Consider the following 104,822-nt stretch of genomic DNA (forward strand, 5'->3'; position numbering starts at 1 on the left):
CTCTAATTTCTTCCGCGATGGGTTCGAAAGCTTTACGCAGCCGGACATCTGAATACAGGATCGGGTATTGCAAAACTTCTTTGCCTACCAAGAGCCCATTTTCTTCTTCATTAAAGTGAGGCTCCATTCCGAACAATTTCAAATACGGAGCGATATCATCCGTAGCGTCGTGTGTGAAATGTATCGACTGTAACGGAATAGCGCGGTGACTCATACGGACAATCAAGTGGTACAAGGAGCTGACCATATCCTCCATGCAATGTCGAGACACTCTCCCTGGGCTTTGCCTATGAAACCGCAGGAAAACATCCTGCCCCCGCTCTTCCCAATCCAGCTCGTACCCGCTGCAAAGAATCACGTGATACCGCTGATAAGCCTTCCATGCATCGATGATTTTTTCCGAATGCATCATGACATAGCCAAGGATGCCCAGATCGGCAATATCCGTTAACTGTCCTTGATGCAGTCCGAAATGATCATCCTGCGTGTAAATGGCCGCTTCCTTCATCAAGCGCTCGAGCTCTGCTTCATCAATCCGCGCCTCTACATCCTTTAGCAAGCTGCTGTCGAAAGAAATATGCTCACAAAAACGCTCAAAATCAAGCTTCTTGTGAGTAATTGTCTTCATAATCGGATATACCATCGAAATCGCAAACCCATGCGCATTTTCCAAGTACGGAACCTCCTTTGCGTGAATCCACAACATTTATGCGCCTACGATCATTCATCTGTTCCATACCACACGATATGCTGAATACAGTTCAGTTTACCACGATCTGTCGGTTATGGAATCAACTCTACAGGGGGATATGAAAATGAACATTCTCGTTATCATCGGACATCCAGATCCCGAGAGCTATTGCTCTGCGTTAGCGCATGCCTATATGCAAGGAGCCGAAGGTAAAGACGCGCAGATTCGCACCATTGATTTAAGCCAAATCGCTTTCGACCCAAATTTGAAGTACGGATATCGGAAAAGAACAGAGCTGGAGGATGACCTAAAAGAAGCGCAGGACCTCATCCGTTGGGCTGATCATCTGGTCATTGTCTATCCAACCTGGTGGGGCACGATGCCCGCTATCTTGAAGGGATTCTTTGATCGTGTCTTATTACCCGGATTCGCCTATAAATATCGGGAAGGCTCACCTCTATGGGATAAACTGTTAACGGGCAAAACCGCCCATGTGATTGTGACCATGGATACCCCCTCTTGGTACAACCGATTGATCTACTGGCAAGCCGGACATCTCGTGATGAAACGCAACATTTTGAAGTTTTGCGGGATTAAGCCTGTGAGGGTTACAGAGATTAGTGGGGTGAATGCCTCGGCGGAGGAAAAGCGCAAGAAGTGGCTGGAGAAAGTGAAACAGCTTGGGGAGAGGCTTGCCTAGGCGTTACGGTAAAAAAACGAATCAGATTGGCTAAAAAACTCAAGCTGAAATAGTCTTGAGTTTTTCCTATTCGCTTACTGATCGAGATGCGTTTGCTCGCTTTTCAAAAACTTAATGCGGGGCTGCCCTTCCAGTAACAGATCAATCTCTAGCGCATCTCCTTCATTGGAATGATTTACCTACGCAAATAAATCGTGCAAAGTGTATTTATTATGTAGCTGATTGTGAGTATGATAATAGTAAAAATAATAAGAAAGAGGCTATCATATGGATTCTACTTTTTCACCAAGAAAAGCAACAAAGACGAAAACCTTGGTTATTAACGCACTCTTCATCGCTTTTACGCTCGCAGCCACCATGTTTATCAATTTACGACTCCCGATCATGGGTAACGGTGGCCTCATTCATCTCGGTAACGTGCCTCTTTTAATCGCAGCCTTTGTGTATGGCAGAAAAACAGGAGCTATCGCTGGAGCTTTTGGTATGGGGCTCTTTGACCTTATCTCCGGTTGGACAGCATGGGCGCCGTTTACCTTCGTAATCGTAGGTGCAATGGGCTATGTAGCAGGCCTCATCGCCGAAAAGGTGCCTGGCAATCGGGTATTTGTGTATGCACTCGCAGTTGTCGCTGCATTGGTGATTAAGATCGTGGGCTACTACTTTGTTGAGGTTATTCTTTACGGGAACTGGATTCAGCCGTTTGGCTCCATTCCGGGGAACGTTTTGCAGGTGGTGGTAGCAGCGGTTATTGTTATTCCGCTGGTGGGACGTTTGAAGAAGATTGTAGGTCAAGGTTAAAAAAGGAAGGATGGGGCAGAGCTCCGTCCTTCCTTTTTTGCAAAATATTTGAGGAGGTTTCATGTATGAACCATCAAGCATTTAGTGAATTAGATCTTACATCTCTTTTGTCATTGTCTTATAGTACATTGATCTATGAACTACATGACCGATTAAATGAGTTGGGATTTGGAGATATTAGACCTGCCCATGGTTTTTATGTTTAGACGTATCATTCCTAATGGAGCAACAGGTATAGAATTAGCTGAACACTTAGGAATTACCAAGCAAGCTGTGAGTAAAATGGTGGATTATCTTGAGAAAAGTGGCTATGTAATGCCCCAAACTCATCCCACTGATAAGAGAGGGGAAATTATCATTAAAGGTAAGACCTGTCTGGTAAATTTATTAAGGGATACATAAACTCCTTAACTGCTTGTTGTAGTTCCGTATACTGCTGCATCAATCTAGTATATTTGTAACACCAGAAAAACCCTTGGTTTCCCAAGGGTTTTTCTTAAAATTATAGTCTCAATAATAAATTTGCAAATAACGCAGTTCGTTTTGGTAGTGAATCAATAAGGATGTGCTCATGTTCAGCATGAAGCCCTTCACCTTCCGCGCCAAGCCCATCTAACGTAGGTATGCCTAGTGCAGCGGTGAAATTTCCGTCACTTCCCCCACCAACAGAGGCTTCTTCCAATTGGAAACCAAGTTCGGAAGCAATCGAACGTGCTTTAAGGAAGAGCTCCTCTGTTTTTGCTGTTCTTACCATTGGCGGGCGATTCATTCCACCTGATACTTCGACCGTCGTGTCTTTCATTGTAGGTTTTAATCCGAGGATACATTCACTTATTCTGTCGACTTCTTCATGCAAGCTTACGCGAACGTCGATGTATGCTTCGGCATAATCGGGGACAACATTGACACGGTTTCCTCCGTTTATGATTCCAACATTGACGGTCGTTCCTTTTTGATAAATGGTTAGTCCCTGCAAAACAATAATTTGGCGAGCTAATTCCTCTACAGCACTGATTCCTTCAGCATGATGGTTGCCGGCATGGGCTGCACGTCCTCGAACCTTCACAATGAATTGGCCAACCCCTTTTCGGGCCGTCTTGAGAGCACCTGTATGGGCTTCTGCTGGTTCAGCAACAAGCACATATGAGCTTTTTCTCGATTCTTGTTCAATAAACTCTCTGGAATGCTTAGAGCCAATTTCTTCGTCAGAGTTGCAGAAAAAGACAATTTTCTTATTTACGGAAAGCCCCAATTCCCTAATGGCTTTAAGCGCCCAAATTGCTTGTATCAATCCGCTTTTCATATCAAAAATGCCAGGACCATATGCTTTATTTCCTTCCACTCGATATTGTAACTGCCCCTTGTCCCAAACAGTATCAAAATGGCCAAGGATCAATATTTGTTTTTCCCCATGTCCGATTGTAAATTTCAGATGATTACCAACTTCAGTTTGTGTAAAAACTTCAGGTTCCACATCCAAATGTTTTTTAAAAAGCTGTTGCAGATAGGTGCCGCATTCATCTACCAGTGTTTTATTCATAGAAGGAGAATCCTTTTTTACAAAGCTCTCCAAGTCAAGCAAAATCTCGTTAGCGTGATTTTCCAGATATCTTACTATTTGTATAGACGTATCGAAACTACTATTCAATCTGAATTTCCCCCTAAATTTTAATTGTCATAATACAAATAGCAAAAAGCTTGCCAACAATTTTTGACGATAATGAATCTTGAAAGAGACAGCTGGTTGTTTTTTAGGATGTTTTATTGGACGCGTATATCCCGATGAAAATCCTGAAAAAATCCTGAAATGACTTTCTCAATAAGCGATACCTTGTTTTATAGCTTAGTTATTATTGGCACGTTATTTGCAGTAAACAAAATTAAAACGTTTTCAAAAAAAGAGAGAGGGTGAGCCATACTTTTCAATATGAAACAAGCCTCTGGAAACAGCAGTAAAAAAAGAGTCAATCATTAAGAGGAGGAACCAGAACAATGCACCCGGGAGTTACAAAAAAAGTAAAGAAAAAAAGATTTCCGCAAATTGATGCCTATGTTCTTATATTTTTTATATTGCTCGCATGTGCCGTTGCTACTTATTTCGTACCAGCAGGTGAATTTGACCGGGTGAAAAGCGGTGAGGTCTCCGTTACGGTTCCAGGTAGTTATCATATCGTTGAATCGAACCCAACTACGTTTAAAGAATTGTTTACCGCCATTCAAGAGGGGATGGTAAAAGGAGCACCGCTCATTTTCCTCATCATGTTTACAAGTGGCGCTTTAGCAGTTTTGGAAAAAACAGGAGCAATAGATGCATTTCTTAGAAAAGTCGTGATTAGTAGTAAAGACAGGTTGCTTTTACTAATCATTCCAGTGTGTTTGGTATTTTCGGCCTTAGGAACGACAGGGATCATTGTCAATTCCGTTATTGCCTTTATCCCATTAGGAATTGTTATCGCTCGAGGATTGAAATTAGATGCAATTTTCGGTGTTGCTCTGATTTATTTGGGAACATATGCCGGATGGAATGTACCTGTAATGGCACCTCAAACACTCGGTTTATCACAGCGTATTGCTGAACTTCCGCTGTTATCTGGATTTGGATTTCGCGTTGTTATCTATCTCGTCTTTTTAGCAGTGACGATCGCTTATATTTATTGGTATGCTAAAAAAATTCAGGGTGATATAACAAAAAGTGCCCTAGGCTCAGAACTGTTTCCCAATTCTCTCGGGGAAAATCAAATTAATCTCGTAAGCACTGCCGTTCGAATTACTTGGCGACAAAAATTTGTGCTACTCTTTTCAGGTCTCTCGCTTGTTGCCTTCATCGTTTGCACTCTCGTATTAAAATGGAGTGAAAACGAGATGGCCGCTCTGTTTATTTTCATTGCAATTGGTTCTGGTCTTATTGCACGCATGAGTGCCAATGAGATTGCCAAGACTTTTATGCAGGGTTGTCAAAAACTCGTTTATGGTGCCTTGATTGTTGGGATGGCAAGAGCTGTCATTATCATTCTTGAAAACGGAATGCTCTTGGATACGATCGTAAATGAGATGGCGACTGTGCTGGCACCGCTGACTCCTGTTACAGGTGCATTGGGTATGTATGTAGGAAGTGCCTTAATTCACTTCTTGATTTCCTCTGGGTCTGGGGAATCTGCTATGTTGATGCCCATTCTCGTTCCTTTAGCAGATTTATTGAATATTACCCGGCAGGTTGCTGTACAAGCCGTTATGTTTGGGGAAGGCTTGGTTAACTGTATCAACCCTACTTCGGGTGTATTGATGGCTATTCTCGCGACCTCCGGTATTCCTTATGGAAAATGGATTAAATTTATCCTTCCACTAATTGGTATCTGGTTTGTCGTTGGCGCTGCATTCCTAATTATTGGAGTTTCCATCAACTGGGGTCCTTTCTAAAGAAACATATATGAATGACAATAATGCAAGTGCTTTAGATAAAGTTGACTAGCTCTTTCGCCACAACATTCGCGGCACTTGCATTATTATTTTCGTGAAAGTATATTTGATTGAAAAATAAACAAACTTAGGGTATCGACACAAGGGGGAGCGTAAATGGGAATGCCAAGCATACTGCTTGTAACAAAAAGTCAAAAGGTTTCCCAAACCTTTGAGAGGAACCTAAGAACATTTTTTGACTCCCGAATTGATGTTTTTACACTTTCTCAGTGGCAGGAAATGAATGAGAACCTGCAGGATAAGATTGGACTGATCCTGCTTTCAACGAGAAAATTGTTGGATTCTTTGCCTGATGTACTAGCGGATATTCCTGTTCTTATTGCTAGAAGAAACATCGAAATGACCAGATTGCCGCAATTAATGGAAGTAAGCACGGGCACAAAATGTCTTTTAGTCGCAAATGACATGATTACGGCGGAAGACTCTGTTGAATTTTTAAGACGCTTGGGATTCCAGCATCTTGATTTCGTTCCCTATGGGCCAGAGATAGAAATGTCTGTGACCGAATTGAAAAAGATTGATCTCGCCATCACACACGGGTGGCCTGAATTTGTGCCGGATCATTTTAATAGAGTGATTGATTTGCATAACAGACCAATTGACTTGACTACGATCTTTGATATAGCGCAACTATTTAACTTGTCGATAGAAAAAGCCCATTATTATACGGCAGATTTCTTTCGAGATTTTGTCCAATTGGGACGGAATTTGGCGATTTCGGTCAACAATGAGAAACAGCTGAAGACAAAGCTGGAATCCATTCTAAATGCCGTTCATGAAGGCATCATTGGTATTGATAAACATGGGTACATTACTTTTTTTAATGAAGATGCAGGGAAAATATTACATTTGCGTACAGAGCATTGTATAAATAAGAGGTTTCAGGAGATCATTCCTGATTTTCAGGTTGAAGCAGTGTTTGAGTCGCGTGAAGAGATAAGCGACCAACTGCTAGAAATGCGCAACCTATATCTTCTTGTCACCAAGATACCGCTCATGTTGGACGGGCAATTTTTAGGCGTTGTAGTTACGTTTCAGGATGTAACCAAAGTACAGAGAATTGAGCAGGAAATACGTAAAAAAAGCACTCATTTAGGTTTAACGGCGAAATATCAGTTTGACAATATCATCGGAATGAGTCAAGCGATCACGTCTACCAAAGAGGTTGCAGTTAAAGTGTCAACAAGTGACTACACAGTATTAATTACAGGAGAAAACGGTACGGGGAAGGAAATATTTGCGCAAGCGATTCACCAGAACTCCAGTCGAAAAGACATGCCATTTGTACCAGTCAATTTCGCCGGACTAACGGAGAGTTTAGCGGAGAGTGAACTGTTTGGTTATGAGGAAGGGTCTTTCACTGGAGCGAAGAAAGGTGGAAAAATCGGGCTGTTCGAATTAGCGCATAATGGAACCATTTTTCTAGATGAAATTGGGGATGCACCTCTCAGTATCCAAGCAGCTCTGCTGCGGGTGCTTCAGGAGCGGCAGGTAATGCGCGTAGGTGGAAACCGTGTAATTCCCATAAATGTTAGAGTTATTGCCGCGACCAACCGTAATTTGATGGAAATGGTTCAAAAAGGAATGTTTCGCGAGGACTTGTATTACAGGCTTAATGTTCTGCCGTTACGTATCCCCGCTTTAAACGAAAGGCGAGAAGATATTCTTATCTTAATAGAGCATTTCTTGCAAAAGAAAAACACGAACCTTATCCTATCCTCTGAGGTCAAAAATAGTTTGCTAGAATACAATTGGCCAGGTAATATTCGGGAGCTTGAAAATTTCGTTAACTATCTGACGGTCATAGTTGAAGGAGAAGTGGAACTCCAACATATTCCAGAACGCATTAAGAATGGGCAAGTTGGGCAAACGCAAAGTTCTGTTGAGACCGAATTAGCATTCCCGCAAGAGGATGGCGGAGAAATAGAGCAGATTCTTTTCCTGTTAATGAGGAACGGATCGTTGAGCGACTATGAAGACATTTTGGCGAACCTGTTACTTTGCAGCAAACGCCAACAACGAATCGGACGGGGAGTCTTGAACAGTATGCTTGCTAAGCCATTAACGGAAGCCCGGATTCGTAACAGACTTGCTATCCTTAATCGAAGCGGCTGCATCTCAGTTGGGCAAAAAAAGCAGCAGGGCACACAAATCACTTTATTAGGAATACAAGTACTCCAAAGAATTAAAAATCTGAACGTAATTGAGCAAGCTTTCCAAAACCGAATATAGTTCATCAACTGGTCGACATGTCCGTCAATTTGAAAAACAAAAAACGGCATCTCTGCCGTTTCCGTATTTCCTATATGGTGGACCCTATCGGGATCAAACCACTGACCCTCGACAGGCTACTAGCACCGTTTGAAAATGTCAGTTCGCTACCTATTAATTGGAAGCATGCTTGTCCTTTGCAGTATTCAGCTCTGCTTCGATCTGGGAGTTTTTCGACGACTCACCCATGCGCCAGTAAACGAGGAGGCTTATGGCAATACAAGCTGCTACATAGTAATAGAAGAGAGACTCGTTCCCGATGCTTTTGAACCATAGCGCGATGAACTCCGCTGTTCCCCCAAAGATCGCAACGGTCACCCCGTATGGAAAGCCTACACCCAGGGCGCGAATGGCGGTAGGAAACATCTCGGCTTTCACGATCGCATTGATGGACGTATAACCAGTAACAATGATAAGACCAGACAGCATCAGCAGGAAAGCAACATATGGGCTAGTGGTTTGTTCCAGGAGCATAAACATCGGTACGGTCCACAATGTTCCAAGAATACCAAAACCAATCAACAACGGGCGCCGTCCAATTCGGTCGGACAGCATACCAGCAAGCGGCTGCAAGACGACGAATACCAGCAATGCGGTAAAGTTAATCCAGCTGACTACTTCTTTCGGCAGTCCTACCGTAATCACCATGAATTTTTGCAAATAGGTCGTGTAGGTGTTAAAGGCAATGGTTCCCCCGAGTGTAAGGCCGACGACTGCCAGCACCGCCTTCGGATGCTTCATCAGCTCTCGAAGTGTACCCGCCTTCTCCTTGTTTTTCGACTCCATTTTGGTATACTGCTCCGATTCGTCCATGCTTCGACGCAACCACAATACGGCTACTGCGCCAAAGGCTCCAATGATGAACGGAATTCGCCAGCCCCATGCCATCATGGCTTCTTCCGTGAGCATTTGCTGCAGGATAATTTGCACACCCAGTGCCAGCAATTGTCCACTGATCAGCGTGACGTACTGAAAGCTAGAATAGAACCCTCGGCGACCACTGGAAGCCATCTCGGACAAGTACGTGGCAGATGTTCCGTATTCCCCGCCAAGCGAAAGACCTTGGAGTAAGCGAGCAAGAACGAGAATAATAGGCGCAAACACGCCGATCATTTCATAGTTTGGTGTTACGGCAATCACCAGAGAACCACCCGCCATGATGGTAACTGACAGCGTCAACGCAGCACGGCGCCCATGACGGTCAGCGTATCGGCCCAGGAGCAAGCTCCCGATCGGTCTCATTAAAAATCCGATAGCAAATACAGCGGCAGTATTCAGCAACTGACTGGTAGCGTCGCCCTTAGGAAAAAACTGAGACGAGAAATACACCGCAAAAGCTGCATAGACATACCAGTCGTACCATTCAATTAGATTCCCTAGTGAACCTTTAAAAATATTGCTTGTGATGCGCCGCGTATTTACACGATCACTCGATTGACTCATTGCTGCCCCCTCCTTGTGATTGACCCGAATCCATCGTTTAACCGCTTACAAATCAAACAATCCTTTGAAAGGGGTTACATATTTACCCGGATGGATTCTCGAAGAACTGCTTTCATTCTAAGTTGTTTGTTTTGCTAGAATCTATTGAATACTCCCGAATGTGCAAAAACAGCATCCGAGCTGCCGAAAAACCCAGTTGAGTTACATTGATTTTTCGATCAGTTCGGGCTACCCTTTTTCATAGGGAGGGCTGTCATGACAATCACTATGCTTCTGGGACTGCTTGAAAACATCTCTGTAATTGCAGTCATCGCCCTTATCATCGGCCAACTCGATTACTTTCGGAACATCATGTACGGGAAAAACAACTGGATGCGGATCGTGATCCTCTCTACGCTGTTCGGGTTCCTGTCGGTTATTGGAACGGAGAATGGGCTACGGGTCAATGACGCACTCGCCAATACGCGCATTGTCGGTGCCGTCGCGGGCGGGTTGATCGGGGGGCCTGTCGTCGGTTTTTTGGCCGGTCTTATAGGAGGTATTCATCGCTATTCGATCGGTGGATTTACCGCATTCGCCTGTGCCATCTCGACCGTAATGAACGGCTACTTGGCCGGGATCGTCAGTACGAAAATGAATATGCTACGACTGAAATGGCAGCATATCGTACTGATTGGCGTTACAGCCGAGCTCATTCAAAAAGTTATGGTGCTGCTCATGGCCAAGCCTTTTTCAGCCGCACTCGAACTAGAAGTAAAAATCGCGATCCCGACCACCATTATGACCATTGCAGGTCTGCTGCTTTTCACCCGCGTTTTCCAAAATCTCAAAATGATGCAAGACCAGTCCGGCGCATTAGGGGCAAACCTTGCCTTGTCGATTGCCAGTCAGACGTTGCCTCATCTGCGGACGGGGCTAAATGAATATTCCGCGAAAAAAACTGCTGAACTGATCCGTGAAATGGCCAAGGTGGATGCAGTCGCCATTACCGACCGCGAAAAGCTGCTCAGCGCAAAAGGCCATGAACTGGAAAATCATGTGCAGAAAGAGACGCTATGCGCACAAGTAGCGGAGGCTGTTTTGAACCACCCTACTGGGGTATGGTGCGACAAAGATTTTGCTCTTCCGCGTCCGCATCGCCTAAAATCGATCAGCGCCGCATCGTTGTATCATCAAAACCAGAAAATCGGGACGCTGCAATTCTACTATAAAACCTCTTCCTCCAAGACGTCCCAGACCAACGAGAAGCTAGTGGACGGCTTGGCAAAGCTGCTATCAGTCCAAATTGAACTGGCAGAGATCGAGCATCAAGCGAAAATGCGGAAGCAGGCTGAAGTGAGCGCCCTGCAAGCACAAATCAACCCGCATTTTCTGTTCAACACCTTGGGGACGATTATGTCCTATTGTCGGACAGACCCTGATCAGGCGAGAAACTTAATCGGTCATTTAAGCGACATCTTCAGGCGTAATTTGAAAAGCAAGGGAAATCATCACAGCTTGCAAGAAGAACTGGACGGGATCAAATCGTATTTGGAAATCGAGAAGGTCCGATTTAGCAACCGTTTAAAGGTGAATATGGAGATCGACGAAACCCTGCTGGAGTGCAAATTGCCTGTCCTGACTTTGCAGCCAATCGTGGAAAATGCCATACACCATGGACTTTCCCCTAAAGTTAGCGACTGTCTGCTCACGATTCGAGTGAAGCCGTACGACCATGAAGTGAAAATCAGCATTGAAGACAATGGAGTTGGAATCAGCGAAGAGCGTTTGGCCGAAATCTGGAACAGCCAATCGAAAGGCATCGGCCTGGTCAATGTCCATTCACGGCTGCGATCCATATATGGCAAAAAATATGGCCTCACGATTCAAAGCAAGCCCGGTTTGGGAACAGTCGTATCCTTTGTCGCTCCGTTATCCGCATTTGAAAAGGAAGTGCATCCAGATGCTCCTGAAAACGATCATCATCGATGACGAACCAGCCATTTGTTCCGAATTGGAATATTTGCTGAAAAAGTATATTGATATCCAGGTGGACGCAATCTATACCAATCCACTGGAAGCATTGCCTCATATGATCAATTCCGAGCCTGATTTGCTTATGCTCGATATTCAGATGCCCGGGATGAATGGGCTTGAATTTGCCAAAACATTGAATCAGATGTCTAATCCCCCATTGATCGTTTTTTCGACTGCCTATCATGAACACGCTCTGGAGGCTTTTTCCACGCTGGCTGTGGGCTATTTGACCAAACCGATCATGGAATCGAAACTGGACGACGTGATTCAAAAAGTGCGGACACTGAGGAAGCGATCGGCCATGAATGACCGCACTGCGACAGTTCCCCTGATGGAAGAGCATGTCTGCATCCGGAAGAGCAACAAGATCATCCCGATCCCTGTGGGGCACATTTACTTTGCGTTTGTGCGGGAGAAAGATTTATATGTGGCAACAAAAGAGAGTATCGACAAGTGCGACTTGTCCTTAAATGAGCTGGAGGAGATTTTGAATCGGTCCCGCTCTTTCTTTCGAAGTCATCGGAACTATATTTTGAACGTGAAGCATATTAAAGAGATTATTCCGTGGTTTAATCATACGTATTTGATTAAGATGAATGATGAGAGTCAGACGGATATTCCTGTTAGTAGGGGGAGGATGAAAGCGTTTCGGGGGTTGATGAATTTGTGAGTTTTTGGGGAAGAAGGATGAGAGACGGAGCGAGGAGATAGGATCTTTTCGCTCCTTTTTCATAGAAGCGAGATCAGATGCTCCTGCAACAACATTTAACCCCTTATCAAATATTAATGTGACATCCTCTTTCCCAGCCCCCCAGTACTAGTTTTTTTATAATTATTCCAAACCTATTCACCCGAGTCGAACAAAGAAATAAGAAATAAGAGGAGGACTAGAATGTTACCTAAAAAAACAAAGTTCATTATTGCTTTATCGCTTTTCTCAATCGTTTTCTTTAGTTTTTGGATGAATGATAGTAGTGCCGTACAACAAAAAATAGCTATTTATCTGAATGGTAAACAAAAGACCGATTGGGATCCCCAATTCATAAACGGGCGCGTGTATGTACCAGTTAAGTTAATGGCGGAATCTCTAGGTTCTAAAGTAAGTTGGGTTGACAAGAAACAGACAGTTGATATCAACACTGATATCAAAATGATCGCTTCTATTCCAGAAGAAGAAATTTACTTATATGCTTTAAATAAAGATAAAGATACAAACATGTATAAGGATTTAATTGTAAGCATCAATGGGGTTAAAAAAGTTTTTGATTGGGAAACCATTGCAATGATTACAGATTTACCCGAATTGTTTTATTTAGATTTAAATAATGATCAAAAAAAAGAATTGGCTATTCTTTTAAGTAAAGGTCATGGGACAGGTTTTTCTAGCGAAACCATTCATATTGTAAATCCTGAGAACTTTACTGAGTATCCCATAGAAAATCCATTAGATATAATAAAAAACCATGTTACAACAAAAATAATATCTGATACCGAAGTGGAAATAAAAATAGGTGAAACAATTTCAACTATAAATTTAAAGAATGCCCCTTCTCCTGAGAAAATTTCTGAAATCAGTTATGAAAATTTCATTGATTATGAAATCTTTAATGATACAATAAAGGCCACTGTTGGTGTGGAAGGTGATTATTTGCAATATATAGGGTATATAACGATTGAATATTATTTTAAAGATGGCAAATACAAAATGAAGAATATTTCATTTTCACAAAATTAGCATGGCAAACGAATTAAACAACTGTATATGAACCAATAAGGGAGTGCCACCAGACTACAAAAAGTAGTATGGGGCACTCCCTCGTGTTTATCTTTATTTATAATTGAAAAACCAATGGTCACCCAACTGAAGGATATCTATTGCTTTCGAAGATTTAGGTTTATTAGGCAAGAAATATCGCCGATTACCAATCGGGTTATCCTCATTACCCAAATTCGACGCGATATAAAGTGCATCCTCCCATGCCTGCGAATTTAATTTTGGTTTCCGTGCCCTTGACGTTGTCATACCTTGAAATTGACCTCTTTTTAACAATACCTCTTCATATGTTTTACCATAAGTCTTGCCATTGTTATAAGCTTTTCTATTTTTAGCTACATGCGCAACTCCTTGTTTGCCTTCATACTCTTGGTCTTCGGCCTCGCTATAAATCATTCTTGCAAGCAAATCTACAACTATCTCGTCCTTCAAATTCTTTAAAATCCCATTCGTCTTTTTTATCTCCCTTGTTCTCCAATGGTTCCCCGTATGGATATGCCATTCTACATTTCTCCTTTTTGAATGTAATTGATAAACGACTTTCTGACCGGTTCTCGTCGCTTTCACCTATCTAGGAAAAAATCAGGGACAAAACGGAACAGCTTTTCTAAAAAATTTTAAAAAAGATTTTCATCCCCTGATTCTCTCGATGAACTGTGCTGTAATCTTCTGAATCCCCTCTTCTTTCGGAAGCTTTAGAAAACCAGCAAAAGAGTCAATTTCAGGTTGCATTTCCAGCAAGACTTTGAGTAATGCTTCATTGTCTCCGTTTTTTGCTTTGCTTCCTCGCTGATACCAACATAAGTACCCGCAACAGCTAACACTCCCGTAATAATCAGCAACACAGATTTCTTATGCTTTTTCAGAAAGTCTTTCATGATTTAACAGCTCCGCTCAGCTTTACAGTTCTGTTGGGATCGTCCCGCTCAACTTGTAGGTCGAGTATAGTAGCCAGCTCACGAGCAGGAGCGTAAGCCGAACCCGATTAAATCGATTAAAAAACAAAAAAACGGCATCTCTGCCGTTTCCGTAGTCGTTATATGGTGGAGCATAGCGGGATCGAACCGCTGACCTCTACACTGCCAGTGTAGCGCTCTCCCAGCTGAGCTAATGCCCCATATGTATGGTACTTCCAGCCTTTACCGCCTCAGTGAAATCAGTATAGCATACGCCAGCCGTACACTGCAAGCGAAAAAATCAGATAAATCCCCGTCCCTGCTGAAAAAACTCAACGAAAAAAGCCAACCGATCCCAACCGGTTGGCTTTCCTCTTTTTCCCTAACACTCCACTATCTCACCGTCACCACAATCGGTGTCTTCTTCCCACCATATTGCACATAAATCGTCGCTTTACCCGATCCTGTCGCCTTGATGACGCCGTCTTTCACATCGGCCACCAACAAGCGAGTAGTGGTCCAGAGAGCTGGCTTGGAGACATTTTGCTCGGAGCCATCCATGTACGTCGCAATGGCGCTCACTTGCTTCGTTTCACCTTTGTTCATCACGAGCTGAACGACATCTGTCTTCAAGTATTTCAACATATCAACATCGACTGGGATGGACACGCTCTTGTCGTTGTACCTAGCTGTAACTGTCGTTTTGCCGTAAGCACGTCCTGAAACGAGGCCTTTGGATACGTCAGCTACCTTGTAGTTGCTCGTCTTCCAGTCAGCCAGATTGGTAACATCCATGGTGCGGCCATCGGAGAAGGTAGCTGTCAAGGTTACTTGTACGTTGCTGTTCGACTTCGTAGATACAAAGCGCTTGTCTGCTTCCAGCTTGCTCACGATTCCGACTTCTACCGGGATGCTGATCGATTTGCCGCCGTATTTCGCGGTGATCGTCGCACGTCCGTTTGAGAGACCTGTTACGCGGCCGTTTACCACATCCGCTACTTTTACCGAGGTCGAGGACCATTCTGCATCTTTGGTCACATTGTCCGAATTGCCAGCAGAGTCTGTTGCGCTCAGCTTGATGTCTTTTGATTCATTGACGTTCAAGATCAGCATGCGAGGATCAACAGAGAGATTCGTCGCTTGGTCTACTTCTACTGCAATTGAAACCGACTTGCCATCGAAGGTACCTGTTACGGTCGTTTTCCCTGCTCCTGTCGCTGTGATCTTTCCGTTCATTACTTCTGCTACAGCAGCAGAAGCTGTGCTCCATGTCGCTGTATCTGTTACATCCTTGTTCGTTCCATCTGCGTAAGCTGCCGTCAGCTTAACAGTTTCCGACTTTCCATTGGCGAGCACGATCTTTTTCTTGTCTACGGTCAATGTCTGCATGACGCCAACCGATACGGAAATGTTCACTGTGCGTGTTCCGTATGTAGCGGTCACGGTCGCTGAACCTGTGGACACACCCGTGATCAAGCCTTGACGCACGCTTGCTACGTTAGGTGCACTCGATGACCAAACGACTTTTTGTGTGACATCTTCAGCAGAGCCTCCACCTGGATACGCAGCCTTTACCGTTACTTGCTTCGCGCCACCCACAGGGATTGCTACTGTCGTGATATCTGCGGTCAAGTTTTGCGGTACATCTACATCGACAACCAGTGTCGCTGTTTTTCCGCCGTATTTAGCTGTTACATTCGCTGTTCCAGCCTTGTACGCGGATACGGTCTTGCCATTTGCAAATACGACATCTGCATTATCCGAAGACCATTCTACTTTTGAAGTAACCTCTTCACTTGTACCGTTTGCGAAGGACGCGTTTACAGTTACGTCTTTCTTATCCCCGCTTTTCATCGTCAAGAAAGCAGGATTGATATACAAGGAACGGGGTACTTCTACATCTACACGTACCTGAACGGATTTGTTTCCGTATTTCGCAGTAATCACCGCTTCACCGGACTTCACAGCATGGATTTTTCCGTTGCTGTAGTAAGCAACATCCTCGCGATCCGAGGACCATTCGGCCTTATCGTTCACTACTGTGGAACCGCCATTATTGGCATAGGTTGCCTTCAGCTCGATGTCTTCTTCCTTGCCTACATTCATGAAAATGTTTTGCTTGTTGAGTTCCAGCTTTTGCGTTGTATCCACATCGACTTTGATCGTCGCTGTTTTAGTTCCATACTTCGCCGTAATGATTGCTGAACCCGCGCCATAAGCCTTGATCGTGCCCTTGAGCGCATCGGCTACAGCGGTATTGTCGGAAGACCATTCAGCCTTGTCGGAGACGTCTTCCGTTACACTTCCATCGGGGAAAATAGCCTTGAGCTTGATTGTTTCTTCGCCGTTCAGCAAGAGTGAAACCTGGTTTTTGTTTGGCTCCAGTCTGTGGGCGATCTCGACGTTTACAGAGATCGTTGTCGACTGGCTACCGAATTTTGCTGTCACTGTACCTGATCCTGAATTCAGACCTTTGATTGCTCCATTTACTACTGTCGCAATCGCAGGATTATCGATGGACCAGTCTGCTTTAGTTGTTACGTCTTCTGTTGTCCCATCGCTGTATACAGCTGTCAGCTTTACGTTTGCTGTGTTGCCGATCCTTACGTTCAACGTTTGATCTTCTGTCGTCAGTGCCTTTACCTTTTTGGTTACATTCACACCCACTACGACAGGTTTACCCATGTAAGTAGCTGTAATGGTAGATTTCCCGACCGATTTGGCTGTGATCTGTCCGGCATAAACAGAAGCGATATTCGCATCCTGTGTCGTCCATTCTGTCTTGACAGTGACGTCTTCCGTTTTTCCGCTCACGTAAATAGCGGTAGCCGTCAGGTTAGTAGAATCTCCGTTTTCCAGTGTTACCTCGTTCTTGGACAGAACAAGTCGGCTGATTTCATCGGCAGCCAATCCTACCCCTGCGTTTCCAGTCCCCACTAATAGAAAGACGGCCAGAAACAAGAGCATCGTTTTTTTCCAGAACATTGCTAGCCTCCCTCGCAAGTATGAAATTTGCTGTTCTTCGAAACCATTCCACCATTACTATATCGGCAAAGTGCAAGAAAGAATTTACTAGTTTTTCGTGTCAGGCATATGTCAAACCTTGTAACTAGACCTTATTTCAAACGTCTAAATAGAGAGAGACTACGAGGGAGATTTCGAAGAATGAAAAATCGAACGATAAACGCACAGCGTCCTTACTGGCGCAGGATATGGATCATGTTGGAGCTTGTCATCCTTCTCGGTCTACTATGGTCTGGCTACAACTGGTACCGCATCGAACAGACGATTGAGAAGGCCTACGCACGACACGCAACCGTCGGCATTGTCCTTGGTGCAGCGGTCTGGGGTGAGGGACCTAGTCCTGGTCTGCGCGAGCGTCTGGAACAGGCAGCGATCCTGTATAAAGAAGGCTATGTATCGAAGCTGCTGGTCACTGGCGGCCTTGGTGAAGGCAAAACGATCACGGAAGCTGCTGTAAGCAGAAATTACTTAGTGGCCAAAGGAATTCCCGAAGAGGACATTTTGCTAGAAAGCAAGTCTACCAGCACATACGAAAACCTGCTGTACGGCCAGCAGGTCTTGGAGGAACATCATATTCAAGACGCCCTGATCATCAGCCACGACTATCATTTGGCCCGTGCCATGATCATGGCTGATTCACTGGGAATTGTCGCTTCTCCTGTAGGAACGACGTCACACGTCCTGTTTGGACCGTATCATAAGGCGAGAGAAGTACTCGCCCTCACGTATTGGGAGCTCTCTCGCCTCTTTACACAAGTGCTAGGAACGGTGGTTCTCGCGTAAAATTTCATACACATCGACAAAATGGCGGATTCGCTCCATGATGCGAGCCGCTTTTGTTTGTTCGATCCGATTTCCGTTGGAGATAGACATATGCTCTTGCAGTTCATTCAGCGCGTAGTTTGAAGTAAACAGCGTAGGCAAATGGTTGTTTGCCCGCTGATTCAGTATAACACCCAAAATCTCGTCGCGAACCCATGGCGTCAGGTTCTCCGCGCCGATATCATCGAGGATCAGTACAGGTACTTCTTTCAGCAGCTCCAGCTTTCCTGCGTACGATTGATCCGAGATAGAATCCTTCATCTCCCGGATAAAGTCTGGCACATAAACCAGCAAGGAAGCGACGTTGCGCTCCGAGAGCTCGCGACCGATTGCTCCCATGATGTAGCTTTTCCCAACACCAAACGGACCGTGCAAATAAAGCCCTTTTACCCGCTCGCCTGTTCCAACTTTTTCACAGAACTGAATCGCGGCATCTACGGTAGCCAAATTCCCGGAGTCAATGACCAAGCCCTCAAAGCTCGCGTTCAAGGTCTCTTCGGAAACATAATAGCTGCGCATCAGTCGACGGCGGCGAATCTCTTCCTCGTGCGACAGTTGTTTGGAACAGGGCGTCATCGAGCTGATAATATGCTGGTGAGCAAGCTCCAATTGAGTGCTATGTCCCTTGACCAAATTCGGGCATTCGCCAAGACCCGGACAACGCTCACACCAATACTGCTCCTTGACTGCCGTATAGATATTGGAGAGCGAGCGAAGGTAATCGTCTCTGGTCAATGCGGGATGCTCTTGTTGAAATGCTTTTAAATACGCTGACGAACGGAACATTTTATCTAACTGCTGATCCGGTGTCAGCAACTGACGCGGTGTTCGTTTGGCGAGCTCTTGCATAAACTCACTGATAGATTCCACGTTCCCTCACACTCCTTATTTCCGTTTTCGCAAGGTTTCCAGTCTTTTCTGCAAGTCTGGAAAATCCTGAATGGACTGTTTCTTTTCAGCGTCCGATGTGGTTTTCTCCTGCGACAGCTGCCACTCTACAGATGCCGGTAGCTTGTCCTGCAAGATGGCTCTACCGTTGCGTCTGACCGGAGCCGATTCCTTCTTGCTCGTTTTTGCCTTCTCGGCTGTTTGTGCCCGTTGATCCGCACGTTCGAGGATCTGCTTGACTGCCTCGTCCACTGTCGCAATCCGCTTCGCTTTCCAGCTATCACGAATCGTCTCCATGTACGCTTTTGGCAGCTCCATTTGCATGCTGGCTAGCGTATGGAGCAGCAGCGCATTGACGACATCCGGCTGCATCCCATCCGCAAAGACAAGCGTCTCAGCCCGTTCCAAAAACACCTTGCTAATTCTGCCACCGACGACCTTTTCCAACAGGGTCACCGGAGATAGCTGACGACATGCGCGAATAAAGGCTTCGCTGCCAGGCTCAGGCAAGCGGCCGGGTCCCCATCCATCCTCTGTCGGGTCAGTTGCAGGCGTATTACGATACAGCTTGTCTTCCGTGTAACGTTGTACCAAACGCTTGCGCAAAACTTCTCCGTCCAAACTCCGATCCGATTTGTACAGCGTCCAATCACGCAGCTCCTGCCCCATCCCCCAGCTGTCCAGCTGATAGAAATGGCACAGCGAGAATAACAGCTCCATGCTCTTGCCTTCCAACACTTTGACCGAGTCGGCATTATCTGGCAAGTACAGTCGCAAGGACGATACACTCAGCGAATGGTTGACCTGTGCCTCGTAGCCAGATTTCATCGGCGCTTGCGGGAAGCTAGTCTCCATCTCGGTTAAAAACTGGTCCCGCTCCGATCCTTTTTTCACTTCCAGCTCCGATGGTTTCAACGACTGGAACACATCATGGAAGTCTTTCGTGACGTTTTCCACAATGGAGTATTCTTGATCCAACTGACTGCCAAGTGTGTCTGCATAATGCTGGCGCAGTTGCGAAAAGCGAACGTTTTCGATTTTGTTTAACAACATCAACGACAGTACATAGTCTGCAAAAAACTCAGCCGGACTAAGCGGCGGTTTGATCAAATACTCGTAATAATAGTCACGCTGCTGATTTTCCCTGCGGCGCACCTCAACTAGCCCGATTGCCTCCAAACGTTCACGCGCATCCAATAGCCGATCCAGAGAAAGCGAAGTCGTCAGCATCAAACTGCGATGGGTCCCCTCCGAAGAGGCTCCGCTCACCTCCTGCACGCCATGGACGAGCAGTTGGTAGAGAGCGTACGATTCGACACCGATGATCGGCAAGTATAGCTGCGTAACAAAGCCCATTTCGGCAAAGCCAATCGGTCTTGCCATCCGCACCAGATAACGATCCTTCGGCAACAACTCGTTCCAAACTAAACGACGCATCAGATCTTTCCTTCCTGACAAAATTCGATTCTTTTATTATAGCATGACAACCCATTCATTCGCGGAAAAATGAGTTGGAAAACCAAAGAAGCCCTGGCGGATTGGCCGCAAGAGCGAGAAAGAAGTTGCCAGTCTGGCAGAAAAAGCTTATCTATTCTTTCGGAAACGAGCTGTTTCGCGCTTGAGCCAATAGCTCCTCCAGCTCTTTCATAAATACATTGATATCTTTGAATTGACGGTATACAGAGGCGAAGCGCACATAGGCGACCTCATCAACATGGTATAAACGCTCCATGACCTTCTCCCCAACATCATTGCTCGGGATCTCTGCTTGCCCGCAGCTGCGCAATTCTTTTTCAATGTCGTTCACTACATTTTCAAGCACTTCCAACGGGACGGGACGCTTTTCGCAAGCACGCACCAACCCGCGCAATATCTTGTCTCGACTGAATTCCTCGCGCGTTCCGTCCTTTTTCACAATTAACAAAGGTGTTTCTTCTACCATTTCAAAGGTAGTAAAACGGCGCTCGCAGGCTTCGCACTCACGGCGGCGACGAATGGATTTATTATGATTGAAAGGACGTGAATCCAGGACTCTAGTCCCATTATATTCGCAAAATGGACAACGCATATCAGAATCAACTCCAATACTGACAATACTTGTCTACAGTGTCCCTCATATTCCTGTCAGAAGTCAAGTCAATCCTTGTACCTATTTAAAGCATAAGTCGAATGGAGTACAATTATAGTACTGTTGGAGGGATAGTCATGCGTTTAGTATCTTTAAAACACCTACAGCCTGGAATGAAATTGGGACGTACGGTCTTCACAGAAGATGGAAAGGTGCTGCTTGGAACCGGTATGCAATTAACGGAACGACTCATTTCCGGATTAGAGCGAACTGGTGTTGATTCGGTGTATATCGATGATCCCCGTACCAATGACATCGTTGTGGAAGAAGTGATTCGCCCACAAACCAGACAAGTAGCTGTGGAAGCCATCGAGAAGACGATCAAACAAATTACAAACTCAAACAAGCTGGCCCGGAAAATTTCCTTAAAAGAAATGGGCCTTCATTTTCAGCGTGCCTTTAGTTCGATCTTGGACGACCTGATGCAAAACAAGCAAATGGTTGGACATTTGACGACGATCTCTTCTCATTCGCCATCCTTATACCATCACTCCGTGAATGTTGCCGTGCTGGCGACTGCTGTCGGCATGTCACTAGGCTACAATCGCACACAGCTCATCAATTTGGGGATAGGGGCCATGCTGCACGATATCGGCAAAGTGAGCCTGCCTGAAGAGATGTTGCAAAAAACAGAGCGTTGGACGGACGAAGAGAAGGAAATCGCCAAACAGCATACGATGCTTGGCTTTAATTTGTTGCGAAAGCAGCATGACATCTCGCTTTTGTCAGCCCACGTCTGCTTGCAGCACCATGAACGGCTAAATGGAAGTGGCTATCCACAGGGATTATCCGGCAAGCAAATTCACGAATTCGCGCAAATCGTCGGTCTCTGCGATATTTATGATTCATTGACTTCCCCACGTCCATGGCGCAAGCGGTACATGCCACAGGATGCTGTGGAATACCTTTTTGGGTCTGGCGGTACGCTATTCGAGCATCATCTCGTAAATGCCTTTATCAAGCACATTGCTATCTTCCCGATTGGAAGCAGCGTCGTTTTGAATACCGGAGAAATTGGGGTAGTGAGTCGGGTTGATCCGGATTATTCGCATCGTCCTACTGTACGTGTGATAAAAGACGGCCGAGGAAACGACGTCCCTAGCCCTTATGACCTCGATCTAAAAGCGAACATCCGGCTGTTTATTGTCGGCTTTGAAGATGATGACCTATTTAACGTGAACTCATTAGAAGATTCTCCTACCTCATCGTAAATACGAAGCAACGAAAAACCCCTTTGCTCGAAATATCGGCAAAGGGGTTTTGTATATGCTACTTATTTTACACCAACAGCAGCAGCTTCTTTGGTTGCAGCTTGATTGTGTTGCTCGGATACGTGGCGAACCAAGTCTACGACACGGCAGGAGTAGCCCCACTCATTATCGTACCAAGCAATTACTTTTACTTGATTGTCTCCCATTACCATCGTAGACAGACCGTCGATGATCGAGGAGTGATCGTTACCATTGAAATCGGTGGATACGAGCGGCTCGTCGCAGAACTCGAGGTAGCCTTTCATGCTGCCTTCGCTCGCTTCACGCAGGACGCGGTTTACTTCGTCCAATGTAACTGGCTTCTTCGTGTTGACCACCAAGTCTACTACAGAAACGTTTGGAGTCGGTACGCGCAAGGAAAAACCGTTCAGCTTGCCATTCAATTCTGGCAAAACGATTCCTACTGCACGAGCAGCTCCTGTCGTCGTTGGGATGATGGACTCGCTAGCTGCACGTGCACGACGCAGGTCTTTATGCGGATTGTCGAGATTCACCTGATCGTTTGTGAACGAGTGAATGGTAGTCATGAGACCTTGTTCGATACCGAATGAATCGTTGAGCACTTTTGCCACAGGTGCAAGACAGTTGGTTGTGCAGGAAGCATTGGAGATAATGTGGTGATTGGCGTGGTCGTAGGTGCCTTCGTTTACACCCATTACAATCGTCACGTCTTCTTCTTTCGCTGGTGCTGTAATCACAACTTTTTTCGCACCGCTTTGCAGGTGCTTGCCAGCGCCTTCACGGTTGTTGAACTTACCTGTAGCTTCTACAACGATCTCTACTCCGAGGTCACCCCAAGGCAGCTTCAGCGGATCACGGTCAGACAGTACAACTGTTGCTTTTCCATCTACGATAATCTTGTTGTCTTGGACTTCCACTTTATTTTGCAGGCGTCCGTGGATCGTGTCATATTTCAACAAATGTGCAAGCGTCTCCGCTGGATAGCTGGCGTTGATTGCAACGATTTCAATGTTGGGGTCCTGGATAGCGCGGCGGAATACCATGCGGCCAATACGTCCGAAACCATTAATACCGATTTTAATTGTCATATATAGAAACCCCTTTCGAATTGAGTTACGCTTATCTGATACTTTTATTATAATAAGTATGACACAATTATCAATGTGTTTTACTGAAAAATAAATATTTGGACGATTTACCCTACCCCAAAAAAGAGAAAAAGCCGCTCTCTAACCCGTAAGAGAAGCGGCTTTTCATGATTTTTAACGTAATTGAAAGTCGTATATATTTTTGTAACGATCATGATAATAAAGCACTCGCTGGACATATTGACGGGTCTCCCCATAGGGAATGTCCTCAACCGTGTCTCGAGTTCCGTTCCATTGCTCACTCGCCAGCCATCCATTTACTTTTCCCGGACCGGCGTTGTAGGCGGCAATGACTTTGACGATATCACCATCATAGCGGGACAGCAAAAAATCGAGATACCATGTCCCAATCTCGATGTTCATGACAGGGTCGTACAAGTATTGACTGTCCTTTGGACGGAAGCCTGCCTCATTGACAATCCATTGCGCTGTTTCCGGCATGATTTGCATGAGCCCGACCGCACCTTTTTTCGAAACGCGATCTGTCGCAAACCCACTCTCGGAACGAATGATGGCCAATACCAAATGAGGGTCCACCTCATATTTCAGTGCAGCCGTCACAATCTGTTGCTCATATTTGATCGGGTACATCCATTTCCACACCACTGGCGTGTTTAGCAGCAAAAATACACTCGCCAAAACGAGCATAATCAATGCTGCACGTTTGCCAAAACTCATGATTGACGCTCCGATCGAATCGCAGCTAATACAGCCTCCACTTGACGCTCGGTTTCTTCACGCGAACCAGAATTATCGATCAAAAAGTCTGCGCCCTGCTTCTTCTGATCAATGGGAAACTGTGCCCGCAGTCTTTTTCGTGCTTGTTCTTCTTCCAATTCGTCGCGCTCCAGCATTCTCGCCAGTTGCATCTCGTAGGGCGCATAGACGACCACGATTTTTTCTACCATATGCGTAAGCTTGCTCTCATACAGCAGAGGAATGTCCATAAAGACAATCTCGGCTCCATTCGCTTCCGCTGATTCGGCCTCTTCCCGCATGACGCGGCGTACCTCGGGATGGACGATGGCGTTCAGCTTTTGACGCTCGGACTCGTCCGAAAACACGATCTCACCTAGTTTTTTTCGATCAATTTGACCATCTTCCAATAGGATTTCTCTTCCAAAATGGCGCACGATCGCTTCATAGGCCAGTTTACCTGGTTCTACGACCTCTCTGGCGATTTGGTCAGCGTCAATGACAGGAATTCCACGCTCACGAAGCATACCTGTCACCGTGCTTTTCCCAGTGGCAATTCCGCCTGTTAACCCTAGTATCATGCCCATCCTCCTCCCTTGGTCGAACTGTTATAACTGCTTTGTGAAAAACTTCTCGAAGTTTTTCATGAAATTACAAAGTCCGCTTGCGGTCGCCAAAAGAAACGGTCACTACCGGTTCTTTTGGCAGTCCGGGCAAATATGCGTCCCCCTGCCTCCGACTACAAACCGAATGATTTCGGCTCCGCACTTCGTACATGCCTCATCTTTTCGTCCATACACTAATAGAGATTGCTGGAACATTCCCATCTCGCCCTGTCCGTTCACATACGACTTGATGGAGCTACCACCTTGTTCTACCGCTTCTTGCAAAGTGGAGACGATGCTTTCGTGCAGTCGAATAACTTCTTTATCTGTCAGCTTTCCTGCTGGTTTCTCCGGATGAATGCCTGCTTTAAAGAGTGACTCGTCCACATAAATATTCCCCAGCCCTACAATACATTCCTGGTTTAGGAGAAGCGGCTTAATTTTTGTTGACCGTCCTTTTAACAATTTCCCCAAAACCTCAGGAGTAAAACTCTTATCTAGCGGTTCTACCCCCAGTTTTGCCAAAGGTCCGACGGTTGTTTCCTTCCCCTTAGGGAACAGATCCATCGTCCCGAACTGGCGAACATCCCGATAACGCAGCTCCGTTCCGTCTGTAAAATGGAAGACGACATGGGTATGCTTCTCAACGGGATCATCCGCCTGATACACGCCATAGCGCCCTTCCATTCGCAGATGGGACACGAGCACGTCCTCGTTTAAGAAAAACTGAATGAATTTTGCCCGCCGTTGGATATCCTGGATGGTTTGTCCCACCAAGAGAGATTTAAAAGCTTCCACGTCATCTGGCTGGCGTACAATACGCGCCAAATGGACACTTACTCTCTCGATCGTTTTTCCCATAACCAAGCCACGCAAAGTCCTAACGACGGTTTGTACCTCCGGCAATTCTGGCATATGCCCTCCTCCTCTCGCTGTCTATCGATCCTTATGTCCTAGGCATGCCTACTTTGCATCGTACCAGGTACGTCCGTCACTGACGTCCACCTTGAGCGGCACGTCGAGGGACAGCGCACTCTCCATCACTTCTGGTACCAGCTTGCGCATGACCTCTAGCTCATTTTCCGGCACTTCAAATACAAGCTCATCGTGCACCTGCAAAAGCATGCGGCTAGCGAGACCTTTCTCCTCGAGCGCTTCCTGCATGCGAATCATCGCCAGCTTGATCACATCGGCAGCAGTCCCCTGGATCGGCGTGTTCATCGCGGTACGCTCGGCAAACGAACGCAGGTTAAAGTTGCTGCTGCGAATATCAGGCAGGTAGCGGCGGCGGTTCAACAAGGTCGTCACATGGCCATCCGCCTTCGCCTGCTGGACGATCTCATCCATCCAGCGCTTCACTCCAGAGAAGACATCAAAGTAACGCTCAATGAAGTCCGCGGCTTCTTTACGGGTAATATTGAGGTTTTGCGACAGACCATAGTCGCTGATGCCGTATACGATCCCGAAGTTGACCGCTTTTGCCTGACGGCGCATCAGCGAGGTCACTTCTTCCTCACTTACACCAAATACGTCCATCGCGGTGCGGGTATGAATATCCATTCCTTTTTGGAAGGCGTCAATCAAGTTTTCGTCTTGCGAAATATGGGCCAAAATCCGCAGCTCAATCTGGGAATAGTCAGCCGCCAGCATGAACCAGCCATCCTCTGATGGGATAAACGCCTCGCGAATCTTGCGTCCTTCTTCCATACGGATCGGGATATTTTGCAGATTCGGGTCTGTGCTGGACAGGCGTCCTGTCGCCGTAGTCGCTTGGTTGTAAAGCGTATGCACCTTGCTCGTCTTCGTGTGGATTTCCTTGGTCAAACCTTCAATATACGTCGAACGGAGCTTGCCGAGCTGACGGAAGGTCAGGATCGCATCGATGATCGGATGGTACGGGGCGAGCTTCTCCAATACATCCGCACTGGTAGAAGGCCCGGTTTTGGTCTTTTTCAATACAGGCAGAGACAAGCGGTCAAACAAAATTTCACCCAATTGCTTCGGCGAGTTGATGTTGAATGCCCCACCCGCCAGCTCGTAAATCTGATCAGTCAGACCCGCGAGCTTTTTATCCAAGTCTTCCCCCATTTGCACAAGACGCTCACTGTTTACCTTCACGCCTTGCTTTTCCATGAGAGCCAATACCATACTCAGTGGTGCTTCCAATTCGCCGAGCAGCTTTTCCATTTCGTTTTCCGCCAGCTGCTCGCGCAATACAGGCACGCTCTGCCAGATGGCTGCCGCTTTATGTGCCACATGCTCGCTCAGCACGTCCATCTCAGGAACAAGACGCTTGGCACCCTTGCCGTACACCTCTTCATCTGACAATACCCGTGTCTGTGCGTATTGTGCCGCAATGCTATCCAAGGTCGGGTTGCTCTCAGCCGCATTCAGCAGGTAAGAGGCGAGGTACACATCAAAGCTGATGCCTTTTATCGCAAAATCATGCCAAGCGAGTCCAACCGTATCTCGCTTGCCGTCAAATACCCACTTTTCCTTTGCCGGATCAGCCAGCCACTCACAGAGCACCTTCCATTCCTTGGCTACATCCCACGGCACGAACATCACCGTATCTTCCGCAGCCAGTCCAATCCCGAGGAAAGGCGCATGATGATAGTTTTCCCCGTCCATTTCGATGTAAAGAGCCATTGGCGAAGTCAGCTTGGACTCGTACGCCGCTTTGTTTTCCTCTGAAATCATCTCAAATGAAAATGGCTTGGCGTCTGCTTGTCCGCTTCCATCTGCTGGCTGTGCCACTTTGATCTTGGACAAGAGCGACTTGAACTCCATCTTTTTAAAGAACTCGCTCACAGGTAGGCCATCATAGCCTTCAAAGCCAGTCTCTTGTACATCCAGCTCCACAGGCGCTTCACGCAAAATGGTTGCCAAGGCTTTACTCATGTTCGCCTTGTCTACATTCTCACGCAGGTTCTCTTGCAGCTTTTTACCTGATACTTTATCGATGTTTTCCAGTACTTGCTCAACAGAACCGTATTCGTGCAGCAGCTTCAGTGCTGTTTTTTCCCCGACACCAGGAACACCTGGAATGTTGTCGGACGAATCGCCCATCAAGCCCTTCAGATCAATTATTTGCAGCGGCTTAAGGCCGTACTTTTCGTGAATTTCTTCCGGAGTGTACATCTCGATTTCGCTAACTCCCTTGCGCGTCAAAGCAACGGATACATGCTCGGACACGAGCTGCAGCATATCTTTGTCTCCGGTAATAACAGTCGTTTTCCAAGCTTGCTCATCTGCCTGCTTCGTCAACGTACCGATAATGTCATCCGCCTCGTAGCCTTCCAGCTCGAAGCGTTTGATTGAGAAGGCATCCAACAGCTCCCGAATCAGTGGAAACTGTTCAGACAGCTCCGGCGGAGTTTTGCTGCGTCCCCCTTTGTACTCGGCATACTCGCTATGGCGAAACACGACTTTTCCCGCGTCAAAAGCAACCATGATATGCGTCGGCTTCATTTCCTCCAACACTTTTAACAGCATAGTCGTAAAGCCCAGCACTGCGTTCGTATGCAGTCCTGCCGATGTGGACAACAAAGGGAGCGCATAAAACGCCCGGTTCGCAACACTGTTTCCATCAATCAACACAAAATGACTCAAGGAATTCGACCCCTCTCGTTACAAAACTACTATCTTTAATCGTAACATAGGGCAAACATCAAAGCCAAGCCGTAGATATGACGGGTAAAGCACAAGATGATTGAACAGACTATGAAAAAAATGGACAAGGAAGGTGATCTTATGAATGGGAGAAATTTGATTCCGATCTTGCTCACGCTTTTACTTTCCCTCGGGGCGATTCCAGTGACTGCTAACTCCACCCCAGCCCCTGCACCCGTCGTCAAAAAGCTGATGGCATTTGTCATTGATGATTTTGGGAACAACATGCAAGGGACGGAGGAAATATTAGCAATGCCAGTCCCTCTAACTGTTGCCGTCATGCCGTTTATGCCCAGCACGAAGCAGGATGCCGAGCTCGCTCATCAAAAAGGACATGATGTACTCGTTCACATGCCGATGGAGCCAATGAAAGGAAAACGCTCCTGGCTCGGTCCTGGAGCCATTACGGCTGACCTGTCCGACGATGAGATCCGCAATCGCGTGGAGAAAGCGATTGACGATGTGCCACATGCAATTGGCATGAATAACCATATGGGCTCAAAAATTACAGCTGACGAGCGAATCATGCGCATCATCATGAAAGTCGTCAAAGAACGCGGCCTTTTTTACCTGGACAGCAAGACTACCGATAAAAGTGTGGCGGGGAAAGTCGCAGCCGAAATGGGCGTCCCCCATGCAGTGAATCAAATTTTTCTGGATGACGTATACTCGGTCCCACATATTACAAAGCAGATGGAGCTCGTCTGCAAAAAAATCCACAACCATCCCATATGTATCGCAATTGGTCATGTTGGACCTCCTGGCAAGAAAACAGCCTCCCTTCTGCGCCAGTACATCCCGCGAATTCAGAAGGAGGCCGAATTTGTAACCATTTCAAAGCTTATCCAGCAAACTACTCATTAATTTTCTCCACCAGCTCTCCTGCACACTAGCCTCCGTTTTCAGATTTCCCGATAGCTTTACGTATTCGCTCACGGCCTCTGTAATGGCCTGAGCGATTTTTTCTTGTGCTTTGGGATTCGTTAACATTTCGCGGTCCTGCGCGTTGCTGATAAACCCCATCTCCACGATGACAGACGGACAGTAGTTATGACGGAGCATGTAGTACGTCTTGCCCTTGACTGGCTTTTCGTTGGACCCTGTGAGCTTGTTCAGCGAGTTTTGCAGCAACCCTGCCAACAGGTAGCTTTCCTCTGTGTTTTGATGCAAAATAATCGCCCCTCTGCGCCGAGGGCTCGGTGACCAGTTTACATGCAAGCTAAGCATCATCTGCGGGCCAATTTCTTTTGCCAAATTCTTGCGCTGAGCCAGGTCACGTATATGGCGGGATCGGTTGTCCAACCAACGATTGTCATCACTCAGGGCAACATCCTTGTGGCGGTTCAAAGCCACGGTGTAACCCGCAGCTGTGAGTTGTTGGTAGAGTCGTTTGGCAATTTGCAGATTGATGTCCTTCTCGTACAAATCCCCAAATGAAGTTCCCGAATCTACACCTCCATGTCCAACATCAATCAAAATATGAAAGGGGGTGAGCGGCAATGCCTCACTTCGCGTCGGGATACAGATGAGGATAAGCATGAAAGCAGTTATACGGAAAAAAGCCTGTAAGTTTCTCATGCCAGTAGGATAACCGGATTGAAAAGAAACCTTTCAAGCGGCGAGGTACACATAACATTGTGAATTTTTTAATCCGACTGTACAATGACAATGAATGAACCATGACCCTACCCGCATAAGAAGGTGTACTGATGAACCAATCTTTGGAAAAACCTTTATTTTCCCCGTATTTGGCTCTCTTAATCGGGGTGATCGCCATTTCCTCTTCTGCGATCTTTGTAAAGCTATCGGATGCACCTGCTCCGATTATTGCTACGTATCGCCTGATTTTTTCCGTTCTCTTAACGCTTCCTTTTTTATTCTGGAATCGTGGTGCCCTCGCAGAGATTGGAGCAATGTCCAAGAAAGTGTGGCTACTCTGCATTTTATCGGGAACCTTTTTGGCAAGCCATTTTCTGTTGTGGTTTGAATCATTGAACTACACATCTGTAGCCAGTTCTACTGTGCTCGTAACGTTACAGCCATTATTTGCCTTCATCGGCGGTTACTTCTTTTTTGGTGAAAAAGTTCGATTTCTTGCTCTAACCGGCGGCTTTCTGGCGATTGCAGGTAGCTTTGTGATTGGCTGGGGAGATTTTCAAGTAGGCGACATGGCTCTGTGGGGGGATTTCCTCGCATTGATGGGAGCTGTCACCGTAACGGGCTACTGGCTGGTCGGGCAGTACGTTCGCCAGCATATGTCTTCCTTTGCCTATACACTCGTCGTCTATTCGGCAACCAGCGTGATTCTCGTCGCCTATGATCTGGCTCTCGGGTATTCGCTCGTCGGTTACCCTGCAGCGGATTGGGGCTGGTTCTTCTGTCTCGCCCTGTTCCCGACCTTGCTTGGACATTCTATTTTTAACTGGATCATTAAATGGCTCAATACGACGACGATCTCCATGGGGATTTTGGGAGAACCGATCGGGACTGCGATTCTCGCTTACTTCATCTTGGGTGAAGTGGTAACGCCTCCGCAGTGGATCGGCGGCTTGATCATTATCGCTGGCATTTATGTGTTCATTCGTTTTAACCAACCTGCTAAAGGAGTGTCCTCCATTGAACAAGCAACCAGAGAACCGAAAAAGCTTGCGTGAATTCGTCAAGGGACTGAGTATTTGGGCGAAGATTGGCTGGACAATTCTGCTTGGCTACATCGTAGGACGGATTTTGTACTGGTTATTTAAAATGATGTCCTAACAGAAAAAGGGGCAATTCCAAAGAAGTCTTCGATAAGACTTGCGGAATTGCCCCTTACTATTAGGCTGTTGCCTTCTCGGTTGCTGGCACCTGTTGCTGCGTTTTTTTCGGCTTTTTATGCAGGAAGTACAGAAGTGGAATCGAGAGGACAATAGGGATCACTGAGACGAGGAAAGTATCCCCGATGCCTTGGACCAACGATTCTTTTGCCATCATTCCGTACAAAATCGCGCTAGCTCCCCCTGTCGCGTTCGCTGCATCTACCCCTACTTGTGCATACATTCCTGAAATGCCACTGATAAACTGCGTCGCCATATCCGTATTCAAGTTGTCAGAGATTGAAGCCATATGGAAATTTTGGCGTGCCTGCATGATCACTGTCAAAATCGCAATGGCAAACGAACTCATGACCTGACGCAATACGTTGGACAGCGGAGAGGCATCCCCCACACTTGTACGCGGAACGGCGTTCATCCCTACGGTGGACAGCGTCATCATACACAATCCGATTCCAATCCCGCGAATGGTCAGGATCATATCGATCCACGAATGCATGCTGTCAGCAGATAGATTGTGCAATTCATACGTCGTGATGCTCATAATGGTCAAGCCGACCAATCCAATCGGGCCGACCCCATATTTATCCATCAGCTTTCCGCTGATTGGCATCATGATCGCCATGGCAATCGATTGTGGCATCAGCAAGATTCCAGACTCCATAGCCGTCAAGCCCTGAATGTTTTGGAGAAAAATCGGCATCAGGAAGATACCGCCCATCATCCCCATCATGACGAAGCCTGAAGTCAAAATACTGATGGTGAAGGTAGGAATCTTCAAAAGCCGCAGATCGAGCAGCGGACTTTCCTTCCCCAGCTCGACCCAGACAAACAGGATCAAGCTCATTACCGCAATGAAAAACAAACTGACGATGAAAAAGGAGGTCCAGCCCTCTGCTTGCCCTTTACTCAAAGCGAGCAACAGCGTCCCGAATCCGACGATGGCAAGAAAGGCTCCCAAGAAGTCGAACTTTAACTCTGGCTTTTTCGGCGTTTCCTTGAGCAGTACGATACTCATGATCACTGCAAAAATACCAAAGGGTACACCGACCAGAAAAAGAAATTGCCAGCTTAAAAATTCGATGAGATACCCACCCAATGTCGGGCCAAGCGCAGGGGCTGTCATGGAAGCAATCCCGAATATCCCCAATGCCATTCCGATCTTTTCACGCGGAACGATCATGTAAATCATCGACATCCCGATTGGCATGATCATCCCCCCGCTGACCCCTTGCACGACGCGAAAAGCAATCAGCGAAGAGTCGCTCCACGCCAAGGCACAAAGGATGGACGAACAAGTAAATGCCGATAAGGAAAGGACAAATATTTTTTTCGCTCCGAATTTAGCGGACAACGAGCCGCTCATGGGAATCATGACGGCGTTTGCCAGCATATATCCGGTCAATACCCACTGCATGGTCTCGGTACTCGAACCAAAAATATTGACCATGGCAGGCAGGGCAACGTTAATCAAGCTATTGTTCAGAATCGCAACGAAGGTTCCTGAGAGGATTGCGACAAGAGACAGCCACATGCCGCCGTTCCCGCTTTTCTCCTCTCGGTGTGCCACCGCTTCCGCCATGTGTCAACACCCCCGTTAGTTTGCGATCACCTTGCTGCCCTCGGACAGTTTGTCTGTCGGGTTCAGCACAATTTGATCATTATCTTTGACGCCATTCGTGACAGTTGTCCAGTCGCCGCTTGCGTTCTCTACTGCAACTTCCACTTGGTGCACAACGTTGTTATCTACTGTATAGATGTAATGCTTGCTGTCCTTTTCCAGCACGGCTGAGGTAGGCAATTTTGTTCCTGGTGTTGCCTGTCCTTGAAGCATAACCTCTGCTACCATACCTGCGCGCAGCAAGCCGTCCTGATTATTTACCTTCACTTTGATTGGGAATGAACTGCTGTTGGTATCCGAAATCGGAGAGACAAACTCAACGGTACCTTTCAGCACTTTCCCACCTAGACTGCCTACCTTCACATCAACAGTGGAGCCGACCTTCACTTGGTTGATTTCGTTTTCGGGTACGCTTGCCTCTACTTTGACATCTGCCATATTCACTAGCACCATAAGAGGTGTCCCCGCTGCTGCCATTTCTCCTGGGTCAACCGCGCGCTTGGCGACGATACCCGTGATTGGCGCACGAATAATGGTATTGTCATAATTGCTTTTCGCCAGCTCGAGACTGGAGCCCAAACGGCTCACTTCTGCTTGCATAGCTGCTACCGTGTCGGCAGTTGGACCTGCTTTTGCCAGATCGTATTGGGCTTGCGCCTGTTCAAGACCTGTGCGCGCTTTTTCCAATTCCAGCGAAGATTTCTCCAACTCAGCCTGGGACAATGCGCCTGCATCAAACAGTGCTTTCATCCGATTGTAGTTGCTCTCTACCACCTTTAGGCTGGCTTCTGCCTGGGTGACAATACTTCCAAGCTGCGTCAGTTGCTCATTGCGTGCACCTGCTTTTGTATCTCGCAGTTTTGCCTGAGCGCCTGCAATGGCTGCCTGTGCCTGATTAATCTGCTGCTGATAATCGGCTGCCTCCAGCGTGACCAGAACATCGCCTTGCTTGACGACTGCACCTTCTTTTACATTCACGCTCGCTGCTTTTCCAGAAACTTTAGAAACGACTTGTATCTCCTCAGATGCTGCCACTTTACCATTGGCGATGACACCCGTAGAGCCAGAAGTCACCTTCCATGTCTTCACAACAGGGACGGTCTCACTCGTTTGCGTTGCTGAAGATGTCTCGCTACAGCCCGCTGCAATAAGCGAAACGGCTGCCATGACTGCAGCGATTGTTTTCCATTGTGCTGTCTTTTTCATGCTTCATTACATCTCCTTCACGTGCACTTTGATCTCGGCGTTCAATCCGGCCACGAGGTCCAGACCTGCTGTGTCATCTATGGCGATTTTGATCGGGATACGTTGGGTTACCTTGGTGAAGTTCCCGCTCGTGTTGGCCGCTGGCATCAAGGAAAATGTAGAATTCGTCGCCTTTCCGATCTCCATCAAATGACCGCCCAATTTCTTACCTGGGTAAGCGTCAATCGTAAAATCGACTTTTTGGCCGAGTTTCAAGCGTTCGATCTCAGTCTCTTCCAAATTGGCGGAGATGTACAATTTGCTTTCGTCAATCACGAGAGCTACCGATTGCCCTGTTGAAACAATCTCTCCCTCTTTGGCTTGCGTTTTAATTACCGTACCTGTAATGGGGGAACGCAACACGCTGTTTTCCAGCATTGTCGTTGCTACATTGCTTGTATCTTGCTGCCCTACGATTTGATCCGCTATAACGGTGTCGCCTTCTTTGACAGCGAGTCCGGTCAGTTTGCCTGTCATTTTGGGCATGACCCGATAAATGTCTCCCGCAATCCGGGCATCTTGTGTGGTCACATAATGTGCACCTTGATACCAATAGTAGTAACCGATTCCTCCACCACCTGCCACGATCAGGAGCAAAATGACATACAAAACCAGTTTTCGCTTCATGGTTTCTCCTCAACTTTCTCGTTCTTCTAGTTTCGCAATCAATGTTTCCATCGACTGAATAATGATGTCTAAATCCTCATCGGAAAATCCATGGAAAATACGCTTGTAAAAGTTCTCTGAGAAAAAATCAACCTTTGCGAACAGCTCGGAAATCTTCGGTGTTTTACGAATCCAGACAACACGTCGGTCATTCTCATCACGTACACGTTCTACGAGTTGTTCTCGTTCCAAACGATCAATGATGCCAGAAACGGTGCTGTAGGATAAGTCTACGGCTTTGCTTATCTGACCGATCGTTTTGGGATCAGGATGTATTTCTCGAATGACCATTAGCTGCGGGACAGTCACACCATATTGGGACAGTTCTTTTGTGGCCATTGTTCCAAAAGTCTTGTTCAACCGTTTTAACAAGTCCCGAATATGCAGTGATTTATTCATAACGCACTCCTTTCTTAAGTAATATTTCGTATACGAAATTTATCACATGAAAACTATACGATGTTTTTCTATCCGTGGCAACTATTTCTTTAGGTGAAACTTTAACTAGGCAAGCTTTTAAAAGCGGTCGTTGGTCGGGGGGTTGTGCCGGGGAGGAAACAGGAGAAAACGCTCAGATTCTAGGGCCACCCGATGTGGGATTGACTGCCCGCCTCCATGCAAAAAGCGAAACCGCGTCCAAAGTAGTCCTTTCAGGATGCGTCTCAGAGGTGGACGCTTAAGAGCGTGTTTCGCTTTTTGCATTGCGTCTCGGTCGGTGTCCCTAAGATCTTCGCTTATTTCTCCTGTTTCCTCTACGAGCTCTCCCTGTTTAAACGGGCTTTTAAAGATTTAAAAGAATGAAGAAATTTCCTCAGTCACGACAGAGAAGAATATTTCCAGACGTAGCGACTTGTGGAGTCCTACCGAGCGGAGAAGGGATTCGCGGGCAAAAGAAACGCAACCGTGCCCATGCGGCGTAGCGGCTACCACTTTTGCGTTTCCCCGCGAATCCCTTCGGAGCGGACAGTCTCAACCCTCAGCGGGACGGAGCCTGGAGCCTAGACTGGAAATATTCTTCTCCCCACCGCAGCCTCGTACTAAAAAAGCAAAAAAACCGACACCCCCTTCTCATCTCTAAGGGATTGTCGGTCCATTTTCATTCAAAATAGAGGGAGCATCCGGTGCTTCTTCAGGGGTCGCGCGGCGTACGCTTGGTACATTTCGTGGCTCATGCTCCATTTCTGGAAAAGAGTGAACCGTCACGTACATGCTTCCATTGCTCGCGATCGCACGAATCAAGACGGGATAAGCGTATTTGTTTTGAAACACAAAATCAGGGCCGTACCAGCTCACGGTTGCATCTCGACCTGGAGGTACGTACGCTACGTTTCGACTGTGGGAATAGCGCTGAATAATGTGCAGACCTGCTTGGTCTACTGCATTGAACAACGTAGACGATACTTGGCATATTCCTCCTCCGATGCCTTCCGACAGCTCTCCTCTGACAATGATAGGAGCCTGCAAGTACCCTTTTTCTTTCGTACGCTGGCCCACTACCTTATTAAAAGAAAAAACTTCTCCTGGTAACACCACGTAATTGTTAATCGCCTGCGAGGCGAGCTTGATGTTGTGTACACGATTCCGGTTGCCTGCATTAAAATAAGTCGCATATTGTCCGATCCTTTTTTTCCGAACCTGACTCATGAGAGCCTTGTCTACCTTCGGGAATATCTCTTTGTAGCTGACATTCATGCTTGCGGCTCCCGTACCGTAAAAATAATCGTAAAAACGTGCGTGAAATGCCAGATCATCTAGCTTTCTTCCCTTGGCTTCTGGAACGATAGCCCCGGCGTTATTAATCGTTGCATTGATCGGCTCGATGTACGTTTTTTTCGCCAACTCTTCCACCATTCGAGCAACCTTTCTGTCATCGACCAAAGGAACGCCATCAAGGGGCAGAGCATAATCAGCCCGATTGAGCATAGCTACTGTCTTACCCTCGATCTCTACCTGCAAAAAATTCGTTGGGTCGAGGGGATTGATTAACAGGAACAGAGCCATCGTCATAGCAAAACCCATCCGGCTGCTCACCTCCATTCTCCAACAACGATCCTCTTCCGTTCTTGTAGTATGAGCAGTCGAACGGGTTTCATTCTACGACTTGAATACGATTAGCTCATCTTCGTCAGTCTGCTGACAATTGCTTGCGTAACTGCCCTGAGACGCTGCTGATCCACCGCTTCCTGGTAAGCATTGTTCAACTGGTCACGCAGCTCCTTGGCAGCGAGGAGATTCGCCGTTGCTTCCTTCACTTTTTGCTTGTATCTGACCTGAATATCCATTAATTCTTCTTCATATACCTCATCTGTGCCAGGTTCAATTGCCCGTTCATACATATCGATAACCTCATCTGTCTCTTTGCTTGGAAAATACTCATGAGGTGCGGTGCTGTCAAAAATAGCGAGGCCCTTCTCAGGAACAATTACCATATCAAGGCTGTGCGGGTCCAGTCCACAGTGGTACACTTCCACGTCAAAGCCGCGTGTTTTGGCTTCCTCCACCAACTTTTTCAGCATAGTGGACTTGCCTGAGCCTGGTCTGCCCTTGATAAAGTAGCGCTTCTTTAAATGGTCAGTCAGCTTCATGATATGATCTACGGGCCCCTGCGGCGTCGCTGCCCCCAAATACATACGCCTTACCTTTGCTTTCTTTTCCAGTTGCTCCTCGCCGAAGAACAAGGCTTTTACTTCTTCCGTGACGCTATTGGCTTCTTCTCTGTTGAGGTGCTCAATGTAAGGAGCCTCCCACTCATCGTGGATGCGCAGCGCCTCGCCAAAAGCCTTGTATGCCTCTTCACTCTTCCTAAAAATCTCTTCGTACCAACTGGCAATCTGGTCTTTTTCATCCACCAGCTGATCAATGTTGACCATCGACTGTAAATTGACCTGAATTTCCTTTACACCCGGAGAAGCGGGTCTCCAAATCCGGGGATAGCTTCCATCCATGATCGCCACTTTATACTTTGGAAAAATAACACCATCAAACTGCCCATTCACAAAAGGCGAATGAATCCACTCCACTTCATCTGTCACTCGTGCTATTTGATTGCCAATCGCCTCTATAAGCGGTGAAGTAATTCCTTCCACTGTCCCTGTCAAAATATAAACACGTTCCAAGCCTTCCAATACGGAGTCGTAAAACGTCTTGTATCCTCGCGCAGTATTCCCTGCGGCATATATATGGCGGACTTTTGTGGTCATTGCCTTTCCCTCCTGTACTTCTTCTAGCTGCCATTGAATCGATGTATTGTATGCATAAAAGGGAGAATAGGCGTCTGTCTACAACCGTGAAAAAACCGCTGCCAGCTACTATTCATAGCTCACAGCGGTTTTTTGTCATTTGGGTATTATTTATTCAAATCCGTCATTTTTCCAGTAGACATATAAATAATCCATTCGCAGATGTTCGTAACATGATCGGCAATCCGTTCCAAATATTGCGCGACCAAGAGCAAATGCGTTCCTTGCGAAATGGCCTGACTGTTTTTCGTCATCAATTCAATCAGATCATGGAAAATCGTGGAGTACAGTTTATCTACAATGTCGTCGCGCGAGGCAATCTCTTCTGCCGCTTCTTTGTTGCGTGCAATATAGGCATTTAAACAATCACGCACCATAGCCTTGACGTGATCAGCCATCATCGGAATATCGATGAGAGGTTTCACGTATGGGTCCGCCATCAAGCGTCGGGTCGTCTTGGCAATGGAAACGGCATGATCACCCATTCGCTCCAAATCCGTCACCAGCTTCAACATTGTTCCCAAGCGTCGCAAGTCACCACCGACTGGCTGCTGCAATGCAATGAGACGGAAGCAATCGCTCTGTATTTCTTGCTCCAACTCATTGATTACAGGATCGCTTGCGATAACCTGTTCAGCTAGTTGGGCATCCCGCTCAACCAGACTCTTAATCGATTTATGAATGGCTTCTTCCACCAATGTGCCCATCGTCATGAGCTTGCGGTGCAGTACATCCTGCTGTTCTTCAAAAGCATGCCGTGACATTTCCCTCTTCCCCCTTCTTGTGTCTGACATGTCAAATGGTACAAGGCGATTGTATTGTAGAAGTAAAGCTACTATTTTGTTTGTGTAAATCTTTTTGCAGTTGTTTTTTAGGTAAGGGGAAGTGTAACTGTGAAGGTTGTCCCTCTTCCTTCCTTGCTCTCCACACTGATATGCCCGTGCAAATTTTCCACGAGATGCTTCACAATTGCGAGGCCCAAACCTGTTCCGCCTGAATCGCGGCTGCGGGCTTTGTCTACGCGATAAAACCGCTCAAAGATACGCGTGAGCTCCTTTTCCGGAATGCCGATCCCGGTATCCATGACTTGAATAGTGATGTTTTCGCTATCTGCTTCTGTCTTGATGCTGATTTTTCCACCTTCTTGCGTATAGGCGATCGCATTCGTCAACAGATTCAGGATGATCTGCTGTAAACAATCCTTATCCGTCATTAGCCAAATATCTGGCTTCGGTGAAGGGAGCGTGATCGTCAATTCCTTGCGCTGTGCCTGGTCATGCATGATGGCAACTGCTGAACTGATCAAATCCTGTAAGTGAACCTGACTCAGATGCAATGGGATTCGCTTTTGCTCGATTTTGGAGAGATCCAAGATATCGCGTATCATCCGGTAGAGCCGCTCGCTCTCATCTGAGATGATTTGCAGGAAATTGCGACATGTTTCCTCGTCCTGCATCGCGCCTTCAAGCAAGGTCTCCGTGAAGCCCTTGATCGAGGTAATCGGCGTGCGTAGCTCATGCGATACGTTTGCTACGAATTCACTGCGCATCTTTTCCAGGCGGCGAATGTCGGTGATGTCATGCAGTACCACGACTACACCCCTCGACTCCCCCTTGAAGTTGATATAGGGGGCAAAATTCACGTCAAGGATGCGTTCCTGCGGGTAATAGATGTGTACCTCTTGACGGAACTTCTCGCTTCTGTCGAGGCACCTGTCGATGTATTGGCTAAGCCCAAAGCTTTTGCCTGCCTCGATATGCAGCTTCCCTACGATCTCATGTCCAGCAGTCCCCAACAGCTTTTCAACGGCTGGATTGACCAGCATGATCCGACGTTGCTCTGAAATGAAGATCACGCCACTCGTCATATTGGTCAGCACCCCTGCCAAGCGCTGCTGATTTTCCGAGATTTCGTACATCTGCTGCTCCAGGCTCGATGCCATGAAGTTGATCGCGCCTGCAAGCTGACCGATCTCATCCTTTGCTTTGATTCTCACACGGCTCTCATATTGGCGCTGTGTAATGTTGCGGGCTACCCGGGTGATCTCCTCGATCGGACGAATAATAGAAAAGGAAATGCGAGAAACGACAATCGATCCGACTACCAAAGTAACCAATAAACCTGTGAGCAAGCTGTACCACATTTTGTGGATCGTATCGGTAATATCTTTCATCGACATCGCTGAACGAACAACACCGAATATTTCGTTGTTCAGTTCAACAGGTACTGCAACGTACATCATGTCATAGCCGAGCGTCTCACTGAAACGACGGGAAATCCCTGTTTCTCCTTGTAACGCTGCCTTCATCTCTGGTCGGTCATGGTGGTTTTCCATCTCTTCCGAATGGGAGGAGTTGTCGTACATCACCTGACCATCCTTGTCGATAATGGTGATCCGTACTTCATCTGCTGGCGCTACTTGTTTGACCCGATCCTCTAACGTCGCCTTATCAGAAAAGACCTCCGGGAATCGGACCGCCTGAGCGATGAGCTTCGACTCGCGGGACAATAGCTCATTCAGTGATTGGAGGTAGGAATTCTCAAGCACTTTGGCAAAATACATACCCATCACCAATAGTACGAGAGAAATTAAACCCAAAATAGTCAAAGTGAGTTTGATTCGAAAGCGAGTCAAGGTAAATCCTCCGTTATCCTTCCAGTTTGTATCCTAATCCGCGAACAGTTTTAATGTATTTCGGGTTCTTCGTGTCATCCTCAAGCTTTTCGCGCAAATGACTGACATGCACGTCCACAATTCGAGAGTCCCCGATGAAATCGTAGTTCCAAACAGCGTTCAACAATTGATCGCGCGTCAGTACACGCCCTTGGTGGCTCGCTAAATAGTTGAGCAGCTCGAATTCCTTTGGCGTCAGCTCGACCTTGACGTCTTTACAGAACACCTCGTACTTCTCCGGGTAAATGCGAATATCCCCGAATTGGAGCAACACCTCTTGAGGCCCTGTAGTCGCTTCTGGCGTGTTCTGAAACCGCCGCAGAATGGCTTTCACGCGGGCAATTACTTCTCTCGGGCTAAAAGGCTTTGTCAAATAATCATCGGCACCAAGCTCAAGCCCCAAAATCTTGTCGAGCTCATCATCTTTCGCTGTAAGCATCAAGATCGGCGTATTATTGCGTTCTTGGCGCAAGGTTTTGCATACGTCCATTCCATCCATCTTGGGAAGCATCAAATCAAGAATGATAAAATCAGGCTGCTCGCTCTTAACTACTTCCAAGGCCTGTTTACCGTCAAAAGCAGTTACGACCTGAAATCCTGATTTTTCAAGATTAAATTGCAATAGCTTTACAATAGAAGCTTCGTCATCCACTACTAATACTTTGATCATCTGTCTGTTTCCCCCTAGCGTTGCAATGCTTGCGCTCGATTTTCTATCCTACGTCCCCTGAAAAATACTTCTCTCTACAATACTCAGTCTGCCAATGCTGATTGCGGAAAACAAGTAATTTTTTTGTAAAGACATGCTGTTCGTACATAGAACTTAATTGCTTGGCAATAGTATTCCTCTTTTAGGTAAAGGTACTATATTAAAAATGTCTTCAAACTGTAGTCGTCGGGAGAAGCCCTGCCACATGTTTTCCAGTCGCCTGTATCCTCTCTGCGTTCGGGCGGTCTCCTTCCAAACATGTGACAGTGCTTTCGGACAGCTATCGATGTATGTATTGCTTTTACAACGTTTTGCAAGTGGGCTCAGTGAAGTTTTCTAGAGTTTAAAATCACATCCCTTTCTCATTGAGCGCTTTTTAAAAAACTAAAAGCTACGTGGAAGAAGCGAATTTCCAGTCCAAGCGCCTCTGGAGCCCATCTCAGCTTCGGAAAAAATGGCGGGGAATTTCAGCTTCACTTATGAATAACATCCTCGAAACATCTACGTTTGAAGCGCTCCCGCCATTTTTTCCGAAGCGAACAGTCAATCTCCCCTTGTGGGGCGGAGGCCGAAGCGTAAGACTGGAAATTCGCTTCTTCCCCCCACTAGAGCCACTTTAACAAGAAAAAAGACGCCTCCCCAAAGAAAGGCGTCTTACATGTATTGATCTTATTTCAAAACAGCCATTACGCTGCGTACGGAGTCAGCAGAGTTGTCGAGAGCTGCTTTCTCTTCGGCAGTCAGATCCAGTTCGATCACTTTCTCGATCCCGTTTGTGCCGAGCAGAGTCGGTACTCCCAGGTAGAGATCGTTGTAGCCGTATTCTCCTTGCAGAAGAGCGATGGATGGCAGAATGCGTTTTTTGTCCTTGATGATGGCTTCAGCCATTTGTACCAAGGAAGCCGCAGGTGCATAGTAAGCGGACCCGTTCCCCAAAAGGTTTACGATCTCGCCGCCGCCCTTGCGGGTACGTTCCACGATCGCATCCAGACGGTCTTTCGGGATTAATTTTTCCAATGGAATACCACCAGCATAAGAGTAGCGTACCAAAGGAACCATGTCATCACCGTGACCACCCAGAACGAAGCCCGTTACATCTTCTACAGATACGTTCAACTCCATAGCCACGAAGGTACGGAAACGAGCTGTGTCCAGAACGCCGGATTGACCGATTACGCGCTCTTTCGGAAAGCCGGACGTTTTGAAGAAGGTGTACGTCATCGCGTCAACTGGGTTGGACAGTACGAGCACGATAGAATTAGGTGCATATGTTTTTACTTGCTCTGCAACAGATTTCATAATGCCAGCATTCGTGTTAACCAAGTCATCGCGGGACATGCCAGGCTTGCGGGCAATACCAGCTGTGATGATGACGAGATCAGCATCTTTGATGTCTTCATAGTTGGCAGTACCTGTGATGCTTGCATCAAAGCCTAATACTGGCGAGGATTCCATCATGTCGAGCGCTTTACCTTTTGTTGGGTTTTCCAGTTGCGGAATGTCAACCAATACGATGTCGCCCAGTTCTTTTTGCCCCAAAATGAATGCAGTTGTTGCACCAGTGAAGCCACTACCGATAACAGCGATTTTTTTACGGTTGAATGCCATGAACTATTCCCCTCCAAAAATGTAAGTGTAAAAATTTGTACCCAAATCTATCTTACATGTTTTGAATCAGAGCGTCAGCAAACTCGGAGCATTTCAGTTCTTTAGCGCCTTCCATCAGACGAGCGAAATCGTATGTTACTGTTTTCGCAGAGATGGTTTTTTCCATGGAGTTGATGATCAGATCAGCTGCTTCGTTCCAGCCCAAGTGACGCAGCATCATTTCTCCGGACAGGATCACGGAGGATGGGTTTACTTTGTCCAGACCAGCGTATTTCGGAGCTGTACCATGAGTTGCTTCGAAGATCGCATGACCAGTCAGGTAGTTGATGTTTGCACCTGGAGCGATACCGATACCGCCTACTTGTGCAGCCAATGCATCAGATACATAGTCACCGTTCAGGTTGAGTGTTGCTACTACATCGTACTCAGCTGGACGAGTCAGGATTTGTTGCAGGAACGCGTCAGCAATTACATCTTTCACGATGATTTTGCCAGCTGCTTCTGCTTCTTTTTGTGCTTTGTCAGCGTCGCCGCCTTCAGCTTTGATACGATCGTATTGTGCCCAAGTGAATACTTTGTCGCCGAATTCTGCTTCAGCTACTGCATATCCCCAAGTTTTGAAAGCACCTTCCGTGAACTTCATGATGTTACCTTTGTGTACGAGGGTAACGGATTTACGGTTGTTCTCGATCGCATAGTTGATCGCTGCACGAACCAGACGCTCTGTACCATCTTTGGAAACAGGCTTGATACCGATACCAGAAGTTTCTGGGAAGCGGATTTTCTTCACGCCCATTTCGTTTTGCAGGAAGTCGATTACTTTTTTCACTTCTGGAGTACCTTCAGCCCACTCTACGCCAGCGTAGATGTCTTCAGTGTTCTCACGGAAGATTACCATGTCAGTCAATTCAGGATGTTTCACTGGGGATGGAACTCCATCGAAGTATTGAACAGGACGTACGCAAGCATACAGATCCAGCTCTTGACGCAGTGCTACGTTGATAGAACGGATACCGCCACCTACTGGTGTAGTCAAAGGACCTTTGATTGCGATCAGGTATTCACGAACAGCAGTCAGTGTATCTTCAGGCAGCCACTCGCTGTATTGGTTGAAGGATTTTTCACCTGCGAATACTTCGAACCAAGCGATTTTTTTCTCGCCTTTGTAAGCTTTTTCTACAGCTGCATCCAGAACGCGAACAGAAGCTTTCCAAATGTCAGGGCCAGTACCGTCACCCTCGATGAAAGGAATGACTGGATTGTTTGGAACTACCAGTTTACCGTTATCCACAGTAATTTTTTCGCCTACAGTTGGTTGCGTCAGGTTTTTAAACACAAAAAATCCCTCCAGTGTTATATATATTTGGTGATTATGAATATTTCCAGACGTAGGAGAACTACCACTCACTTGTGGTAGTTCTCAAGCTTGCGCTCAGGAGCGATCAGCCTGGCTGACCACCTGCCCTCCACGCTCGAAAATAGCGAGTTCTTAGCGGCGGTCAATTGGAACGTAGTGTTGGTTGACCGGACCGGTGTAATCCGCGCGAGGACGGATCAGGCGATTATTTTCATACTGTTCCATGATGTGTGCTGTCCAACCGGACATACGGCTGATAGCAAAAATCGGTGTGAACAGGTCCGTTTCGAGGCCGAGCGAAATGTATACAGATGCGGAGTAGAAGTCAACGTTTGGCTTCAATCCTTTTTCACCGGAAATCATTTCATCGATCTTCACAGACATCTCAAACAGCTCAGGGCGACCGATTTGCGCGGTCAGTGCTTTGGACATTTCTTTCAGCCATTTCGCACGTGGGTCACCATCTTTGTATACACGGTGTCCGAAGCCCATGATTTTATCCTTGTTATCCAGCTTGGTGCGGATGTAGGATTCTACATTAGCCATGCCACCGATTTCGTTCAGCATTTTCGCTACTGCTTCATTAGCGCCACCATGCAGAGGGCCTTTGAGCGTACCAATTGCAGACACGATACCGGAATAAATATCAGTCAGAGTTGCAACAGTTACGCGAGCAGAGAATGTAGATGCGTTAAACTCATGGTCAGCATGCAGAATCAGAGCAACGTCAAACGCTTTTACTGCTGTTTCTGTTGGCTCCTGGCCTGTGAGCATGTAGAGGAAGTTTTGTGCAATCGTGAAATCTGCACGTGGAGCTACTGGCTCCAAACCTTTACGCATACGCTCGTAAGCAGCGATCAAGGTAGGAGTTTGTGCCATCAAACGGATCGATTTCCGATAGTTGGCTTCTGGAGACATATCTTGCGCTTCTGTGTCGTAGAGCGCTAACGAAGAGACAGCTGTGCGCAACGCCGCCATTGGGTGTACGCCTTTTGGATAGTGGCGAATGCTTTCCAGCACTTCTTTGGCCACTGCTGCATTTTCACCCAATTGTTTTTTCAAAGCGTCCAGCTGATCACGCTTCGGTAACGCTCCATGCCAGAGCAAATATACAACCTCTTCAAAAGTTGCATGTTCTGCCAGCTCATCGATGTTGATCCCGCCATAGCAAAGAACCCCATCGACGATCGAACAGATAGATGATTGAGCGGCAACAACGCCTTCAAGTCCACGAGTAGTTGTCATAGAACTCCCTCTCCTTTTCCACTCAAGTAGTAGTACTTATCTAGTCTTCGCTTGTCCGCCATGACTGATAAACGGCCTGATCAAGTTCAAAATAGACGACTTTTTGAACATCCTATCTATGAAATTGTAAGCAGCGGTTTCTTTCATCCACCACTCTTGACAGGGAATGTATCCACGCAAATCCTCACAAGGTCGTACATGAAAATGACACTCGTGTAAGGGGAGAGGCGAGAGAAAAGAATCCACTAAGACGACCCAATTATAAAAGATTATTGCGATTTTGTGAATAAGGTTAGCGAAAAAATGTTTCGAAGGGTGAAACGGAGTTTTGTTTTTTCGCGTTCTTGCTCCACCTATCAGGCATGCTGCATAATAGAAACATCAGTATTATGTCCGCACCTTCGCGGCGGAAAGGAGAAATCGTTTGAATCAGGAAAACTGGGTAGAGCGCCTCTTTCAAATTATTCGCTTGTTATGGGTCTGCCTGCTTGTCTATGTAGGGATTTGGATATTCCAACACGCAACACCTTTACTGTACCCATTTATAATCGCTTTAGTCATTGCGATCATCATCAACAAGCCCGTTACGTTTATGACCAGAAAGTTCAGGATTCCACGCTGGCTTTCCGTCATTATCGCGCTCTTGGTTTTGATACTGCTCGCTGGCGGAGTGCTCACACTGATCATCACGGAAACGGTCGTGGAAATCGGAGAGCTGGCCAAGCGCTTGCCAGTCGTTGCACAGGAGCTAGCCCATTATTTGCAAAATACGATTTCTCAAGATTTCTTGATGGGTATTTACAATCAGGTTCAGTGGTTTTACGAACAGCTCGATCCAAGTTATAAGGATAAGCTTACCAGTACGGTAGGCAGTGCAATCTCGACCATCACGAATGTCGGGCAGAACTTGATCGTCAAATTCCTGGATGGATTGAAAAACCTGCTTCTCTCACTCCCTAATATGGCAACCGTTTCCGTTATTTCCATCATGGGTGCCTTCTTTATCTCCAAAGATTTTGCCCTTTGGGAAGCGCGGTCTCGTCGTCTTTTGCCAACTGGGGTAAACAGCCGTCTCGATCAAATTTTCATCGATTTGCGCAATGCCTTGTTCGGATTCGTCAAGGCGCAGTTGACCCTCATCTCCTTAACCGCTGCCATCGTCATCATTGGCCTGTTGGTCATGCGTGTCGAGTACGCGATTACGATTGGTTTGATCACGGGCTTGGTCGATCTCTTGCCTTATCTTGGGACAGGGACCGTCTTTGTTCCTTGGATCATCTACATGTTTTTCAAAGGCAATTACACGATGGTCATTGGCTTATCCATTTTGTACGGGGTCGTCTTGATTTTCCGTCAAATTATCGAACCAAAAGTCGTTGCCGAAAACGTCGGTCTCGACCCGCTCCTCACGCTAGTCGCGCTGTTTGTTGGTCTCCAGCTATTCGGATTCCTGGGCTTGATCATCGGACCTGTATCACTCGTCTTGATCAACGCTTTGGTAAAAGCCAACGTCTTCGTAGATGTATGGGGCTACATCCGTGGGAAGAAAACCTGACCTCACGTAAAAAGAACCGCTTGCGAGCAGCTTGTACGTAGCTCGGAGCGGTTCTTTTTCATAAGGAAGATTTGTATTAGCGGCGGAAAAACAATTGAACACGACCAGATGAGATAAGGTTCCACAGCCAGCGCTTTAATAGATGACGAATGATCATCCGTGTGTACGGAATAAGGAAGACCAGCCCAATCACATCCGTGACAAATCCAGGCAACAAGAGCAAAATACCACCGATTAGGATCAAAACACCATCGATGAGCGAATCTGTAGGCATTTGGCCACGCGACAACTGGTGTTGGACCATGCGGAATACTTGCATTCCCTGCTGCTTCGCAAGCCAAGCTCCCAAGATCCCCGTGAGAATGACCAGCACGACTGTATTCCAGCCGCCGATCCATGATCCAATAGTAATAAGCCCCCAAAGCTCTAAACCAAACGCAACGACAAATAGAATGACAAAAAAGCGGAACATGCCTATTCCCCTCCTTTATGCTGGGAGTCCAACCAATCATAGATGTCAGGTACCGCTCGCGACAAGCGAATCGGCTTCAAAGCTGTATTGGTAAATACATGCATCGTCTCACCTAGCACCAACAGCTGTTGGTCAGGCACTCTAACAATCTCGTAAGCAAATGTGAGACGGACAGGACTGATTTCTTTTACACGTGTCCGTATTTCTACCTCGTCGTCATAGCGGGCGGGCTGTTTGTAAGAGATGTTCGCATCTGTGACAGGCAGAAGTACGCCTTTTTCCTCGAGCTCACGATAGGTGATCCCCGCATGGCGAATCAGTTCTGTTCTTCCTACTTCAAACCAGTTCAAATAATTCGTATGGTAGACCACACCCATCTGATCGGTTTCGCCATAGCGGACACGCAATCGATGGGAATGAATAATGGGAGTCATTTTGGATCGCTCCTTTCTCTATAGGATGATTGTACCATAGTCCCCTTGATCAAGGCTTATTGATATAAGAACAGTACATGCGTGGCTTTGGTGGTGGGGAGGAAACAGGAGAAAACGCTCAGATTCTTGTCCCACCCGCTGTGGGATTCACTGCCCGCCTCCATGCAAAAAGCGAAACCGCGTCCAAAGTGGTCCACTCAGGAAGTATTTCAGAGGTGGACGCTTAAGAGCGTGTTTCGCTTTTTGCATTACGTCTCGGTCGGTGTACCAAAGATCTTCGCTTTTTTCTCCTGTTTCCTCTACGAGCTTTCCGTTCGCAAACGAGTTTTTAAAGACCTAAAAGAATGAAGAGATATCATCCGTTACGACAGAGAAGAATATTTCCAGACGTAGCGACTTGTGGAGTCCTACCGAGCGGAGAAGGGATTCGCGGGCAAAAGAAACGCAACCGTGCCCATACGACGTAGCGGCTACCACTTTTGCGTTTCCCCGCGAATCCCTTCGGAGCGGACAGGCCCAGCCCCCAGTAGGACGGAGCCTGGAGCTTAGACTGGAAATATTCTTCTCCCCACCGCAGCCACATAAAAAAACAGGGGCAGACTGATTTCTCAGTCTGCCTCTTATGATTCAGATCCCTTAACGAATCGGGCAAGCTCCGCCTTCGCAAGATTCAGCCGTGGACAGATCAGCCTCGCCGCCAGTTTCATACTGCTGCAAAATCGCAGGATCAAACGGCTTCATGGATTGCTTCAATGCCTCGTACTGTTCTTTGGTGCACTCTTCATATGGAGCCAGTTGGTAGTTTCCGCCATCCAATTGCAAGAAGGATACCCCTACGAAATTATCCCAGTTATCGTAAACGATGTCTTCTACTTCTGCCCACTCTTCCTTGCGTACCGTAATGGTGTTCGAAGAGTTATGCTCCGTATATTCTTTCTGGAAACGGAAGTACGTATCGAATTGGCGCTTTGCACTTACTTCGTTCTTCGTTTCTTCTGCGCCTGATGCTACAGGGAAATCGATTACGAGTGTACGTGCATTTGCCATGCGCTCTTCATACGTTTCGCCTGGTGTTCCTACCTCTGGGTTGACTGTCCAGCCAAGATTCTGTACCGCTTTTGCCAATGGATCCTCAGCATTGATACGAATGCGGCGGATGTAGTACGGCGAATGGGACCAGTGCAGACCGCTGGAGACACCACCAGCTACTTGAGACAGCGTACCTTCCGGCTTCACAGTCGTTACCAAGAGTGGAGAGTTCACACGCAGCTCATACGCATAACGGTTCGCCTCGTCACGAGCAGCATCGCCCAGCTGGCGCAGCAGTTCAAGCTCTTGCTCTTCTGTATAGCCAAGGGATGCCAGCGCATCCTTCACACCAGTAAGGGAGGTTCCGAGCAAACGGTCACGCTGTTGAACGGTATCCCAATGCGGTAGCTCCAACGTTACCAGCGTCATGCGCAGTCCAGCACGAGCAGATTTGCGTTGTGCTTCCAGCAAGCCATCGAGATCCAGATACTTGGAACCATCCCCGCGATCCTTCACGAATTCAACCAGATTGACTGTCGTCAGGTTGCAGACGCCATAAGAATCGAGCAGGATTTCTGCACAAGGGTTCAAGCCCTCTGCATTTGGACGACGACGGTTTGCTTCTTCCAGGTTGATGAAGCCTGGTTCGCCTTCCAATTGCATCAAGGTGAACACGAGGTTCAAGAATGGTTTGGTTGGTTGCTGGGTAAAAGCGATGGAGTTGTTGGACATGCGGCGGTGATCCAGACCAACGCGTCCGTCCCCTACATTTTGGATGCTGTCAAACCATACAGGCTTGTGCTCTCCCAACAGCTCGCCTACACGACGGTGATGGTTTAGCTGATCCTCCGTCCAGAAGCCATTGATGCCGTATTTTGCCAACATGCACTCGTAGTCATCGTGATCAAACAGGAAAATTTCCGCTGTACGGCGCACGCCACCTACGACGACGTTTGCTCCGATGAGGTTTCCAATGTCGAGGATATGTATCGGACGGATTTTACCGTATCCTTTTTCATCACTCTCAATTGGTGCCAAATGCTGGTCGATTTGGTTTTTCAACACTTTATCGATTCCTTCAAACATTTCACGAAGCGGCTCATGACCACTAGCCGTACCGCCAAAGCGCTTCAGTCGCTCGCCTTTCGGACGCACGCTGTTATAAGAGATTTTCACGGTGTGAATGTGTTCGTAAGTGGAATCTGTCAAAATTTGCAGGTAGAGACGGAGGGATTCTACCCAGCCTTCTTTACTATCGCCCACATAAATTTTGGCAAAGCCGTTATCCAGTACATTCAGTTCAGAACGCTCCAGGCGCTGATGCTTTGGCAGCGGTCTATATTCAGAAGAAAGCAGCGAAACATTCGTGCGAATCGGGCCCAGTCCAGCAGCCATTTCCTTCGTACATTTGAAGCCTACGCCAGTTCCTACCAAGAGAAGGTAGAACAAATCGCCCAAGTCATCCCAAGACCTGATGTTCAGGAAGGAGCAGTTGAAGTTCGCCAACGGATACAAATCCGCTACACCGTTGTCTGCTCCACCAACCCACAAGGTACGGCCAGACAAAAACTGGCGAAGGTTGAACATGTTGTCAAACAAGCCTTCTGCCTCTTTTTCCATTGCGCGGGAATCGGCGTTCATTCCGATTTTGTTCAAATGCTGATAAGCCAGCTTAATATTGTAATCCACCGAGCGGCGGCAAGTTTCTTTCCACGTTTCCCGTCTTCCTTTTTCCGGTACAAAGCGAGAATAAGTACGGTAGTAAACAAATTGTCCCAGAGGACTCATATGGTTCGGAAAATCAGGATATTGATCTAAGAATTCATCCCGCAAAAATTGAGTTCGGGATACGGTTTCGGTCGCCAGCATATCGTTCCTCCTTCAAATCTTTCCTCTCTAGTTTAACTATCTTTATCTGTAAAACTCAATAGTTTTACCTATATATTGTGCGAAATAATTTTCGACAATACTAGATGTTGTGTTTACCCTAAAAAAACACTTGACACAAAATCCCGAACATTGGACGTACAGAAAGGCAGTTCTATGTTCAGCCTTTTCCTGGGAGTGAACGCTACAACATCCATTCTGGCATGATTTGGAAACCCCGAACGTATGGATTTCATCCGTTCTGACACAAAGCCACCGACCGATTTTAACAGATTCCCACTCGCTTTGCATCACCTAATAATCACCGGTATCTGGTAAAACTTATCAGGTAGTTCGTCGGCTAATCCTTTTTACACCAAGTCAAAAAGGGTGACCCTTTGGTCACCCTTCACAGGCATTCTCCATTAAAGATGAGTAGTTTTACCTAGAGAATCCGGGTATGTCCTGAGTAAATATGCCCGCGCTCGGAATCCACTGTAACGATTTGTCCGTCCTTCAATACATCCGTAGCGAATTGCACTCCTACGATGACTGGAACGCCGAGATTCAGGCCTACGATAGCTGCGTGAGAAGTAAGTCCACCCTCTTCGCAAATCACCGCTCCAGCCTTGCCAAACGCTTCGATCATATCAGAGTCCGTACCGATGGTTACCAGGATTGCTCCTTCTTCTACCTTTGCCAGTGCCTCTTCAGCTGATCTAGCAATCACTACCTTGTTTGTGACAACTTTGCGGCCGATACCCTGTCCTTTTGCTACCACATCGCCAATGACGTGGATTTTCATCAGGTTCGTTGTCCCAACTTCACGCACAGGCACGCCTGCTGTGATCACAACGAGATCGCCATGACGAACGAAGCCTGTATCAAGCGCCTCTTGAACAGACATCTCCAGCATTTCATCGGTTGTATTCGCCATTTCGCCTTTCACTGGATACACGCCATTTACGAGTGCCAGACGGCGAATAATCGCTTCATGCGGCGTTACAGCCACGATTGGTGCTTTCGGACGGAATTTTGATACCATGCGAGCAGTGTGTCCGCTTTCGGTCGCTGTAATAATTGCTGCAGCGTCCAGATCCAATGCAGCATTGGATACAGCTTGGCTGATCGCATCCGTAATCGTCACTTGTTTAAGCTGTGCTTGTGCATACAAGATCTCACGATAATTCAGCTCTTGCTCTGCACGTACAGCGATCCGCACCATGGTCTCGACAGACTCAACTGGGTATTTACCGGCAGCCGTCTCTCCGGAGAGCATGATTGCGTCTGTCCCATCGAAAATGGCGTTCGCAACGTCACTTGCTTCCGCACGCGTTGGACGTGGGTTGCGCTGCATAGAATCAAGCATTTGTGTCGCCGTAATGACTGGCTTCGCGAGTTCGTTACATTTTTTGATCAGCTTCTTTTGAACAAGCGGTACTTCTTCTGCCGGAATCTCTACGCCCAAATCACCACGCGCAACCATGATTCCATCTGTTACTACCAGAATTTCGTCTACGTTATCGACGCCTTCCTGGTTTTCAATTTTCGCGATAATATCGATACGCACGTTATGGCGCTCCAGAATTTGGCGAATCTCCAAGATATCCGATGCTTTTCGGACGAAGGAAGCCGCGATGAAATCGACTCCTTGTTCAATACCGAATTCGATATCCTGCGCATCCTTTTCTGTGATACCCGGCAAGTTGATTTTGACACCAGGAACATTGACGCCTTTTTTGCTCTTCAGTGTTCCACCGTTTTTGATCAAGCAGATGATTTCGGTGCCACGCACTTCTTGCACAGTCAATCCGATCAAGCCGTCGTCGATCAAGATCGTATCGTCAATTTTCACATCACGTGGCAATTCCGGATACGTAATGGAGACGCGCTCTGCGGTACCCGCTACTTCCTCCGTGGTGAGAATCAGCGTGTTTCCTTCTACAAGCTCGACTGCATCTACTGCCAGCGTACCCGTGCGAATTTCAGGTCCTTTTGTATCCAACAGGATTGCAACGGGTTTCCCGGTTTCTTTTGATGCCTGACGAATGTTTACGATTCGCGCTGCATGCTCCTCGTGGGAACCGTGCGAGAAATTCAAACGCGCTACGTTCATTCCTGCTTCAATTAGTTTCTTCAGCGTTTCAACCGATTCACTCGCTGGTCCGATGGTACATACAATTTTTGCTTTCCTTAACATAGGATGTAGGCCTCCTCGACACTCGTAAAAACTGTCAGTTTTATATAGATAGCGTGCGCGCCAATTGATAAATGGATAAATCCAATTGATGCTTTTTCGCCAATGCTTCCTGAAAATCAACATCAACGATCTGGTTGTTCTGAACCCCAACCATTCGATCCTGCTTGCCTTCCAGCAACAAATCGACAGCTGCGGCACCCATTCGGCTCGCCAGCATTCGGTCCATCGCAGTAGGGGAACCACCACGTTGAATATGACCCAGTACCGTCACGCGAGTCTCCCAGCCTGTCTCTTTCGTGATCGCTTCGGCGTAAGAAGCGGCACTTCCTACCCCTTCCGCCACAATGATGATGGAATGCTTTTTACCACGGCGTTGTCCAGCATGCAAACGTTCAATAATGTCGTCCATATCCTGTGACGCTTCTGGGATAATAATGGACTCGGCACCAGCTGCAAGCCCTGCCCACAATGCCAGATCGCCAGCATCTCGCCCCATTACTTCAATAATGTACGTGCGTTCATGCGAGGTGGCCGTGTCGCGGATTTTATCGATCGCTTCCACAACGGTATTCAATGCCGTATCAAACCCGATCGTGAAATCGGTGCATGGAATATCATTATCAATCGTACCCGGTACGCCAATAGTCGGGAAACCTTTTTCGGTTAGCTTCTGTGCACCGCGAAACGATCCGTCTCCCCCAATGACAATCAGACCCTCAATTTCATGAGCACGTAATTGTTCCACCGCTCTTTGCTGTCCGGCTTCCGTCTTGAACGCCTCACTGCGAGCGGAGTAGAGAATGGTTCCTCCCCGTTGGATAATATCCCCAACAGAGCCTAGAGACATCTCTTTGATATCTCCCCTCATCAGCCCTTCGTATCCGTGGTAAACCCCAAACATTTGTACCTCGTGAAAATGAGCACGACGTACAGCCGCACGGACTGCGGCATTCATTCCAGGAGAATCTCCACCGCTAGTGAGAACTGCAAGTTTCCGCATGGAATCCACCTCTCCAATCGTATCGTCTTTAGCATGTCATTTAACGGAAACAGTATGTACCATACTTTGTATGAAACATGCTGTATCACTCAAATCCTCATATCTGTTATACACTCAAAAGATATGTGCCATACTTTTTGAAAGCTCTGATAACTCTTTCATTCGACTTCGATTGTAGCAGATTTTCCTCAGAGAAAAAAGAAAAAAACGCCCCCTGTTTCTTACAGGGAGGCGAATTGTCCGATCTGTTTAAACTTCTCGTAACGTTCCTGTATCAATTCATCTGGAGTTAAACGGCCCAGCTGTTCTAGTTGTTCCGCGATGACCGCCTTGACCATTCCTGCCTGCGCGATCAAATCACGATGGGCCCCTCCGAATGGTTCATCAATAATTCCGTCAATGACTCCTAATTCCAACAAATCAGGTGCCGTAATTTTCATCGTCTCCGCTGCACGCATACCCAAGCTGGAATCTCTCCAGAGAATCGCTGCTGCACTCTCTGGTGCAATCACGGAGTAATAGGAATTCTCCAACATATAGATGCGGTTACCTACGCTGATCGCCAAGGCTCCGCCGCTTCCGCCTTCCCCAATGACGATACAAATAATTGGCACGCCAAATGTGGCCATTTCACGCAGATTGCGGGCAATTGCTTCGCTCTGACCGCGCTCTTCTGCCGCTTTTCCAGGATAGGCCCCTGATGTATTAATAAAGCAGATGATCGGGCGACCGAATTTATCCGCCTGCTGCATAATGCGCAATGCCTTCCGGTAGCCTTCTGGATGAGCCATCCCGAAATTACGCTTGATGTTGTCTTTTGTGTCTTTCCCTTTTTGGTGACCGATGACCGTAACCGGACGTCCATCCAGCTTGGCAATCCCACCCACAATCGAATGGTCGTCTCCGAACAGACGGTCTCCATGAACCTCGATAAAATCAGTAAAAAGTAGTTGTATATAGTCCAATGTCGTTGGCCGTTCCGGATGACGAGCCAGCTGTACGCGTTGCCATGGAGTCAAATTGCCGTAGATTTGCTCAGCAAGCTCTTTTGATTTTTGTTCGAGACGCTGTACTTCTTCAGAGAAGTCAATTCCCTTTTCTTCAGTAAAACGGCGCAATTCCTTAATCTTATCTTGTAATTCTACTAATGGCTTTTCAAAGGAGAGCTCGCCTGCCATGTTTCTACTCCTTCCCGAGACGTGTGCATCTCTACCAGTTTAGACAGCGTATTTCGCATGTCCTTACGGTGTACCACCATATCGAGCTGCCCGTTTTTTAACAAGAATTCCGCTGTTTGGAAGTCTTTTGGCAACTCCTGACGGATCGTTTGCTCAATGACTCGACGCCCAGCAAAACCGATCATAGCTCCTGGTTCTGCGATATTGTAGTCTCCCAACGAAGAAAAGCTGGCTGATACCCCACCATATGTAGGATTCGTCATGACCGAGACAAACAGTAAGCGTTCGCGATCCAATCGAGACAACGCTGCGCTGGTTTTCGCCATTTGCATCAGGCTCAATACGCCCTCTTGCATGCGTGCTCCACCAGATGCACTGAACAGAATGAAAGGCAAACGCCGTTCGATCGCTTGCTCAATTGCGCGCGTGATTTTTTCCCCGACGACCGAGCCCATGCTCGCCATACGGAAACGAGAATCCATGACCCCAATCACAATGCGGTTCCCACCTAGTAAACCTTCGCCTGTAATGATTGCCTCGTTCAAATTGGTGTTGGCCATATCTTGCTCCAGTTTTTCCAAATAACCAGGGAAACCGAGTGGATTGGCTGTTATCAAATTGGCATCAAATTCTTCTTTCAGAACCCCATCATCCAGAAGCGCTTGCAGACGCTCAGGAGCGGACATGGAGTAGTGGAACTGGCAGCCTTTGCAGACGCGCAAGTTCTTCTCCAAATCCTTCGAGTAGTGAATCGTCCCACAATGTGGGCATTTATTCATCAATCCCTCAGGGACTTCCTTTTCTTTCGTACCCGCTTCCTTGCTAATGTCGGTGGAAGCAGGGACACGTGCTAGTGTCTCAGAAGGAACTGTAGCGAATTTGCGCTTTTTCCCAAAAAGATCTTTAAGCACAGGTACACCCACCTTTCTCTTCAGTGAAGGATCGTGCCGAGTACATCCCGGACTTCGTTTAGTTCGCTCTCAGGCACGAGAATCTCGTATTGCTTGGAAACCTTGCCTTCGCGAATTTTTACCAAAAACCCTTCATCTGTCAAACGTTGCTGTATCCGTTCTGCAATTCTAGCGCTAGGAGCGATGTAGATGACCGTCCACATGCTGGCTTCCTCCTCAATCGTCCAATACAGGTCTGCATCATCATATCACAGCGCCAGCGCCCCTCGCAAATGAGGGGAAAACTATAGCTTACTGTTCTCCAAATGCTTTTTCATTCTCTCTAATGCCACGTTCACATCGCCTTCGCGAATGGCTTCCATAATCTGTCGATGCTCTACGAGTGCTGCACTCGCTCTACCTTCGCGCGACAGTGATTCAATACGAATACTGTTGCTGTACTCAACCAAAGGCGTCCAGATGCGATGCAGAATCGAGTTACGGCTGGAGCGACATATGACACGATGAAACTGATAGTCTTCCTCCGCAGGTACCTCGCCTCTTGCTACTCTTTCCTCTGCAATGGCCAGGATGCGTTCCATTTCATCAAAATGCTTGTCAGTCGCCCGTCTACAGGCTAGGCGGACAGCGTCCAGCTCTAGCATTCGCCGCATTTCGATCAAGTCCTTCTTGGTTTTCGTATCCCGTAGGATAAAAAAGCCAAGAATATCGATCAGCCGATTGTGTCGGTAATGCTTGAGGAAGGTGCCTTCCCCGCGACGCGTCTCAATGAGTCCGAGCAGCTCCAGAGCCCGAAGAGCCTCGCGTACAGAGGAACGTCCTGCTCCCAGTTGCTCGGACAGCTCCCGCTCAGATGGCAGCTTGTCCCCCGGCCGCAAGTTTTGCTCCTGAATGATTTCATGAAGTTGCAGGAGAATTCCTTCGTAAACCTTTCGATCTTGGGAAGAGTCGAGCACGATTATCCTCCTTACTCGTACCTTCAACGAGGAGCACCCTCCACGTTTGTAAAATACCTACGTTTTTTCGCGGAGGGTGTCATCGGCGCCTCGATAAAGAGTATTTTACGCTTCTTGGTAAGAGATAGCTGTCAATTTCATTGTTTTTTGTTTTACTTCTTCCGGATCAACTGTGATGCGAGCAACACCCGTTTCCATCGCTGCTTTTGCTACTGCCGCAGCTACGTTTGGCGCTACACGTGGATCGAATGCGGAAGGAATTACTTTATCCGCAGTCAGCTCTTCAGGCGTGATCAGGTCTGCGATTGCATATACAGCAGCCAGCTTCATTTCTTCGTTGATCTCCGTTGCACGTACATCCAAAGCACCACGGAAGATTCCCGGGAATGCCAGTACGTTGTTTACTTGGTTCGGGAAGTCGGAACGGCCTGTACCGATTACTGCCGCACCTGCTTCTTTTGCCTCTTGCGGCATGATTTCTGGTACTGGGTTTGCCATAGCGAAAATGATTGGATCGCGGTTCATCGAACGAACCATGTCCTGTGTAACAGCACCAGCTACGGATACACCGACGAATACGTCAGCGCCCTTCATGGCATCAGCCAAGTCACCTTGCAGCATGCTGCGGTTTGTAATTTTTGCCATTTGTTCCTTCACTGGGTTCATACCGAACGGACGGCCTTCGTACACGATTCCTTTTGTATCAACCATGATCACTTCTTTCACGCCCATGGAAATCAAAAGCTTCATGATCGCGATACCAGCTGCACCTGCACCGTTTGCTACTACGCGGATATCTTCCAGCTTTTTGTCCACCACGCGCAGAGCATTGATCAGACCTGCCGCTGTAACGATTGCTGTACCGTGTTGGTCATCGTGGAAAATCGGGATGTTTGTTTCGCGCTTCAGACGCTCTTCGATTTCGAAGCATGCAGGAGCTGCAATGTCTTCCAAATTCACGCCACCAAAAGTAGGCTCGAGCAATTTTACTGTCTCTACGATTTTATCTACATCTGTTGTATTCAAGCAGATCGGGAATGCATCTACGCCTGCGAAGGATTTGAACAAAACTGCTTTCCCTTCCATAACCGGCATTGCTGCTTCTGGTCCAATGTTTCCGAGACCCAGTACAGCAGTACCGTCGCTGACTACTGCAACCAGATTGCCTTTCATCGTGTAATCGTAGACTTTGGACTTGTCATCAAAGATATCTTTGCAAGGTTCAGCAACCCCTGGAGAATAGGCAAGACTCAGATCGTAAGCATTACGAACGGGTACCTTGGTCACTGCCTCCAATTTTCCTTGATGTTTTCTGTGAAGCTCCAGTGCTTCTTCTCTCAGGTTGGACATGAGATCCCACTCCATTTCACGATAATAGTTTCTATGATGGCTTGTAGGCAGTAAAAATGCCTGGGTTATTCCAAGTGGTCTGACCACTCATTGAGTTATGCTCTCAATATAATAAAAATCTGTTCTCCTGTAAACCTGCCGAAAACGGCGAAAAAGGGAGGACATTCCTCATCCTCCCCAATTTATAGGCATTTCTTTCCGAATTACGCTGTCAGGCCCCACAATTTCTCGCGCTTGCTCCAAAAATGACTCATCTACGTCTACCCAATTTGCTTCTGGTAGGCGAATTGTCTGTCTTTTTCCTTCGTAGAAAAGGATAACGGGAATCGTTCCTTTTTTTTCGACAAACAAGCGTGAAAGTTTTTGCAGCGTCGAATCGTGCTCTTGCTCTGCCGATATTTTGACAAACAATACAGTCTCAGACTTCGGCTGCGGCAGCGTTTGTGCATCCCAGACACGAGAAGCCAAGAGCTTAACCATGTCTTCCTGGTGATCGACTCGGGCTTCTGCCACGATGATTTGTTCGCGCTCGAGCAGTGGCGCATACTTTGCATACACCTGCGGGAAAACGACCAGCTCTACTGGTGCCGTTTTGTCCTCTAGCGTAATAAATGCCATCGGGTCCCCTTTTTTCGTTTGGATGCGTTTGGCTTCCGTTATCATTCCAAATACTTTTACCGTCTTGTCGCGCGGCACATCCCCCAGCGAAGAAATCACTGACACTTCCGGGCGACTTGCGACATAGGCAAACTGATCAAGTGGGTGACCTGAGATGTATACCCCGATCAAATCCCGCTCCTCTTTTAATTGCTGCGTATGTGAGAGTGGCGGTACCTCGGGATATTCTGCTGGTTCCCGCAAAGGTGCCGCATCTTCTTCTCCCGCAAAAAGATTGAGCTGGTTGGCATCACGCTCGATTCTCTTGCTGTTTGCCTTCCCTACCGCTTCATCCAGCAATAGCAAAAGCTGATTGCGATGTCCTGGCAACGAGTCCAGCGCGCCACATAAAGTGAGCGACTCTACTACTCTGCGATTGACTAATCGTGCATCCACGCGCGCACAAAAATCAAAGACGTCACGATACGGTCTGCCTTTGCGCTCTTTCACGATCGATTCAATGGCACCGTAGCCGACGTTTTTCACTGCGGCCAAACCAAAGCGAATCGCATCCTGCTCCACTGTAAAGTAGGCCAAGCTCTTATTCACGTCAGGTCCGAGTACGGTAAGCTGCAGTCGCCGCGCTTCCTCCGTGTATTCGGCAATTCTCGTTTGGCTGCCAATGGACAAGGAGAGCAGCGCTGCCATGAACGCAAGCGGATAAGTTGCTTTCAAATAGGCCATCTGATAGGCGATGATCGCATAAGCAACCGAGTGGGCTTTGTTGAAGCCGTAATCGGCAAAACGCACGATCAAATCGTAAACTTGATTGCCCAGCTCATCTCCGTACCCTTGCCGGACACAACCAGCCACGAACTTCTCCCGCTGCTCCGCCAATAGCTCCCGCTTCTTTTTCCCGACTGCTCGGCGCAAAATATCTGCCTCACCAAGACTGAAGCCCGCCAGTGTCGAGGAAATCTGCATGATTTGCTCCTGATAAATCATAAAGCCGTGTGTCTCCCGCAAAATCGGCTCGAGAACAGGATGAGCGTACTGTACTTTGCTAGTCCCGTGTTTGGCGGCGATATACTGCGGGATGATCTCCATCGGCCCCGGACGATACAATGCGAGAACCGCAATGATGTCATCAAGGCTGCTCGGCTTCAAATCTCGCAGCACATTCCGCATCCCTGAGGATTCCAGTTGGAAAATGCCAGTTGTCTCCCCACGGGAGAGCATGCGGAATGTTTTCTCATCGTCTGTCGGCAGCTTATCCAGATCAATCGATATTCCCTGCTCCTGCAAATGACGCAACGTCTCCTGAATGATTGTCAAATTGCGCAAGCCGAGGAAGTCCATCTTCAACAGACCGACTTCTTCGAGAATTTCCATCGGATATTGAGTAAGCGCCAAGCCTTCATTACCCGTCTGTAATGGGACGTAATTCGTCAGCGGTTCACGCGAAATGACGACACCCGCCGCATGCGTAGAGGCGTGACGCGGCAAACCTTCTACGCCCCTTGCCGTTTCGATCAGTTGCGCTGCCTGTTTGTTTTCCGCGCATAGCTTGCCGATATCCGGGTTGATCTGCATGGCTCGTTCAATCGTCATACCTGGCGATTGCGGAATCATTTTGGCAACGCGATCCACGATGCCCAAAGACAAGCCGAGCGCTCGCCCAACATCTCGCACTGCTGCACGAGCCGCCATCGTACCAAAGGTAATGATCTGGGCGACGCGATCATGACCGTACTTGCTCGCTACATAGTGAATGACTTCGTCACGGCGCTCTACGGAAAAATCGATATCAATATCGGGCATCGTCACCCGCTCTGGGTTGAGAAAGCGTTCAAAGAGCAACTGAAAGCGAAGCGGATCGACATTCGTGATTTTCAAAACGTACGCGACCAGACTACCTGCCGCAGATCCCCGTCCAGGTCCGGTCGGAATCCCGTTTTCGTGAGCGTACCGCATGAAATCCCAAACAATCAGGAAGTAATCGGTGAAGCCCGTTCCTGTAATGATCTCCAGCTCGTGATCCAGACGCGCTTGTGCCTCTGGCGTAATCTCACCGTATCGCTCCAGGCAGCCCTTTTCACACAGTTCACGCAAATACTGCGTCGAATCTTGCCCCTCTGCTAAGGGGAATTCCGGCAAAATATGCGCGCCAAAGGTAAGGTCCAGCTTGCACCTGTCTGCAACAGCCACCGTATTCGCTAACGCCTGGGGAGCAAAAGCAAAGAGCGCCGCCATTTCCTCAGCGCTTTTCAGATAGTACTGATCCGTCTCGTAACGAAAACGATTTTCTTCGCCAATGGTCTTGCCTTCTTTGATCGCCAACAAGATATCATGCTGCTGGTGATCCTCCCTGTAGATGTAGTGAACGTTGTTCGTCGCAATCAACGGAATCCCCGTCTCCTGGCTTAGTTTCACGAGACGAGTATTCAGCCTGCGCTCCACTTCCAGTCCGTGATCAGCCAGTTCCAAATAAAAATGCTGCTCACCAAACATTCGCCGATACCGGAGGGCTGCTTCTTTCGCAGCGTCCGCTTCTCCAGCCAGTAACAGCTTGGCTACTTCCCCTTGCTGACAGCCGCTCAGTGCAATGAGGCCGTCCGTATGCTTTGCCAACACCTCTTTGTTGAGACGTGGAAGGATGTAGTTGCCATCTGTATTCGCGATTGTTGCCAACCTCAGGAGATTGCGGTAGCCTGTTTCATTTTCAGCGAGAACGATCAGATGACTAGGCGGTGGTGCATTTCGCACGCGATCTTGAAGATTCCCCTCTATTACGTATAATTCCATCCCGATAATCGGTCGGATGCCTGCCTCCAGACAAGCTTTATAAAACGGGATTGCCCCGTACAAATTGGCATGGTCTGTCATTGCCAGTGCATGCATGCCCAATTCGCTGGCTCGCTTCACTAGTGTATCGATACGTGCTGCTCCATCCAGCAGACTGTACTCCGTATGAACATGCAAATGGACAAAGGAGGTCATGATATTACCCCTCTCACTTTTCACGATTGAAACTTTCTTCCTTACATTATACCGGAAGTATAGCGCATACGGACGATAAGAACAAATGTTCCTATCTATATTTGACCGTTATCCCCTGATTTTGGTAGGATGGGTAATACCAGAATGGCTAGAAAGGATGAATCCATCTATGTGGTCTGCCTTTTACATGACCGGTGTTCTCGCCTCCCTAGTAGCCAGTGTCTACTATAGTATCCATGCTCGGAGGCGAGGCATCCATCCGCTTGAATCCCGTATGTTGCTGGGGAAAATGAATGTTTCATTGGGGATACTCGTCTCTTTGTTCGGTATCAATCAGTTTACTTTTGATTCTCTCGATACGCTCCGTATTGTCGTTGCGTTGATCATGCTGATTGTAGGGGTTATGAATTTATTTTTGGGAACTCGCAATTATTTCCGTTATCGTACAGCTTGGCAGGCAGAATTGAAAAAAGGAGTATAAAAAAAGGCATGGGAACAGCTTTACGTTCCGCATGCCTTTTTCATTTTGGGGAAAAGGATGATTGGAAATACTTTTCCTCTATTCCCAGCTGTTTATCATACAAACCTGCTAGAGCTCTCGCTATAATGAATTTGTGTGACATTCTATTGCTTCGACAACCTGAGCGGCAGTGCCGAAGGTTGTCCTTTTTTCTGTTCAAGTCAGGAGGAAACAATTCCCATCATTGCAGGTCCTCGGCTTTTGCCCACATTTCCTCTGGGTTCAGCTCGTAGATCCCCTCTTCCCGATACATATAATGATTCATAATGAATTCCCGGCGAATCGTAGCGTAATCCTCATGGAACTGACGGATATACTCGTTGATCTCCGGTTCTTTGTACTTGCGCCCTTTTTCTAAACCGCGCACCATGTATTCAAAGACGATCAGCTTTTTCTTACGCTGGGACGGGATTTGTTTCAGCTTGCCATCTGGAGTAATGAAGCTGCGAATAACCTGCATTTTTTCGGCTGCCATCTGGTGCCTCCTCTGAACATGTAAGGTGTCTTCTGCAAATAACTCCTCTACTGACGTATCCTTTGCTTTTTCCATGACATTCACGATTGCCTGCGACTGTCGTTTTACATTTGCATCATGTAAATAGAAATAGATGGTGTTTTTATCGCGACGTTCGTAAACGACACCTGCTTCTCGAAGCTTTGCCATATGATGTGTGATGGTCGGAGGTGTCACGCCGAGCTTGCCTGCCAACGCCTGTCCATGCAGGGGGCCGTTTGCCAAAATCGCGAGAATGCGTACGCGTGTAGGGTCTCCGAGTGCTTTGTAAAAGGTGACGAGCTGGTCTAATTGCAAGTGGGACACTCCTTTCTTTGTTTACTCATTCTAATTAGATAACATTCTAATTAGATGATAAGGTACATTCCTTCCCCTGTCAATTCATGGGTGACAAAGCTCCATGGAAAAGGGAGTGCTGGTTGGCCCCATAACCTCATCGCAAACCCAACTTTTCGATATTCGTACGCACCTACATGCTATTGCGGTAATGAAGTGGACTTACGCTATATTTTTTTCTAAATGCCCTCTCAAATGTGCTTATACTGCCAAAACCCGCTTCAAAGGCAATGGCCGTAACGGCGAGCTTACTGTGTCGGAGCAACCAGGCCGCCCGGGTTACACGTTGATCTGTCACATATTGCGCCGGGGTGCGACCAATCTGCTCACGGAATAGACGAATCAGATGAAATTTGCTGATACCCGCAACCCCCGCCAGTGTATCCAGTGAACAATCTACGGTTACATCATCCTGGATCAAATCAGTCACCCTTTTCAGGACAGGATGGATCGATACAGGGATGGCGGGATAAGCGGCTAGATGCTTGCCCCGCCATTTTTGCGTGTGCGATCCTTCCTGCACGGTTAACAACAAGCTGGCCAACTCCCATTCTAGCTGTTCAAGCGCAAGCCTTTCCATCTGCTGAGTAATCATCTGTGTACAGACTGTTTCCGCGATTCTTTGAAAACCATCCGTTTCATCCTCCGACCATGGGACAAATTCAATCGGTCCGCTAACAGCTTCCATTTTGTCAGCATAGACGCTCTCCAGAAGGCTTGGGCTGAGAAAGAAGAGCAATAACCGCATAGCCTCAGCTTCAGAAAAATGACGGTGCTGACACCCAGGTGATGCAACCAGACGCTGACGTCCTGCCAACTTGCGAAATTGCTGTTCACATTGCACCAGCGGATTGCCCTGAAGCAACATGCTGATTTGAAAACAACTATCATGCTGATGTAGCTCATCAGAACCGCCTGCCTCTATCTGATAGATGGTAATAGCGCTGTTCACATTCTTTAAGGATAACGGCTTGGTAATCTGGCTCATCATTCTCATCCCACCTTCCGATGTCAATAATTGCTCATCCTAAATAGCAAAATTTGCCGAGCTTTTTTTCCTGATCCCTCTACAATCAACCTATGTGTTTTGCCTAGGGCACTTGGAGGGATCAGCTTTGAAATTTCATTTGTTTGCCAACCCGAATTTCTCATTGTTTTTGTTTCGCCATTCTACCAGCGAGTTTGGTACGATCTGCCTGAACGTTGCCTTTGCCCTGTACATCCTGGCACTCACAGGATCAGCAGGAAAATTTGCTTCCATACTGGCGCTGGGGGTAATCCCGCAAATCCTGTTCGGTCCATTTGCAGGTGTATGGGCTGACCGACTGGACAAGCGAAAGCTGCTTTGCAGCATCGATCTCATTTACGGTATCTTTCTGCTTTCGCTGTTCTTTTTCTCGCTGTTTCAGCCCATCAAAGAGACGATAATTTATGTGGCCGTTCTATTTTTTTCTGTATGCAATCTACTGGCAGTTCCCGCGTATACTACACTCTTGCAGCATGTGGTGAAGAAAACAGAATTGACTGACGCTATCGCTCTGGATAGTACTATCGTGGAGAGCGTTCGTGTCCTCGCTCCACTCATTGGCACACTACTGTATACGATGAGCGGAATTGGAGCCGTCTTTTTACTAAACGCGGTACTTTCCTTGAGCTCAGCAGCATCCACGTATTTCATGAGACTTCCTTCGATTCCAAGAGCATCCAGTTCTTCTTCGATTATAAAGGAACTACAGGAAGGTTTACAGATTTTCACCACGGATCTTCGAATTAGTTCACTTGTACTAAACGGTCTTTTTACCCATATCTTTCTCTTTCCTTTTGTCATGATAGGCTTCCCATACATGATCAAACAGGTATTTGGTGGATCGGACATCGATTTCGGACTGGTCGAAAGTGCACAAACTATGGGCTCCGTCTCCTCGATTATTGGGGTGATCCTTTTAAAGAAACGCTTTTCCGTCTCCCATAGTATTGGTATCGGTCTGATCGGGATCGTTGCAGCGGTCTTTCCCCTCCTGCTCTTGGGCAGTCATTCTTTTTTACAGCACTTGCAAACCTCTCCTTTTGCCGTAGTCCTATTTTATTCATTGGTAAGCTATTTTCTGTTTTCCATGTTTAATATCTACGGTGTTTTTTTCCGTACCTTCTATCAGCAAACCATCGAATCACATATGCTGGGGCGGTTTATTTCCGTCATGGTCATGCTGTTTGCTGTGGGCAGGCTGATCGGTTTTCAACTATACGGAGCGCTGTTTGACTCAACTGAATTGGTTTATGCAGTATTTGTTTTGGGCGTAGGCATGCTGGCTAAAATCTTCATTCACATCCCTTTTATGCGCATAGAAAAAAGGAGGCGCGCCTCTTGCCCCAACTCAACGCAAAAAATGAATGACGGTTTATAGTTGCTTACCGACTAAAAAAGGAACAGTCCCGAAAGACTGTTCCTTTCTTTTAACGCTCAATAATTTGCGCAGTAATCATGGCCTGCCCCACGAGCTGTTCGCCGTGGAATACGGATACTTCGACTTTTCCGAAGCGGCGGCTGATGTCTAATAGGCGAGGCTTTACTTCGATATGGCTTTCCATCTGGACTGGCTTTAGGAAATAGACAGTGATATTTTCTGGTACCATGTCTCCTCGGCGATGGTGGCGCAACAGGTTACAAGCAGCCTCGACCATAACCGTCGTCATGATTCCGCTGGCAATCGTACCGAGATGGTTGGTCATTTGTGGGCTCACATCACCCAGATAGACCATCTCATCTGCCTGTCGCTCCTCACGGAAATGGGACATGATCAGATTCGGGAACGTCTCACTCATCTGCGGTTGCTTTGCTGTAAATTGCAGCGCTTTTAATACGTCGTTGCGGCTCAAGACCCCTACGAGCTTGCGATGATTGTCTACGACAGGCAATAGCTCGATTCCTTCCCACACCATGGTGTGCGCAGATGACGCTACGGATACCCGCGGCGAGGTCGTAATCGGGTTCTTCGTCATGACCTTGTCGATTATAGCCGTCTCCTCATGACCGATGATGTCTTTGGAGGTAACAATCCCGATCAGGCGCATCTGCTCGTCAACAACCGGGAATCTCGTGTCCTGATACAGCTCCGTATACTGATGCCACTTGGCAACAGAATCTGATGTCAATAAGACAGGCGTTTCTGCAAGCGGCTTCAAAATATCCTCTACCATTACGATTTCTTTTTTGATCAGGCGATCGTAAATGGCTCGGTTAATCATCGAAGCTACCGTAAAGGAGTCGTAGCTGGAGGAGATGATTGGCAGCGCTAAGCGGTCCGCAAGCTGCTTGATTTCCTCACTTGTATCGAATCCTCCGGTAATTAATACAGCAGCCCCTTGCTGCAAAGCGATTTTATGTGCCTGATAGCGGTTACCGACAATCAAGAGACTCCCGGCATCGATATAGCGCATCATGGCTTCGAGCTGCATGGCTCCTATTACAAATTTATTCAAGGTCTTGTGTAAGCCTTCACGTCCAGCCTGCACATGACCATCGACGATGTTCACAACCTCCGCAAAGGTCAAACGTTCAATATTTTCCTTCTGCTTCTTCTCGATTCTCACCGTACCGACACGCTCAATCGTGCTGACGTATCCTTGCGTTTCCGCTTCCTTGATCGCGCGGTATGCAGTCCCTTCACTCACATCCAGGTCTTTCGCGATCTGCCGCACGGAAATCTTCGAACCGATCGGAAGGCGATCAATATGTTGCAAGATTTGTTCATGCTTCGTTGCCATATTGCTATTCCCCCTTCCTTTTCTCCCACCCGTTCCATGTACGTGCGCTCCTTCGACCAATATACCCGAAGGCGGGGCAAAAAAAAAGGGTAGCTTTTTCGAAAGCTACCGACCAGAAAGTATATCATTAAGGGGGTTTTCATCGTGCTTTTATCATACCCAAGGAATATTACAGGATTATTACAACACAGTTACAGTTTCTTTTCAGTTTTGTTTAACTAAGTAAATTTGCCAATATACCTTGGACAAGCCCAATAATCCCGCCAAGAATAAATCCAAGCACGGTGATCATGCGGAATTCCTTGCCTGAGATTCCGACTACCATCTCTTCAATTCTTTCAATCGGGAAACCCTCTACTTGCCGGGTAACAATATCCCGGATGGCCAGGCGGGAAAATATTCTCTCTATATTTTGTTGCAGCGTGTCCACCATCCACTTGGCTAAACGAGGAACGAATTCCGTTGTCACCGTCTCGGAAATAGGCGCCGTCAAACGAGACAGAGGTTCGTCCACGATACGCAGGCTTTGCTCCTCCAGCTTGGCAAAAAGCTTTCGCGCCCAATCGTCCACTTGATCTCGCCCAATCCAGGCAACCACTTCGCCCACATTTTTGTCCAAGAGCTTGTCCGCTTCCTTATGCAAAAAGTAGTGCACGCGTTCCGAAAGCTCCCTACTCTGCAAAAGCTCATCGAGATACGGGAGAATCTTGCCCAAAATCTTGTCATCCCCAAGAAACATCCCGACCAAACCACCAAACATGCCTCCGCCTCCGCCGAGCAATCCGCGAACCATGTTTTGCAAGGTTTGCTGACCTTCCGGGGAATGCAAATATTCACGAAAACGTTTCAAGAGCAGTTCGCTCACACTGCCAAGTGCAGCATCCAGACGCTCGCGTCCGTTGTCCGTAACCAACTCTCGCAGTTTTTTCTCTTCATATTGTGCCAGAACCTGATCGACAAAGGCACCCCATTTCGCCTCGATAGGCGCGCGGACACCCTCACTCCACGTTCCGTCTTCCTTAAATAACTGTGGCATCACTGTGAGCAATGCTTGACGTAGACTACGCTCATCTGTCATCCAATCGCGAGCGATGGTGTTCATCCATCCTGTCAGTGTACTCTCCAAACCACTCTGGTTCAGCGCACGCTTGACCCCCTCTGTCGTCAGCAAATGTTCTTCGACGAGTCTGCCCATTTGTATCGCGATATCGTCCCGTCTTCTTGGGATCAATCCCGGAGTAAAAGGCACTTTCCATTTGCCTATATACCACGGTTTTACTGGTTTAAACAGCATTCGGATGGCTAACTCATTCGTCACTCCACCGATGACAGAGCCTACTGCAATGTTCACTAATAGTATCCATGCGTTCATAAATCCTAACAACCTCTCTTCTCTACATGGCACCAAACGTTTTGGATGCTCATACCATAGACTAACTTTGCCTGATGGGAAGGGGATACTCATGTCCTACGTTCCAACAATCGTTGTCGAAAACGAGATAATATCGGAAGTAGACCTTTACCTGCCCCAGGCGCACTTGCGCAAATGGAATCTTTCAACACCGTCCACCATTTCGGTCCAATTTGGGAACAAAACCGTTTCCGCACGCGTAGGCAGTTGGGAACGGGGAGGCAAAACCTCGGGCAAAACCTTCATTCGACCCTCTTTAGCTCAATCACTCTATCTACCCAAAGGCGTTCCACTCTTAGTCCGTTATGATACGAATCAGAAAACAATCGTTTTCGGACCGTATGTAGGTGTTCTTGTTTCAGGCTACAATGCAGCGTCCTCGCAAGGACCGTTTGGACACCTAAACAATTTCTTTCACGAGATGTCCGATATCACCCGTAAACGCGGAGGGATCCTTTGCGCATTTCGACTTCAGGATGTCAACTGGGATGCAGGAACTGTGCGCGGCCTCGTTAGAAAAGGAGGCGTTTGGAGACAAACCTTACTTCCGCTTCCACAATGCATTTACAACCGACTCGTGTCCCGCCAACGCGAACGAAGTGAACAGATGGCCGACTGGGTTCAACGCTGCAAGGAAGCTTCCATTCCCTTTTTTAACGAGCGTTTTTTGAATAAGTGGCATGTACACGCCGCTCTCGAGAATCAACCGACAGCCTCCGAGCATCTTCCCAGCATGGTTCGTTATTTGAATCAAGAAGATCTGCGACAAATGCTATCTACCTATCGCATTATTTATGCAAAACCAGCTAACGGCAGCATGGGGCGCGGGATCATTCGAGTTCGCAGTTCACCCGCAGGATACCAGCTCGCGTTCCCCGGAGGATTGCGCAAATCATTTGCTAGCATTCAGAGCTTACATCAGTATTTGCAAAAAAGGACAAAAGGCACATCCTATTTGCTGCAGCAAGGGTTACCGTTAATCGGCATCCAAGGACGACCGACAGACTTTCGTGTATTGGTACAAAAAGACCGAAAAGGCGAATGGTCCGTCACTTCCATGGTCGCTCGTCTGGGATTAAACCGCATTGTTTCCAATATATCCAGAGGCGGGCAAATGATGACTCCCCTTCAGGCGCTGCGAGTATGTGGACCACGGGCGAGCGCGATACGACCATCCCCTCAAACATTACACACAGTAGCACTTAAGCTCGCGATCCTTTTAGAAGAATCACTGCCCGGGCATTACGGAGAATTCGGAATTGATTTGGGAGTCGATGTCCATGGACGGGTGTGGCTATTGGAGGTCAACAGTAAGCCATCCAAGTCAGCCAAAACAGTTCCGTTGCCTGAGGGTGCCGAAGAGCTGCCTCGGCGTGCTCGCCCTTCTGTCGTTCGCATGCTGGATTATTCCGCCTTTCTAAGTGGTTTTCCCCGGACCATTCAACCACAAAAGCCCATAAAAAGAAAACCGAAGCGCAACAATAACAGGCGAAGGTGACCTACATGACAGCATCCGAGAGAAGTCTTGGCATCATGGCCCGGTGCCAAGGCTCCCACTTTGTAGACAAAGGGTACTACAAAAAGCTTACGCTCTATGGACGCAAGCACGGCATACGCGTCTTCGTTTTTTCACCACGTCAGGTTAACTTTTCCACCCGTATGGTAAAAGGCTTCGAATATCGCAATGGGTCCTGGCACGCGAAAGAATTCCCAATCCCCGCCTTTATCTATGATCGTTGCTTTGTGGGCCCATCTTATCGCCACTATAAACCATTTGTGGAAAAGTTGCAAAACGATCGCAACATTACGTTTTTGGGGCATGGTCTGTCTGGAAAATGGCAGGTGCACCAGATGCTCGCTAAGTCTCCTCTTCTCGCCCCGCTGCTACCACCTACTGAAATATTCTCATATCCTGTGCTTCAAGCAACCTTGGAAAAATACGGGGCAGCCATCATCAAACCAATGGCGGGAACTCACGGTATTGGCGTCGTGAGAATCAAAGAAATGCGCAGTGGCTATGAAGCTTCTGGACGAAACCGGGACAATCAACCTTTCACCAGGCGAATTCGTGACACTGCGGGATTAAAAAGTTTTGTGTCTGTCTTTACAGCCGGCCGCAAGTTCCTGGTACAGCCCTATTTGGAGTTGCATACCCCGGATGGCACCCCATTCGATGTCCGTGTTCTGGTTCAAAAAAACGGACTAGGTAAATGGGCGACAACTGGCAAAGCTGTGCGCCTGGGAGACAAACGCAGCATCACCTCCAATTTGCACGGAGGAGGGAAAGCAACACCTCTGGCCTCTTTCCTGCCCCTTCACTTCAAATCCGCAAAAGCGGCACGCATCGAGCAAACAATCAACCGAGTGGCGGAAGAACTTCCCCGTTTTTTGGAAGAGTCACACGGCAGACTCGTTGAGCTGGGAATCGATATTGGCATCGACACCGCAGGTAATGTTTGGATCATCGAGGTAAACAGCAGACCAGGGCGAACAGTTTTTCGAATGATTGACGATCCAACTGCACAACGACATTCGATTACTCAGCCTGTTCGCTACGCCCACTATCTCATGAAAGAGCGTGTAGGAGGTTAAAGCATGGAAACGTTCAGAATGCGGCTTCGCTTCCTTTCCAACCCACGTATCAGTGGGATTATCCTGCCAGCTAGTCTCTTCCAAAAGCTACAGCTCCGGCAACGCCAGAAAATTAAAGTCTTACTGGGTAAAAAGGAAGTAGTCGCAACTGTCTTACAAGATAAACGCAATCCGGATACGAACGTCATGAAAGTGACGACGCTCTTGCAAACGGAGCTGGGCATTCCTCATCCTGGCTTGATCCAGCTCAAACTAGAGGGCTCCGCACTCCGGATCGGTCCTTCCATCGGGATCGTTACAACTGGCATCAGACGCGATCCCAAGCAGCCAATTGGCTCACGCACCTCGTTTTTTTACAATTTGTTACAGGCACAAGAAGGGAAGGGCGTTTTCTACTATATATTTTCCCCAACCGATGTAGACTGGGAATCGAATACGGTCAAAGCGTGGTTTTTGCGCAGAAACAAATCAGGCAGCTACTTTTGGAAAAAGCATGTTACCGCCATGCCCGATGTCGTCTATGATCGTATTCCCTCTCGCTCAGCAGAAAAACATGAAGCCGTTCAGGAATTCAAGTATCGACTCGCCAGTTACCCCAATTTACCGATGTTCAATCAGGGCTTTTTCAACAAATGGGGCGTGCACCAACTGCTGTATCCGAATCCAGAAGTGAATGAGCATATCCCGGAGACTTATACCTCTCCTTCCCTTACAACAGTTCGAGACTTGCTGCGTAAATACCCTATCGTTTATTTAAAACCCAAAAATGGAAGTCTCGGGTATGGCATTGTCAAAGTTGTTCGCCAGGCAGGCGGTGGCTTTACTGCCTCCTATCATACAGGCAGCGGCAATGTAAAAAAACAATTCTCCAAGCTGTCCAGCCTTTATCAGCATGTCTTCCGCAGTCGTCGCGTCAGTTCGTATCTGGCACAACAGGGCATTTCACTCATGACATTCCATGGACGACCGTTTGATTTCCGTGTTCACTTGCATAAAAATCAACAAAACGAATGGGTTGTCTCCTGCACGGCAGCCAAAGTTGCCGGTTCTGGCAGCGTAACTACCCACGTACGCACAGGTGGAACTGTCATCCCTGGCGATGACCTGTTGCAGCACCTGTTTGGCAAACAAAAACCCCTCATGACTCAGCGCATTTCTGACGCGTCAATCCGACTCGCTACTGCAATTGAACTGGCAAAAGGGATTGATTTAGGAGAATTGGGGCTGGACATGGGGATTGATACACAAGGCCATGTCTGGATGTTCGAAGCGAATTCCAAGCCTGGCCGTTCTATATTCAAGCACGCTCGTCTCAAGCAGGCTGATCAGGAATCACGCAAGTTGCTCGTCGATTATAGCTGTTACTTGGCCAATTTCTAGTCGCACGCGATCTGTACCGTTTTTCAGGAAGGAGGAACACCATGCTTCAGCAGCGCTCCGGGTGGCTGACGATCCTCCCTAACGGTAGATGGTTCGTACAGTTACCTCGGCTAGTCCTTAAACGCTCGCCAAAGCCACTGGTCGCCAGTCTCGGACCCTTTTCTCATACGAAACGGATATACGCTGGTTTACCCCGCGTGCAAGCAAGCCGTATTCGTACACGCATTAACTGGAAAATGGCGGACGACTCCCTGAAGCTTGGCCCACTATTTGGCATATTGACCGTTGGTGAAGGGGCAACATTTTTAGGAAATCGCGAAAACTTCAAGGATATTTCTCAATCGGGAAAGCAATGGGGTGCACTCGTATATGTGTTCACTCCACAAGGAATCAATTGGGAGAAGAAAAAGGTGCGTGGCTATTTGTACAACAATCGTCTAAACTCGTGGCAAGAGGTGATTCTGCCTTTCCCCCATGTGGTTTACAACCGAATTCCGACGAGAAAAGCAGAACGGCGACCTGAAGTCAGAAGAACATTGAACCGCATCCATGAGATGCCAAATGTCACATTGTTTAATCGCAGCTTTTTTGACAAGCAACAGTTGTTTACGATGCTTGAGTCCCATCTGGAAGTGCAAGCTTTTCTGCCGGAGACGAAACAGCTGGATACCTTGGCCCGCTTTCGAAGCTTTTGCACCGAACATCGCTTTGTCTACTTGAAACCGGTGCGCGGCAAAGCTGGTCAGGGAATCATGCGCATTGATTTCAAAAACGATAAGTGGTTCCTGCAACGGTTAAAGGAGCATAAGGCCATTACTCGCCGCTTTTCCAATTTGAATGACGTATGGAGGCATATTAGACTTCATGTCAAACAGCAGAAGTACATCATGCAGCAAGGCATCCGTCGTGCCCGCTACAACGGCAAACCTTTTGATGTGCGCGTCCTCGTACAAAAAGATGGTGAGGGCGAGTGGAGTGTAACCGGAGTTGGCATCAGAAGGTCTGGCTCGCAAAGTATCACTACTCATGTGCCACGCGGTGGCTCGATCCACTCGTTATCAACAGTTATGCAAGCCTTGTTTCATAATAATCACGAGCAAATGGAAAGCCACATTCACGATACGGCGCTCGCCATCGCACGATCATTAAATGCAGAATGGACGGATTTGGCTGAGATGTCGATGGACCTTGGCTTGACAGAAGAAGGAAAGCTATGGCTCTTTGAAGCAAATGCAAAGCCGGAGAAATTCGATGAACCATCGATTCGACAATTGTCGTTAGCGAATTTAATCCACTACGCACAGCATGTCTCCCACTTGCAAAGCAAGCGAGGGAGTGCCGCAGGATAAGGGCGTCGAGAACAGCACTAGCTGATTCACAGACGACCTTGGTGCGATTTGCCCGTCAGGAAGGGGAACAGCGCGTCACCCACTGACGCGATTGACCCCCAGGCTGTTGGCTCATCATGGGTCAATCCTTCCTGGTTGTAGATAAACGCTACCGCAATAAGTGAATCGGCATGCTGGCTGCACGTGCGGGTAGCACTGAACAATGAGGCAAGTCTCACATTTTGATCTAAAGGAACATGCCGTCTAGACTCCGGCATGTTTTTTTCGTTTCGAATGCATGACCTGATCAACCTTGGAAAAAATACTCCATGGAGGTGGTCTTAACCATGACCTACACAAATAACAATATGATGCAATCCCAGCAACAACCGCAATTTTTTGGAGCAGTAGGCCCTGCAGGTTCGATGTTCCAACCAGGCTTCGCCGGAACCAATGTACAAGAAGTACAATATTGGAACCAAGGCGGCCATGCACAATCGCTCGGAGCGCCTTCATTGGGGATGTCCTCCGGTGGGGCACAAGCGATTTTCTCCCCAGGTTTTGCCAATACGAATGTCCAAGAAGTGAGACAGCTAAATAACACTGGCTATCCACAACAGCAACAGAATTTCGGCTATGCTCAAAATCCAGCACTTCACTCCTTGCAAAACCAATCCACTGGCTATGCACAAGGCCAGCAAGCTGGCTACATACAAGCACAACCTTCGTATCAGCAATCGGTTGGACAAGGCTCCATTTTCTCTCCGGGCTTTGCCGGCACGAATGTTCAAGAGGTTCAAGCCCGCAATCAAGTTGGCTATAGCGGCTACGGTGGACAAGCTGGCTATACGAATCAAGCAGCCTATCCGCCAGCGATGACTGGCAGTATTTTTTCACCTGGCTTTGCCAATACCAATGTCCAGGAAGTTCGCCAGTTGAATAACACTGGCTATGGCATGCATGCTCAGCAAGGTCAGCTGCAACAATCACAGCTGCAACCACAGGCATATGCCAATCAGGGGTACAGCAATCAGGCTGGCGCAGGAGCACAAGCAATTTTCTCTCCTGGCTTTGCAGGCACGAATACGCAAGAGGTTCAACAATTGAACACCCCAGGCCAAATGGCTCCTCACACAGGCTCCATTTTCCCTGGCACATTCTAAATGAGAAAAGCGTGACCATCCATCGCGACGGTCACGCTTTTTATTATGGGAGATGGTTCAGCGGTCTACCTTTTCCCAAATTGCCTGATACAAGGCGTGCAAATCTTGCAAACTTTGTTCATCCACTGTAAAAATGATGCTGCCAAACACGTAGGCATCCTTCTGCACGCAGGACCATCCATCCCCGGGTGGTTGAAACTGGGCCTCCAAACACGCCTCGGTCTGATCCAGCAGTTGCCGTACCGCTACATGCTTTTCCAACGATGGCCGATAGTCTTCCATCACTTGCGCAAGCCGTTCATCCTGACGCGCCAGCCGATACAGGGCAAGCTCAATCTGGAGCCAGCAGGTCACATAAAAATGGAACTCCAAAAATAATGTGTGCACAGCTGCACGGATTTTGTCATGGTCACCCGTTTCCAAGGCTGCACGTGCTTCCTGCTTTTTCTCCTGAATCAGATCAAAATGACTGACTGCTCCACGGTAAAACTTGCGCACCACGTTGTACAACATCTCTGGTGTACGCGGCGGAAGATTTCGATGTCGGTTTTGCACATCTCGCATGGCTTTTTCTCCTCTTTCCGACGCTCGTTTTCTTCTATTGTACAACAATAACAATGACCCACGATATTGGCAGCCTACTCTTTCCCGTTTTTCCAGTAGTCATAGGCATGAATAGCGAGCCCCCAATACGAGGAGTATCGATCCAACACTTTTGTCACCAGATCCAGTTGTCGGTCCATTTCGCCCATGCCTTCCTCGTGAAAGGTAATCCCGTTCCCTTCGTGGCTCTCTTTCGTTTCCACGGCAACGACCAGCTTTTTCTGGAGGCTCTCTGCGTACTTCATCTGATTTTCAACCAAGCCGATGATGCCAGGTGCGCGATCGCGAAAGGCCATCAAGGTCGTATGATCAAGCTGTTTGATCATCCAATGCGAAAACGGCAATTCCGGCTGACCCGGTGTCGGTGTCTTGTCCAGCCATGCGGCGAGATCGACGCTTGCTTCCAAGGATGTTTCTTTCTTGGTCTCTTCGACAAATGCTTCGATGTTACCCATCCATTGGCGTAAAACTGCCTCTTTATCCTCGCGCCAGACAGGAAGGACATACGGCTCAATGTCTAAGTGAATCCCGTGAAACTGCTCTTCTGCCGAGACAGCCTCATTGTAGGCTTTCACCCAATTCACGAGCTTCATGATCTTGCTCCGACTTTCAGACAGAGCCCAAATCGGATGGCCCCCCATCGCATGAACCTCGATACCCGCTTCACGAGCCTCTTTCACGAAATCGCGATAATAGGAAATCGGCTGCTCCAAATCCAGACGCACATAGAGGAGATTCAGCCCGTTTTGTTCTGCAAAGGAGAGAATTTCCTCCTTTTCCGTGTCAATCAATTCTGCACGCCATATGTAGGTGCCTTTGTAGCGTTGCTTCGTTGCCGGGGGCAATGGAGCTGCCTCCTTCCAGTAGCGATAATCGTGGATCGCGACGCCAGAGAAGGACGGATGCTGTGCCAAATGTGCAGGTAATTGCTCTAATTGCTTTTTCATGAGAGCGGGGCCTTCCTCTGCAAAAGAAGCATGGTCTTCATCAAGCGGCTTCATATTCACAGCAACCAAGACACGCTTCTCTAGCTCATCCGCTTCCTTCATTTCCTGATCAATTAAATTCAGGATGCCGTTTTGACCTGACAGTGTGTCTCGATACGCCATGATACATACCGTATCAAACTGACCTATCATCCATTTGGACAGAGACATCTCCTCTTGTCCCGGAACGGGAATATCGTCCAGCCAAAATGGAATGGCTGCACTTGCAATCAATTCCTGATCTTTTGATACCTCGGCTGAAAACGCCTGCACATTGGCTTGCCATTCCCGAATAATCCGCATCTGATCGCTCTCCCAAAACGGCAGGAGATACGGCTCGATGTCTAGCTGAATCCCGCGAATTCGCTCATTCTTCTGGGCTTCACGATTGTAGCTTTTTACCCAGTGGACGATGTTCATCATCCGCCCTTCATTGCTTTTGAGTGCCCATGCGGGATGACCAGCAACCGCATGTACCTCGATTCCCATCTCTGTCGCTTCGCGGATAAAATCGCGGTAGTATTCATAGGGCTTGTTCATTTCGATTCGCAAGTAGACGAGATTAATATCGTTCCTTTTGCAGAAATCGAGAATCTCTTGTTTCTCTCTCCCGATCATTTCGGATTGCCAGATCCACGTTGCTTTACTCTTCTTCTCCGCGGGGGAAAAGCCGAACAGAAAGCCGACCGTCAGGCAGAGAACACTCAAATAGATGCGCGCAGCTTTCATTCGTCAAAGTTGCTCCTCTCGTTGACTTGCGTGCTTCCAGCTCTCGTAATCATGGATCGCACTTCCTGCAAACGCCGGATTGTTTGACAGCTCCTCCTGTAAAATAGCCAACTGGTTGTTCATCTCTTTTGTGCCTTCTTCATAAAAGCTCACATGAGCGCCTTCCATCGTTTCCATGATGTTGACGCCTATGATGACCGACCCTTTTTTGCGTACATTGGCATCATCGACGATCTTTTCTACGATTTCGACGATCCCATTTTGCCCAAGGGCTTGATTACGGTAGGCCATTAATGTAATACTGTCGAGTCTCTGCACCATCCAGTTGCTCACTTTTTCATCACTGTCAGGAACGTTTACGGAGTCGATCCAAAAAGGCAAGTCGGCACCGACAGCAAGATCCGTATCCTTCTTCGTCTCCGCTGCCAAATAACTGACATTCTTCAGCCATTGCCGGACGATTTCTGTCTGGTCTTCCTTCCATGCAGGCAACAAATACGGCTCGATATCGACGTGAATCCCCGAAAATTGTTCATTTGGCTTGGCACTTCGATTGAATGCTTTCACCCAGGAGATGAGATCGTCGATACTCTGTCGATTCGCTGTTAACGCCCAATTTGGGTCACCGCCAAGCGCCTCTACCTTGATGCCTGCCTGGTTGGCTTTTTCAATGAAGGTACGATACGTCTCTGGCGCAACTGCTGCTGGTTCAACGTGAAGATAGATCAGGTTGATGTGATTTTTCTCGGCAAACTCGATCATTTCATCGGTTTGGGTCTTCATTTGCTTGGCATCCCATATCCAGGTTGCTTTTGTCAGGGCGGAGCGGGTGCTTGCCAACGACAGCATGATGATCGAAGTCACTGTCACAAGAAGCAATGCTATCCAAAGCCAGCTATATCGGCGAAGTACCTGCATCAGCGCTGGTCGATACCATACTGTTGTGTCGTCGCTCCCACGCAAGCAAAAGCCCGCTCACCAAACGTACTACCGTCAACCGCTGAAAACGGCGGAATTCTCGTGTAATCCTCGATGCTCTTGTTTTTGACCAACGCGTTCGGCCCGATCTGGCAGCCTTCACCGATCTGTGTGTCGCCAAAAAGGCAGGTTCCCGGATAGAGCACTGTATCACGCCCGATCATTACGCCCGAATCGATGTACGTCGAGCTCGGGTCTATCATCGTCACTCCGTTTCGCATATGGAAATCGTTGATTCGCTTGCGCATCAGCTGTTCCAAATCTGCGAGCTGCACACGATCATTGACGCCATTGCCTTCTTCGGGATCATCCGTTGCAAACGCCGCTACCAAATGACCTTGCTCTTGCAATAGCCCCAGAACGTCCGGCAAGTAAAACTCCCCTTGCGCGTTTTCGTTTGAGACCATCGGCAGCATAGAAAACAGCTTTTGATTGTCAAAGCAAAAGATTCCGGTGCTGATCTCGTTCACCTTTTTTTGGCCCAAGGTCGCGTCTTTTTCCTCGATGATTTTCCGGACATCGCCGTTCTCGTCGCGAATGATCCTGCCATAGCCTGTAGGCTCGTCCACAATGGAGGTCAAAACCGTAGCTGCTGCTTGTTTGAGCTGGTGATACTCGAGCAAGCTTCGCAGCGTCTGTTCTTGTACGAGCGGTGTATCGCCATTCATGACAATCGTTATGCCATCCTGCGCCCCGAGAATTTCGTGGCTCATCCAAACAGCATGAGCGGTCCCCAGCTGTTCCGGTTGATACGCATACTGAACACGGTTTTTCAGCTGCTCTTTGACCACTTCGGCTCCGTGACCGACAACGACGACCAAGTGGCGAAGTGATAATGGTTCCAATGTCTCTACGACATGCTCAATCATTGGCTTCCCGCAGATTGGATGCATGACCTTGTAGAGCGAAGAGTTCATTCTGGTTCCTTTTCCTGCTGCGAGTACTACTGCATGTATGTTCATCCTATCGCCTCCGTCTTGGTCAGTTCCCCTTTTGCAAGCTGACCTTGTTGGATTTGCTGATCGAAGTATGGTTTCAATTCATAGGTCAGTGTGTCAATCATCATGCTCAAATTAATGTCTTTCCTCTGCACGCCCAGCTGATAGGCCTGAAGCATAATCTCCAGTAATTTCTCCTGATTCAACGTCCGCTTCGAGGTGTTCATTCATCTTTCCCCCTTATTTGAATGTCTCTACCTTCCTTACGACAGACGTTTGTGTTTACTCAACTGTTACACTTTTGGCCAAATTTCGTGGACGATCTACGTCATTGCCGAGCGCAACAGAAGTGTAATAGGAAATGAGCTGGAGGGGGATCACGCCTAACACCGGTGTAAACAAGGCATCTGTCTGCGGAATCAGGCATACGTCATCAACCGAGCGATGCAGCTCTACATGTCCATCTAGGGTAATACCGAGAACCTTTGCTCCTCGGGCTTTCACTTCTGTAATATTGCTGATCATTTTCTCATGCAGCTCATCCTGTGTAGCCAAGGCGATGACTCTCGTTCCCTCTTCGATCAGCGCCAGCGTGCCGTGCTTCAGCTCTCCTGCTGCATACGCCTCCGAGTGAATGTACGAGATTTCCTTCAGCTTGAGCGAGCCTTCCATCGATACGGCATGATCGAGTCCTCTTCCAATGAAAAACAGATGCTGCTCGTCCTTGATCGATTCAGCGAAATGACGAATCTCATCCGCATGTTGGAGAATATGCTCGACTTGATCCGGGAGTGCGGTCAGTTGTTGAAGCAGTGAGGCACGGGTGTCAGCATCCAGTGTACCCTTCGCTTGCGCCAAATAGATGCCAAGCAAGTAAAACGCAATCAGCTGCGAGGTATATGCCTTCGTCGAAGCAACCGCGATTTCCGGACCTGCATTTGTCGTAATCACGTCATCGGCGTCACGGGCAATCGAGCTTCCGACTACATTGGTAATCGCGAGTACTGCTGAGCCATTTCGTTTGGCTTCACGCATGGCTGCCAATGTATCTGCTGTCTCCCCTGATTGGCTGACGGCAATCGTGAGCGTATGGGGCTGAAAGAGTGGGCGACGGTAACGAAACTCCGACGCTACATCTACTTCTACCGGAATTTGTGCCAGTCGCTCGATCACATGCTTCCCGATCAAGCCCGCATGATAAGCGGTACCGCATGCGACAATGTAGATTTTCTCCACACGCTTGGCACTCGCTTCTGATAACTGAAGAGTAGGGAAAATAACCTTTTGCCCGGTAGGATCGATTCGGCCTGTCATTGTATTGCGCAGGGCACGCGGCTGCTCGTAAATTTCCTTTTGCATATAATGCGCAAAGCCGTCTTTTTCCGCTTGTTCCTTGTCCCACTCAATCCGCACCAGCTCTCGCTCGATTGGTTCCGTCGTATCCAGACGCATGACGTGAACAGAATCTTTGGTCAGAATCGCCAGGTCTCCGTCTTCCAAAACGTATACATCACGCGTATGCTCCAGGATTGCCGGAATATCAGAGCCAATGAAATTCTCATTCTCCCCTACCCCGATAATCAACGGGCTCGCCATGCGAACCGCAATCAGCTTGTCAGGCTCATGCTCCGTCATCACACCGAGGGCAAAGGCTCCGCGAATTTTGCCAGCGACCTTCTGCACTGCCGCAACCAGGTTGCTATCGTATTCCTGCGCCAAAAGATGCACGATGACCTCCGTGTCCGTCTCCGAAGTAAACATCACACCTTTTTCGATCAACTCCTGCTTGAGATCCAGATAGTTTTCGATAATGCCGTTATGCACAATCGTGAACTTGCCGGACTGATCAAAGTGAGGATGAGAGTTTTCGTCAGACGGTCGTCCGTGTGTCGCCCAGCGCGTATGACCAATGCCGATGGAGCCCTGCAAGCCGGACTTTTGGGTTTGGCTCTCCAGTACGTCAATTCTGCCTTTTGCCTTGCGAATGCCAATCGTTGCTCCGTCACAAATCGCAATACCAGCGGAATCGTAGCCTCTGTATTCCAGCTTTCGCAGCCCATTGATTAGAATCGGCTGCGCTTCCCTGTTCCCGATATATCCCATAATTCCGCACATGTCTTTGGTTCCTCCCTTGTTGCGTATCATGTTCCGACTTTGTATTATGCGAGCAAGCTGACGACTTCCTTCTCCTGCTTGATAGCCACGGAGGTTCCGATGCGATACACATTCGGATTCGTGATGCCCTCAAACGCATTTCGTGTATCGATAATGGCCACTCCCAAATCCGCCAGCTCCTGATAGGCAAAGCATTGGTGATTCGTAATGAGCACCATGCAATCGTAAGTCTTGAACGCCTCGTAGTCATTGGCAATGGAGTGGACGATCTCCCCTTGTTTATTCACAAAGCTCTGCGCATACGGGTCGTAATAGTCAACCGTTGCTCCGCTATTGGTGAATAGCTCGTAAATCTCCAGCCCAGGTGATTCCCGCAAGTCATCGACTTCCGGCTTGTAGGCCATGCCAAGAATCAAGATGCGCGAGCTGTTAATCGCCTTGGCGTAAATATTGAGTACCTGTGCAGTCTTGTTTCGCACATAGTCCGGCATGTTGTCGTTAATCGACTGGGCGATCTCAATAAATTGACTGTGAAAACGAAAGCCCTTGGCCTTCCACGACAAATACATCGGATCGAGCGGTATGCAATGCCCACCGATTCCGGGTCCCGGGTAAAACGGCATGAACCCGAAAGGCTTGGTCGATGCGGCCTTGATTACTTCCCAAACATTGATGCCCATTCTGTCGCACATCATCGCCATCTCATTCATGAAGGCAATATTGACGCTACGGAAGGTGTTTTCCAAAAGCTTGGACATCTCCGCCACCTTTGGCGAGGAGACCGGTACGACGGTTTTGACCAGACTGCCATACAAGAGTGTGCCTAACTCCATGCAACGTTCTGTCGTCCCGCCGATCACCTTTGGCGTATTGTACGTACTGTATTTACGATTGCCCGGATCGACCCTCTCTGGCGAGTAGCAGAGGAAAAAATCGATGCCAGCCTGATAACCCAGCTTTTCAAATTCGCGCTGGATCAGCTCCTCCGTTGTTCCCGGATAGGTTGTGCTCTCGAGTGTAATGAGCATTCCTCTTTTCATGAATCGCTTGATTTGCTCGACAACGTTTATAATGTAAGAGGTGTCCGGGTCCTGATTGGGACTGAGCGGTGTCGGAACGCAGATGCTGATCGCATCCAGCTGTTCGATTACGCTATAATCAGTCGTCGGAAAAAAGCGGTTGGTCGCGAGGCATTCCTGCAAGGTTTCATTAGAAATATCCTGGACGTAAGATTCTCCTCTTTTCAGGCTCTCAATTTTTCCAGCATGCAGATCGATTCCGACTACGGTATAACCGCTCTTGATCGTCTCTACGGCAAGCGGTAGCCCTACATACCCAAGCCCAATGACACCCACTCTCGCTGTCTTTCGTTGAATCTTCTGTTGCAGTTCCTCGTATCTCGCCATCCTCGTTTCTCTCCCTTTCTCTTTCTAGAATTATGAAATCAGCCTTTTCACCCTGGCTTCCAGTTCTACCGGGGAGAATGGTTTTGTAATGTAGTCAGATGCTCCCATCGCAAACGATTTTTGCACATCTTCTTCCAGACGTTTGTCTGTAAGCACCATAATCTTGCTCATGGAAGCGCTGATATGCTTGATTTTTTCCATGAGCTGGTATCCATTGAGAATAGGGAGATTCAGGTCGGTAATCACGAGATCAGGGGCGACCTCCTGATATTTTTCCATGCCATCCATCCCGTCATTGGCTACCGTAACGAGATACCCTTTTCGCTGAAAATAGATGCTCAAAAACTCGTTGACAGTCTCATCATGGTTAACCAGCAAAATACTTGCGGGTTCTTCTCTTTGAGCGGGATTCTGCTCGTAAATCTTGATCTCCCCGTGAACGCCTGGCTCTCTCATCTCTTGGATCATCCGCATCAGCATTTGACCGGACGAGCGGGAGCTTTCGGGAAAACTCGCAATCAACAGGCTGCCCGCAAGCAGTTTGTGCTCTTGCAAATAGTCTTTGACCCGCAAAGCATAGAAATGAGTGTTCGAAAGCTTCTGTCCTTCAAGCAGGATTCCGAAGAGCTGCTTGTTTTTGTCATACGCGTAGTGCAAAGCAATTTCGGAGCCGTCTCCTGAACTGGTGCCCAGGTCTTGCTTGATCAGCTCCATTGACTCTTTTGTGAGGTTTTTGCAAGCCGCCAGAATAACCCCACACGCCAATTGTTTCTCTTCCATCTTGCTTAGATGCTCGTAAAAAACAGGTACGAGATTACTCATGATCTAGCCTCCAAACTTGAAATGTTTTCGCTGCCCTTCGTCTGCCAGCTCGTCCGCGTCATCGTTCCCCAGGAGTTGTTGTTGCGCAAGTATTCAATATGACCGAGGAATCTCCAGATGACGCCGATTTGCCGATAGCCGAAGAACATCAGAATCGTATAGAAAAGCATTTTGACGATGTCCTGAAAGCGTGGATACCGTCGAAACGCGATTTCCTCCAGCAATAAGGAGCCAATGCCAAGCAGCATGCCATACAGTACATTGAGCAAGCCGTAGAGTAACAGGACGTAGCCGTTGGTCATATCCAGCAAGGTGTATCCGATGAGGGCCAATAGACCCGTGATGCGGAAGTACGGATTCAAGGTTTCAAACAGGATATTGAACGGTAGCGTGAGCATCCCGAACAGCTTGTACCTGGGGCGAAACGCCATGTGTCTGCCGTACTCAATCATGTTTTTCAGGTTGCCTCGTCCCCATCTGCGCCGTTGACTGCCCAAGATTTTGAGTGTATCCGGCGCTTGCGTCCAGCAGACCGCATCGGGGCAGAATGCCACTCGGTACGGCAGCTTGTTTTCCAGCATGTACTTGTGCAGCTTGATGATGATGTTCATGTCTTCACCCGGATACCCCTCGCGATAGCCGCCTACCTTGATGATGTAATCCTTGCGAAAAACACCGAACGCACCTGAGACGATAATTAATCCGTTGATTGCACTCCAGCCGATCCGTCCCCCGAGAAACGCCTTGAGGTATTCGACAGATTGCATCATCGGCAAAAACTTGTCTGGCAAACGAATGTCTTTCACGACACCGTCTTCGATCTTGCAGCCGTTGGCAATGCGGATATCTCCGCCGATAGCCACTGTTTCATCAGGGTTTTCCATATACACCTTCGCAATGCGAATCAGCGCGTCTTTTTCCAGCAGGGAATCTGCATCAATGGATGCGATCAACGGATAGTGGGAGAGATTGATCCCCGCATTGAGCGAGTCAGCTTTCCCTCCGTTCTCTTTGTCGATCAAATACAGATTCGGAAAAGCCGGATTGTGGTAGATTCCCCTGATGTTCGACGTATGCAAAAGCGGCTGCACTGGCATATGCTCGGAGTAAACCAGCGAAAACTCGTCAATCAATACCTGCAAGGTAGCATCCTTCGATCCATCGTTGACCACGAGCACCTCGTAGCGCGGATAGTTCAAGGATAAGAGCGACCTTACATTTTCAATAATCGTCAGCTCCTCGTTGTACGCTGGCACGAGAATCGAAATCGGCGGAACGTGCTCAGAGCCTGAAAGTGTCTGGAATCTCGAATAGATGGAGCTTTTTAAAATTCCCATGATGCTCTTGAACGAGAACAGCATGATGATGAAGTACAAAGAGTTGATCGCGATGACGTAATAGACCGCAAACACCCCGTAGTAAAGTAGAAAATCTCTCATGGCAGCCTCCTTTCGCTCTATCTTTCCAGCGCCTGAACCGTGGAGATCGTTTTGCGATACGACTTGCGGTACAGATGCAGCTTTTCGTTGTATTGCACGAGCTTCTCTGTCGCGGTTGCTGTTGCACCCTGTAGAACCAGCTTCTCTTTTTCCAGCTCCTCCTGGATCACTTGATGAGCCATCTCGCTCTTATGACCGTTTCTCTCTTCCTGCAAAATTTCACACAGGGCAGCAAAGCCTTCGACCTCCAGCTGCGCCAGGCTGCGTGCACTGTGATGACGAACCCACCAGTTCGAATCGCCAACCGCCTTTTTTAGCGCGGGAATGTACGTATGCAATTTCAGTGAGCCGATTGCCTTCGCTGCCATTGCCCGAATTTCCCAATCCTTGTGATTCATAAAATCTGTGAGTGTCTGCTCATTCATATAGCGGATATCCCGACACATGAGCTTGACTGCCTTGATTCGGACTTCCTTGTCAGGTGATTGAATGAGCGCGTATAGCGCAGGCTCAATGCCGGGCTGGGCATGTACGGCGTAGCCAATCAGTCCGATTTTGACCAGTTCAGCATCGGAATCTTGTAAAAACTGTGCGAAAAGCGGTGCCGTATCCACCTGCGAATCACTGATGATATCCACGATAAGCTGGTGGACATTTTTCTTCGCTCCGACAACGTGGGTCGTCATTTCCCGCAAATCTTCTGTATTGCGAGCACATTTGGCGACGGAGCGTGCAATGATAAAAACACTGATGTCTTTTGTGTTTTTTTGCAGGAGGGTCATGAGAGCTGGTACGGCGAGCTTGGAGCGCATGATCCCCAAATTGTAAGCGGCATCCACTCTCGTCCATTTCCACCAGCCATTTAGTCTTTGCATATCCAGCTCTACGAGTCCCAGATCCTCGCAGAGCCAGATCAGCTTGTCCCGATGAATACCTGTGAAGCACTCCATCAGCTCAAACAGCTTTTTCTGAATGATTTGCTTTTCTTTTTGCGTCACATCGCCATAAGGCACTTGCAAGCGCTCCTCTTCTTCCCCGTGTGCTTGCAGGTAAACGAAGTAATCGCGATATTTTTCCAGACAGTGCATGGTCTGTTTCTCCACCGAAATGTTGCGTAGCTTCAGTGCGAACAAGACAAGCAAGCCTAGTACTGTCAATCCACATAGCGCGTACAGAAAAACAATTGCCGTCGCCAATGGTGTTTGCACGTTTGCCACTCTCCTATCCAATCAAGGCTGAGTCCCGGTCTTCACCGGAGCCTCAATCTTGTGGAATGCTTTTTTTAGTATGGAATAGCTCTGTTTTTTGCGTTCGTGATAACCGACCTGCTCCCAGCCTTGCCATGTATACATCGGGAGCTTTGTCACTGCATAAGCGTTTTGTCCGACGATTTGTTTCGTCGCCGTATCCACGAGGAACGGCAGAATGCGTATGCCTTTCGTCGTCTTCGTCGTGAAGCTTTTGCCATCATCCTCATAGCTCATGACGGACAAGGAGCTCGGGTCTGTAAATCCAAGCAGCATCCACGGTACTCTCAGCTCTACCACTTTGCCCTTCGCTTGCCACGCGGTTCGTGAGTCGTACTGCGGGTCTTGGGCATCTGTCGTTCCCCGGATCAGCTTGCCGACCTCGACTTCCTCCAACGGATAGTACTTCTTGCTGTCTGGCGGCTCCATCTCCAGGCTAACGGCCAGCTTCCACGGCTTGAATATCCCGGAATCGTCTTTTTTCTCCTCTTCCTTGACTGCAAGCATGCCGTAGCGTTTTCCGTATAAGCGTGCATGAAAGTCGTAATTGGCAGCGATTTGAATCTGGCTCTCGTCTGCTTTGCCCAACGCGATCAACGTCTCTAGCCCCTCGTCCAGCGTTAGGCCGGGAAGCTGCACAGCATGCTTGTTCCCGCCAGGAAGCGTATCAACGCCTACATAGAGCTGTTGTTTAGCCGGGTCAAACTCTTCCTTCAACTGAGCAAGGAGATAGACGTACCCTTCATCATGTGTCATCCAGATTTCGTCGACACCCGGAACTTGAACATCGAGACGTTGCTTCTCTTCAGGCACGAGCTGATCCCAATCTGTGCGATTCCCATCGATGGTCAGCACGCCTTCTTTGTTCGGGTACATGCCGAGGACTCCAAACAGAGACTCGTTGGTCAATACGTTGATCCACAGGGAGCGCCGATCTTCCGGAAACTCAAAGCGCATCGTGTTCCATGTTTTTTTGAACCACTCGTCCTGCCAGACAAATACGATTGCTCCCGCATACCCTTCTTGATGGATTTCTTGCAAAATCTCTGCGTCAATCTCTCCCTGCTGCTTTTCTGAATGACCACCCTGATTGCGCCCCAAATTTCCCAGATGGGCGACTCCCACCGATGCCGGGACCCCGAATTCCGTCACCATGATCGGCATGTTTTTGTGATACTGCTTCAGTTGTCGCAAATACGCTTTGTACGTATCGATTTGCCCTGCATCGTTCTTCAACTGTTGCAGGGTAGTGTCGTAGCGGAAAAAATCCGGATAATACGGGTACACGTGATAGGAAGCGAAGTAGCCTGCCTCCCACTGTGTTGGCTCTATATGGGTAGGATCGACACTGACCAAATCTTCATGATGGATCGGCTCTCCCGGATGCGATAAGGGGTCTGTTGTCACCCAATTGGTGAAGGTCATCGGATGCTGCCAACCGTATTTGCTCTCCTCCGTTGCGACAGTATCCACCATTTCAGCAATCCATGTCTCAAAAGCGGTTGCATTCGGTGTCGCGTGGAAGTACTTCCCTTGATAAGGTGCAACTTTTTGATGCAGGCGGTTGGTGTTTTTTACCATTACAGGGTCCCACTCGGTCCCTGTGTGCCAGCCAATCAAGTATTTGCCCGCATTGGCACGGTATGTACCACTTGCCTTTCCCGGTTTTTCTGGTAGGGTGATGTCTCCGTAGACAGCGCCGACTGCATCCTTGATTTCCTGTCGAAACTCCTCACGAATCTCTGGCAAATAGGCGTCTTTCTTTTCAATCAACAGCTCTTCTGGACTCCAAATGCCCTGCATCAAATAGAGAGGGTCCCCTTCTTTTCGCCGATTGTAATCGACCAGAGCTTCATAGAAGACCGGAGAATGGATCGTATACACACGAATGACGTTCGCTCCCATCTCGTCGATCATCGCGAACCAGCGCATGTAATCCTCTCTCGTTATGGGAAGCTCACCCGGATAATGACCCGGTAACGATGCCCCCAGATTGACACCTTTCGCAAAAAAGGGCTGCCATTTCTGATTCTGATAGACTTCGAACAGCTCACCATTCGTGCGAAATTTTAATTGAGCACCTGTAGTCGTCTCCATGCTTTCGACACGATCTGCTGCCCAAAACCACCAGAAGGCACTTGCCCCCACCACGATCAGCATGGTCAAGCTCATCCAGCGCCATCTTTTCTTTTTTGTTGGCTCCATTCCTCGTCAACCTCCGATATGTTGCCACGTCACAGTCATTGTAAACATAGGGAGCAAATCGTTCCCATAGACAATATTCACTATTGTGTCTTTTTCAGATTTGTCATGAAAATGTAATGTTAGGACGTATTCGCCTCCATTGTCCTACGTTTTTTGGAGGGAAGTCCTGCAACCGGGACGGTCTTCTGGCCCACATTTTTTGCCAACTAGGTACAATTGCTCCTTCCTTTTTTTTCCTTTTCGCTCGTAAAAATGGTAGGTTGCTACTATTTGAAAGGCATTGGATTTTTCCGATATAAGGGATTATTTACAAAAAGAATACAAAGTGTTTCGCCGCTTGATTCTGAGGAGGGTTCGTTTATAATAGATATAAAAGGTCTATAAAGGTGGTAAATGAACATGAATCAACTTATCGATGTAGGGATTATTGGTGGAGGACCAGCAGGTATGAGCGCCGCTCTCGCACTTGGCAGGGCAAGAAAAAGTGTCGTCGTTATCGATGAAGGCCGTCCGCGCAATCGCGTTACACGTGAATCGCATGGCTTTCTTACGAGAGACGGCATCACTCCGAGCGAGTTTCGTCGCATTGCAAGAGAGCAAATCAGCGCCTACCCTTCCGTTCACTTTGTGGAGGATACAGCGGTCACGATCACGGGACAAGATGGAAATTTTCTCATAACGACTGCACAGGGAATGACTTATCAAAGCAAAAAGCTACTGTTCGCAGTGGGAATGAAGGATCTCCCATTGCCTGTTAACGGATTAGCAGAAGTGTATGGAAAAAGTGCTTTTGTCTGCCCTTATTGCGATGGATGGGAATTACGCGACCAACCACTTGTCTTGATAGCAAACGGAGAGAAAGCATTGCACTTGGCAAAAGTGCTATCTGGTTGGACCAATCATTACACCCTCTGCACCAATGGACCAGATGAATTCACGGAAGAACAAAGGTTGGAGCTGTTGCAGCATCGCGTTCCTGTCTTTGACTCCCCGATCGAACGGATTGTATCTATCGATGGGATGGTGCAACATGTTGAGCTTACAGATGGCAATAGCATCGCGTGCACAGGGATCTTTTTTGCCCCAAAACTCGTTGCTGGATCTGACTTGCCACAAGCATTAGGCTGCCATGTAACGGAAGCCGGAACGGTTATCGTCGACAACTTTGGGAAAACGAGCGTACCGGGTGTCTACAGTGCAGGCGATGCAGCAACTACACAATACCAAGTGATAACTGCTGCTGCTCTAGGCTCTGCGGCTGGAATGAGCATCAACAACGAACTGCTTGTAGAGGCATGGAATCGGCAAAGCTAGAAAGCTAGCTCTATCCCTCCGCGTTCCTTCCATAAAAAAGGACAATCCCTCCGACTGCAATAGACGGGTGGGATTGTCCCTCTTCTTTATAATAGAAGCAATGCTCTTTCTTTGATTACAGCGTCTTCTGTCCTGGCTTCCAATTCGCCGGGCACAGACCGCCTGCTTGCAGGGCTTGCAAAATACGAGTTGTCTCTGTCACGCTGCGGCCCACGTTCATGTCAGTTACCACTTGGTAGCGCAGAATGCCGTCTGGATCGATGATGAACAAGCCACGGTGAGCTGCACCGGTCTCTTCATCAAGAACACCATAAGCTTGTGCCGTCTCTTTTTTAAAGTCGCTCGCGAGCGGGAAGTTTACTTCACCGATGCCGTTTACTTCACCGATGCCGTTTTCATCGCGCGGTGTTTTGATCCATGCCCGGTGCGTATGTACGCTATCTGTGGATACACCCAATACTTCGCAATCCAAATCTTCGAACTCTTCCATGTTGTCGCTAAACGAAGTCACCTCTGTCGGGCAAACGAATGTGAAGTCGAACGGCCAGAAGAACAAAATCAGCCATTTTCCTTTGTAATCAGCCAGCGACACACGTTCCTCCAGTGTCTCGAGGTTTTTAGTTGTGAGCATGTTAAAGTCAGGTGCCGGTTTTCCTACTTGAAGTTGTACAGTTTGCTGTGTTGTCATCGTTGTCATGATACATCTCTCCTTTTATATGGTACCTGATGAAATTTACTTCGCAGCCTCTTCCAACACTGCCAGTGCTTTTTTGATACGGGTCGGGTTGAAGCCCAAAACTTGCTTCTCGCCAATGACTGTCAAGGGAACAGACATCACGCCTAAACGGTTCAGTTCCTGGAAGTACTCCTCTTTTTCATCGATGTTTCGCTCTTCGAAAGAAATGTTTTGTTCTGTCAAATACGTCTTTAATTCCTTGCAGAAGTTGCAATGTGTGCTGGAGTATACGATTGCTTGAGCCATGTTTGTTTCTCTCCTTTTTCTTCTATTTGTACTGTGGAACAACTTTAGAGCGTTTGTTGATGTATTTGTCTACAGCCATAGCCGCAATGGCACCGTCTGCCGCAGCGACTACTGCTTGCTTCACAGGTGTTTTGCGCACCTCACCCGCTCCAAATACGCCTGGAACAGAAGACTGCATGAACTCATCTAAAATCATAAATCCTTCCTCATCGAGGGGAACTTGCCCATCCAAGAAATCGGTACCCGGCTTGCTGCCAGACAGGAAGACGAAAACCCCGTCTACAGACAGCATTTCTTCCGTTCCTTCTGCTGTGCGAATGCGCAACCCTTCTACCGATTTCTCTCCCACAATTTCTAATGGGCGGGTACGAAAATGTATTTCCGTGTTCGGCAGCTCGGGTAGTTCATCTACCCCTTGAAGATCAGCGCGCGGCACCAAGAAAGTGATTTTGTCCGTAAATTTGGTCAGTGCATGCGCTTCTTCCAATGCTTCCTCCGTGTCACCGATGACCGCCACATGCTTGCCTTCATAAAAAGCTCCGTCGCATGTCGCGCAAGTGCTCACGCCTCGTCCGAGCAATTGCTCTTCACCTGGAAGCATACGGTTACGTCCTTTGGAACCAGTCGCTACGACCACGGCCTTCGCTTGGAAAGTACCATGAGCCGTGAAGATGCTTTTTTCCTCATCCTCCACATCTACCGCAGAAATCGTAGTCTGGATGAATTCTGCACCGAAGCCCTCCGCTTGTCTGCGCATTTTATCCAATAGTTCTTTCCCTGTCATCTCGCCTTCTACCCCTGGGTAGTTGGCGATTTTATGTGTCAGGGCAAGCGCACCAGTTCCGGGTGCCTTATCAATGACGAGCGTCTTTAGATTTCCACGAGCTGTATATATGGCAGCAGAAGCACCAGCTGGTCCTCCGCCGATGATGATGACATCATACATGAATGGCCCCCCTTACTTATTATCAGATTATAATTATTATCAACTAGGAACAATTATCATTGTACTTGATATAACTTTAAAGTCAATATTTTTTTATAATAATTTTAAATAAGGCCAGTAAGATTCATCTCACTCATCACCCGCATACTTGTCTGTATTATTTTACGATTCCGAATTCAACCAATTTCGTTGACGAAACAAGTAATTCAGGATAAAGTACCACTAACACTTGAACGCACAAAAGCAAAGAAGCAAGAAAGCACAAAAGTGCGAAAGCGAAATATACTTTCTCACTGCTTTAGGCTGATTTAACAAGGAGTTGCCATTATGAACAAGCCATTATCTTTTTCGCAAAGTATTTGGGTGCTTGTCACCGTATTCGGAATCTTGTTTCCTGCCCTTTTTTGGGGCAAAGTGGAGCCGCATATGCCGCTCTTCCTCGCAACCATAGGGGCTGCCACTCTTCTCTTCCTGTTCGGCGTTCCGTGGAAGCAAATGGAGGAGGGCTTGATCAAAGGAATTCAAACTGCGATCGCCCCTATGCTGATTCTTTCCTTAATTGGAATTTTGATCGGGGTATGGATGATGAGTGGAACTGTTCCGATGATTCTGCACCTCGGCATTTCGCTGATCTCACCGGAGTACTTCACACTCTCTGCCCTGTTTCTGACGGTGATCGTCTCCACTGTTACAGGGAGCTCTTTCACCACGATTAGTACGGTAGGGGTCGCTATGATGGGAGTCTCGACAGCACTCGGACTTGATCCGTTGATTACAGCTGGAGCCATTATTTGTGGAGCTTGCTTTGGGGATAAAATGTCGCCGCTCTCCGACACGACCAACTTTGCAGCAGCCATTGCAGGCGTTTCCTTGTCGGAGCACGTCAAGTTCATGTCACGCACTGCCCTTCCTGCCCTTGTCATCACCGCGATTTTCTTCGGAATTCAAGGACAAAGCGCCAATGTGAATCTAGACGCCATTCAAGAAATCCAGCATGCTTTGGAACAAAATTTCTCGCTTAGCCTCTTATCGCTGCTGCCAGCATTCGTCGTCCTGTTATGCTCAGCGCTGCGAAAACCGATTTTGCCTACATTGGTATTCGGGATTTTGAGCGGAATTGTCACAGCTGCTCTTTCCGAAGGAGTTACCTCTCCGGTCCAATGGATGACTGTCATGCAAAAAGGCTTCACCAGCAATATCGCCAATGAAGCCGTTGCATCGATTGTGGACCGCGGTGGACTGTTGTCGATGACCTGGTCCCTCGCCTTGATTTTGATTGCCTTGTCGTTAGGCGGCATCCTGCAATACAGCGGTGTGTTTCATGCACTCTTTTCCGGATTCATCAATCGAATCAAACGAGACGCTGAGATGATCGGGCTTGCCGGATCTTCTTCTATTCTCGTGAATCTGCTGACAGGAGAACAATATTTGTCTATCCTGCTCCCTGGGCAGATGTTTCGTGAAGCATTCACAGCTCGCGGAATGGCGGGCAGACGACTGTCTCGTACTCTCGAAGACTGCGGGACACTCGTCAACCCACTCATTCCATGGGGGGTAAGTGGTGCATTCTTTACCGCTACCTTGCACGTATCTACAGTGGAATACTTGCCTTATGTCATCTACCTGTGGATCTCGCCCGTTTTGACGTTTCTATTCGCCATGCGTCGGCAAAAAGCTTAGCCGGCTGCATACACGGTCGTACAGTTTTTCCCTTTGCGCTTGGAGCGGTACAGTGCCTCATCTGCTGCCCGCTTCAAGCCATCTGCCGTGTTTGCGTCTTGAGGGTAGCGCGCAATGCCAACACTGACCGCAATCAAGATGCAGCAATCGTCCTGTGTTAAGGGGCGCAAGCGCAAATATTCCCGAATGGCACTCGCTTTTTCCTCCGCCATCTCCATCGACGCCCCCGGGCAGAGCAGCATGAATTCATCTCCCGCATAACGATACGCAGTATCCTCTGGTCCCGCTACTTCTTTCATCGCTTCGGCAATTTGCTTAATCAATGCGTCCCCTGCATGATGACCATAATGGTCGTTCACCGTTTTTAAGCTGTCTGAATCCAGCATGATCAAAGAGACAGACGCATCCTTTTCACTCAGCAGCTTTTCCAAATCACGATGGAAAGCACGATAATTCGCAATCCCTGTCAGCTCATCCTGAAATGACATCTGGTACATTCGCTCATACAAACGCGCCGTTTCAATAGCACTTGCTACCTGAAAACCAATGATTTTCAGTAGTTCCTCGTGCTCTTTTTTATAGGCGAATTCCCGATAAGACTGGGCAGAAACAACGCCTTTGATCTGATTCCCCAGCATAAGTGGAACGAAAATGCATGTATTCGTATCCATTTCCGGGCTTCCCCAGCGGAACATTTCTGGCTCGCTTGGCTCATTCTTCATCGTCTTGATATGGATGGTTTCCCGTGTATCAATCACTTTGGACACCATCGCTTGCCCATAGGGAATCGTGAGCGGACCGTAATTGACCCCATTATCGATGCTGATCGGAATTTTGATCTCACTGTCGCCCTCATCATAAAAGGCAATAAAGAAAGCATCTGCACGCATCACGCGCGAGACCAGCTCAAATGCTTTCCACAAAATTTCGCTTTCCTCAAACGTTTTCGCAAAAATGTGGCTGAGGTCATGTAAAATCTTCATGTGCTCGGAGATCCACATCATTTCGGTTACCTTATTTCGGAACTCCACAATCTGCTTCAGCAGTTCTGCATGCAAGACACTGTCCTGTTCCGACAGCATACTATCTACCTCACGAGATAACGCTTCAACCTCGCCAAGCTCGACTGCTTCTATGTTGCCGAGCCATTGGCTATAACGCTCCAACAACTGTCTTGCATACGCTTCTTTAACGTCGTGCTTCTCATGCATATTCAACCCTCCGGCTATTGGGTAGCTTTACGCTTTTTTTTCATGATATCGCTCAATAGCTGCACGGATGGCTTGCAAGACAGCTCCCTGACCAGGTGCTAAAAAACGTTCTTGGATCGCCTTCGTGATCTCCTGCATGCCATCTGCAACTGTCTTGCCTACAAGCAAGCTAACCAAAAACTCACTCGTCTTGTCCATGACAAAGGTAAAGCTGGCGTCGCAAATCACTTCGGCGTCTACATCAATGATGAGTACACAGCCTACCATGGTTGAAACCTCGTACAAGGTAGTTCCCTTGGGGATTTGGGCGAAACCTGCTGTCAGTACCGTATTTTTGTTCATCCAGTCGTCCTCCTAGCTGCTGATCGGCAAGCATACCTCGACTGCCGTTCCGTTACCTGGGGTGCTTATCAACCGCAGCGTCCCCCGATGGTTCTCGATGATTTTGCGGCTCACCATCAATCCCAGGCCCGTCCCCGTTTCCTTCGTCGTGAAAAAAGCCTCTCCCAATCTCGCCATCTGATGGGCCGGGATCCCCACTCCGTTGTCTTCAAACCGAATGACAACTCGATCATCCTCACATCGCAGTCGAATCACAATTTCTCCATTCCCTGCGGTCGCTTCGATCCCATTTTTCAAAAAGTTAATGAAAGCTTGCTTCAACTGATTTTCATCGCAATGGATCAAGGGGACTTCCGATTCGAAAACGACCTGAATCATGACCTTTTTCAAAATCGCCTCCGTCTCCAGAAGCGTAACCACATGCGTGATCAGGTTGGACAAATCGCGGGCTTCAAACACAGCCGTATGCGGCTTCGCCAAGACCAACAGCTCTGAGACAATCATCTCAATTCGCGCCAATTCCGAGCTCATGATCGAAAAATACTCTGGCTTTCTCATGCCATCCTTTTGCATTAATTGCACAAAGCCTTTTAACGAGGTGAGCGGATTGCGTATTTCATGCGCGATCCCTGCCGCCAATTGCCCGACCAGTGCGAGTTTTTCCGAGTTTTGCAAAAATTCTTGCGCCCGTTTGCGTTCCGTAATATCCCGGATCAGTATGTACATGGAGAGCTGGTCCAGCATCGTCATGGATGTTCCACACACTTCTACCTCCGTCCGACTGCCATCCAAACGGATTAGCTCAACCTCAATTGGTGAGGCTGTTTCCCCTTCTTCCAAAGTGCGGATGAGGCCCTTGATCTTCGGTACATCACGGGGATGGAAAAACGACTGAAATGGATACCATAACAGCTCGTCCAAGCCGGAAGCCCCAACCAGTTGCATTCCTGCTTGGTTGACGTATTGAAGCTCCCCAGCACGGAAAATGAACGCACCTTCACCGGAAATATCCAATACTCTGCACTGTTTGGAACCATAGCTGTCACCAAACGGGGCCGGGAGCCTCTGCACCATCGCATAATACCCAATTGATGTGCCTTCCTCCCCAAAAGCTCCATATGTAATATGCACGGGGATACTAGTGCCATCCTTATGACGAAAAGCGGTGAAAAAAGGTCTCGGATCACCATTCATTGCAAATTGTGTTTGAAGGCGTACCATCTCCTGTTCTTCCGAAATAGCCAGCTTCCAAAAGGAGGCTCCTTCCCACTCTTCTACGGAGTAGCCAGTCAACACTTGGCAGGCAGGATTGCCTTTAAAAACTCTACCAAATTGATCGAGCAGAAAAGTGGCCTGAATCATTTGATCAAAGAAGGAACGATAGAGATGACCACTTCTCCATCCACTGTCCAATAAATTTTTCATCGTGCCCCTCCCTCCTGGGACGAGAAAACGGCTACTCCAAATTACGGAAATAGCCTACAACGTTCTCAAATCCTATTCTCACCCAATTTTACCCTATTCGTTCTGCTGTTTCCATCCCTCGGAAAATTTAATTGTGTGATTTCTCTTCCAGTACCTCTGCACTGACTTGTAGTTGCTCTGCCATTTCTTCGTCAACAACGAAGCCCAGCTTTGTGAAAGCCGCTACCAGCGCTCCGACAACAGGTGGTACGGTGGGAATGATCGTTTGAAACGAAGCTCTCCCAATTAGTTGTTCGCGAAGGATCGTGCTGGACGTTAACAACCCTCCCGCTAAAACGACTGGTACAGGCTCCTGAACCTTTTTTAAGCAAGTATCGGCCAATTCTAGCAAATCCTCTACTGCTTGCATAATCAATGTATTCGCGACCGGATCGCCTAGTGTCGCGGCTTGTTCTACGAGCTGACTCGTTTTTGCCAGCTCCATTCGCGGATTGCTTCCCCCGTAGATCAGGCTGATCAGTTCATCAGGACGCTCAACGCCATAGTGGTCCATAAACAGTTGTGTCAGCACTGTCGATTCACCGCGCCCATCGTATTCGCGCAATACGGCGCTTGCCGCTTTTTTGCCCAAATCAAATCCGCTGCCCTCATCGCCTACCAGATACCCCCATCCGCCTACACGGTGCCGCGCCCCCTCGTTTGAAAAGGCACAGGCAATCGAGCCCGTACCAGCAAGGAGTACGACGCCCGGCTGCCCCCACGTCCCCGCGTAAAGGGCTGCAATGACATCGTTATCAATCAATAGCCGTTCTCCCCACTCATGGGCAAAGGCATACTGAATTCTTTCCTTGATCTGCGGACGATCTGCACCGCCAAGCCCAATAAACAGACCGGCTACTTCCTCTTCCTTGGCACCTGCCTTTATTCTCACAGCATCCATGAGTTGGCGTAGTGTATCTTCCACATCCCCCCAGCTTCTGGAGAGCGGGTTTGATGATTCCCCCACCACGATTGCCCCCACCTGTCCTGCCTCATTGCAGATGGCTGCTCTGGTTTTGCTTCCGCCCCCATCGATCCCGATGAACCACTTTTCCCCATTACTTGACTGCACCTGCCGTCAACCCCTCCATAAACTGCCTCGATGCCAGCAAAAACACGATGATCATCGGTAAAGCAGACAACGTGAGCCCTGCAAACAACAGGCTCCAATCCGTTTCATATTCTCCAAACAGCACCATCATGCCAACCGGGATCGTCTTGAGCGCTTCCTCCTGAATGAAAATCAACGGGAAGAAAAAGTCGTTCCACGTATGGATGAAATTAATGATAACCACCGTAGCCAAGGCCGGACGAATCAGCGGCAAAAGCACGCGCCAAAACACCTGAAAATGGCTGCATCCGTCGATCCGCGCCGCTTCCTCCAGCTCAATCGGCAGCGTCCGAAAGAAGCCCGTCAAAATAAAAACAGAGATCGGAATCCCACTCGCCGTATAAATCAGAATCAGCGACCACAGTGAATTCAAGAGCCCGAGATTCTTCATGAGCAAAAACAAGGGAACGATCCCCAGCTTGATCGGAATCATCAGACCAATAATGAAAAAGAAGTAGAGCCCCGCTGTCCACGTAAAGGAAAAACGCGACAAGTAAAAGGCCGCCATCGCTGAAAAAACCGTAATGAGCAAGACAGACAGAGCGCTGACGAATGCACTGTTCCATAAAAAGTCGGCAAACGGCACGGCTTCCCACAGCTGTTTGTACGTATCCAGACTAAACGTCTTCGGAAGGGAGAGCGGACTCGCAAATATCTCCCTATTCGTTTTCAAGGAAGAAGATATCATCAGTACGATCGGATATAGCGCGAGTAACGCAAATAAATACGCCAGCACATAAGATACAGCTCTCCCACCCACAGTCATCTTCACATCGCATCCTCCTTTCCACTCAGGAACACGCAATTAGTGTTGGACCTCTCGTTTCCTCATCAAATAGAGCGACAACGCCGACACAGATCCGACGATAAAAAACAACACGACAGCCAATGCCGAACCGAGTCCAAGTGTGACATCCCCAGCTCCGCTACTAAACGCCATGCGATAAAAGTAAACAGCCAGCGTATCCGTCGAATAAAACGGCTCACCCATCGAGCCTTGCATAGCGTAGACGAGCTCGAACGCTTCAAACGCCTGAATGAACGTAAATATCGTCATAATCGTAATGGCTGGCATGCACAGCGGCAAAATCATTTTCCACAGCATCCGCAAGCCTGTTGCCCCATCCAATCTCGCTGCCTCGATCAAATCCTCCGGGATCGACTGAAGTCCCGCCAAAAAGATCAGCATGGCAAAGCCTATGCCAAACCAACAGTTAATCAAAATAATCGCGAGCAGCGCTGTATCCGGGTCACCCAGCCATGGTCTGGCCCATTCTTCTAGGCCGATTTTTGCCAAAACACTATTGAGTGCACCGTAATTCGGATTCAAAATCAACTTCCATAAAAACCCAATTACAATAACAGATAACAGCCTTGGCATGAAATAAGCGATTTTGAGAAAGCCGGAACCTCGTATTTTGCGATAGATGAGAAAAGCCAGACCGAAGGCAATCCCATTTTGCACAATCATTTCGACCACAAAGTAGAAGACGTTATGCCGAAAAGCATTCCAGAACATTTCGTTGAAAGGCTCTACTGTAAACAGCGTAATGAAATTTTGCAGTCCGACAAAAACCCCGCGTTTGATGCCATTCCAGTCGTACAGGCTGTATAAGAATGCCGAGAAGATCGGGTACACGACAAACAACGTATAAATAACAAGCGCAGGCAGCGGAAACAAGTGAATCAACCAGCGCACCTGCCCCCTTGTTCGAATACTTTTTCGATTTACCGTCTCGATGATACCCACCCCTTTTTACAAAAATCATCGCGGCCTGTTCAGAAGCCGGGAGTGAACCCAACTCAGGTCCACTCCCCCTTTCCGTCCTGCTACTTTCTACTTTTTAAAGGGAGGGAACCAAGTAGCCGCCGACTTTTGTACTTCTTCTACAACCTGCTCAGGGGTGAGCTTGCCTAAATACATGCCTTGGAGGGCGTTTTCCAATGTTTGCTTCGTGGTCGGTTTTCCTTCCGCGAAGCTGACGACCATCAAATAGGGTGTGGCGCTTGATTGGGAAAGATCTGCCATCTTGTTTACCAACGGATCGTCAGTCGATACACCTGGCACCGCGCTAATTCGTTTGAACTGATTGGCGAATAGCTCCCCAAACTTTTTCGTCGCCATGAATTCCATGAACTTCAATGCCTCTGCTTTGTGTTTGGACTTGGCGTTTACGGCATAGGAGCCATCGACCCAGGTTGTCAGGACTTGTTTTCCGTCATCGGTTGGCATCGGGAAGAAATCAAGCGGCAAATCAGGGTTGAGCTTTTTGATACCTTCCAGCTCAAAGCTGCCATTGATGAACATTGCTGCTTTTTCCGTGGCAAACAACGTCCGCATATCATTTAATTCGAGACCCACATAATTTTCCGGGAAATAAGGGATAAGTTCTTGCATACGCTGCACGGATTGGAGGAACTCGGCGCTTTTTAAGTCACTTTCTCCTTTTAGCAGCTTGTCGAGATAGTCCGTACCGCTATAGCTAGCTGGAGCAATCACACCATGACTAAGAGAGAGGAGCCAGCCTTCCTTTGCACCGAATGAGATCGGGACGATTCCTTTCTCTTTCAATGTTTTGGCTGTCGCAATCAGCTCATCCCAGCTTTTCGGTACCTGGAGGCCATTTTGCTCGAAGATTTTCTTGTTGTAGTAAAATTGCGTGGAGTTCAGGGATAGTGGGACACCGTAGACTTTGCCATCTTTACCTGTGGACGCTGCGAGGACGTCTTTTGGTATGGCAGAAATGCCTGACACATTGTCGAGAGGCTCCAGATGTCCAGCTTCAGCCAAGGCAATCCCCGGAGCATAGGGACGCAGCTGCAAAATATCTGGGCCACTGTCACTTTGGAGCGCCGTGTTTAGGATGGTATTGTACTCCGTTGCTTTGAATGGTTTGAATTCGATCTTGATATTCGGATGGTCTGCCTCAAAAGCTTTGATAATGGCTTTGTAGCCCTCCGTGTCTTCTACTCGCCAACTATGCATGGAAAGTGTTACCTGTTGTCCTCCACCTTGTCCGGCGACTGACTCTGTTTCGGTTCCTCCACTGCTACATCCTGTCACCACCATAACCGCAGTCAACACGAGAAAAGCTACATAGCGAAAACGAAATTGCTTCATGCGAAACCCTCCCCTTTTTCTTCCCTTAGTTCTTCAAAAGCTGGGCCGTAACAGCATCGTGCAAAATCGGTCGTAATTGCCGAAGCTGATGATTGCGGCCTAGATGAACGGCGTTTGTGAGAAAAATGACAGCAAACTGCTGCTCTGGGTCAATCCACATACTGGTTCCAGTAAAGCCCGTATGCCCAAAGCTCCTACGATGCAAGCCGCTTCCACAGCTCAAGGTGCTGGGTGCTTGATTGATCTCCCAGCCATACCCTCTACTCCCCCCTGCTTGCTCTGTATGATTGCGAATCGCCAGTTCGTACCATTCGCCAGCAAGTATTCGAGGATCTTGGTACAACCAGCTCATCGCGTATCGGCACAGATCGTCAGCTGTTGAGAACAGTCCAGCATGTCCTGCAACCCCTCCCATCGCAAATGCTTTCTCATCATGAACCTCTCCTGTGATGTAGGCGTTGGTCAGGCTACAATATTCAGTAGACGCAATATTCCGATAAATATGTTCGTTCGGACAGAAAACAGTATGTGTCATGCCCAAAGGGGTGAAGATGCGCCGAGTAACAAACTGGTCTAAGCGCTCTCCTGTTACTTGCTCAATAACGAGACCCAACCAGATCATGCCCAAATCACTGTAAACGACCTGGGCCCCAGGCTCGTGAATCAATTGTTGCGCATACAACAGCTCTGGCAAATGGATCTCGCTATCACGCCTTCTCTCTGCCAAATCTGCCGGCATTCCTGAGGTATGCGCAAGCAGCTGTTCGAGTGTGATCCGCTTTTTGTCAGCGGGACAATCGGGAAAAAATTGACCAATCTGATCATCCAGCGCTACCGCTCCCTCCTGCACGAGCAAGAGGATAGCAGGTAGCGTCGCCGTCACTTTGGTGAGCGACGCCAGGTCAAACATGGTGTTCGGCGTTACTGGCATGTCTTTGGCATTACTCGTCGTTCCGACATCACACGCATACCAGATACGACGATCACGCACGATTCGCAAGGCAGCTCCCGGTAGCAAACCGCCGTCCACCCATCCTTGCAAAAGCAACTCCAGATCGTCCATGTCTACCCTCCCTTTCCCTACGTCGATGAGCGTTTCGTTCGACTAACAGCAAGCCTTGATTTTTCCAACAGGGGAATGACTCGCTCTTGCATCCTGCTGATCATGGTAATAAACAAAATATCGATGACGTTCAATTGGGCAATGCGCGAAGCCATGGCTCCGCTACGAATGCTTTTTTCTACCGAGCTCGTGAACAACCGAATGTTGGCTAGTTCGGCTACTGGCGAGGGACCAAATTTGGTCAGGGTAATGATGGTCGCGCCCTGCTGCTTGGCCTCCGTCAACGATTGAATAATGTCTTCGGTTTGTCCTGAATAAGATATGCCGATGACCACGTCTTTTTCCGTTAAAGTGACTGCCGACGTCAATTGTGCGTGAAAATCCGAATAAGCCTCACACCACAAGTTAATCCGCGAAAATTTTTGCCGGATATCGTCAGCAATGACCGCCGAAGCACCGACACCGTAAACATCAATCTTCCTGGCTACCGACAGTACGTCGACTGCTTTCTTTACTTCTTCATTGGACAAGACTGAGAGCGTATCCTGAATGGATTGAATATTGTTCCAGCTAACCGCTTGCATAATCGATTCAACTGACCCCTCCATCATGATCTCCTGATAGCTGCCCATCGCCGTCTGTTTCGTCAAATCTCCTGCGACGCGCAGCTTTAGCTCCTGATACCCCTTCATATTAAGAGAACGAGCCAAACGGATGATCGTCGCCTCGGATACCCCACTATATTCCGCCAATTTTTGGACAGAGAGCTTCACGACATCTTCCGGGTGAGCCAGGATATAATCGGCGACTTTTCGCTCCGAAGGCTTTAATTGATCCAAGATTGCTTGTAGGCCGACAAGCCCTCCATTTAACATATGTGACATCACTTTCTTCCCCCAAATCTTATCTACATTTTATGTAGCATTATTTCTCTCGTCAATTGTTATCTAATAAACAATATTTCAAAATTACAAAGCTCAGCACAACTCTTCTGAATTTGTTCTCTCTTTTTCAAAAATTCCCTCCTTGACTTTCTCGCGGCGTCAAGCTTTACGCTTGCATCGCTACCAGGAAGAAAAAGGAGGATTTTCCCATGAAAACGTTACTGATTAAAGACTGCATGATATTGACGATGGTTGAGGGCGAGAAGCCATTTCTCGGGGATATTTGGATCGTGGATGGTCGAATCGCCAAAATTGGACCATCCCTTGAAGAGGAGGCAGACCGTGTCATACTGGCTAAAAATAGGGTAGCGATGCCCGGTCTCATCAACGCTCACAACCATGCCAGTATGTCCTTGCTGCGTGCTTTTTCCGATGATCTCAAGCTGATGGATTGGTTGGACAAAAAGATGCTCCCGGCTGAAGCCCGGATGACAAGAGAAGATGTCTACTGGGGAACGACACTCAATATTGCAGAAATGATCGCTTCTGGCACGACCGCTTTCGCCGATATGTATGTGCATATGGATGCGGTTGCCCAAGCGGTAGTTGATTCCGGGATACGCGCTTCTTTAACACGCGGAATGGTCTTTCTTGAGGATGACGGAGGACGACGAATGGCTGAAGCCTTAGACCTTATCGACAACTGGACGGGCGCTGGCGATGGCAGAATCACGACGATGCTCGGTCCGCACGCTCCTTATACGTGCCCGCCGAAGCCTTTGCAAGGAGTCATCGAGCTTGCCCGCAAGCGCCAAATCCCGCTCCACATCCATCTGGCTGAAACGATTGAGGAAGGAGAGAAAATCCGGGCCAAGTATGATCAAACACCCACGGCGTATTTGCATGAACTGGGCATGTTTTACGATACGCACGTCTTGCTCGCGCATGCTGTTCATCTGAATGAATCCGATGTCGCGCTTCTTTCCGGGATGAGAGGCGGTGTTGCACATAATCCTGTCAGCAATTTGAAGCTCGGCTGCGGCATCGCCCCTGTCAGAGAGCTGATCGAGGCCGGGGTCACTGTCGGGATGGGAACAGACGGTGCCGGCAGTGCTACGACCCTCGATATGTTTGCTGAGATCAAAGCCGCGACTTGGATGCAAAAGCTCAAGCACGGCGATCCGACCGTACTGCCTGCCGAAGCGGCCTTGCGTATGGCTACCATCGAAAGTGCGAAGCTGCTTGCGATCGATCACGAGGTCGGAACCCTGGAAGTCGGGAAGCGAGCTGATCTCATCCTAATCGATCTGGATAAACCTCACCTGTTGCCTGTCCATGACATCCATGCCCTGCTTGCATACAGCGCAACGGGAGCCGATGTGGACACAACCATTGTGAACGGAGAAATTTTGATGCATCAGCGCCAATTCCAAACCCTTCATTGGGAGGAAATAAAGCGAGAAGCGACAGCCCGAGCCAGCCGACTCGTCGAGGGCCTGTAATTACTTATGTACTCACAGGTTGAGCAGGCAGAAGCCAATTGCGAGACACATAAAAAACACGCTCCACATGAAATAGGGAATGAGTAGCGAGGATGCGATTTTGTGGTGGGGACGAATGGCGCGAATGAGTACCCATGTGGAATACATCACTAGAATGGTATCCAGCGCAGCCAACACGAGCAATTGATAGCCGATAAACAACACGAAAAAAAGTTGATGAAAAAACCAATTGATCCCATAGAGGAGCAAAAGCTCGCGGTCTATCTGTTTTGTTCGAATTAAGATCAGGAATGACCACGCTATGAGTGCGTATAAAATGAGCCAGATGATGCGAAACAAGTAGATTGGCGGTGTTCCATCGGGCTTGGCAAGGGAATCATACCAGGCCCCACCGTCTGGAAAAGCGATACCACCTAGTGAATAGAGGACCACTCCCGCAAGAAATAGAAGACTATTGTGCACCAATCTCATCCAGGTAGTCACCCTTTCTTCTTCTTTCTCTTCTATATCTATGAGTGGTCCTGCTCTTTTCATGCTAGTTTCAGAGATTTATAAAAAACTTTTTGGTACGTTGCTGTAGTGCTGGGGAGGAAACAGGAGAAAACGCTCAGATTCTAGGGCCACCCGCTGTGGGATTGACTGCCCAGCTCCATGAAAAAAAGCGAAACCCGCGTCCAAAGTTGTCCATTCTGGGAGCGTCTCAGAGGTGGACGCTAAGA

Annotated in this window: 90 protein-coding genes, 1 tRNA gene and 1 pseudogene (1 of these 92 only partly in view); 24 read left to right on the forward strand and 68 right to left on the reverse strand. The window is 48.0% G+C overall.

Features of this window, described 5'->3' with window-relative positions; genetic code table 11:
* On the reverse strand, nucleotides 1-673 hold the 5' portion of the coding sequence (locus HPY31_RS12380; RefSeq protein WP_172140953.1) for an AraC family transcriptional regulator. Its footprint begins 347 nt before the window's first position; 673 of the gene's 1,020 nt are visible here — the first part of the coding sequence; the start codon lies at nucleotides 671-673; its stop codon lies off the left edge, out of view.
* Nucleotides 674-815: 142 nt separating this feature from the next.
* Between HPY31_RS12380 and HPY31_RS12385 the strand changes: the two genes are divergently transcribed.
* The 3 genes and pseudogenes from HPY31_RS12385 to HPY31_RS12395 form a co-directional block, all read left to right on the forward strand.
* The gene (locus tag HPY31_RS12385; protein WP_172140954.1) at nucleotides 816-1,391 is read left to right on the forward strand and encodes an NAD(P)H-dependent oxidoreductase; all 576 of its coding nucleotides are present in this window, start codon (nucleotides 816-818) and stop codon (nucleotides 1,389-1,391) included.
* Nucleotides 1,392-1,658: 267 nt separating this feature from the next.
* Entirely contained in the window at nucleotides 1,659-2,189 is a 531-nt protein-coding gene (locus tag HPY31_RS12390) for an ECF transporter S component (protein WP_012685152.1), read from the forward strand.
* A gap of 65 nt (nucleotides 2,190-2,254) precedes the next feature.
* Nucleotides 2,255-2,549, forward strand: a pseudogene (locus HPY31_RS12395) (MarR family transcriptional regulator); the annotation flags it as partial.
* Nucleotides 2,550-2,691: 142 nt separating this feature from the next.
* Here HPY31_RS12395 and HPY31_RS12400 read toward each other — a convergent pair.
* Nucleotides 2,692-3,837 (reverse strand): M20 family metallopeptidase, encoded by a 1,146-nt coding sequence (locus tag HPY31_RS12400; RefSeq protein WP_253901776.1) that lies wholly within the window; start codon nucleotides 3,835-3,837, stop codon nucleotides 2,692-2,694.
* 344 nt (nucleotides 3,838-4,181) lie between these two features.
* Here HPY31_RS12400 and HPY31_RS12405 point away from each other — a divergent pair, with 344 nt between their 5' ends.
* Nucleotides 4,182-5,606 carry a YfcC family protein gene (locus tag HPY31_RS12405; RefSeq protein ID WP_172140955.1) on the forward strand — a complete coding sequence of 475 codons (1,425 nt, stop codon included), beginning with the start codon at nucleotides 4,182-4,184 and terminating at the stop codon, nucleotides 5,604-5,606.
* A 156-nt stretch (nucleotides 5,607-5,762) separates the two neighbouring features.
* On the forward strand, nucleotides 5,763-7,898 hold the full coding sequence (locus HPY31_RS12410) for a sigma-54 interaction domain-containing protein (protein WP_172140956.1): 2,136 nt from the start codon (nucleotides 5,763-5,765) through the stop codon (nucleotides 7,896-7,898).
* 153 nt (nucleotides 7,899-8,051) lie between these two features.
* Here HPY31_RS12410 and HPY31_RS12415 read toward each other — a convergent pair whose 3' ends face one another.
* On the reverse strand, nucleotides 8,052-9,380 hold the full coding sequence (locus tag HPY31_RS12415; RefSeq protein ID WP_172140957.1) for an MFS transporter: 1,329 nt from the start codon (nucleotides 9,378-9,380) through the stop codon (nucleotides 8,052-8,054).
* Nucleotides 9,381-9,635: 255 nt separating this feature from the next.
* Between HPY31_RS12415 and HPY31_RS12420 the strand changes: the two genes are divergently transcribed.
* The 3 genes from HPY31_RS12420 to HPY31_RS12430 all read left to right on the forward strand — a co-directional run bounded on the left by HPY31_RS12420 (nucleotide 9,636) and on the right by HPY31_RS12430 (nucleotide 13,131).
* Nucleotides 9,636-11,351, forward strand: a complete 1,716-nt coding sequence (locus tag HPY31_RS12420; RefSeq protein ID WP_172140958.1) for a LytS/YhcK type 5TM receptor domain-containing protein — start codon at nucleotides 9,636-9,638, stop codon at nucleotides 11,349-11,351.
* The gene (locus HPY31_RS12425) at nucleotides 11,323-12,066 is read left to right on the forward strand and encodes a LytR/AlgR family response regulator transcription factor (protein WP_172140959.1); all 744 of its coding nucleotides are present in this window, start codon (nucleotides 11,323-11,325) and stop codon (nucleotides 12,064-12,066) included. The genes HPY31_RS12420 and HPY31_RS12425 overlap by 29 nt, the downstream gene beginning before the upstream one ends.
* Nucleotides 12,067-12,288: 222 nt before the next feature.
* The gene (locus tag HPY31_RS12430) at nucleotides 12,289-13,131 is read left to right on the forward strand and encodes a stalk domain-containing protein (RefSeq protein ID WP_172140960.1); all 843 of its coding nucleotides are present in this window, start codon (nucleotides 12,289-12,291) and stop codon (nucleotides 13,129-13,131) included.
* A 93-nt stretch (nucleotides 13,132-13,224) separates the two neighbouring features.
* Here HPY31_RS12430 and HPY31_RS12435 read toward each other — a convergent pair whose 3' ends face one another.
* The 4 genes from HPY31_RS12435 to HPY31_RS12450 form a co-directional block, all read right to left on the reverse strand.
* The gene (locus tag HPY31_RS12435) at nucleotides 13,225-13,602 is read right to left on the reverse strand and encodes a cell wall hydrolase (protein WP_172140961.1); all 378 of its coding nucleotides are present in this window, start codon (nucleotides 13,600-13,602) and stop codon (nucleotides 13,225-13,227) included.
* Nucleotides 13,603-13,865: 263 nt separating this feature from the next.
* Complete coding sequence (locus HPY31_RS12440; protein WP_172140674.1) at nucleotides 13,866-14,048, reverse strand: hypothetical protein; 183 nt, start codon at nucleotides 14,046-14,048, stop codon at nucleotides 13,866-13,868.
* A 163-nt stretch (nucleotides 14,049-14,211) separates the two neighbouring features.
* Nucleotides 14,212-14,287, reverse strand: a tRNA-Ala gene (locus HPY31_RS12445).
* Between the two features lie 172 nt (nucleotides 14,288-14,459).
* Nucleotides 14,460-17,051, reverse strand: a complete 2,592-nt coding sequence (locus HPY31_RS12450; RefSeq protein ID WP_172140962.1) for an Ig-like domain-containing protein — start codon at nucleotides 17,049-17,051, stop codon at nucleotides 14,460-14,462.
* Between the two features lie 180 nt (nucleotides 17,052-17,231).
* Between HPY31_RS12450 and HPY31_RS12455 the strand changes: the two genes are divergently transcribed.
* Nucleotides 17,232-17,873: a YdcF family protein gene (locus HPY31_RS12455; protein WP_172140963.1), complete on the forward strand. Its 642-nt coding sequence runs from the start codon at nucleotides 17,232-17,234 to the stop codon at nucleotides 17,871-17,873.
* Here HPY31_RS12455 and dnaI read toward each other — a convergent pair.
* The 3 genes from dnaI to nrdR form a co-directional block, all read right to left on the reverse strand.
* Nucleotides 17,850-18,782, reverse strand: a complete 933-nt coding sequence (dnaI, locus tag HPY31_RS12460) for a primosomal protein DnaI (protein ID WP_016738798.1) — start codon at nucleotides 18,780-18,782, stop codon at nucleotides 17,850-17,852. The two genes, HPY31_RS12455 and dnaI, sit on opposite strands and share 24 nt — an antisense overlap.
* A 15-nt stretch (nucleotides 18,783-18,797) precedes the next feature.
* Nucleotides 18,798-20,237: a replication initiation and membrane attachment family protein gene (locus tag HPY31_RS12465; protein ID WP_172140964.1), complete on the reverse strand. Its 1,440-nt coding sequence runs from the start codon at nucleotides 20,235-20,237 to the stop codon at nucleotides 18,798-18,800.
* Nucleotides 20,238-20,388: 151 nt separating this feature from the next.
* Nucleotides 20,389-20,868: a transcriptional regulator NrdR gene (nrdR, locus tag HPY31_RS12470; protein ID WP_012685137.1), complete on the reverse strand. Its 480-nt coding sequence runs from the start codon at nucleotides 20,866-20,868 to the stop codon at nucleotides 20,389-20,391.
* A 137-nt stretch (nucleotides 20,869-21,005) separates the two neighbouring features.
* Between nrdR and HPY31_RS12475 the strand changes: the two genes are divergently transcribed.
* Nucleotides 21,006-22,139, forward strand: a complete 1,134-nt coding sequence (locus HPY31_RS12475) for an HD-GYP domain-containing protein (protein ID WP_172140965.1) — start codon at nucleotides 21,006-21,008, stop codon at nucleotides 22,137-22,139.
* A gap of 62 nt (nucleotides 22,140-22,201) precedes the next feature.
* Here the strand turns inward: HPY31_RS12475 and HPY31_RS12480 are convergent, their stop codons facing one another.
* From HPY31_RS12480 to polA, 5 genes are all read right to left on the reverse strand, one after another.
* A complete protein-coding gene (locus HPY31_RS12480; RefSeq protein ID WP_172140966.1) occupies nucleotides 22,202-23,248 on the reverse strand; it encodes a glyceraldehyde-3-phosphate dehydrogenase in 1,047 nt (348 codons plus the stop codon).
* A gap of 174 nt (nucleotides 23,249-23,422) precedes the next feature.
* A complete protein-coding gene (locus HPY31_RS12485) occupies nucleotides 23,423-23,986 on the reverse strand; it encodes a lytic transglycosylase domain-containing protein (RefSeq protein WP_172140967.1) in 564 nt (187 codons plus the stop codon).
* Nucleotides 23,983-24,591 (reverse strand): dephospho-CoA kinase, encoded by a 609-nt coding sequence (gene coaE, locus HPY31_RS12490; RefSeq protein WP_012685133.1) that lies wholly within the window; start codon nucleotides 24,589-24,591, stop codon nucleotides 23,983-23,985. The genes HPY31_RS12485 and coaE overlap by 4 nt, the downstream gene beginning before the upstream one ends.
* A 102-nt stretch (nucleotides 24,592-24,693) precedes the next feature.
* Complete coding sequence (gene mutM / locus HPY31_RS12495; RefSeq protein WP_172140968.1) at nucleotides 24,694-25,524, reverse strand: DNA-formamidopyrimidine glycosylase; 831 nt, start codon at nucleotides 25,522-25,524, stop codon at nucleotides 24,694-24,696.
* Nucleotides 25,525-25,572: 48 nt separating this feature from the next.
* The gene (polA, locus tag HPY31_RS12500) at nucleotides 25,573-28,221 is read right to left on the reverse strand and encodes a DNA polymerase I (RefSeq protein ID WP_172140969.1); all 2,649 of its coding nucleotides are present in this window, start codon (nucleotides 28,219-28,221) and stop codon (nucleotides 25,573-25,575) included.
* A 141-nt stretch (nucleotides 28,222-28,362) separates the two neighbouring features.
* On the opposite strand from polA, the gene HPY31_RS12505 reads away from it, so the two are divergent.
* Nucleotides 28,363-29,145 carry a divergent polysaccharide deacetylase family protein gene (locus HPY31_RS12505; RefSeq protein ID WP_253901777.1) on the forward strand — a complete coding sequence of 261 codons (783 nt, stop codon included), beginning with the start codon at nucleotides 28,363-28,365 and terminating at the stop codon, nucleotides 29,143-29,145.
* On the opposite strand, the gene HPY31_RS12510 is transcribed toward HPY31_RS12505, so the two are convergent.
* Nucleotides 29,116-29,859: an N-acetylmuramoyl-L-alanine amidase family protein gene (locus tag HPY31_RS12510; protein ID WP_016738790.1), complete on the reverse strand. Its 744-nt coding sequence runs from the start codon at nucleotides 29,857-29,859 to the stop codon at nucleotides 29,116-29,118. The genes HPY31_RS12505 and HPY31_RS12510 overlap by 30 nt on opposite strands.
* A 131-nt stretch (nucleotides 29,860-29,990) precedes the next feature.
* Between HPY31_RS12510 and HPY31_RS12515 the strand changes: the two genes are divergently transcribed.
* A complete protein-coding gene (locus HPY31_RS12515; RefSeq protein WP_172140970.1) occupies nucleotides 29,991-30,935 on the forward strand; it encodes a DMT family transporter in 945 nt (314 codons plus the stop codon).
* Nucleotides 30,898-31,038: a hypothetical protein gene (locus HPY31_RS12520; RefSeq protein WP_157696726.1), complete on the forward strand. Its 141-nt coding sequence runs from the start codon at nucleotides 30,898-30,900 to the stop codon at nucleotides 31,036-31,038. The genes HPY31_RS12515 and HPY31_RS12520 overlap by 38 nt, the downstream gene beginning before the upstream one ends.
* A gap of 60 nt (nucleotides 31,039-31,098) precedes the next feature.
* Here the strand turns inward: HPY31_RS12520 and HPY31_RS12525 are convergent, their stop codons facing one another.
* The 12 genes from HPY31_RS12525 to citZ form a co-directional block, all read right to left on the reverse strand.
* Nucleotides 31,099-32,676 (reverse strand): DHA2 family efflux MFS transporter permease subunit, encoded by a 1,578-nt coding sequence (locus tag HPY31_RS12525; RefSeq protein WP_172140971.1) that lies wholly within the window; start codon nucleotides 32,674-32,676, stop codon nucleotides 31,099-31,101.
* A gap of 15 nt (nucleotides 32,677-32,691) precedes the next feature.
* Nucleotides 32,692-33,921, reverse strand: coding sequence for an efflux RND transporter periplasmic adaptor subunit (locus HPY31_RS12530; RefSeq protein WP_172140972.1), 1,230 nt, complete (start codon nucleotides 33,919-33,921; stop codon nucleotides 32,692-32,694).
* A gap of 6 nt (nucleotides 33,922-33,927) precedes the next feature.
* Nucleotides 33,928-34,587, reverse strand: coding sequence for an HlyD family secretion protein (locus HPY31_RS12535; RefSeq protein WP_012685125.1), 660 nt, complete (start codon nucleotides 34,585-34,587; stop codon nucleotides 33,928-33,930).
* 9 nt (nucleotides 34,588-34,596) lie between these two features.
* Complete coding sequence (locus HPY31_RS12540) at nucleotides 34,597-35,025, reverse strand: MarR family winged helix-turn-helix transcriptional regulator (RefSeq protein ID WP_012685124.1); 429 nt, start codon at nucleotides 35,023-35,025, stop codon at nucleotides 34,597-34,599.
* A 675-nt stretch (nucleotides 35,026-35,700) separates the two neighbouring features.
* Entirely contained in the window at nucleotides 35,701-36,645 is a 945-nt protein-coding gene (locus HPY31_RS12545) for a VanW family protein (RefSeq protein ID WP_172140973.1), read from the reverse strand.
* Between the two features lie 92 nt (nucleotides 36,646-36,737).
* Nucleotides 36,738-37,826: a PRK06851 family protein gene (locus tag HPY31_RS12550; protein ID WP_172140974.1), complete on the reverse strand. Its 1,089-nt coding sequence runs from the start codon at nucleotides 37,824-37,826 to the stop codon at nucleotides 36,738-36,740.
* 146 nt (nucleotides 37,827-37,972) lie between these two features.
* Nucleotides 37,973-38,629 carry a phosphate signaling complex protein PhoU gene (gene phoU, locus HPY31_RS12555; protein ID WP_016738714.1) on the reverse strand — a complete coding sequence of 219 codons (657 nt, stop codon included), beginning with the start codon at nucleotides 38,627-38,629 and terminating at the stop codon, nucleotides 37,973-37,975.
* A gap of 107 nt (nucleotides 38,630-38,736) precedes the next feature.
* Nucleotides 38,737-40,500 carry a two-component system histidine kinase PnpS gene (gene pnpS, locus HPY31_RS12560; protein WP_172140975.1) on the reverse strand — a complete coding sequence of 588 codons (1,764 nt, stop codon included), beginning with the start codon at nucleotides 40,498-40,500 and terminating at the stop codon, nucleotides 38,737-38,739.
* 13 nt (nucleotides 40,501-40,513) lie between these two features.
* Complete coding sequence (locus HPY31_RS12565) at nucleotides 40,514-41,209, reverse strand: response regulator transcription factor (RefSeq protein ID WP_064201329.1); 696 nt, start codon at nucleotides 41,207-41,209, stop codon at nucleotides 40,514-40,516.
* A 708-nt stretch (nucleotides 41,210-41,917) separates the two neighbouring features.
* Nucleotides 41,918-42,856 carry a malate dehydrogenase gene (gene mdh / locus HPY31_RS12570; RefSeq protein ID WP_172140976.1) on the reverse strand — a complete coding sequence of 313 codons (939 nt, stop codon included), beginning with the start codon at nucleotides 42,854-42,856 and terminating at the stop codon, nucleotides 41,918-41,920.
* 52 nt (nucleotides 42,857-42,908) lie between these two features.
* Nucleotides 42,909-44,192: an NADP-dependent isocitrate dehydrogenase gene (gene icd, locus HPY31_RS12575; protein WP_012685116.1), complete on the reverse strand. Its 1,284-nt coding sequence runs from the start codon at nucleotides 44,190-44,192 to the stop codon at nucleotides 42,909-42,911.
* A 153-nt stretch (nucleotides 44,193-44,345) separates the two neighbouring features.
* On the reverse strand, nucleotides 44,346-45,458 hold the full coding sequence (gene citZ, locus HPY31_RS12580; RefSeq protein WP_172140977.1) for a citrate synthase: 1,113 nt from the start codon (nucleotides 45,456-45,458) through the stop codon (nucleotides 44,346-44,348).
* A gap of 424 nt (nucleotides 45,459-45,882) precedes the next feature.
* Between citZ and ytvI the strand changes: the two genes are divergently transcribed.
* On the forward strand, nucleotides 45,883-47,013 hold the full coding sequence (ytvI, locus tag HPY31_RS12585) for a sporulation integral membrane protein YtvI (protein ID WP_172140978.1): 1,131 nt from the start codon (nucleotides 45,883-45,885) through the stop codon (nucleotides 47,011-47,013).
* 76 nt (nucleotides 47,014-47,089) lie between these two features.
* Here ytvI and HPY31_RS12590 read toward each other — a convergent pair whose 3' ends face one another.
* From HPY31_RS12590 to HPY31_RS12640, 11 genes are all read right to left on the reverse strand, one after another.
* On the reverse strand, nucleotides 47,090-47,485 hold the full coding sequence (locus HPY31_RS12590; protein ID WP_016738718.1) for an FxsA family protein: 396 nt from the start codon (nucleotides 47,483-47,485) through the stop codon (nucleotides 47,090-47,092).
* A 2-nt stretch (nucleotides 47,486-47,487) separates the two neighbouring features.
* Complete coding sequence (locus tag HPY31_RS12595; protein WP_172140979.1) at nucleotides 47,488-47,919, reverse strand: acyl-CoA thioesterase; 432 nt, start codon at nucleotides 47,917-47,919, stop codon at nucleotides 47,488-47,490.
* Nucleotides 47,920-48,555: 636 nt separating this feature from the next.
* Nucleotides 48,556-50,817: a ribonucleoside-triphosphate reductase, adenosylcobalamin-dependent gene (nrdJ, locus tag HPY31_RS12600; protein ID WP_172140980.1), complete on the reverse strand. Its 2,262-nt coding sequence runs from the start codon at nucleotides 50,815-50,817 to the stop codon at nucleotides 48,556-48,558.
* Between the two features lie 442 nt (nucleotides 50,818-51,259).
* Nucleotides 51,260-53,014 carry a pyruvate kinase gene (gene pyk, locus HPY31_RS12605; protein ID WP_172140981.1) on the reverse strand — a complete coding sequence of 585 codons (1,755 nt, stop codon included), beginning with the start codon at nucleotides 53,012-53,014 and terminating at the stop codon, nucleotides 51,260-51,262.
* Nucleotides 53,015-53,054: 40 nt separating this feature from the next.
* Nucleotides 53,055-54,014, reverse strand: coding sequence for a 6-phosphofructokinase (pfkA, locus tag HPY31_RS12610; RefSeq protein ID WP_087348819.1), 960 nt, complete (start codon nucleotides 54,012-54,014; stop codon nucleotides 53,055-53,057).
* Nucleotides 54,015-54,235: 221 nt separating this feature from the next.
* Nucleotides 54,236-55,192, reverse strand: coding sequence for an acetyl-CoA carboxylase carboxyl transferase subunit alpha (gene accA / locus HPY31_RS12615; protein ID WP_016739101.1), 957 nt, complete (start codon nucleotides 55,190-55,192; stop codon nucleotides 54,236-54,238).
* Nucleotides 55,159-56,103, reverse strand: a complete 945-nt coding sequence (gene accD, locus HPY31_RS12620; RefSeq protein WP_016739102.1) for an acetyl-CoA carboxylase, carboxyltransferase subunit beta — start codon at nucleotides 56,101-56,103, stop codon at nucleotides 55,159-55,161. Before accD ends, accA begins: the two co-directional genes overlap by 34 nt.
* Nucleotides 56,104-56,123: 20 nt before the next feature.
* Complete coding sequence (locus HPY31_RS12625; RefSeq protein WP_012685106.1) at nucleotides 56,124-56,306, reverse strand: hypothetical protein; 183 nt, start codon at nucleotides 56,304-56,306, stop codon at nucleotides 56,124-56,126.
* An 81-nt stretch (nucleotides 56,307-56,387) separates the two neighbouring features.
* On the reverse strand, nucleotides 56,388-57,059 hold the full coding sequence (locus HPY31_RS12630) for a FadR/GntR family transcriptional regulator (RefSeq protein WP_012685105.1): 672 nt from the start codon (nucleotides 57,057-57,059) through the stop codon (nucleotides 56,388-56,390).
* A gap of 105 nt (nucleotides 57,060-57,164) precedes the next feature.
* A complete protein-coding gene (ystJ, locus tag HPY31_RS12635) occupies nucleotides 57,165-58,409 on the reverse strand; it encodes an NADP-dependent malic enzyme (RefSeq protein WP_012685104.1) in 1,245 nt (414 codons plus the stop codon).
* A gap of 168 nt (nucleotides 58,410-58,577) precedes the next feature.
* Nucleotides 58,578-62,006, reverse strand: coding sequence for a DNA polymerase III subunit alpha (locus HPY31_RS12640; protein WP_172140982.1), 3,429 nt, complete (start codon nucleotides 62,004-62,006; stop codon nucleotides 58,578-58,580).
* 169 nt (nucleotides 62,007-62,175) lie between these two features.
* On the opposite strand from HPY31_RS12640, the gene HPY31_RS12645 reads away from it, so the two are divergent.
* On the forward strand, nucleotides 62,176-62,487 hold the full coding sequence (locus HPY31_RS12645; RefSeq protein WP_012685102.1) for a YtpI family protein: 312 nt from the start codon (nucleotides 62,176-62,178) through the stop codon (nucleotides 62,485-62,487).
* Nucleotides 62,488-62,707: 220 nt separating this feature from the next.
* Here the strand turns inward: HPY31_RS12645 and HPY31_RS12650 are convergent, their stop codons facing one another.
* Together HPY31_RS12650 and HPY31_RS12655 are read right to left on the reverse strand one after the other, a co-directional pair.
* Nucleotides 62,708-63,337, reverse strand: a complete 630-nt coding sequence (locus HPY31_RS12650; RefSeq protein WP_172140983.1) for a DUF2087 domain-containing protein — start codon at nucleotides 63,335-63,337, stop codon at nucleotides 62,708-62,710.
* A 172-nt stretch (nucleotides 63,338-63,509) separates the two neighbouring features.
* Nucleotides 63,510-64,367, reverse strand: coding sequence for a helix-turn-helix domain-containing protein (locus HPY31_RS12655; RefSeq protein ID WP_172140984.1), 858 nt, complete (start codon nucleotides 64,365-64,367; stop codon nucleotides 63,510-63,512).
* A 124-nt stretch (nucleotides 64,368-64,491) separates the two neighbouring features.
* Here HPY31_RS12655 and HPY31_RS12660 point away from each other — a divergent pair, with 124 nt between their 5' ends.
* Nucleotides 64,492-65,781, forward strand: coding sequence for an MFS transporter (locus tag HPY31_RS12660; RefSeq protein ID WP_172140985.1), 1,290 nt, complete (start codon nucleotides 64,492-64,494; stop codon nucleotides 65,779-65,781).
* Nucleotides 65,782-65,830: 49 nt separating this feature from the next.
* On the opposite strand, the gene HPY31_RS12665 is transcribed toward HPY31_RS12660, so the two are convergent.
* Nucleotides 65,831-67,141 (reverse strand): DRTGG domain-containing protein, encoded by a 1,311-nt coding sequence (locus HPY31_RS12665; protein ID WP_172140986.1) that lies wholly within the window; start codon nucleotides 67,139-67,141, stop codon nucleotides 65,831-65,833.
* A gap of 214 nt (nucleotides 67,142-67,355) precedes the next feature.
* Nucleotides 67,356-68,513 carry a DUF445 domain-containing protein gene (locus tag HPY31_RS12670; protein WP_172140987.1) on the reverse strand — a complete coding sequence of 386 codons (1,158 nt, stop codon included), beginning with the start codon at nucleotides 68,511-68,513 and terminating at the stop codon, nucleotides 67,356-67,358.
* Nucleotides 68,514-68,604: 91 nt separating this feature from the next.
* Here HPY31_RS12670 and HPY31_RS12675 point away from each other — a divergent pair, with 91 nt between their 5' ends.
* Genes HPY31_RS12675 through HPY31_RS12690 form a run of 4 tightly spaced genes read left to right on the forward strand, consistent with a single transcriptional unit; the run spans nucleotide 68,605 to nucleotide 73,873 of the window.
* A complete protein-coding gene (locus HPY31_RS12675; protein WP_172140988.1) occupies nucleotides 68,605-70,050 on the forward strand; it encodes a YheC/YheD family endospore coat-associated protein in 1,446 nt (481 codons plus the stop codon).
* Between the two features lie 5 nt (nucleotides 70,051-70,055).
* The gene (locus HPY31_RS12680; protein ID WP_172141034.1) at nucleotides 70,056-71,144 is read left to right on the forward strand and encodes a YheC/YheD family endospore coat-associated protein; all 1,089 of its coding nucleotides are present in this window, start codon (nucleotides 70,056-70,058) and stop codon (nucleotides 71,142-71,144) included.
* Between the two features lie 3 nt (nucleotides 71,145-71,147).
* Nucleotides 71,148-72,524 (forward strand): YheC/YheD family endospore coat-associated protein, encoded by a 1,377-nt coding sequence (locus HPY31_RS12685; RefSeq protein WP_172140989.1) that lies wholly within the window; start codon nucleotides 71,148-71,150, stop codon nucleotides 72,522-72,524.
* 41 nt (nucleotides 72,525-72,565) lie between these two features.
* The gene (locus tag HPY31_RS12690) at nucleotides 72,566-73,873 is read left to right on the forward strand and encodes a YheC/YheD family endospore coat-associated protein (RefSeq protein WP_172140990.1); all 1,308 of its coding nucleotides are present in this window, start codon (nucleotides 72,566-72,568) and stop codon (nucleotides 73,871-73,873) included.
* 26 nt (nucleotides 73,874-73,899) lie between these two features.
* On the opposite strand, the gene HPY31_RS12695 is transcribed toward HPY31_RS12690, so the two are convergent.
* Nucleotides 73,900-74,130, reverse strand: a complete 231-nt coding sequence (locus HPY31_RS12695; RefSeq protein WP_172140991.1) for a hypothetical protein — start codon at nucleotides 74,128-74,130, stop codon at nucleotides 73,900-73,902.
* Nucleotides 74,131-74,199: 69 nt separating this feature from the next.
* Here HPY31_RS12695 and HPY31_RS12700 point away from each other — a divergent pair, with 69 nt between their 5' ends.
* Nucleotides 74,200-75,015, forward strand: a complete 816-nt coding sequence (locus HPY31_RS12700) for a hypothetical protein (RefSeq protein WP_172140992.1) — start codon at nucleotides 74,200-74,202, stop codon at nucleotides 75,013-75,015.
* Between the two features lie 57 nt (nucleotides 75,016-75,072).
* Here the strand turns inward: HPY31_RS12700 and HPY31_RS12705 are convergent, their stop codons facing one another.
* From HPY31_RS12705 to HPY31_RS12755, 11 genes are all read right to left on the reverse strand, one after another.
* Nucleotides 75,073-75,579, reverse strand: coding sequence for a hypothetical protein (locus HPY31_RS12705; protein WP_172140993.1), 507 nt, complete (start codon nucleotides 75,577-75,579; stop codon nucleotides 75,073-75,075).
* A 74-nt stretch (nucleotides 75,580-75,653) separates the two neighbouring features.
* Entirely contained in the window at nucleotides 75,654-77,333 is a 1,680-nt protein-coding gene (locus tag HPY31_RS12710; RefSeq protein WP_172140994.1) for a hypothetical protein, read from the reverse strand.
* A 3-nt stretch (nucleotides 77,334-77,336) separates the two neighbouring features.
* Complete coding sequence (locus HPY31_RS12715; RefSeq protein WP_172140995.1) at nucleotides 77,337-78,251, reverse strand: hypothetical protein; 915 nt, start codon at nucleotides 78,249-78,251, stop codon at nucleotides 77,337-77,339.
* Nucleotides 78,251-79,273, reverse strand: a complete 1,023-nt coding sequence (locus HPY31_RS12720) for a bifunctional UDP-N-acetylglucosamine diphosphorylase/glucosamine-1-phosphate N-acetyltransferase GlmU (protein WP_172140996.1) — start codon at nucleotides 79,271-79,273, stop codon at nucleotides 78,251-78,253. The genes HPY31_RS12715 and HPY31_RS12720 overlap by 1 nt, the downstream gene beginning before the upstream one ends.
* On the reverse strand, nucleotides 79,270-79,476 hold the full coding sequence (locus HPY31_RS12725) for a hypothetical protein (protein ID WP_012685087.1): 207 nt from the start codon (nucleotides 79,474-79,476) through the stop codon (nucleotides 79,270-79,272). The genes HPY31_RS12720 and HPY31_RS12725 overlap by 4 nt, the downstream gene beginning before the upstream one ends.
* Nucleotides 79,477-79,531: 55 nt before the next feature.
* On the reverse strand, nucleotides 79,532-81,364 hold the full coding sequence (glmS, locus tag HPY31_RS12730) for a glutamine--fructose-6-phosphate transaminase (isomerizing) (RefSeq protein ID WP_172140997.1): 1,833 nt from the start codon (nucleotides 81,362-81,364) through the stop codon (nucleotides 79,532-79,534).
* 44 nt (nucleotides 81,365-81,408) lie between these two features.
* Nucleotides 81,409-82,770: a nucleotide sugar dehydrogenase gene (locus HPY31_RS12735; protein WP_172140998.1), complete on the reverse strand. Its 1,362-nt coding sequence runs from the start codon at nucleotides 82,768-82,770 to the stop codon at nucleotides 81,409-81,411.
* Between the two features lie 30 nt (nucleotides 82,771-82,800).
* Nucleotides 82,801-83,592, reverse strand: coding sequence for a response regulator transcription factor (locus HPY31_RS12740; protein ID WP_172140999.1), 792 nt, complete (start codon nucleotides 83,590-83,592; stop codon nucleotides 82,801-82,803).
* Complete coding sequence (locus tag HPY31_RS12745; protein ID WP_172141000.1) at nucleotides 83,589-85,031, reverse strand: glycosyltransferase family 2 protein; 1,443 nt, start codon at nucleotides 85,029-85,031, stop codon at nucleotides 83,589-83,591. Before HPY31_RS12745 ends, HPY31_RS12740 begins: the two co-directional genes overlap by 4 nt.
* 17 nt (nucleotides 85,032-85,048) lie before the next feature.
* Nucleotides 85,049-86,239 carry a HEAT repeat domain-containing protein gene (locus tag HPY31_RS12750; protein WP_172141001.1) on the reverse strand — a complete coding sequence of 397 codons (1,191 nt, stop codon included), beginning with the start codon at nucleotides 86,237-86,239 and terminating at the stop codon, nucleotides 85,049-85,051.
* 21 nt (nucleotides 86,240-86,260) lie between these two features.
* On the reverse strand, nucleotides 86,261-88,483 hold the full coding sequence (locus HPY31_RS12755; RefSeq protein WP_172141002.1) for a hypothetical protein: 2,223 nt from the start codon (nucleotides 88,481-88,483) through the stop codon (nucleotides 86,261-86,263).
* 399 nt (nucleotides 88,484-88,882) lie between these two features.
* On the opposite strand from HPY31_RS12755, the gene HPY31_RS12760 reads away from it, so the two are divergent.
* Complete coding sequence (locus HPY31_RS12760) at nucleotides 88,883-89,797, forward strand: NAD(P)/FAD-dependent oxidoreductase (RefSeq protein ID WP_172141003.1); 915 nt, start codon at nucleotides 88,883-88,885, stop codon at nucleotides 89,795-89,797.
* Nucleotides 89,798-89,912: 115 nt separating this feature from the next.
* On the opposite strand, the gene HPY31_RS12765 is transcribed toward HPY31_RS12760, so the two are convergent.
* From HPY31_RS12765 to HPY31_RS12775, 3 genes are read right to left on the reverse strand one after another with little or no spacing between them, the layout of a single operon-like run.
* Entirely contained in the window at nucleotides 89,913-90,485 is a 573-nt protein-coding gene (locus HPY31_RS12765; RefSeq protein WP_172141035.1) for a peroxiredoxin, read from the reverse strand.
* Between the two features lie 45 nt (nucleotides 90,486-90,530).
* Nucleotides 90,531-90,779, reverse strand: coding sequence for a glutaredoxin family protein (locus HPY31_RS12770; RefSeq protein WP_172141004.1), 249 nt, complete (start codon nucleotides 90,777-90,779; stop codon nucleotides 90,531-90,533).
* 22 nt (nucleotides 90,780-90,801) lie between these two features.
* The gene (locus HPY31_RS12775) at nucleotides 90,802-91,725 is read right to left on the reverse strand and encodes an NAD(P)/FAD-dependent oxidoreductase (protein ID WP_172141005.1); all 924 of its coding nucleotides are present in this window, start codon (nucleotides 91,723-91,725) and stop codon (nucleotides 90,802-90,804) included.
* 327 nt (nucleotides 91,726-92,052) lie between these two features.
* On the opposite strand from HPY31_RS12775, the gene nhaC reads away from it, so the two are divergent.
* Nucleotides 92,053-93,405 carry a Na+/H+ antiporter NhaC gene (nhaC, locus tag HPY31_RS12780; RefSeq protein ID WP_172141006.1) on the forward strand — a complete coding sequence of 451 codons (1,353 nt, stop codon included), beginning with the start codon at nucleotides 92,053-92,055 and terminating at the stop codon, nucleotides 93,403-93,405.
* Here the strand turns inward: nhaC and HPY31_RS12785 are convergent.
* From HPY31_RS12785 to HPY31_RS12825, 9 genes are all read right to left on the reverse strand, one after another.
* A complete protein-coding gene (locus HPY31_RS12785) occupies nucleotides 93,402-94,616 on the reverse strand; it encodes a sensor domain-containing diguanylate cyclase (protein ID WP_172141007.1) in 1,215 nt (404 codons plus the stop codon). The two genes, nhaC and HPY31_RS12785, sit on opposite strands and share 4 nt — an antisense overlap.
* 27 nt (nucleotides 94,617-94,643) lie before the next feature.
* Nucleotides 94,644-94,958: a DUF3870 domain-containing protein gene (locus tag HPY31_RS12790; protein WP_007725309.1), complete on the reverse strand. Its 315-nt coding sequence runs from the start codon at nucleotides 94,956-94,958 to the stop codon at nucleotides 94,644-94,646.
* A gap of 12 nt (nucleotides 94,959-94,970) precedes the next feature.
* Nucleotides 94,971-96,383 (reverse strand): ATP-binding protein, encoded by a 1,413-nt coding sequence (locus HPY31_RS12795; RefSeq protein WP_172141008.1) that lies wholly within the window; start codon nucleotides 96,381-96,383, stop codon nucleotides 94,971-94,973.
* A 127-nt stretch (nucleotides 96,384-96,510) separates the two neighbouring features.
* Nucleotides 96,511-97,494, reverse strand: coding sequence for an N-acetylglucosamine kinase (locus tag HPY31_RS12800; RefSeq protein ID WP_172141009.1), 984 nt, complete (start codon nucleotides 97,492-97,494; stop codon nucleotides 96,511-96,513).
* Nucleotides 97,481-98,305, reverse strand: coding sequence for a carbohydrate ABC transporter permease (locus HPY31_RS12805; protein ID WP_172141010.1), 825 nt, complete (start codon nucleotides 98,303-98,305; stop codon nucleotides 97,481-97,483). Before HPY31_RS12805 ends, HPY31_RS12800 begins: the two co-directional genes overlap by 14 nt.
* Before the next feature lie 33 nt (nucleotides 98,306-98,338).
* Entirely contained in the window at nucleotides 98,339-99,232 is an 894-nt protein-coding gene (locus tag HPY31_RS12810; RefSeq protein ID WP_172141011.1) for a carbohydrate ABC transporter permease, read from the reverse strand.
* A 138-nt stretch (nucleotides 99,233-99,370) separates the two neighbouring features.
* A complete protein-coding gene (locus HPY31_RS12815; protein WP_172141012.1) occupies nucleotides 99,371-100,654 on the reverse strand; it encodes an ABC transporter substrate-binding protein in 1,284 nt (427 codons plus the stop codon).
* Between the two features lie 25 nt (nucleotides 100,655-100,679).
* A complete protein-coding gene (locus tag HPY31_RS12820; protein ID WP_172141013.1) occupies nucleotides 100,680-101,717 on the reverse strand; it encodes a serine hydrolase domain-containing protein in 1,038 nt (345 codons plus the stop codon).
* 17 nt (nucleotides 101,718-101,734) lie between these two features.
* Nucleotides 101,735-102,592 carry a MurR/RpiR family transcriptional regulator gene (locus tag HPY31_RS12825; protein ID WP_472301154.1) on the reverse strand — a complete coding sequence of 286 codons (858 nt, stop codon included), beginning with the start codon at nucleotides 102,590-102,592 and terminating at the stop codon, nucleotides 101,735-101,737.
* Nucleotides 102,593-102,810: 218 nt separating this feature from the next.
* Here HPY31_RS12825 and HPY31_RS12830 point away from each other — a divergent pair, with 218 nt between their 5' ends.
* A complete protein-coding gene (locus HPY31_RS12830; protein ID WP_172141014.1) occupies nucleotides 102,811-104,103 on the forward strand; it encodes an amidohydrolase in 1,293 nt (430 codons plus the stop codon).
* Nucleotides 104,104-104,115: 12 nt separating this feature from the next.
* Here HPY31_RS12830 and HPY31_RS12835 read toward each other — a convergent pair whose 3' ends face one another.
* Complete coding sequence (locus HPY31_RS12835) at nucleotides 104,116-104,574, reverse strand: TspO/MBR family protein (RefSeq protein ID WP_172141015.1); 459 nt, start codon at nucleotides 104,572-104,574, stop codon at nucleotides 104,116-104,118.
* Between the last annotated feature and the right edge of the window lie 248 nt (nucleotides 104,575-104,822).

The organism is Brevibacillus sp. HB1.3, assembly GCF_013186635.1.
In the GTDB taxonomy this organism is placed as follows: Bacteria; Bacillota; Bacilli; order Brevibacillales; family Brevibacillaceae; genus Brevibacillus; species Brevibacillus brevis_D.

Excerpts from the sequence above, each read along its gene's own strand:
- HPY31_RS12670 (WP_172140987.1), bottom strand. The coding sequence starts at position 68,513 with ATGAACGCATGGATACTATTAGTGAACATTGCAGTAGGCTCTGTCATC.
- HPY31_RS12795 (WP_172141008.1), bottom strand. The coding sequence starts at position 96,383 with ATGAAAAATTTATTGGACAGTGGATGGAGAAGTGGTCATCTCTATCGT.
- HPY31_RS12550 (WP_172140974.1), bottom strand. The coding sequence starts at position 37,826 with ATGACCACAAAAGTCCGCCATATATATGCCGCAGGGAATACTGCGCGA.
- HPY31_RS12725 (WP_012685087.1), bottom strand. The coding sequence starts at position 79,476 with ATGAACACCTCGAAGCGGACGTTGAATCAGGAGAAATTACTGGAGATT.
- HPY31_RS12480 (WP_172140966.1), bottom strand. The coding sequence starts at position 23,248 with ATGACAATTAAAATCGGTATTAATGGTTTCGGACGTATTGGCCGCATG.
- HPY31_RS12745 (WP_172141000.1), bottom strand. The coding sequence starts at position 85,031 with ATGAGAGATTTTCTACTTTACTACGGGGTGTTTGCGGTCTATTACGTC.
- HPY31_RS12675 (WP_172140988.1), top strand. The coding sequence starts at position 68,605 with ATGTCCTACGTTCCAACAATCGTTGTCGAAAACGAGATAATATCGGAA.
- nhaC (WP_172141006.1), top strand. The coding sequence starts at position 92,053 with ATGAACAAGCCATTATCTTTTTCGCAAAGTATTTGGGTGCTTGTCACC.
- HPY31_RS12450 (WP_172140962.1), bottom strand. The coding sequence starts at position 17,051 with ATGTTCTGGAAAAAAACGATGCTCTTGTTTCTGGCCGTCTTTCTATTA.
- pyk (WP_172140981.1), bottom strand. The coding sequence starts at position 53,014 with ATGTTAAGGAAAGCAAAAATTGTATGTACCATCGGACCAGCGAGTGAA.
- HPY31_RS12625 (WP_012685106.1), bottom strand. The coding sequence starts at position 56,306 with ATGTGGACGGTCATCTACATCGCTCCTAGCGCTAGAATTGCAGAACGG.
- HPY31_RS12595 (WP_172140979.1), bottom strand. The coding sequence starts at position 47,919 with ATGACTCCCATTATTCATTCCCATCGATTGCGTGTCCGCTATGGCGAA.
- accA (WP_016739101.1), bottom strand. The coding sequence starts at position 55,192 with ATGGCAGGCGAGCTCTCCTTTGAAAAGCCATTAGTAGAATTACAAGAT.
- HPY31_RS12465 (WP_172140964.1), bottom strand. The coding sequence starts at position 20,237 with ATGCGTCGTTTAGTTTGGAACGAGTTGTTGCCGAAGGATCGTTATCTG.
- HPY31_RS12715 (WP_172140995.1), bottom strand. The coding sequence starts at position 78,251 with ATGCAGGTACTTCGCCGATATAGCTGGCTTTGGATAGCATTGCTTCTT.
- HPY31_RS12455 (WP_172140963.1), top strand. The coding sequence starts at position 17,232 with ATGAAAAATCGAACGATAAACGCACAGCGTCCTTACTGGCGCAGGATA.
- HPY31_RS12815 (WP_172141012.1), bottom strand. The coding sequence starts at position 100,654 with ATGAAGCAATTTCGTTTTCGCTATGTAGCTTTTCTCGTGTTGACTGCG.
- HPY31_RS12785 (WP_172141007.1), bottom strand. The coding sequence starts at position 94,616 with ATGCATGAGAAGCACGACGTTAAAGAAGCGTATGCAAGACAGTTGTTG.
- HPY31_RS12665 (WP_172140986.1), bottom strand. The coding sequence starts at position 67,141 with ATGGCAACGAAGCATGAACAAATCTTGCAACATATTGATCGCCTTCCG.
- HPY31_RS12420 (WP_172140958.1), top strand. The coding sequence starts at position 9,636 with ATGACAATCACTATGCTTCTGGGACTGCTTGAAAACATCTCTGTAATT.
- HPY31_RS12410 (WP_172140956.1), top strand. The coding sequence starts at position 5,763 with ATGGGAATGCCAAGCATACTGCTTGTAACAAAAAGTCAAAAGGTTTCC.
- HPY31_RS12835 (WP_172141015.1), bottom strand. The coding sequence starts at position 104,574 with ATGAGATTGGTGCACAATAGTCTTCTATTTCTTGCGGGAGTGGTCCTC.
- HPY31_RS12700 (WP_172140992.1), top strand. The coding sequence starts at position 74,200 with ATGACCTACACAAATAACAATATGATGCAATCCCAGCAACAACCGCAA.
- mutM (WP_172140968.1), bottom strand. The coding sequence starts at position 25,524 with ATGCCAGAATTGCCGGAGGTACAAACCGTCGTTAGGACTTTGCGTGGC.
- HPY31_RS12690 (WP_172140990.1), top strand. The coding sequence starts at position 72,566 with ATGCTTCAGCAGCGCTCCGGGTGGCTGACGATCCTCCCTAACGGTAGA.
- HPY31_RS12590 (WP_016738718.1), bottom strand. The coding sequence starts at position 47,485 with ATGTTCCGCTTTTTTGTCATTCTATTTGTCGTTGCGTTTGGTTTAGAG.
- HPY31_RS12755 (WP_172141002.1), bottom strand. The coding sequence starts at position 88,483 with ATGGAGCCAACAAAAAAGAAAAGATGGCGCTGGATGAGCTTGACCATG.
- coaE (WP_012685133.1), bottom strand. The coding sequence starts at position 24,591 with ATGGGCATGATACTAGGGTTAACAGGCGGAATTGCCACTGGGAAAAGC.
- HPY31_RS12425 (WP_172140959.1), top strand. The coding sequence starts at position 11,323 with ATGCTCCTGAAAACGATCATCATCGATGACGAACCAGCCATTTGTTCC.
- phoU (WP_016738714.1), bottom strand. The coding sequence starts at position 38,629 with ATGTCACGGCATGCTTTTGAAGAACAGCAGGATGTACTGCACCGCAAG.
- nrdJ (WP_172140980.1), bottom strand. The coding sequence starts at position 50,817 with ATGCTGGCGACCGAAACCGTATCCCGAACTCAATTTTTGCGGGATGAA.
- HPY31_RS12790 (WP_007725309.1), bottom strand. The coding sequence starts at position 94,958 with ATGAACAAAAATACGGTACTGACAGCAGGTTTCGCCCAAATCCCCAAG.
- HPY31_RS12645 (WP_012685102.1), top strand. The coding sequence starts at position 62,176 with ATGTGGTCTGCCTTTTACATGACCGGTGTTCTCGCCTCCCTAGTAGCC.
- HPY31_RS12760 (WP_172141003.1), top strand. The coding sequence starts at position 88,883 with ATGAATCAACTTATCGATGTAGGGATTATTGGTGGAGGACCAGCAGGT.
- citZ (WP_172140977.1), bottom strand. The coding sequence starts at position 45,458 with ATGACAACTACTCGTGGACTTGAAGGCGTTGTTGCCGCTCAATCATCT.
- HPY31_RS12775 (WP_172141005.1), bottom strand. The coding sequence starts at position 91,725 with ATGTATGATGTCATCATCATCGGCGGAGGACCAGCTGGTGCTTCTGCT.
- HPY31_RS12765 (WP_172141035.1), bottom strand. The coding sequence starts at position 90,485 with ATGACAACACAGCAAACTGTACAACTTCAAGTAGGAAAACCGGCACCT.
- HPY31_RS12510 (WP_016738790.1), bottom strand. The coding sequence starts at position 29,859 with ATGAGAAACTTACAGGCTTTTTTCCGTATAACTGCTTTCATGCTTATC.
- HPY31_RS12705 (WP_172140993.1), bottom strand. The coding sequence starts at position 75,579 with ATGCGAGATGTGCAAAACCGACATCGAAATCTTCCGCCGCGTACACCA.
- HPY31_RS12825 (WP_472301154.1), bottom strand. The coding sequence starts at position 102,592 with ATGTTAAATGGAGGGCTTGTCGGCCTACAAGCAATCTTGGATCAATTA.
- HPY31_RS12540 (WP_012685124.1), bottom strand. The coding sequence starts at position 35,025 with ATGAATAAATCACTGCATATTCGGGACTTGTTAAAACGGTTGAACAAG.
- HPY31_RS12720 (WP_172140996.1), bottom strand. The coding sequence starts at position 79,273 with ATGAACATACATGCAGTAGTACTCGCAGCAGGAAAAGGAACCAGAATG.
- HPY31_RS12770 (WP_172141004.1), bottom strand. The coding sequence starts at position 90,779 with ATGGCTCAAGCAATCGTATACTCCAGCACACATTGCAACTTCTGCAAG.
- ystJ (WP_012685104.1), bottom strand. The coding sequence starts at position 58,409 with ATGTCCAACCTGAGAGAAGAAGCACTGGAGCTTCACAGAAAACATCAA.
- nrdR (WP_012685137.1), bottom strand. The coding sequence starts at position 20,868 with ATGCGTTGTCCATTTTGCGAATATAATGGGACTAGAGTCCTGGATTCA.
- glmS (WP_172140997.1), bottom strand. The coding sequence starts at position 81,364 with ATGTGCGGAATTATGGGATATATCGGGAACAGGGAAGCGCAGCCGATT.
- HPY31_RS12565 (WP_064201329.1), bottom strand. The coding sequence starts at position 41,209 with ATGATCAAAGTATTAGTAGTGGATGACGAAGCTTCTATTGTAAAGCTA.
- HPY31_RS12680 (WP_172141034.1), top strand. The coding sequence starts at position 70,056 with ATGACAGCATCCGAGAGAAGTCTTGGCATCATGGCCCGGTGCCAAGGC.
- HPY31_RS12640 (WP_172140982.1), bottom strand. The coding sequence starts at position 62,006 with ATGACCTCCTTTGTCCATTTGCATGTTCATACGGAGTACAGTCTGCTG.
- HPY31_RS12710 (WP_172140994.1), bottom strand. The coding sequence starts at position 77,333 with ATGAAAGCTGCGCGCATCTATTTGAGTGTTCTCTGCCTGACGGTCGGC.
- HPY31_RS12735 (WP_172140998.1), bottom strand. The coding sequence starts at position 82,770 with ATGGCGAGATACGAGGAACTGCAACAGAAGATTCAACGAAAGACAGCG.
- HPY31_RS12385 (WP_172140954.1), top strand. The coding sequence starts at position 816 with ATGAACATTCTCGTTATCATCGGACATCCAGATCCCGAGAGCTATTGC.
- HPY31_RS12485 (WP_172140967.1), bottom strand. The coding sequence starts at position 23,986 with ATGAGTTTTGGCAAACGTGCAGCATTGATTATGCTCGTTTTGGCGAGT.
- HPY31_RS12655 (WP_172140984.1), bottom strand. The coding sequence starts at position 64,367 with ATGATGAGCCAGATTACCAAGCCGTTATCCTTAAAGAATGTGAACAGC.
- HPY31_RS12505 (WP_253901777.1), top strand. The coding sequence starts at position 28,363 with ATGAATGGGAGAAATTTGATTCCGATCTTGCTCACGCTTTTACTTTCC.
- HPY31_RS12530 (WP_172140972.1), bottom strand. The coding sequence starts at position 33,921 with ATGAAAAAGACAGCACAATGGAAAACAATCGCTGCAGTCATGGCAGCC.
- HPY31_RS12685 (WP_172140989.1), top strand. The coding sequence starts at position 71,148 with ATGGAAACGTTCAGAATGCGGCTTCGCTTCCTTTCCAACCCACGTATC.
- HPY31_RS12535 (WP_012685125.1), bottom strand. The coding sequence starts at position 34,587 with ATGAAGCGAAAACTGGTTTTGTATGTCATTTTGCTCCTGATCGTGGCA.
- HPY31_RS12515 (WP_172140970.1), top strand. The coding sequence starts at position 29,991 with ATGAACCAATCTTTGGAAAAACCTTTATTTTCCCCGTATTTGGCTCTC.
- HPY31_RS12695 (WP_172140991.1), bottom strand. The coding sequence starts at position 74,130 with ATGCCGGAGTCTAGACGGCATGTTCCTTTAGATCAAAATGTGAGACTT.
- HPY31_RS12820 (WP_172141013.1), bottom strand. The coding sequence starts at position 101,717 with ATGGACGATCTGGAGTTGCTTTTGCAAGGATGGGTGGACGGCGGTTTG.
- HPY31_RS12415 (WP_172140957.1), bottom strand. The coding sequence starts at position 9,380 with ATGAGTCAATCGAGTGATCGTGTAAATACGCGGCGCATCACAAGCAAT.
- HPY31_RS12430 (WP_172140960.1), top strand. The coding sequence starts at position 12,289 with ATGTTACCTAAAAAAACAAAGTTCATTATTGCTTTATCGCTTTTCTCA.
- HPY31_RS12405 (WP_172140955.1), top strand. The coding sequence starts at position 4,182 with ATGCACCCGGGAGTTACAAAAAAAGTAAAGAAAAAAAGATTTCCGCAA.
- HPY31_RS12525 (WP_172140971.1), bottom strand. The coding sequence starts at position 32,676 with ATGGCGGAAGCGGTGGCACACCGAGAGGAGAAAAGCGGGAACGGCGGC.
- pfkA (WP_087348819.1), bottom strand. The coding sequence starts at position 54,014 with ATGCGGAAACTTGCAGTTCTCACTAGCGGTGGAGATTCTCCTGGAATG.
- HPY31_RS12475 (WP_172140965.1), top strand. The coding sequence starts at position 21,006 with ATGCGTTTAGTATCTTTAAAACACCTACAGCCTGGAATGAAATTGGGA.
- HPY31_RS12440 (WP_172140674.1), bottom strand. The coding sequence starts at position 14,048 with ATGAAAGACTTTCTGAAAAAGCATAAGAAATCTGTGTTGCTGATTATT.
- mdh (WP_172140976.1), bottom strand. The coding sequence starts at position 42,856 with ATGGCATTCAACCGTAAAAAAATCGCTGTTATCGGTAGTGGCTTCACT.
- HPY31_RS12830 (WP_172141014.1), top strand. The coding sequence starts at position 102,811 with ATGAAAACGTTACTGATTAAAGACTGCATGATATTGACGATGGTTGAG.
- HPY31_RS12740 (WP_172140999.1), bottom strand. The coding sequence starts at position 83,592 with ATGAGTAATCTCGTACCTGTTTTTTACGAGCATCTAAGCAAGATGGAA.
- HPY31_RS12545 (WP_172140973.1), bottom strand. The coding sequence starts at position 36,645 with ATGGGTTTTGCTATGACGATGGCTCTGTTCCTGTTAATCAATCCCCTC.
- HPY31_RS12390 (WP_012685152.1), top strand. The coding sequence starts at position 1,659 with ATGGATTCTACTTTTTCACCAAGAAAAGCAACAAAGACGAAAACCTTG.